This window comes from Klebsiella sp. 28, assembly GCF_018223905.1.
GTDB lineage: Bacteria > Pseudomonadota > Gammaproteobacteria > Enterobacterales > Enterobacteriaceae > Klebsiella > Klebsiella pneumoniae.
Window position 1 is genome coordinate 1 of sequence record NZ_JAGRQY010000070.1, and the last position, 111587, is coordinate 111587.

At 57.4% G+C, this 111587-nt stretch carries 115 protein-coding genes, 2 tRNA genes, 1 other RNA gene and 2 pseudogenes (1 of these 120 running past the window's edge); 58 read left to right on the forward strand and 62 right to left on the reverse strand.

Annotated elements, in window-relative coordinates; genetic code table 11:
- The 4 genes and pseudogenes from KHQ28_RS12600 to KHQ28_RS12615 all read right to left on the reverse strand — a co-directional run.
- A pseudogene (locus tag KHQ28_RS12600) lies at positions 1-294 on the reverse strand (diol dehydratase reactivase subunit alpha); the annotation flags it as partial.
- Between the two features lie 12 nt (positions 295-306).
- Positions 307-732 carry a glycerol dehydratase small subunit DhaB3 gene (locus KHQ28_RS12605; RefSeq protein WP_002917670.1) on the reverse strand — a complete coding sequence of 142 codons (426 nt, stop codon included), beginning with the start codon at positions 730-732 and terminating at the stop codon, positions 307-309.
- A 2-nt stretch (positions 733-734) separates the two neighbouring features.
- Positions 735-1319: a propanediol/glycerol family dehydratase medium subunit gene (locus KHQ28_RS12610; protein WP_002917672.1), complete on the reverse strand. Its 585-nt coding sequence runs from the start codon at positions 1317-1319 to the stop codon at positions 735-737.
- A 12-nt stretch (positions 1320-1331) separates the two neighbouring features.
- On the reverse strand, positions 1332-2999 hold the full coding sequence (locus KHQ28_RS12615; RefSeq protein ID WP_002917676.1) for a propanediol/glycerol family dehydratase large subunit: 1668 nt from the start codon (positions 2997-2999) through the stop codon (positions 1332-1334).
- Between the two features lie 413 nt (positions 3000-3412).
- Between KHQ28_RS12615 and KHQ28_RS12620 the strand changes: the two genes are divergently transcribed.
- The 4 genes from KHQ28_RS12620 to KHQ28_RS12635 are packed head-to-tail and all read left to right on the forward strand — an operon-like array spanning position 3413 to position 5931.
- Positions 3413-3841, forward strand: coding sequence for a heme-binding protein (locus tag KHQ28_RS12620; protein ID WP_014599267.1), 429 nt, complete (start codon positions 3413-3415; stop codon positions 3839-3841).
- A gap of 21 nt (positions 3842-3862) precedes the next feature.
- Positions 3863-5026 (forward strand): 1,3-propanediol dehydrogenase, encoded by a 1164-nt coding sequence (dhaT, locus tag KHQ28_RS12625; protein WP_004150927.1) that lies wholly within the window; start codon positions 3863-3865, stop codon positions 5024-5026.
- A 20-nt stretch (positions 5027-5046) separates the two neighbouring features.
- On the forward strand, positions 5047-5400 hold the full coding sequence (locus KHQ28_RS12630) for a glycerol dehydratase reactivase beta/small subunit family protein (protein ID WP_002917678.1): 354 nt from the start codon (positions 5047-5049) through the stop codon (positions 5398-5400).
- Entirely contained in the window at positions 5401-5931 is a 531-nt protein-coding gene (locus KHQ28_RS12635; protein WP_002917679.1) for a cob(I)yrinic acid a,c-diamide adenosyltransferase, read from the forward strand.
- Here KHQ28_RS12635 and dhaR read toward each other — a convergent pair.
- Positions 5909-7834 (reverse strand): dihydroxyacetone kinase operon transcriptional regulator DhaR, encoded by a 1926-nt coding sequence (dhaR, locus tag KHQ28_RS12640; RefSeq protein ID WP_002917680.1) that lies wholly within the window; start codon positions 7832-7834, stop codon positions 5909-5911. The genes KHQ28_RS12635 and dhaR overlap by 23 nt on opposite strands.
- 101 nt (positions 7835-7935) lie before the next feature.
- The gene (locus KHQ28_RS12645; protein WP_002917681.1) at positions 7936-9033 is read right to left on the reverse strand and encodes a glycerol dehydrogenase; all 1098 of its coding nucleotides are present in this window, start codon (positions 9031-9033) and stop codon (positions 7936-7938) included.
- A 269-nt stretch (positions 9034-9302) separates the two neighbouring features.
- Here KHQ28_RS12645 and KHQ28_RS12650 point away from each other — a divergent pair.
- From KHQ28_RS12650 to KHQ28_RS12670, 5 genes and pseudogenes are all read left to right on the forward strand, one after another.
- Positions 9303-9489 (forward strand): annotated as a pseudogene (locus KHQ28_RS12650) (hypothetical protein).
- 155 nt (positions 9490-9644) lie between these two features.
- Complete coding sequence (gene dhaK, locus KHQ28_RS12655; RefSeq protein ID WP_002917682.1) at positions 9645-10715, forward strand: dihydroxyacetone kinase subunit DhaK; 1071 nt, start codon at positions 9645-9647, stop codon at positions 10713-10715.
- A 10-nt stretch (positions 10716-10725) separates the two neighbouring features.
- Positions 10726-11358, forward strand: a complete 633-nt coding sequence (gene dhaL / locus KHQ28_RS12660) for a dihydroxyacetone kinase subunit DhaL (protein ID WP_004181378.1) — start codon at positions 10726-10728, stop codon at positions 11356-11358.
- Positions 11359-11368: 10 nt separating this feature from the next.
- Complete coding sequence (gene dhaM / locus KHQ28_RS12665; protein WP_004174229.1) at positions 11369-12790, forward strand: dihydroxyacetone kinase phosphoryl donor subunit DhaM; 1422 nt, start codon at positions 11369-11371, stop codon at positions 12788-12790.
- A 75-nt stretch (positions 12791-12865) separates the two neighbouring features.
- A complete protein-coding gene (locus KHQ28_RS12670) occupies positions 12866-14515 on the forward strand; it encodes a glycerone kinase (protein ID WP_004150929.1) in 1650 nt (549 codons plus the stop codon).
- A 155-nt stretch (positions 14516-14670) separates the two neighbouring features.
- Here the strand turns inward: KHQ28_RS12670 and KHQ28_RS12675 are convergent, their stop codons facing one another.
- A complete protein-coding gene (locus KHQ28_RS12675) occupies positions 14671-15447 on the reverse strand; it encodes a siderophore-interacting protein (RefSeq protein WP_004144829.1) in 777 nt (258 codons plus the stop codon).
- Between the two features lie 238 nt (positions 15448-15685).
- Here KHQ28_RS12675 and KHQ28_RS12680 point away from each other — a divergent pair, with 238 nt between their 5' ends.
- Both KHQ28_RS12680 and ygjG read left to right on the forward strand, forming a co-directional pair.
- Entirely contained in the window at positions 15686-16240 is a 555-nt protein-coding gene (locus tag KHQ28_RS12680; protein ID WP_032418345.1) for a PadR family transcriptional regulator, read from the forward strand.
- 257 nt (positions 16241-16497) lie between these two features.
- Entirely contained in the window at positions 16498-17877 is a 1380-nt protein-coding gene (gene ygjG, locus KHQ28_RS12685) for a putrescine aminotransferase (RefSeq protein WP_021465185.1), read from the forward strand.
- Positions 17878-17923: 46 nt separating this feature from the next.
- Here ygjG and lsrG read toward each other — a convergent pair whose 3' ends face one another.
- Genes lsrG through lsrA form a run of 6 tightly spaced genes read right to left on the reverse strand, consistent with a single transcriptional unit; the run spans position 17924 to position 23636 of the window.
- On the reverse strand, positions 17924-18220 hold the full coding sequence (gene lsrG / locus KHQ28_RS12690; RefSeq protein WP_002917723.1) for a (4S)-4-hydroxy-5-phosphonooxypentane-2,3-dione isomerase: 297 nt from the start codon (positions 18218-18220) through the stop codon (positions 17924-17926).
- Positions 18217-19104: a 3-hydroxy-5-phosphonooxypentane-2,4-dione thiolase gene (gene lsrF / locus KHQ28_RS12695; protein WP_002917724.1), complete on the reverse strand. Its 888-nt coding sequence runs from the start codon at positions 19102-19104 to the stop codon at positions 18217-18219. The genes lsrG and lsrF overlap by 4 nt, the downstream gene beginning before the upstream one ends.
- 11 nt (positions 19105-19115) lie before the next feature.
- Positions 19116-20117: an autoinducer 2 ABC transporter substrate-binding protein LsrB gene (lsrB, locus tag KHQ28_RS12700; protein ID WP_004185763.1), complete on the reverse strand. Its 1002-nt coding sequence runs from the start codon at positions 20115-20117 to the stop codon at positions 19116-19118.
- Position 20118: 1 nt separating this feature from the next.
- A complete protein-coding gene (gene lsrD / locus KHQ28_RS12705) occupies positions 20119-21117 on the reverse strand; it encodes an autoinducer 2 ABC transporter permease LsrD (RefSeq protein WP_002917727.1) in 999 nt (332 codons plus the stop codon).
- The gene (lsrC, locus tag KHQ28_RS12710; protein ID WP_004174225.1) at positions 21118-22152 is read right to left on the reverse strand and encodes an autoinducer 2 ABC transporter permease LsrC; all 1035 of its coding nucleotides are present in this window, start codon (positions 22150-22152) and stop codon (positions 21118-21120) included.
- On the reverse strand, positions 22149-23636 hold the full coding sequence (lsrA, locus tag KHQ28_RS12715) for an autoinducer 2 ABC transporter ATP-binding protein LsrA (RefSeq protein ID WP_004889660.1): 1488 nt from the start codon (positions 23634-23636) through the stop codon (positions 22149-22151). Before lsrA ends, lsrC begins: the two co-directional genes overlap by 4 nt.
- Positions 23637-23854: 218 nt before the next feature.
- On the opposite strand from lsrA, the gene lsrR reads away from it, so the two are divergent.
- The 3 genes from lsrR to KHQ28_RS12730 all read left to right on the forward strand — a co-directional run bounded on the left by lsrR (position 23855) and on the right by KHQ28_RS12730 (position 28669).
- A complete protein-coding gene (lsrR, locus tag KHQ28_RS12720) occupies positions 23855-24826 on the forward strand; it encodes a transcriptional regulator LsrR (protein WP_004144837.1) in 972 nt (323 codons plus the stop codon).
- A gap of 37 nt (positions 24827-24863) precedes the next feature.
- On the forward strand, positions 24864-26462 hold the full coding sequence (gene lsrK, locus KHQ28_RS12725; protein WP_004149900.1) for an autoinducer-2 kinase: 1599 nt from the start codon (positions 24864-24866) through the stop codon (positions 26460-26462).
- Positions 26463-26647: 185 nt separating this feature from the next.
- A complete protein-coding gene (locus KHQ28_RS12730) occupies positions 26648-28669 on the forward strand; it encodes an NADPH-dependent 2,4-dienoyl-CoA reductase (protein WP_032418344.1) in 2022 nt (673 codons plus the stop codon).
- Between the two features lie 108 nt (positions 28670-28777).
- On the opposite strand, the gene rlmG is transcribed toward KHQ28_RS12730, so the two are convergent.
- Complete coding sequence (rlmG, locus tag KHQ28_RS12735; protein ID WP_004181396.1) at positions 28778-29908, reverse strand: 23S rRNA (guanine(1835)-N(2))-methyltransferase RlmG; 1131 nt, start codon at positions 29906-29908, stop codon at positions 28778-28780.
- Between the two features lie 85 nt (positions 29909-29993).
- A complete protein-coding gene (locus tag KHQ28_RS12740) occupies positions 29994-30701 on the reverse strand; it encodes a B3/4 domain-containing protein (protein WP_002917889.1) in 708 nt (235 codons plus the stop codon).
- Positions 30702-30744: 43 nt separating this feature from the next.
- On the opposite strand from KHQ28_RS12740, the gene KHQ28_RS12745 reads away from it, so the two are divergent.
- The 5 genes from KHQ28_RS12745 to sstT all read left to right on the forward strand — a co-directional run bounded on the left by KHQ28_RS12745 (position 30745) and on the right by sstT (position 35687).
- Positions 30745-31347 (forward strand): XRE family transcriptional regulator, encoded by a 603-nt coding sequence (locus KHQ28_RS12745; protein ID WP_023301480.1) that lies wholly within the window; start codon positions 30745-30747, stop codon positions 31345-31347.
- Between the two features lie 19 nt (positions 31348-31366).
- A complete protein-coding gene (locus tag KHQ28_RS12750; protein WP_004144843.1) occupies positions 31367-31867 on the forward strand; it encodes a M48 family metallopeptidase in 501 nt (166 codons plus the stop codon).
- 73 nt (positions 31868-31940) lie between these two features.
- Positions 31941-32930, forward strand: coding sequence for a Gfo/Idh/MocA family protein (locus KHQ28_RS12755; protein ID WP_032418343.1), 990 nt, complete (start codon positions 31941-31943; stop codon positions 32928-32930).
- Positions 32931-33201: 271 nt separating this feature from the next.
- A complete protein-coding gene (locus KHQ28_RS12760; RefSeq protein WP_023284316.1) occupies positions 33202-34173 on the forward strand; it encodes a TerC family protein in 972 nt (323 codons plus the stop codon).
- A gap of 266 nt (positions 34174-34439) precedes the next feature.
- Positions 34440-35687 carry a serine/threonine transporter SstT gene (gene sstT / locus KHQ28_RS12765; protein WP_002917895.1) on the forward strand — a complete coding sequence of 416 codons (1248 nt, stop codon included), beginning with the start codon at positions 34440-34442 and terminating at the stop codon, positions 35685-35687.
- Positions 35688-35702: 15 nt separating this feature from the next.
- On the opposite strand, the gene KHQ28_RS12770 is transcribed toward sstT, so the two are convergent.
- From KHQ28_RS12770 to uxaC, 3 genes are all read right to left on the reverse strand, one after another.
- Positions 35703-36257 carry a YgjV family protein gene (locus tag KHQ28_RS12770; protein ID WP_002917897.1) on the reverse strand — a complete coding sequence of 185 codons (555 nt, stop codon included), beginning with the start codon at positions 36255-36257 and terminating at the stop codon, positions 35703-35705.
- A 129-nt stretch (positions 36258-36386) separates the two neighbouring features.
- Positions 36387-37874 carry a UxaA family hydrolase gene (locus tag KHQ28_RS12775; protein ID WP_002917898.1) on the reverse strand — a complete coding sequence of 496 codons (1488 nt, stop codon included), beginning with the start codon at positions 37872-37874 and terminating at the stop codon, positions 36387-36389.
- A gap of 18 nt (positions 37875-37892) precedes the next feature.
- The gene (gene uxaC, locus KHQ28_RS12780) at positions 37893-39305 is read right to left on the reverse strand and encodes a glucuronate isomerase (protein ID WP_002917899.1); all 1413 of its coding nucleotides are present in this window, start codon (positions 39303-39305) and stop codon (positions 37893-37895) included.
- Positions 39306-39785: 480 nt separating this feature from the next.
- On the opposite strand from uxaC, the gene KHQ28_RS12785 reads away from it, so the two are divergent.
- The 11 genes from KHQ28_RS12785 to KHQ28_RS12835 all read left to right on the forward strand — a co-directional run bounded on the left by KHQ28_RS12785 (position 39786) and on the right by KHQ28_RS12835 (position 47243).
- Positions 39786-41087, forward strand: coding sequence for an MFS transporter (locus KHQ28_RS12785; RefSeq protein ID WP_002917905.1), 1302 nt, complete (start codon positions 39786-39788; stop codon positions 41085-41087).
- A gap of 127 nt (positions 41088-41214) precedes the next feature.
- On the forward strand, positions 41215-41991 hold the full coding sequence (gene exuR, locus KHQ28_RS12790) for a transcriptional regulator ExuR (RefSeq protein ID WP_002917907.1): 777 nt from the start codon (positions 41215-41217) through the stop codon (positions 41989-41991).
- Positions 41992-42331: 340 nt separating this feature from the next.
- Positions 42332-42994, forward strand: a complete 663-nt coding sequence (gene yqjA / locus KHQ28_RS12795) for a DedA family general envelope maintenance protein YqjA (RefSeq protein ID WP_002917909.1) — start codon at positions 42332-42334, stop codon at positions 42992-42994.
- A gap of 8 nt (positions 42995-43002) precedes the next feature.
- Positions 43003-43380: an EnvZ/OmpR regulon moderator MzrA gene (gene mzrA, locus KHQ28_RS12800; RefSeq protein WP_004218213.1), complete on the forward strand. Its 378-nt coding sequence runs from the start codon at positions 43003-43005 to the stop codon at positions 43378-43380.
- A gap of 149 nt (positions 43381-43529) precedes the next feature.
- Positions 43530-43898 carry a DUF1090 domain-containing protein gene (locus KHQ28_RS12805; RefSeq protein WP_002917914.1) on the forward strand — a complete coding sequence of 123 codons (369 nt, stop codon included), beginning with the start codon at positions 43530-43532 and terminating at the stop codon, positions 43896-43898.
- A 45-nt stretch (positions 43899-43943) separates the two neighbouring features.
- On the forward strand, positions 43944-44249 hold the full coding sequence (locus KHQ28_RS12810; RefSeq protein WP_002917916.1) for a YqjD family protein: 306 nt from the start codon (positions 43944-43946) through the stop codon (positions 44247-44249).
- Between the two features lie 2 nt (positions 44250-44251).
- Positions 44252-44650 carry a phage holin family protein gene (locus KHQ28_RS12815; protein WP_002917917.1) on the forward strand — a complete coding sequence of 133 codons (399 nt, stop codon included), beginning with the start codon at positions 44252-44254 and terminating at the stop codon, positions 44648-44650.
- Entirely contained in the window at positions 44647-44943 is a 297-nt protein-coding gene (locus KHQ28_RS12820) for a YqjK-like family protein (RefSeq protein WP_004144862.1), read from the forward strand. Before KHQ28_RS12815 ends, KHQ28_RS12820 begins: the two co-directional genes overlap by 4 nt.
- Before the next feature lie 345 nt (positions 44944-45288).
- On the forward strand, positions 45289-45681 hold the full coding sequence (locus KHQ28_RS12825; RefSeq protein ID WP_032418342.1) for a DoxX family protein: 393 nt from the start codon (positions 45289-45291) through the stop codon (positions 45679-45681).
- A gap of 80 nt (positions 45682-45761) precedes the next feature.
- Positions 45762-46748, forward strand: coding sequence for a glutathione S-transferase family protein (locus KHQ28_RS12830; RefSeq protein ID WP_002917922.1), 987 nt, complete (start codon positions 45762-45764; stop codon positions 46746-46748).
- A gap of 126 nt (positions 46749-46874) precedes the next feature.
- Positions 46875-47243 (forward strand): DUF805 domain-containing protein, encoded by a 369-nt coding sequence (locus tag KHQ28_RS12835; RefSeq protein WP_002917923.1) that lies wholly within the window; start codon positions 46875-46877, stop codon positions 47241-47243.
- Positions 47244-47284: 41 nt separating this feature from the next.
- Here the strand turns inward: KHQ28_RS12835 and KHQ28_RS12840 are convergent, their stop codons facing one another.
- A complete protein-coding gene (locus KHQ28_RS12840) occupies positions 47285-48181 on the reverse strand; it encodes a LysR family transcriptional regulator (protein WP_211777615.1) in 897 nt (298 codons plus the stop codon).
- 104 nt (positions 48182-48285) lie between these two features.
- Between KHQ28_RS12840 and KHQ28_RS12845 the strand changes: the two genes are divergently transcribed.
- Both KHQ28_RS12845 and KHQ28_RS12850 read left to right on the forward strand, forming a co-directional pair.
- Positions 48286-48987, forward strand: coding sequence for a pirin family protein (locus tag KHQ28_RS12845; RefSeq protein WP_002917925.1), 702 nt, complete (start codon positions 48286-48288; stop codon positions 48985-48987).
- Between the two features lie 24 nt (positions 48988-49011).
- Positions 49012-49179: a hypothetical protein gene (locus KHQ28_RS12850; protein WP_002917926.1), complete on the forward strand. Its 168-nt coding sequence runs from the start codon at positions 49012-49014 to the stop codon at positions 49177-49179.
- A 73-nt stretch (positions 49180-49252) separates the two neighbouring features.
- Here KHQ28_RS12850 and KHQ28_RS12855 read toward each other — a convergent pair whose 3' ends face one another.
- On the reverse strand, positions 49253-49663 hold the full coding sequence (locus KHQ28_RS12855) for a Spy/CpxP family protein refolding chaperone (protein ID WP_004149907.1): 411 nt from the start codon (positions 49661-49663) through the stop codon (positions 49253-49255).
- Between the two features lie 307 nt (positions 49664-49970).
- On the opposite strand from KHQ28_RS12855, the gene KHQ28_RS12860 reads away from it, so the two are divergent.
- Positions 49971-50435, forward strand: coding sequence for an OB-fold putative lipoprotein (locus KHQ28_RS12860; protein ID WP_004150939.1), 465 nt, complete (start codon positions 49971-49973; stop codon positions 50433-50435).
- Between the two features lie 460 nt (positions 50436-50895).
- Here the strand turns inward: KHQ28_RS12860 and rnpB are convergent.
- The 5 genes from rnpB to KHQ28_RS12885 form a co-directional block, all read right to left on the reverse strand.
- Positions 50896-51278: RNase P RNA component class A (rnpB, locus tag KHQ28_RS12865), an RNA gene on the reverse strand.
- Between the two features lie 32 nt (positions 51279-51310).
- A complete protein-coding gene (garK, locus tag KHQ28_RS12870) occupies positions 51311-52456 on the reverse strand; it encodes a glycerate 2-kinase (protein WP_004149910.1) in 1146 nt (381 codons plus the stop codon).
- 64 nt (positions 52457-52520) lie between these two features.
- Positions 52521-53411 carry a 2-hydroxy-3-oxopropionate reductase gene (gene garR / locus KHQ28_RS12875; protein WP_002917952.1) on the reverse strand — a complete coding sequence of 297 codons (891 nt, stop codon included), beginning with the start codon at positions 53409-53411 and terminating at the stop codon, positions 52521-52523.
- Positions 53412-53437: 26 nt separating this feature from the next.
- Positions 53438-54208 carry a 2-dehydro-3-deoxyglucarate aldolase gene (gene garL / locus KHQ28_RS12880; RefSeq protein WP_002917954.1) on the reverse strand — a complete coding sequence of 257 codons (771 nt, stop codon included), beginning with the start codon at positions 54206-54208 and terminating at the stop codon, positions 53438-53440.
- Positions 54209-54234: 26 nt separating this feature from the next.
- Positions 54235-55566: an MFS transporter gene (locus tag KHQ28_RS12885; RefSeq protein ID WP_032418341.1), complete on the reverse strand. Its 1332-nt coding sequence runs from the start codon at positions 55564-55566 to the stop codon at positions 54235-54237.
- A gap of 392 nt (positions 55567-55958) precedes the next feature.
- Here KHQ28_RS12885 and garD point away from each other — a divergent pair, with 392 nt between their 5' ends.
- Positions 55959-57530, forward strand: coding sequence for a galactarate dehydratase (garD, locus tag KHQ28_RS12890; RefSeq protein WP_002917960.1), 1572 nt, complete (start codon positions 55959-55961; stop codon positions 57528-57530).
- Between the two features lie 200 nt (positions 57531-57730).
- Here garD and rsmI read toward each other — a convergent pair whose 3' ends face one another.
- A complete protein-coding gene (rsmI, locus tag KHQ28_RS12895) occupies positions 57731-58594 on the reverse strand; it encodes a 16S rRNA (cytidine(1402)-2'-O)-methyltransferase (protein WP_004144878.1) in 864 nt (287 codons plus the stop codon).
- A gap of 63 nt (positions 58595-58657) precedes the next feature.
- Between rsmI and KHQ28_RS12900 the strand changes: the two genes are divergently transcribed.
- Genes KHQ28_RS12900 through dolP form a run of 4 tightly spaced genes read left to right on the forward strand, consistent with a single transcriptional unit; the run spans position 58658 to position 62311 of the window.
- Entirely contained in the window at positions 58658-60766 is a 2109-nt protein-coding gene (locus tag KHQ28_RS12900; protein ID WP_014906877.1) for a penicillin-binding protein activator, read from the forward strand.
- Entirely contained in the window at positions 60724-61110 is a 387-nt protein-coding gene (locus KHQ28_RS12905; RefSeq protein ID WP_002918206.1) for a YraN family protein, read from the forward strand. The genes KHQ28_RS12900 and KHQ28_RS12905 overlap by 43 nt, the downstream gene beginning before the upstream one ends.
- A gap of 25 nt (positions 61111-61135) precedes the next feature.
- The gene (gene diaA, locus KHQ28_RS12910) at positions 61136-61726 is read left to right on the forward strand and encodes a DnaA initiator-associating protein DiaA (RefSeq protein ID WP_002918211.1); all 591 of its coding nucleotides are present in this window, start codon (positions 61136-61138) and stop codon (positions 61724-61726) included.
- Between the two features lie 9 nt (positions 61727-61735).
- Complete coding sequence (gene dolP / locus KHQ28_RS12915) at positions 61736-62311, forward strand: division/outer membrane stress-associated lipid-binding lipoprotein (RefSeq protein WP_002918214.1); 576 nt, start codon at positions 61736-61738, stop codon at positions 62309-62311.
- 121 nt (positions 62312-62432) lie between these two features.
- On the opposite strand, the gene KHQ28_RS12920 is transcribed toward dolP, so the two are convergent.
- Positions 62433-63473 (reverse strand): permease, encoded by a 1041-nt coding sequence (locus KHQ28_RS12920; RefSeq protein ID WP_032418339.1) that lies wholly within the window; start codon positions 63471-63473, stop codon positions 62433-62435.
- 75 nt (positions 63474-63548) lie between these two features.
- On the reverse strand, positions 63549-64196 hold the full coding sequence (locus KHQ28_RS12925) for an NAD(P)H-binding protein (protein WP_002918218.1): 648 nt from the start codon (positions 64194-64196) through the stop codon (positions 63549-63551).
- Positions 64197-64324: 128 nt separating this feature from the next.
- On the opposite strand from KHQ28_RS12925, the gene KHQ28_RS12930 reads away from it, so the two are divergent.
- A complete protein-coding gene (locus tag KHQ28_RS12930; protein WP_002918221.1) occupies positions 64325-64861 on the forward strand; it encodes a type 1 glutamine amidotransferase domain-containing protein in 537 nt (178 codons plus the stop codon).
- Here KHQ28_RS12930 and KHQ28_RS12935 read toward each other — a convergent pair.
- Positions 64823-65266 carry a YhbP family protein gene (locus tag KHQ28_RS12935; protein WP_002918223.1) on the reverse strand — a complete coding sequence of 148 codons (444 nt, stop codon included), beginning with the start codon at positions 65264-65266 and terminating at the stop codon, positions 64823-64825. The two genes, KHQ28_RS12930 and KHQ28_RS12935, sit on opposite strands and share 39 nt — an antisense overlap.
- Positions 65267-65315: 49 nt before the next feature.
- Here KHQ28_RS12935 and KHQ28_RS12940 point away from each other — a divergent pair, with 49 nt between their 5' ends.
- Positions 65316-65606, forward strand: coding sequence for a GIY-YIG nuclease family protein (locus KHQ28_RS12940; protein ID WP_002918226.1), 291 nt, complete (start codon positions 65316-65318; stop codon positions 65604-65606).
- Here KHQ28_RS12940 and KHQ28_RS12945 read toward each other — a convergent pair.
- Together KHQ28_RS12945 and KHQ28_RS12950 are read right to left on the reverse strand one after the other, a co-directional pair.
- A complete protein-coding gene (locus KHQ28_RS12945) occupies positions 65593-66096 on the reverse strand; it encodes a GNAT family N-acetyltransferase (protein WP_002918229.1) in 504 nt (167 codons plus the stop codon). The two genes, KHQ28_RS12940 and KHQ28_RS12945, sit on opposite strands and share 14 nt — an antisense overlap.
- Positions 66090-66614, reverse strand: a complete 525-nt coding sequence (locus KHQ28_RS12950; RefSeq protein ID WP_002918231.1) for an SCP2 domain-containing protein — start codon at positions 66612-66614, stop codon at positions 66090-66092. Before KHQ28_RS12950 ends, KHQ28_RS12945 begins: the two co-directional genes overlap by 7 nt.
- Positions 66615-66835: 221 nt before the next feature.
- Between KHQ28_RS12950 and KHQ28_RS12955 the strand changes: the two genes are divergently transcribed.
- From KHQ28_RS12955 to KHQ28_RS12965, 3 genes are all read left to right on the forward strand, one after another.
- Entirely contained in the window at positions 66836-67831 is a 996-nt protein-coding gene (locus KHQ28_RS12955; RefSeq protein WP_032418338.1) for a peptidase U32 family protein, read from the forward strand.
- A 5-nt stretch (positions 67832-67836) separates the two neighbouring features.
- The gene (locus tag KHQ28_RS12960; RefSeq protein ID WP_002918233.1) at positions 67837-68715 is read left to right on the forward strand and encodes a U32 family peptidase; all 879 of its coding nucleotides are present in this window, start codon (positions 67837-67839) and stop codon (positions 68713-68715) included.
- Positions 68716-68858: 143 nt separating this feature from the next.
- Complete coding sequence (locus KHQ28_RS12965) at positions 68859-69866, forward strand: LLM class flavin-dependent oxidoreductase (protein ID WP_004213218.1); 1008 nt, start codon at positions 68859-68861, stop codon at positions 69864-69866.
- Positions 69867-69910: 44 nt separating this feature from the next.
- Here the strand turns inward: KHQ28_RS12965 and mtr are convergent, their stop codons facing one another.
- The 12 genes from mtr to KHQ28_RS13025 form a co-directional block, all read right to left on the reverse strand.
- Positions 69911-71155, reverse strand: coding sequence for a tryptophan permease (gene mtr, locus KHQ28_RS12970; RefSeq protein ID WP_004185824.1), 1245 nt, complete (start codon positions 71153-71155; stop codon positions 69911-69913).
- 144 nt (positions 71156-71299) lie between these two features.
- Positions 71300-73231, reverse strand: coding sequence for an ATP-dependent RNA helicase DeaD (deaD, locus tag KHQ28_RS12975; RefSeq protein WP_023342589.1), 1932 nt, complete (start codon positions 73229-73231; stop codon positions 71300-71302).
- Positions 73224-73304: a protein YrbN gene (gene yrbN / locus KHQ28_RS12980; protein ID WP_085903200.1), complete on the reverse strand. Its 81-nt coding sequence runs from the start codon at positions 73302-73304 to the stop codon at positions 73224-73226. The genes deaD and yrbN overlap by 8 nt, the downstream gene beginning before the upstream one ends.
- A 104-nt stretch (positions 73305-73408) precedes the next feature.
- Positions 73409-74293: a lipoprotein NlpI gene (gene nlpI / locus KHQ28_RS12985; protein WP_002918241.1), complete on the reverse strand. Its 885-nt coding sequence runs from the start codon at positions 74291-74293 to the stop codon at positions 73409-73411.
- Positions 74294-74401: 108 nt separating this feature from the next.
- Complete coding sequence (gene pnp, locus KHQ28_RS12990; RefSeq protein WP_004150944.1) at positions 74402-76537, reverse strand: polyribonucleotide nucleotidyltransferase; 2136 nt, start codon at positions 76535-76537, stop codon at positions 74402-74404.
- Positions 76538-76779: 242 nt separating this feature from the next.
- Positions 76780-77049, reverse strand: a complete 270-nt coding sequence (gene rpsO / locus KHQ28_RS12995; protein WP_002918244.1) for a 30S ribosomal protein S15 — start codon at positions 77047-77049, stop codon at positions 76780-76782.
- 148 nt (positions 77050-77197) lie between these two features.
- Positions 77198-78142 carry a tRNA pseudouridine(55) synthase TruB gene (truB, locus tag KHQ28_RS13000; protein WP_004144892.1) on the reverse strand — a complete coding sequence of 315 codons (945 nt, stop codon included), beginning with the start codon at positions 78140-78142 and terminating at the stop codon, positions 77198-77200.
- On the reverse strand, positions 78142-78543 hold the full coding sequence (gene rbfA, locus KHQ28_RS13005; RefSeq protein WP_002918248.1) for a 30S ribosome-binding factor RbfA: 402 nt from the start codon (positions 78541-78543) through the stop codon (positions 78142-78144). Before rbfA ends, truB begins: the two co-directional genes overlap by 1 nt.
- A 102-nt stretch (positions 78544-78645) precedes the next feature.
- Positions 78646-81336, reverse strand: coding sequence for a translation initiation factor IF-2 (gene infB, locus KHQ28_RS13010; RefSeq protein WP_002918250.1), 2691 nt, complete (start codon positions 81334-81336; stop codon positions 78646-78648).
- A 24-nt stretch (positions 81337-81360) separates the two neighbouring features.
- A complete protein-coding gene (nusA, locus tag KHQ28_RS13015; RefSeq protein WP_032418337.1) occupies positions 81361-82848 on the reverse strand; it encodes a transcription termination factor NusA in 1488 nt (495 codons plus the stop codon).
- Positions 82849-82875: 27 nt separating this feature from the next.
- A complete protein-coding gene (gene rimP / locus KHQ28_RS13020; RefSeq protein WP_032418336.1) occupies positions 82876-83328 on the reverse strand; it encodes a ribosome maturation factor RimP in 453 nt (150 codons plus the stop codon).
- Between the two features lie 208 nt (positions 83329-83536).
- Positions 83537-83613, reverse strand: a tRNA-Met gene (locus tag KHQ28_RS13025).
- Positions 83614-83920: 307 nt separating this feature from the next.
- On the opposite strand from KHQ28_RS13025, the gene argG reads away from it, so the two are divergent.
- The 3 genes from argG to KHQ28_RS13040 all read left to right on the forward strand — a co-directional run bounded on the left by argG (position 83921) and on the right by KHQ28_RS13040 (position 86956).
- Positions 83921-85264: an argininosuccinate synthase gene (argG, locus tag KHQ28_RS13030; protein ID WP_004144895.1), complete on the forward strand. Its 1344-nt coding sequence runs from the start codon at positions 83921-83923 to the stop codon at positions 85262-85264.
- A 169-nt stretch (positions 85265-85433) separates the two neighbouring features.
- Entirely contained in the window at positions 85434-86063 is a 630-nt protein-coding gene (locus KHQ28_RS13035; RefSeq protein WP_004185827.1) for a winged helix-turn-helix transcriptional regulator, read from the forward strand.
- Positions 86064-86404: 341 nt separating this feature from the next.
- Positions 86405-86956, forward strand: coding sequence for a YfaZ family outer membrane protein (locus KHQ28_RS13040; protein WP_032418335.1), 552 nt, complete (start codon positions 86405-86407; stop codon positions 86954-86956).
- Positions 86957-86997: 41 nt separating this feature from the next.
- Here the strand turns inward: KHQ28_RS13040 and KHQ28_RS13045 are convergent, their stop codons facing one another.
- The 7 genes from KHQ28_RS13045 to rlmE all read right to left on the reverse strand — a co-directional run bounded on the left by KHQ28_RS13045 (position 86998) and on the right by rlmE (position 93134).
- Positions 86998-87246, reverse strand: coding sequence for a hypothetical protein (locus KHQ28_RS13045; RefSeq protein ID WP_014906872.1), 249 nt, complete (start codon positions 87244-87246; stop codon positions 86998-87000).
- A 297-nt stretch (positions 87247-87543) separates the two neighbouring features.
- Positions 87544-87630, reverse strand: a tRNA-Leu gene (locus KHQ28_RS13050).
- A gap of 9 nt (positions 87631-87639) precedes the next feature.
- On the reverse strand, positions 87640-87969 hold the full coding sequence (secG, locus tag KHQ28_RS13055) for a preprotein translocase subunit SecG (protein ID WP_002918369.1): 330 nt from the start codon (positions 87967-87969) through the stop codon (positions 87640-87642).
- 229 nt (positions 87970-88198) lie between these two features.
- Positions 88199-89536: a phosphoglucosamine mutase gene (gene glmM / locus KHQ28_RS13060; protein ID WP_002918370.1), complete on the reverse strand. Its 1338-nt coding sequence runs from the start codon at positions 89534-89536 to the stop codon at positions 88199-88201.
- The gene (folP, locus tag KHQ28_RS13065; RefSeq protein WP_032418334.1) at positions 89529-90377 is read right to left on the reverse strand and encodes a dihydropteroate synthase; all 849 of its coding nucleotides are present in this window, start codon (positions 90375-90377) and stop codon (positions 89529-89531) included. The genes glmM and folP overlap by 8 nt, the downstream gene beginning before the upstream one ends.
- A 93-nt stretch (positions 90378-90470) precedes the next feature.
- The gene (ftsH, locus tag KHQ28_RS13070) at positions 90471-92405 is read right to left on the reverse strand and encodes an ATP-dependent zinc metalloprotease FtsH (RefSeq protein WP_002918372.1); all 1935 of its coding nucleotides are present in this window, start codon (positions 92403-92405) and stop codon (positions 90471-90473) included.
- Positions 92406-92504: 99 nt separating this feature from the next.
- Positions 92505-93134, reverse strand: a complete 630-nt coding sequence (rlmE, locus tag KHQ28_RS13075; protein WP_002918373.1) for a 23S rRNA (uridine(2552)-2'-O)-methyltransferase RlmE — start codon at positions 93132-93134, stop codon at positions 92505-92507.
- A gap of 123 nt (positions 93135-93257) precedes the next feature.
- Between rlmE and yhbY the strand changes: the two genes are divergently transcribed.
- Positions 93258-93551, forward strand: a complete 294-nt coding sequence (gene yhbY / locus KHQ28_RS13080) for a ribosome assembly RNA-binding protein YhbY (RefSeq protein WP_002918374.1) — start codon at positions 93258-93260, stop codon at positions 93549-93551.
- Between the two features lie 152 nt (positions 93552-93703).
- Here the strand turns inward: yhbY and greA are convergent, their stop codons facing one another.
- The gene (gene greA / locus KHQ28_RS13085) at positions 93704-94180 is read right to left on the reverse strand and encodes a transcription elongation factor GreA (protein WP_002918375.1); all 477 of its coding nucleotides are present in this window, start codon (positions 94178-94180) and stop codon (positions 93704-93706) included.
- Positions 94181-94415: 235 nt separating this feature from the next.
- Here greA and dacB point away from each other — a divergent pair, with 235 nt between their 5' ends.
- Positions 94416-95849, forward strand: a complete 1434-nt coding sequence (dacB, locus tag KHQ28_RS13090) for a serine-type D-Ala-D-Ala carboxypeptidase (protein WP_004149937.1) — start codon at positions 94416-94418, stop codon at positions 95847-95849.
- Positions 95850-95900: 51 nt separating this feature from the next.
- Here dacB and cgtA read toward each other — a convergent pair whose 3' ends face one another.
- The 4 genes from cgtA to rplU all read right to left on the reverse strand — a co-directional run bounded on the left by cgtA (position 95901) and on the right by rplU (position 98743).
- Positions 95901-97079, reverse strand: a complete 1179-nt coding sequence (gene cgtA / locus KHQ28_RS13095; protein ID WP_032418333.1) for an Obg family GTPase CgtA — start codon at positions 97077-97079, stop codon at positions 95901-95903.
- A gap of 15 nt (positions 97080-97094) precedes the next feature.
- On the reverse strand, positions 97095-98060 hold the full coding sequence (locus tag KHQ28_RS13100) for a DMT family transporter (protein ID WP_004149938.1): 966 nt from the start codon (positions 98058-98060) through the stop codon (positions 97095-97097).
- A gap of 93 nt (positions 98061-98153) precedes the next feature.
- The gene (rpmA, locus tag KHQ28_RS13105; RefSeq protein WP_002434222.1) at positions 98154-98411 is read right to left on the reverse strand and encodes a 50S ribosomal protein L27; all 258 of its coding nucleotides are present in this window, start codon (positions 98409-98411) and stop codon (positions 98154-98156) included.
- A 20-nt stretch (positions 98412-98431) separates the two neighbouring features.
- Positions 98432-98743: a 50S ribosomal protein L21 gene (rplU, locus tag KHQ28_RS13110; RefSeq protein WP_002918379.1), complete on the reverse strand. Its 312-nt coding sequence runs from the start codon at positions 98741-98743 to the stop codon at positions 98432-98434.
- Positions 98744-99003: 260 nt separating this feature from the next.
- Between rplU and ispB the strand changes: the two genes are divergently transcribed.
- Positions 99004-99975, forward strand: coding sequence for an octaprenyl diphosphate synthase (ispB, locus tag KHQ28_RS13115; protein WP_004144907.1), 972 nt, complete (start codon positions 99004-99006; stop codon positions 99973-99975).
- Between the two features lie 197 nt (positions 99976-100172).
- The gene (gene sfsB / locus KHQ28_RS13120) at positions 100173-100445 is read left to right on the forward strand and encodes a DNA-binding transcriptional regulator SfsB (RefSeq protein WP_002918381.1); all 273 of its coding nucleotides are present in this window, start codon (positions 100173-100175) and stop codon (positions 100443-100445) included.
- A 55-nt stretch (positions 100446-100500) separates the two neighbouring features.
- Here sfsB and murA read toward each other — a convergent pair whose 3' ends face one another.
- The 7 genes from murA to mlaF all read right to left on the reverse strand — a co-directional run bounded on the left by murA (position 100501) and on the right by mlaF (position 105307).
- A complete protein-coding gene (murA, locus tag KHQ28_RS13125) occupies positions 100501-101760 on the reverse strand; it encodes a UDP-N-acetylglucosamine 1-carboxyvinyltransferase (RefSeq protein WP_002918382.1) in 1260 nt (419 codons plus the stop codon).
- 53 nt (positions 101761-101813) lie between these two features.
- Positions 101814-102068 (reverse strand): BolA family iron metabolism protein IbaG, encoded by a 255-nt coding sequence (gene ibaG, locus KHQ28_RS13130; RefSeq protein ID WP_004144910.1) that lies wholly within the window; start codon positions 102066-102068, stop codon positions 101814-101816.
- Between the two features lie 139 nt (positions 102069-102207).
- Complete coding sequence (mlaB, locus tag KHQ28_RS13135) at positions 102208-102495, reverse strand: lipid asymmetry maintenance protein MlaB (RefSeq protein ID WP_004185850.1); 288 nt, start codon at positions 102493-102495, stop codon at positions 102208-102210.
- The gene (gene mlaC / locus KHQ28_RS13140; protein ID WP_002918386.1) at positions 102495-103130 is read right to left on the reverse strand and encodes a phospholipid-binding protein MlaC; all 636 of its coding nucleotides are present in this window, start codon (positions 103128-103130) and stop codon (positions 102495-102497) included. The genes mlaB and mlaC overlap by 1 nt, the downstream gene beginning before the upstream one ends.
- 18 nt (positions 103131-103148) lie before the next feature.
- Positions 103149-103700, reverse strand: coding sequence for an outer membrane lipid asymmetry maintenance protein MlaD (mlaD, locus tag KHQ28_RS13145; protein ID WP_002918387.1), 552 nt, complete (start codon positions 103698-103700; stop codon positions 103149-103151).
- 4 nt (positions 103701-103704) lie between these two features.
- On the reverse strand, positions 103705-104487 hold the full coding sequence (gene mlaE, locus KHQ28_RS13150; RefSeq protein ID WP_004150949.1) for a lipid asymmetry maintenance ABC transporter permease subunit MlaE: 783 nt from the start codon (positions 104485-104487) through the stop codon (positions 103705-103707).
- 7 nt (positions 104488-104494) lie between these two features.
- The gene (gene mlaF, locus KHQ28_RS13155; RefSeq protein ID WP_004150950.1) at positions 104495-105307 is read right to left on the reverse strand and encodes a phospholipid ABC transporter ATP-binding protein MlaF; all 813 of its coding nucleotides are present in this window, start codon (positions 105305-105307) and stop codon (positions 104495-104497) included.
- Positions 105308-105516: 209 nt separating this feature from the next.
- On the opposite strand from mlaF, the gene KHQ28_RS13160 reads away from it, so the two are divergent.
- The 8 genes in view from KHQ28_RS13160 to hpf are tightly spaced (at most 47 nt apart) and all read left to right on the forward strand, a layout consistent with a single transcriptional unit that may run on beyond the window.
- Positions 105517-106494: a calcium/sodium antiporter gene (locus KHQ28_RS13160; protein WP_002918397.1), complete on the forward strand. Its 978-nt coding sequence runs from the start codon at positions 105517-105519 to the stop codon at positions 106492-106494.
- A 14-nt stretch (positions 106495-106508) separates the two neighbouring features.
- The gene (gene kdsD, locus KHQ28_RS13165; RefSeq protein WP_002918399.1) at positions 106509-107495 is read left to right on the forward strand and encodes an arabinose-5-phosphate isomerase KdsD; all 987 of its coding nucleotides are present in this window, start codon (positions 106509-106511) and stop codon (positions 107493-107495) included.
- A 14-nt stretch (positions 107496-107509) separates the two neighbouring features.
- Complete coding sequence (kdsC, locus tag KHQ28_RS13170) at positions 107510-108076, forward strand: 3-deoxy-manno-octulosonate-8-phosphatase KdsC (protein ID WP_002918405.1); 567 nt, start codon at positions 107510-107512, stop codon at positions 108074-108076.
- Entirely contained in the window at positions 108073-108648 is a 576-nt protein-coding gene (gene lptC / locus KHQ28_RS13175) for an LPS export ABC transporter periplasmic protein LptC (RefSeq protein WP_002918413.1), read from the forward strand. Before kdsC ends, lptC begins: the two co-directional genes overlap by 4 nt.
- A complete protein-coding gene (gene lptA / locus KHQ28_RS13180) occupies positions 108617-109162 on the forward strand; it encodes a lipopolysaccharide ABC transporter substrate-binding protein LptA (RefSeq protein WP_002918415.1) in 546 nt (181 codons plus the stop codon). Before lptC ends, lptA begins: the two co-directional genes overlap by 32 nt.
- Before the next feature lie 6 nt (positions 109163-109168).
- Positions 109169-109894, forward strand: a complete 726-nt coding sequence (gene lptB, locus KHQ28_RS13185) for an LPS export ABC transporter ATP-binding protein (protein WP_002918417.1) — start codon at positions 109169-109171, stop codon at positions 109892-109894.
- A gap of 47 nt (positions 109895-109941) precedes the next feature.
- A complete protein-coding gene (rpoN, locus tag KHQ28_RS13190) occupies positions 109942-111375 on the forward strand; it encodes an RNA polymerase factor sigma-54 (protein ID WP_002918420.1) in 1434 nt (477 codons plus the stop codon).
- A gap of 22 nt (positions 111376-111397) precedes the next feature.
- Positions 111398-111587, forward strand: the 5' portion of a protein-coding gene (gene hpf / locus KHQ28_RS13195; RefSeq protein WP_002918423.1) for a ribosome hibernation promoting factor. Its footprint extends 98 nt past the window's final position; the window shows 190 of its 288 coding nt (coding positions 1-190); it begins with the start codon at positions 111398-111400; its stop codon lies off the right edge, out of view.

Sequence of the window (111587 nt, forward strand, 5' to 3'; positions counted from 1 at the left end):
GATCATGGTCGATTCGGTGATAATGGTCTCGGTGATGGTCTCCATCGCCACATCGCCAATCACCGGCGCGGCTTCGTTAAGATAGATGCGAGAGACATCGCTCATCGACCACGGTGTTTTCGCCAGGGCCTGCTCCAGCGCGGCGAGGGTCCCGGCGATATTGTCCCGCGTCCCTTTCATGCCCGTCGTCGCGACGATCCCGCTGGCAACAAACGCCCTCGCCTGCGGGTCGTCGGACGCCAGCGCCACCTCGGTGGTGGCGTTGCCGATATCAATCCCGGCTATTAACGGCATGCTGACCTCCGCTTAGCTTCCTTTACGCAGCTTATGCCGCTGCTGATACACTTCCGCCGACTCCCGGACAAAGGCGGCATTCACTGTCGCATGCCAGGTGTGCTCCAGCTCGTCGGCGATCGCCAGCAGCTCCGCCTGCGAGGAGCGGAACGGGCGCAGCGCGTTATAGATAGCCAGAATGCGCTCGTCAGGAATGGCGATAAGCTCCGCCGCGCGGCGGAAATTGCGCGCCACCGCATGGCGCTGCATCTGCTCGGCAATCTGCGCCTGGTACTCAAGGGTCTGGCGGGAGATCCGCACATCCTGCGGGCCCACCTCGCCAGAGAGCACCTTCTCGAGGGTAATATCGGTCAATGGTTTGCCGGTAGGCGTCAGGATATGCTCCGGGCAGCGGGTGGCTAACGGATAATCCTGCACGCGCATGGTTTTCTCGCTCATGGTCACTCCCTTACTAAGTCGACGTGCAGGGTGACGGGCTCGGCGTCCTGCACCACATGTTTGGTCTCTTTGATATGAAATAGCGCGGCTTTGGCCATAAATTTCGGCCGCACCATCTGATCGTTCACCACCGGCACCGGCGAAGGTGACTCTTTGCGCGCATAGCGCGCGGCGTTTTTGCCAATCTGCCGGTAGGTCTCCAGCGTCAGCAGCGGCGCCTGGGAGAACAGCTCCAGGTTGCTGAGCGGCAGCAGATCGCGCTGATGGATGACCGTGGTCCCCTTCGACTGGATACCGATGCCGATCCCCGAGCCGCTCAGGTTGGCAGCATCCCAGGCCATAAAGGAGACGTCGGACGTGCGCAGAATGCGCACCACCCGGGCGTGAAGCCCCTCTTCTTCCACCCCGGCAATCAACTCTTTGAGGATCGCGCCATGGGGCATATCGATCAGAGTGTGATGCTGGTGTTTATCGAAGGCAGGGCCGACGCCGATCACCACTTCATCGGCACGTTCATCGGCAGAAGCTACCCCGCCCTCGCGGGTTTTCAGGGTAAAAGAGGGCTGAATTTGGGTTGTCTGTTGCACAGGAATACCGCCTTATTCAATGGTGTCAGGCTGAACCACGCCCGGAATATTTTTGATCTCCGCCCAGCGTTCGGCAGAGATGCGATAGCCGGTGCCCGGCCCCTGATAGTCATTGATGTCGTTGACCGCACTCACCACCTCGAACTGCCGATCGAGAATGGCCGAGGTCTGCAGGTAATCGCCGGTGACCCGCTGGCGCAGCATATTGAGAATATTGCTGGCGATATCCTCAAAGCCGCTGCGGCTCAGCGCGCCGACAATATCGAGGCCGGTGATGTTGCGCTTCATCATCTCTTCCACCGCACTCAGATCCTCCACCACGTTACGCGGCGGCATCTCGTTGCTACCGTGCGCGTAGGTGGCGGCCTCCACCTCCTCGTCGGCGATTGGCGGCAGCCCCAGCTCGCGGAAAACCGCCTGGATCGCCCGCGCCGCTTTCTGGCGAATGGCAATGGTTTCCGCCTCGGTCACCGGACGCAGGCCGCCGTCAACCATCAGGTCACGCTGCAGGATGTTGTAATCATCAAAATCTTCCGCATCGAAGTTCGAGCCGGCGAACATGTTGTCGTAGTTCGGCACCGCGCTGTAGCCGGAGAAAATAAAGTCGGTGCCCGGCAGCATCTGCATCAGGGTGCGCGCGGTGCGGCGAATATCCGAGTGGGAGAAAGTCTGGTCGTTGGCGGACGCCACTTCGAGGTCGAGCATAGAGGCGATCAGGTTTTCCGCCAGCACCGCCCGAATGCCCGACGGCACAGCGCCGGTCATGCCGATACAGCTCACCGCGCCGTTTTGCAGCCCCTGAACCCCGGCGCCTTTGGTAATGAAGATGCAGCGCGATTCGAGGTAGAGCATCGACTTGCTCTCCGAATAGCCCATCAGCGCTTCGGATCCGGTGCCGGAGGTGTAGCGCATTTTCAACCCGCGGGAGGCGTAGGCCGAGGCGAGGAACGCCTTTGACCACGGAGTATCATCGCCGTCGGTAAATACCGCTTCAGTGCCGTAGACCGACACCGTCTCGGCGTAGCTGGTTAAGCCACGCATGCCCAACTCCAGCTCGGTGGCCTCTTCCACCGAGCACTGCGTCAACACGCCGGGACGGCCGCACTGCGAACCGACCAACAGCGCCAGGGCGTTAAACGGCGCATAGCGCGCGATACCGACCGTGGTCTCCTGTTCTGAGAAGCCGCGGATCCCGGCCTCGGCGGCGTCAGCGGCAATCTGCACCGGATTATCTTTGAGATTGGTGACGTGGCACTGGTTGGAGGGGGTCCGGCGGGCACGCATCTTCTGCAGCGCCATCATCATCTCCACCACGTTCATCTGCGCCATCACCTCGACCGCTTTGGCCGGCGTGATGGCGGTAGTGATGGCAATGATCTCCTCCCGGCTGACGTGAATATCCACCAGCATGCGGGCTATTTCCACCGCCTCCAGGCGCATTGCCTGCTCTGTGCGCTCAACGTTGATCGCGTAATCGGCGATAAACCGGTCGATCATGTCAAACTGGTCCCGGCGTTTGCCGTCCAGTTCGACGATCAGACCGTTGTCCACTTTTACTGAAGAGACCGGGTCAAAGGGGCTGTCCATGGCGATCAGCCCCTCTTCAGGCCACTCGCCAATCAGCCCGTCCTGATTGACGGGGCGCTGGGCCAGTACTGCAAATCGTTTTGATCTTTTCATTGTTCATCGGCTCAAAAGGTGAAATCCGCAGACGGTAGCGAATACGCCGGGCCAGCGTCGTTGCCGCCCGGCCATTACCGGCAATAGCGGAACTTTAAATGAGCCAGTGGTGAAAAAAATAAATTTAATTTCGTTTCAATTTGGCACACGAAATCTACCGACAGTTTCACTATGAAACTTTACTCCGGCGGCAAAAATAAAAAATGTGATCGCTCGCAATGATATAAATCAATTAATAAAAAACGCCCTTAATTACGTTTTGCCGACGCTATTTTAACCCTATTGACTAAATCATGGCGGGCGACAAAATAACGCTGACAAAAATAAAGCAAGCCAACCGAATGGTAATAGTTTTTTACTATCGCCCCCTACTGACTATTCGCGCCAGCGTTATCCTGGTGCGGGAGAGAATGATGAACAAGAGCCAACAAGTTCAGACAATCACCCTGGCCGCCGCCCAGCAAATGGCGGCGGCGGTGGAAAAAAAAGCCACTGAGATCAACGTGGCGGTGGTGTTTTCCGTGGTTGACCGCGGAGGCAACACGCTGCTTATCCAGCGGATGGACGAGGCCTTCGTCTCCAGCTGCGATATTTCCCTGAATAAAGCCTGGAGCGCCTGCAGCCTGAAGCAAGGTACCCATGAAATTACGCCAGCGGTCCAGCCAGGACAATCTCTGTACGGTCTGCAGCTTACCAACCAACAGCGAATTATTATTTTTGGCGGCGGCCTGCCAGTTATTTTTAATGAGCAGGTAATTGGCGCCGTCGGCGTTAGCGGCGGTACGGTCGAGCAGGATCAATTATTAGCCCAGTGCGCCCTGGATTGTTTTTCCGCATTATAACCTGAAGCGAGAAGGTATATTATGAGCTATCGTATGTTTGATTATCTGGTGCCAAACGTTAACTTTTTTGGCCCCAACGCCATTTCCGTAGTCGGCGAACGCTGCCAGCTGCTGGGGGGGAAAAAAGCCCTGCTGGTCACCGACAAAGGCCTGCGGGCAATTAAAGATGGCGCGGTGGACAAAACCCTGCATTATCTGCGGGAGGCCGGGATCGAGGTGGCGATCTTTGACGGCGTCGAGCCGAACCCGAAAGACACCAACGTGCGCGACGGCCTCGCCGTGTTTCGCCGCGAACAGTGCGACATCATCGTCACCGTGGGCGGCGGCAGCCCGCACGATTGCGGCAAAGGCATCGGCATCGCCGCCACCCATGAGGGCGATCTGTACCAGTATGCCGGAATCGAGACCCTGACCAACCCGCTGCCGCCTATCGTCGCGGTCAATACCACCGCCGGCACCGCCAGCGAGGTCACCCGCCACTGCGTCCTGACCAACACCGAAACCAAAGTGAAGTTTGTGATCGTCAGCTGGCGCAACCTGCCGTCGGTCTCTATCAACGATCCGCTGCTGATGATCGGTAAACCGGCCGCCCTGACCGCGGCGACCGGGATGGATGCCCTGACCCACGCCGTAGAGGCCTATATCTCCAAAGACGCTAACCCGGTGACGGACGCCGCCGCCATGCAGGCGATCCGCCTCATCGCCCGCAACCTGCGCCAGGCCGTGGCCCTCGGCAGCAATCTGCAGGCGCGGGAAAACATGGCCTATGCTTCTCTGCTGGCCGGGATGGCTTTCAATAACGCCAACCTCGGCTACGTGCACGCCATGGCGCACCAGCTGGGCGGCCTGTACGACATGCCGCACGGCGTGGCCAACGCTGTCCTGCTGCCGCATGTGGCGCGCTACAACCTGATCGCCAACCCGGAGAAATTCGCCGATATCGCTGAACTGATGGGCGAAAATATCACCGGACTGTCCACTCTCGACGCGGCGGAAAAAGCCATCGCCGCTATCACGCGTCTGTCGATGGATATCGGTATTCCGCAGCATCTGCGCGATCTGGGGGTAAAAGAGGCCGACTTCCCCTACATGGCGGAGATGGCTCTGAAAGACGGCAATGCGTTCTCGAACCCGCGTAAAGGCAACGAGCAGGAGATTGCCGCGATTTTCCGCCAGGCATTCTGAGTGTTAACGAGGGGGCCGTCATGTCGCTTTCACCGCCAGGCGTACGCCTGTTTTACGATCCGCGCGGGCACCATGCCGGCGCCATCAATGAGCTGTGCTGGGGGCTGGAGGAGCAGGGGGTCCCCTGCCAGACCATAACCTATGACGGAGGCGGTGACGCCGCTGCGCTGGGCGCCCTGGCGGCCAGAAGCTCGCCCCTGCGGGTGGGTATCGGGCTCAGCGCGTCCGGCGAGATAGCCCTCACTCATGCCCAGCTGCCGGCGGACGCGCCGCTGGCTACCGGACATGTCACCGATAGCGACGATCATCTGCGTACGCTCGGCGCCAACGCCGGGCAGCTGGTTAAAGTCCTGCCGTTAAGTGAGAGAAACTGAATGTATCGTATCTATACCCGCACCGGGGATAAAGGCACCACCGCCCTGTACGGCGGCAGCCGCATCGAGAAAGACCATATTCGCGTCGAGGCCTACGGCACCGTCGATGAACTGATATCCCAGCTGGGCGTCTGCTACGCCACGACCCGCGACGCCGGGCTCCGGGAAAGCCTGCACCATATTCAGCAGACGCTGTTCGTGCTGGGGGCTGAACTGGCCAGCGATGCGCGGGGCCTGACCCGCCTGAGCCAGACGATCGGCGAAGAGGAGATCACCGCCCTGGAGCGGCTTATCGACCGCAATATGGCCGAGAGCGGCCCGTTAAAACAGTTCGTGATCCCGGGGAGGAATCTCGCCTCTGCCCAGCTGCACGTGGCGCGCACCCAGTCCCGTCGGCTCGAACGCCTGCTGACGGCCATGGACCGCGCGCATCCGCTGCGCGACGCGCTCAAACGCTACAGCAATCGCCTGTCGGATGCCCTGTTCTCCATGGCGCGAATCGAAGAGACTAGGCCTGATGCTTGCGCTTGAACTGGCTGGCGTCAATATCGTACTGCTTCATTTTGCGCCACAGGGTGGTGCGGCCGATATTGAGCAGCTGCGACATCTCCTGCACCCGCCCGCTGGTCACCCGGGCGGCGTGAATAATAGCTTCCTTTTCGATGGCGCTAAAGGTCAGGCTGGCCGGCAGCAGCGATGACGCGCTATCCCCGCCCGGCCGCTCGGAAAAGAGATATTCCGGCAGATTACTCAGGCGAATGTGGCCGTTGTCGCTGCTGATGGCGATATTCTCAATGACGCTGTTGAGCTCAAAATCATTCCCCGGCCACGAGTAGGCCACCAGCTGCGCCAGCGCGTCATCGTCCACTTTCAGTCGCGAAGAGAAACGCTTCTCCAGGCTCTTCAACCGGTTATGCACCAGCGACGGAATACTGTTGCGTCGGGCGCGCAGCGGCGGGATGACGATCTCAAAGGAGTGCAGCGCATAGTACAGCTGGCGGCTAAAGCGGTTCTGTTCCACCAGATTGGCCAGATCGACGGTGGTGGTGGCAATCACCTTCACATCCACCGGGATCAGGCGCCGGGCGTCGAGGCGGGTGAGCACGCCCTGCTTAATCACCTGCAGCAGAGCCGACTGCAGCTCCGGCGCCAGATACTCGATCTTTTCCAGAAACAGGGTGCCGCCGTTGGCCAGCTCAAGGCGGCTCAGGCGACCATTTTCATCGTCGGTAGGGGCGCTGCCCATAAAGTCCTGGCCCAGCACGCTGTCGGCATATAGCTGGCAGTTGACGGCGATGTAGGGGCCGCCCGCCCGTTCGCTTTCATTGTGAATAGCCTGGCTCAGCAGCTCTTTCCCGACCCCCTCTTCGCCGCACAGTAGCACCGGGAAGCCGCCGCGCGCCGCCTGGCGGCCAAAGTGGATCAGGCGTCGGGTTTCCGGATCGTCGGCAGACATCTGCTCAAAGGTGTGGCTGACTTTACCGAGCTGGCTGGTCATCAGCTGCCGCATCTGCTCCACCGGATGCAGCAGCAGAATAAAACTGTTGCCTTGCGCCTCGACAATCGGTTTTAAGGTGATCACCGCGTCGACAAACTGATGCTGACTTTCAAAGGTGACTTCGACGTGATTCAGGCCGCGGGCGTGTTTGATGGCGCGGCGCAGCAGCGCCGGGAGGGTCACCAGATCGGCGATATTTTTCCCCTGGCTGGCCTGAGCATCAAGATGCAGCAGTCTCGCCGCCTGAACATTGAGAAACTGCAGCACGCCCTGTTCGTTCCACGCCATCACCCCATCGTCCATGCTCTCCAGCAGGCCGTACATCTGATTGAGGTGACGGTTGGATTCCGCCAGCAGGCTGTCGGTAAGCAGGGAGTTACCCACCTCGCGGGCGATGGCCAGCGTCAGGGAGAGGTCGGCGCTGGACTGGTGCTCGACCAGACAGCAAAGCGAGATAGAGCCGAACAGCCGCCCGTGGTTATCAAACACCGGCGTCGAGCAAAAACTCCATGGCTGTAGCGCCTGCTTAAAATGCCGATCGCCGGCGGTGTTGATCGGCTGGCCCTGCATCGCGGCCAGCGACAGCGCGCAGGTGCCGATAATGCTCTCCGCACAATAGCTGCCGTCGCGAAATCCCAGGGCAGCCAGCTGGGCCAGGGTTTGCGGCTCGCCGCAACGGCTCAGGATGCAGGCGGACTCATCAAGAATAAACAGCGCGCAGGGGCGGCCGTCCATAAACTCCCAGGCGTCTTCCAGCGCCGCCTGGCCGATGGTGAGCAGCGCGGTTTTACGCCGACAGATGGAGTCGAAGGTCAGGCCCTGGGCCTGGTGCGGCGTTTGCCAGGTTTCGCGCTGCATAAACTTGCTGCAGCGGTGCCATGACTGGGCAATGACGGAAGAGACCGCCTTCCCGGTATCCTGAGTCTGAACAGTCATATCCTTTTCCGCGTTGTACCATAGAGAACCCCTCCGGCAGCGACTGCCGGAGGGGAGAAAGAAAAACCGCTGACCTGGGCCAGCGGTTTAGCCACCGCGAATTAACGCGCCAGCCACTGCTGGCCTAACAGATCGGCGGTGAGGATAGCGGCATGGACGCTCTCCGGGGTCACCGCAAACGGCATATTATGGATGGTTTCCCCTTCCGCGCAGGTAGCTTTCGCCACCGCGGCGATTTTCTCGTCGATCCCCTCTTTGACGCCCATCTGCGCGAGCGTCACCGGCAGGCCGACGCGCTGGCAGAAGCCCAGCACCGTTTCAATCTCGTCCATCGGGCTGTTCTGCAGCACCAGCTGCGCCAGGGTACCGAAGGCCACTTTCTCACCGTGATACAGGTGATGGCACTCTTCAAGAATGGTGAAACCGTTGTGGATTGCATGGGCAGCGGCCAGGCCACTGCTTTCAAAGCCAATGCCGCTGAGGTAAGTGTTCGCCTCGATGATGCGCTCCAGCGCTTCGGTCACTACCCCTGCCTGCGCCGCCAGACGGGCCTTTTCGCCCTCCGCCAGCAGCGTATCATAGCACAGGCGGGCGAGGCTCAGCGCCGCCTCGGTGGACTGTCCTCCGGCCATGCTGGTGGCGCGCGCATCGTAGCAAGCTTTGGCCTCGAACCAGGTGGAGAGCGCATCGCCCATGCCGGAGACCAGCAGGCGTACCGGCGCTTTGGCGATAATCGCCGTGTCCATCACCACCATATCCGGGTTTTTCGGATAGATCAGATACTCTTCAAACTCGCCCGCTTCGGTGTAGATCACCGACAGCGCGCTGGTTGGCGCATCGGTCGAGGCGATGGTCGGGATCACCACCACCGGCAGCTTCTGGTAGTAACCGATCGCCTTCGCGGTATCGAGGGTTTTACCACCGCCGATCCCGACCACGCCGCGGCAGCCCTGTTTTTGCAAAATCGCCATCAGACGGTTGATTTCCGCATGGCTGCATTCACCGTTAAACCGTTCCGCATGGCAGCGAATATCGTGGCTCTGCAGGCCATTCACCACTTTCTCTCCCGCCAGCTTCATTACGAAATCGTCGGCGATGACGAAGAAGCTCTCCGCCAGGTTTTTGGCATATTGACCGAACAGAACAGCAGCATCAGGACCCTGAAGATATTTGGCTGGAGATTGAATAACTTTTAGCATTCCTTTCACCCTCAAATAAGTGCGCATGTAGACATGATGAGCCCTGGCGTTATCCGCGCCGGCCAGTGAAGCGCGGCCTGAACGGAGCGTACCGGAGCAGTGCGATCACTGTAGGGCCGGCAGGGAACAAAAAAATCTTTCGCCTTTTTGTTCTGATATGAAACACAGGTTAATTTTTTACGTTCCATATTGGAACAAAAAACCCTAGTCTCTGTCAGGATTGCGATCCCGATCCGCTCCTTTGCCGCATAATGCCCTTACAATCCTCCGTGTTTGACCGCCTTTTCTCCCGCAGTCGGCAGAAAATCAGCAAAAAATTTTTTTCCCACCCGCTTCGCCGGCTATCCTGACCGCCGCTTATGGCAGAAGAAAAAAAGCGCGCCAGCTCGCATTTTCACCATATCCTCAGCAAAAACGTTCCATAAAGAAACAAAATCAGGAAGCAATGTTTCGTAATGAAACCCGATCGTCGGGGCATTCTTTTTTTCGTCCGCTCAGCCAGAATCATCATATCGCCAGGCACGCTCCACCGTCAGACGATACCCCTACGCGATGACCGCCTCCGCCAGCAGAGAGGCGGCATCGAACCTTCTCCAACGGAGCACTGAATAATGAAAAAGCTGATTAACCGTGTTGAAGATGTACTGAATGAACAATTACAGGGGCTGGCTAAAGCCCATCCGCAGCTGACCCTGCATCAGGACCCGCTGTATGTGACCCGCACCGACGCGCCGGTGGCTGGCAAGGTGGCCCTGCTCTCCGGCGGCGGCAGCGGACATGAACCGATGCACTGCGGCTATATCGGCCAGGGCATGCTCTCCGGCGCCTGTCCGGGGGAAATCTTCACCTCGCCGACGCCGGACAAAATGTTTGAATGCGCGATGCAAATTGACGGCGGCGAAGGCGTCTTGCTAATTATCAAAAACTATACCGGCGACATCCTGAATTTTGAGACCGCCACCGAACTGCTGCATGAGAGCGGCATTAAAGTCACCACCGTGGTGGTCGACGACGACGTGGCAGTGAAAGACAGCCTCTATACCGCCGGTCGTCGCGGCGTCGCCAACACCGTACTGATCGAAAAACTGGTCGGCGCCGCCGCCGAGCGCGGCGACTCGCTGGAAGCCTGCGCTGAACTGGGCCGCCGCCTGAACAATCTCGGCCACTCGATTGGTATCGCCCTTGGCGCCTGCACCGTACCGGCTGCCGGGCAGCCATCCTTTACGCTGAAAGATGACGAGATGGAGTTCGGCGTCGGCATTCACGGCGAGCCGGGCATCGACCGCCGCCGCTTCAGCTCGCTGGACCAAACCGTCGATGAGATGTTCGATACCCTGCTGGAAAACGGCGCTTACAGCCGCACGCTGCGCCAGTGGGATACCGTCAAGGGCGCGTGGCAGGAAGTGCAGCAGAGCAAAACCGCGCTGCAAAACGGCGACCGGGTTATCGCGCTGGTTAATAACCTCGGCGCCACTCCGCTTTCCGAACTGTATGGCGTGTATAACCGCCTTGCCCAGCGCTGCGAAGCGTCCGGCATCATCATCGAACGCAACCTCATCGGCAGCTACTGTACTTCGCTGGATATGGCGGGCTTCTCCATCACTCTGCTGAAAGTGGATGACGAGACGCTGACGCTATGGGACGCCCCGGTTCACACCCCGGCGCTGAACTGGGGAAACTAAGGAGCACGACATGTCACTGAACAGAACGCAAATCGTCGACTGGCTGTACCGCTGCGGCGATATTTTCACCAAAGAGAGCGATTTTCTCACCGGCCTCGATAAAGAGATTGGCGACGCCGACCACGGTCTCAATATGCACCGCGGTTTCAGTAAAGTGGTCGAAAAGCTGCCGTCGATTGCCGATAAAGATATTGGCTTTATCCTCAAAAACACCGGCATGACGCTGCTCTCCAACGTCGGCGGCGCCAGCGGCCCGCTGTTCGGCACCTTCTTCATTCGCGCCGCGCAGGTGACCCAGGCCCACCAGAGCCTGACGCTCGACGAGCTGTACCTGATGATCCGCGAAGGTGCGGACGGTGTCGTCAATCGCGGCAAAGCGGAGCCAGGGGATAAAACCATGTGCGACGTCTGGCTGCCGGTGGTGGACTCCCTGCGCCAGTCCAGCGAGCAGCACCTGTCGATCGCCGCCGCGCTGGATGCCGCCTGCGAAGTGGCCGAGCGTGCGGCCCACGCCACCATCACTATGCAGGCGCGTAAAGGCCGCGCCAGCTATCTCGGCGAGCGCAGCATCGGACATCAGGATCCCGGCGCGACCTCGGTGCTGTTTATGGTTCAGATGCTGGCCGCCGCCGCCAAAGAGTAAGGAAATTGCGATGGTAAACCTGGTTATTGTTTCTCATAGCGCCCGGCTGGGCGAAGGTGTCGGAGAACTGGCCCGGCAGATGTTAATCAACGATGGCTGCAAACTGGCGATCGCCGCCGGGATCGACGATCCCGACAGCCCGATCGGCACCGATCCGCTTAAAGTCATGGAGGCGATCGAATCCGTGGCCGATACCGATCACGTGCTGGTGATGATGGATATCGGCAGCGCGTTGCTCAGCGCCGAAACCGCCCTCGATCTGCTCGATCCGGCGATTGCCGCGAAGGTGCGACTGTGCGCCGCGCCGCTGGTGGAAGGGACGCTGGCGGCCACCGTCAGCGCTGCCTCCGGCGCCGGGATCGACAAGGTGATCGCCGACGCCATGAGCGCCCTGGAGGCCAAGCGGGTTCAGCTGGGTTTACCTTCGCCAACTTCTGACGCCGCGCCGGCGCCGATGCTTGCCGACGACGGCGACACAAAATCGGTGTCAGTCATTATTAACAATCACAACGGCCTGCACGTGCGTCCGGCGTCGAAGCTGGTCGCCGCGCTGGCGGGCTTTAACGCCGATCTGCTGCTGGAGAAAAACGGGAAGTGCGTCAAACCGGACAGCCTCAACCAAATCGCGCTATTGCAGGTCCGCCGCAACGATAAGCTGCGCCTGCTGGCCCGCGGTCCGGATGCCGACGCGGCGCTGGCGGCGTTTCAGGCGCTGGCCGCCGATAACTTCGGTGAATCGCCTGCGGCGCAACCGGCAGCGGCTCCGGCAACGCCCGAGCGCGTCGAAGGCGCTGCCCTGCGCTATCCGCTGGCCCTGATCCAGCCGCTCCGCCCGGCTGCCGCCGATGCCGCCCGCGAGCAGCAGCGCCTGCGCCAGGCCATTGACCAGACGCTGGCGGATCTTATCGCCCTGACCGAGCTGGCGGAAAATAAATTTCACGCCGATATCGCGGCGATCTTCGCCGGGCACCACACCCTGCTCGACGATGACGATCTGTTTGATGCCGCCAACGATCGCCTGCTCACCGAACAATGCACGGCGGAATGGGCATGGCATCAGGTGTTGATGGAGCTCAGCCAGCAGTATCGCCAGCTGGATGACCCCTACCTGCAGGCGCGCTATATCGATATCGAAGATATTTTGCAGCGCACCCTGCGCCATCTGCAGGGCGTTCAGGAGAGAGTGCCGACGCCCGGCGAGCCAACAATTATTATTGCCGACAACATTTATCCCTCAACCGTCTTACAGCTGGATGCCAGCTTCGTTAAAGGCCTGTGCCTGCGCGATGGCAGCGAACAGGCTCACGGCGCGATTATCGCCCGCGCGGCGGGGATCGCCTGGCTGAGCCAGCAGGGCGAGGCGCTGAACAGCGTGCAGCCCGGCGAGACTATCGTGCTCGATATGCGCCACCAGCGCCTTATCCGTGACTAAAATTCACGTTGACCGTTACCGCTCCGGGGGCCTGCCTCCGGAGGGTGAGTTTTCGCTTACTCTTCAGGAACCACTATGTCTCAATTCTTTTTTAACCAGCGCGCCAGCCTCGTCAACGATGTGATTGAGGGTACCATTATCGCCAGCCCGTGGAATAACCTCGCCCGTCTGGAGAGCGACCCGGCGATCCGGGTGGTGGTCCGTCGCGATCTGAATAAAAACAACGTGGCGGTGATCTCCGGCGGCGGCGCCGGCCATGAACCGGCGCACGTCGGCTTTATTGGTAAAGGCATGCTGACCGCCGCGGTCTGCGGCGATCTGTTCGCCTCGCCGAGCGTCGACGCGGTGCTCACCGCCATTCAGGCAGTGACCGGCGAGGCGGGCTGCCTGCTGATCGTCAAAAACTACACCGGCGATCGGCTTAACTTCGGTCTGGCGGCGGAGAAAGCGCGCCGACTCGGCTACAACGTGGAGATGCTGATCGTCGGCGACGATATTTCGCTGCCGGATAACAAACAGCCGCGCGGCATCGCCGGGACCATTCTGGTGCATAAAGTGGCGGGCTATTTCGCCGAGCGCGGCTTCAACCTCGCCACCGTCCTGCGTGAAGCGCAATACGCCGCCAGCCATACCGCCAGCATCGGGGTGGCGCTGGCCAGCTGCCACCTGCCGCAGGAAGCCGACAGCGCGCCGCGCCATCAGGCCGGTCACGCCGAGCTGGGAATGGGCATCCACGGTGAGCCGGGCGCCTCGACGATCGCCACGCAAAACAGTGCGGAAATCGTTAACCTGATGGTGGAAAAACTGACCGCCGCCCTACCGGAAACCGGCCGCCTGGCGGTGATGCTCAATAACCTCGGCGGCGTGTCGGTGGCTGAGATGGCGATTCTGACCCGCGAGCTGGCCAACACCCCGCTGCAGGCGCGCATTGACTGGTTAATAGGCCCGGCCTCGCTGGTGACGGCGCTGGATATGAAAGGCTTCTCGCTGACCACCATCGTGCTGGAGGAGAGTATTGAGAAAGCGCTGCTTTCGGATGTGGAAACCGCCAGCTGGCAGAAGCCGGTGCAGCCGCGGACTATCAACGTCGTGCCGTCCACCCTCGACAGCGCCCGGGTGGATTTTACACCCTCGGCCAACCCACAGGTGGGCGATTACGTGGCGCAGGTGACCGGCGCCCTCATCGATCTTGAAGAACATCTCAACGCGCTGGATGCCAAAGTAGGCGACGGCGATACCGGCTCCACCTTCGCCGCCGGGGCGCGCGAGATTGCCGAGCGGCTCGAGCGTCAGCAGCTGCCCCTGAACGATCTGCCAACGCTCTTCGCGCTGATCGGCGAACGCCTGACGGTGGTGATGGGCGGCTCCAGCGGGGTATTGATGTCTATCTTCTTCACCGCTGCCGGGCAGAAGCTGGGGCAAGGCGCCAGCGTGGCCGAGGCGCTGAACGCCGGTCTGGAACAGATGAAGTTTTACGGCGGCGCCGATGAGGGAGACCGGACGATGATCGACGCTCTGCAGCCGGCCCTGGCGGCGCTGCTGGCCGAACCGGAGAATCTGCAGGCCGCTTTCGCCGCGGCGCAGGCCGGGGCGGATCGCACCTGCCAGTCAAGCAAAGCCGGCGCCGGACGCGCGTCCTATCTCAACAGCGATAGCCTGCTCGGCAACATGGACCCCGGCGCCCACGCGGTGGCGATGGTGTTTAAGGCGCTGGCGGAACGCTAAGCCTTCCCCGGTGGCGCTGCGCTTACCGGGGCGATGTAACACCGCCGAATAGCAGGTCGGGTAAGGCGTAAGCCGCCACCCGACAAAAAACGGCACCGCCGGTAGCCCGGATAAGGCGCGACGCGCCGCTATCCGGGTTTTACCACGATGGCTTTTTACTTGCTGTGCCAGTACGCCTGGGAACGCACCAGCTGCTGATCGATGCTCTCGTCTTCAAAGCGCGCCAGCAGCGATTTCACCACCGCGCCTTCGCCGGTCAGCCAGATAAAATAATCCTCCGCCGGCACCTTCACCTGCGCCAGACGCTCGGCGACGAAGGCCGGATTGTGGCCCACCACCCACTCGATGTTAAAGCCGTCGAGATCCGCCAGATAATCTTTATACGACGCATCGGCGATAGTAACGATGGCCGTCACCTGCGGCCTCGCCGGCAGCTGGCGTAATCCCAGCAGACGACGGCGCAGCGCCGGCATGCCGGACTCATCGCAAACATACAGCTGCCAGGCATAATCTTCCGGCACCACCAGCGAGCCGCGCGGGCCGCCGATCACCAGCTTATCGCCCACTTTTGCTTCCAGCGCCCAACGGCTGGCGATACCGCCATCGTGGATATAGAAATCGTAAGCCAGCTCGTGACGTTCGGCATCGTACAGCGGCGTATAGTCGCGGGTGGCAGGCCGCACGCCTTCCCCCCAGTCAATCCCCTCCTCGGTCACCTGCGGCGGGGTAAATGCCGCGCCCGGCTCGGGGAAAAAAAGCTTGGTATGGTCGTCAAAGCCGTGAGAGGCGAAGCCTTCCAGCGCCTCGCCTCCCAGCACGATACGCTGGAACGCCGCGCCTGCGCGCTCCACGCGCAGCACCGTCAGCTCACGGAAACGCAGCTCATTGCGGACACGCTGCGGGTACTTGTCTGCTTTGGTTTTTGTCATCATCGATTGCCTTCGTGAACGGTAAATAGATATATCTAAACTTGATGCAAATGATAATGATTGCCAACTAAAAAGAATGCAAGTCTTTTTTTGATATAGTCAAAACAAACCGCATCAAAATCCACAGACAGAAAACAATCACATATATATCAACATCTTAAAAAATAAATAGCAACCAGCATTGCGAACATTCATTTTTTAGATATAAATTAGATATATCAAAAAACAGCAGGAGGTAACCATGCGACATCATCATGAAGAAGGGCGTGGGCCACGCGGGCGCCACGGTGATCCCAGCGAACACGGCGACCATGGCCGCCGCCGCGGCGGACGTCGCCAGCGTTTCTTTGGCCACGGCGAACTGCGGCTGATCATTCTGGATATCCTCAGCCGCAGCGCCAGCCATGGCTATGAGCTGATCAAAGAGATCGAAACGCTTACCCAGGGGAACTACAGCCCCAGCCCGGGGGTGATCTATCCGACGCTGGATCTGCTCCAGGACCAGGGCCTTATCAGCGTGGAAGACGACAACGGACGCAAGAAAATCCTTATCAGCGAGGAAGGAAAACAGCTGCACGCCGAGAACCAGGAGCACCTGGCCCATATCCAGGAGCGTCTGCAGGCGCGGATGGTCGGCTGCGAGCTGCGCCGCGATCCGCAGATGAAGCGCGCGCTGGAAAACTTCAAAGCGGTCCTCGACCTGAAAGTGAACCAGCAGGCCAGCAGTGCCGCCCAGCTCAAGCAGATCATCGGCATTATTGACCGGGCGGCGATGGAGATCTCTCAGCTCGACTAAGCCTCTTTTTCCACCACCGGCTGCCCCGCGCTGGGGCAGCCCGCACCACGGCGGATCGCCCCGTCTATTGCCGCCAGGCAGAAAATCTCGTCAGCTCAGGAATAAAACGTGCCAATAGTGGCGCAATGAGATTAAATTTTACACAATTCGTCTTTTGCTTTGCATTTATCCCGATTTTCACCGCTTCTGCCGAACTGGCGTAATCCCTGCAATACTTAATCCAGTATCGTGTGATACGTCCGCCCCAGGAGCACATTTTGAACAGGTTACCTTCCAGCGCATCGGCTCTGGCCTGCAGCGCACACGCACTGAATCTCATTGAAAAGCGCACGCTTGATCATGAGGAAATGAAAGCACTTAACCAGGAGGTCAGGGAATACTTTAAAGAGCATGTGAATCCGGGGTTTTTAGAGTATCGAAAATCGGTCACAGCCGGCGGGGATTACGGAGCCGTAGAGTGGCAAGCGGGAGGGTTAAATACGCTTGTCGACACCCAGGGACAGGAGTTTATCGACTGCCTTGGTGGGTTTGGCATCTTCAATGTAGGGCACCGTAATCCAGTTGTGGTATCCGCCGTCGAGAATCAACTCGCGAAACAACCGCTTCACAGTCAGGAGCTGCTGGACCCGCTGCGGGCGATGCTGGCGAAAACGCTGGCGGCCTTAACGCCCGGCAAGCTCAAATACAGTTTCTTCTGCAACAGCGGTACCGAATCGGTAGAGGCGGCCATCAAGCTGGCGAAAGCCTATCAGTCGCCGCGCGGTAAATTTACCTTCATCGCCACCAGCGGCGCGTTCCACGGTAAATCGTTAGGCGCGCTGTCGGCCACCGCGAAATCGACCTTCCGCAAACCCTTTATGCCGCTGCTGCCGGGCTTCCGCCACGTGCCGTTCGGCGATATCAACGCCATGCGCACCATGCTGAGCGAGTGCAAGAAAACCGGCGACGACGTCGCGGCGGTGATCCTCGAGCCGATTCAGGGCGAAGGGGGCGTGATCCTCCCGCCAGCGGGGTATTTGCCGGCGGTGCGTAAACTGTGCGACGAGTTTGGCGCATTGCTGATCCTCGACGAAGTGCAGACCGGCATGGGCCGCACCGGCAAGATGTTCGCCTGCGAGCATGAGAACGTCCAGCCGGACATTCTGTGTCTGGCGAAAGCGCTCGGCGGCGGTGTGATGCCGATCGGCGCGACGGTGGCGACGGAAGAGGTCTTCTCGGTGCTCTTCGATAACCCGTTCCTGCACACCACCACCTTCGGCGGCAACCCGTTGGCCTGTGCGGCGGCGCTGGCGACGATCAACGTGCTGCTGACGCAAAACCTGCCGGCGCAGGCGGCGCAGAAAGGCGATATGCTGCTGGACGGTTTCCGCCTGCTGGCGCAGGAGTATCCGGACCTGGTGAATGAAGTGCGCGGGAAAGGCATGCTGATGGCCATTGAGTTTGTCGATAACGAGATTGGCTACGACTTTGCCAGCGAGATGTTCAGACAGCGGGTGCTGGTCGCCGGGACGTTAAACAACGCCAAGACGATCCGCATTGAACCGCCGCTGACGCTCACCCTTGAGCAGTGCGAACAGGTGCTGAAGGCGGCGCGCAAGGCGCTGGCGGCCCTGCGCGTTTCGGTCGAAGAAGCGTAATAAAGTGTCCTTCACCCTCTCCCTCTGAGAGGGTGAAGGATAACCCTCACACCTGCGGTAACAGGCCGATAAAGCTGCGCTTCTGCCGCGGCTGCGACATCATCTCCTCCAGCTTTTCGACGCAGGCTAAATAGTGCGGCGTCTTCTTATGCGCCAGCACCGCCTCATCGTCTTTATAGGCTTCGTAGATAAAAAAGCGGGTTTTCACCTCGGGATCCTGCAGGACATCAAAGCGCAGGTTGCCTGGCTCCTGCAGCGCGCCCTCGTGGTTGGCGCGAAACACCTCGAGAAACTCATCCACCCGCTCGGGTTTAATATTGATCTCCACTAGCGTGACGTTCATTTCAGCTCTCCCTGTTTCTCTTCCTGCCAGAACTGATACGCTTCGCGCGCGTTCAGATTCTCATGCACCACCTTTTTCACCGCCTTAAGCATCGCGCGCGGGGCGCTGGACTGGAAGATGTTGCGCCCCATATCCACCCCGGACGCGCCCTGGTCGATCGCCCGCCAGCACATCTCCAGCGCCTCATGCTCCGGCAGTTTTTTACCGCCGGCGATAACGATCGGCACCGGACAGCTGGCGGTCACTTTTTCAAAGCCTTCCTCAACGAAATAGGTCTTCACAAACTGCGCCCCCATTTCGGCGGCAATCCGGCTGGCCAGCGAGAAGTAGCGCGCATCGCGGGTCATCTCTTTGCCGACGCCGGTAACCGCCAGGACCGGCATACCGTAGCGATTGCCGGCGTCCACCAGTTTGATGATGTTATTGATCGACTGATGTTCGTATTCGCTGCCGATATAGACCTGCGCCGCCACCGCGCATACGTTGAGCCGCAGCGCGTCTTCCATCGCCACCGCCACGCATTCGTTGGAGAGTTCGCTCAAAATCGAATTGCCGCCGGAGGCGCGGAGCACCACCGGCTTATTGGTGGCCGCCGGTACCTGGCTGCGCAGTACGCCGCGGGTGCACATCAGCACGTCGGTGTCGGCAAACAGCGGCGCAATCGACAGGTCGATACGCTCAAGCCCGGTCGTTGGCCCCTGGAAGTAGCCGTGATCGAAGGCCAGCATCACCGTGCGGTTGCTGTGCGGATTAAAAATGCGCGCCAGCCGCGACTGCATGCCCCAATCCAGCGAGCCGCAGCCTTTCAGGGTATACAGCGTATTCTGCTGCGGGCGGTCGATGCCGAAGTCCTTCCCCTCTTTGATATCGTCTAAATCTGCCATCTCATCCTCCGTCAGAAGTCGTAGTTGTTGATGTTCTCTTTGCTGAACACCACGCGCTCCGGCAGCAGCACGATACCGTTGCCCTTCGCCTCATACTGATAGCCCTGCACGCTGTTCGGTTCGACCTTCAGCGAGCCGATATCTTTCACCTCAACGCTGTCGCCTACGTTAAGATCGCCCTTTTTCAGTAATCGATCGGCGACGTTAACCGCAATTTTGCCCTGCTGAACCACATCCCACAGGCCGAACGCTTTCACCGTGCCGCGCTCAACGTACGGACGCATCACGTTCGGCGTACTAAAGCCGACGATCGCCACGCCCTGACGCTTGAGGTTCTCTGCCGCCTGCGCCGCCGCCGGCAGCGCATTGGCATCCGGCGCGATAATGGCGTCGAGATCCGGATAGGCTTTTAAGATCCCCTCGGCGGTTTGTAGCGATTTGGTGGCATCGTTATAGCCAAACTGGGTGGTGACGATTTGCCACTGCGGATGCTCTTTTTCGATTTTGGCTTTGGCTTCCTTCACCCACTGGTTCTGGTCGGTCACCGTCGGGCTGGAGTAGAAAAACGCTACCTTGGCAGTAGGCTTCGTCACCTGCTTTTCCGCCATCTCGACCAGCAGGCCGCCAAGCTGCTGCGGCGTGCCCTGATTGATATAGATGCTGCGGCACTCCGGCTTGGTATCGGAATCCCAGGTCAGGACTTTCACCCCGCGCTGCATCGCCCGCTTCAGCGCCGGACACAGGCCGTCCGGCGAGACGGCGGAAACGATAATCGCGTTGTAGCCCTGGTTGACGAAGTTGTTGATAAGCTGCACCTGGCCGGAGACACTGGGCTCGGTTGGGCCGTCATAGGTGACATCCACGCCCAGCGCTTTCCCCGCCTCTTTCGCGCCGTTGCCGCCGCTGGTAAAGAAGCCGACGCCGACCAGCTTAGGAATAAAGGCGATGCGGTCCGCCGCCTGCGCGGTAACCACGCTCATCGCCAGCGCCAGCACGATCAGTTTTAATTTCATTTTATGCTCCGATTGTTTTATGCGAGAAAAGACGCCGCCAGGTCGCGCGCACCCATTCACGGTGCAGGCTCAGCGAACGCCCCATCACCACCACAACCAACAGCGCCCCTGACAGCGCGCTCGACACCTGGTTGGGGATGCCGACCATCTGTAAACCCTGTTGCAGATACCCCACCAGCAATGCCGCCAGCGCGGTACCCAGTATCGATCCCGAGCCGCCGTAAATATTGGCCCCGCCGAGCACCGCCGCGGTCAGCGCCGGCATCAGCAGGTCGCGGCCTAAATCCGAACGTGCCGAGCCGAAATAGGAGACCATCACCAGCGCCGCGACCGCCGAGGCGACGCCAACCAGGCCATACAGCACGTACGGGATGCCGTTCACCGACAGCGCGGCATAGCGCGCGGCGCGCGGGTTTTGCCCGAGTAAAAAGAGGTGGCGGCCAAAGCGCCCGCGATGGGTCAGCAGCCAGAAGAAAAAGGTGATAATCGCGAACAGCACCAGCGGCAGCGGCAGTCCGGCGAGGGTTAAATTGGCGAAGGCGGTGAAGCTATCGGGAAAACCGCCAATCCCCTCGTAACCGGTCGCGCCGGCCATCCCGGAAAGCAGCAGCGCGCCGCCGCCGTACAGATACAGCGTACCAAGCGTGATCACCAGCGGGCTGATGCCGGTGTAGTGGATCAGCGCGGCGTTGAATAACCCGCACAGCAGTCCCAAGAGCAACGTCAGCGATACCGCGAGCCACAGCGGCCAGCCCGCCTGGGTCATCACCCCGAGGGCGATGGCGCACAGGCCGATGGTCGAGCCCAGCGAAATATCGATCCCGCCGCTGATGATCACCAGCGTCAGCGGCAGCGCGACGATGCCGATGCAGATAAAGTCGCTGGTGCTAAAGAGCAGCATATTGAGATCCAGCATGCGCGGATTCAGCGCGCCGAACAGCAGGATCTCCACGATCAGCAACGCCAGCAGCGCGCTTTCCCAGTTAAGCTTCAGCTTCATTTAAGCCACCTCTTTGCTTTTGCGTTCGGGAAAGCGGGCAACCTGTTTCCCCCCTTTGTTACCGGGCTGGAAACGGCTGTACTTTAGCGCCCGCTGATGGCGGGCCAGCGCCTGGCGCAGGCGGCCATCGAGCACCAGCACGCCGAGCAGCACCAGACCGGCGATAAAGTCATTCCACCAGGCGGGAAGGCGGAACAGCACCAGTACGGTGTCGATTTGGGTAAGGAAAAAGGCGCCGAGAAACGCGCCGAGCAGCGTACCGGTACCGCCAAGCAGCGAGATCCCGCCCAGTACGCAGGCGGCGATGGCTTTCATCTCCAGGCCGCTGCCGGTCTGATTAGGCACAAAACCAATCTGCGCGGCGAAGACGATCCCGGCGCAGGCCGCCAGCATACCGTTGAGAGTAAAGGCCAGCATCCGCGTGCGGTTGACCGCCACGCCCAGCTGGCGCGCGGCGGCGAGGTTATCGCCAACGGCGTAAAAATCACGACCAAAGGCGGTGCGCGACAGCAGCCAGCCGCCCGCCAGCAGCAGCGCCAGCACCAGCCAGCCCAGCGGCGACACGCCGATAAACGCAGGCTCCGAGAGCGATTTCAGGCTGTCGGGCAAGCCCTCGATCCATTTCCCGCCGGTCCACAGCAGCATTACCCCGCGATACAACCCCAGCGTGCCGAGCGTCGCGACGATCGCCGGAATGCGCAGCCCCACGACCAGCAGGCCGTTAAACGCCCCGGCCAGCGCGCCAATCGCCAGCGCGAAGGCGATAGCCGTCGCCAGCCCGTAGCCGTTGTTCAGCGCCACGCCGACGGCGATGGCGCATAGCCCAACAGTTGAACCTACCGACACGTCAATATTGCGGGTCAGCATCACCAGGGTCGCGCCCAATGCCAGCAGGCAGAGGATTTGCGAGCTGGCGAAAATCATCGCCAGGGTCTGCAGGCTGAAATAGGCCGGATTGAGCGCCACCAGCACAACAAAGAGCGCCACGATGGCAAAGAAGGCGCTCAGTTCGCGATTCTTGAGTAACGTTTTCATGCCTGCCCTCCGAAGGCCAGGGTCATCATGCGATCGACGGTCACCGCCTGCCGCGCCAGCTCGCCGCTGTAGCGGCCCTGATGCATCACCAGCACCCGGTCGGCCAGGCCGATGAACTCATCCAGATCGGAGGAGATCATCAGCACTGCCACATTTTGCGCGGCGACGCTTTTCAGCAGCTGATAGATATCGGCGCGGGCGGAGACATCCACGCCGCGCGTCGGCTCATCGACAATTAGCAGCAGCGGGTTGGCCTCCAGACAGCGCGCCAGCAGCACCTTCTGCTGGTTACCGCCAGAGAGAGTGCGCACCGGCTGATCGCCATCGGCCAGCTTGATCCCCAACGCCCGGTGATAGCGCTCAACCACCGCCGCCTCCCGTTTCCCCTGCTGCCACCACGACGGCTGATTGAACATCACCGTGTTCCAGCGCACCGGCGCATCAAGAAACAGCCCCGAGACCTGGCGGTCTTCCGGCAGATAGACCAGCCCGCTGGCCAGCCGGGCTCGGGTGCTGTCATTACTAATCTCGCGATTCTCCAGCCAGATCCGCCCGGCGCGTGGTGGACGCAGGCCGTATAAGGTTTCAGCAAATTCGGTGCGCCCGGATCCCACCAGCCCGGCGAGGCCGACGATCTCCCCGGCGCGGATCTCCAGATTGAGATCGATAAAGCCTTCTCCGGTAAGATCCTCCACCCGCAGCACGGGAAAATCCTGCGCCTGGGTGCGGCGGTTGCCCGGCAGCGCCAGCCACAGCTTTTGCGTGTCGCTCAGCGTATGGTCGCGGCTGGCCGGCGTCATAGCGCTAATCAGTTGCTCATCGCGGTAAGTTGCGGTCTCGCCGCTCAGCACTACCGCCCCGTCGCGCATCACCGAAATATGGCTGGCAAGCTGGCGGATTTCGGGCAGTTTGTGCGAGATAAACACGATCCCCACGTCCAGCGCCTGTAACGCGCGGATCTGGCTAAACAACCTCTCCGTTTCGCCCGGGGTTAAAGAGGCGGTGGGTTCATCAAGGATCAGGATCCGCGCTTCGCGCATCAGGCCGCGCAGGATCTCGACCATCTGTTGATCGGCTACCTCGAGCGTGCTGGCGCTGGCATCGAGGTTGATCTGGCAGTTCAGTTGCTGCAGTTTTTCCTGCAGTCGCGCGGCGGTATCCGCCCGCTTCGGCAAACGAAAGAGAATGTTCTCGCGCACGCTGAGGTTGGGAAACAGCATCGGCTCCTGCGGCACCAGATAGATGCCCAGCTGGTGGGCCAGCGCCGGGCTGAGGCGCGCAAACGCGCGGTCGCCGATCGTCAGTTCACCGCTATCCGGGGTTTCGACGCCGGCGATGATCTTCATCAGCGTCGATTTACCCGCGCCATTGCCTCCCATCAGGGCATGCACCTGGCCCGCGCATAGCGTAAAGTCGATGCCCTTCAGCACGGCAACGCCGGAGAACTGTTTGCGGATCTGGCGAGCTTCAAGCAGTGGCTTCATCGTCGCGCCTCGTTTGAACAAATGATTTTTAAATTTAATAATGTTCAAAAGCGTAGACGGTGAACTATATTTACAACCGTGCGAAGATCACAGTTTGGTGCTTTAGATCCTCAGGAAAAAATGGGCCAGCGATGAAAGATCCGTTTTGCCAGTCGGCTCACACTTTCCGGCCGCGCAATAGCGAACATATGATCTAAATTTTTATAAGAGTTCAATTTATGAGCGAAAAACGCATTACGGAAGAGAACCGCTACGCCGGGCTGGCGTTAGCCGAGGAAGAGCTGGTGGCGCGGGTGGCGTGGTGCTACTACCACGACGGCCTGACACAAAATGACATCGGCGAGCGTTTGGGGCTGCCGCGGCTGAAGATTTCCCGCCTGCTGGAGAAAGGCCGTCAGTCCGGGGTGATCCGCGTGCAGATCAACTCGCGCTATGAGGGCTGTCTGGCACTGGAAAGTGAACTCCAGCAGCGTTTTGGCCTCAAGATTGCCCGCGTACTGCCGGCGCTCAACACCCCGCCGATGAATACCCGGCTGGGGATCGGCGCGGCGCAGTCGCTGATGGGTATTCTGCAGCCGGGACAGCTGCTGGCGGTCGGCTTCGGCGAAGCCACCATGAGCTGCCTGCAGCATCTCAGCGGCTTTATCGGCTCGCAGCAGGTGCGGCTGGTGACCCTCTCCGGCGGCGTCGGCCCCTATATGACCGGTATTGGCCAGCTGGATGCCGCCTGCAGCGTCAGCATTATCCCGGCGCCGCTGCGGGTCTCTTCGGCGGAGGTCGCCGAGATCCTGCGCCGTGAGTCGAGCGTGCGCGACGTGATCCTCGCGGCGACGGCGGCGGACGCGGCGGTGGTTGGCATCGGCGCCATCGATCAGCGGCGCGACGCGACCATCCTGCGCTCCGGCTATATCAGCGAGGGCGAACAGCTTATGTACGCCCGCAAAGGCGCGGTCGGCGACATTTTAGGTTATTTCCTGCAGGCCGACGGCAGGCCGGTAGAAGGACTGGAGATCCATCGGGAACTGCTCGGCGTGACCCTTGATGAGCTAGCGCAGCTGCCGACCATCGTTGGCGTCGCCGGGGGAGAAGAAAAAGCGCAGGCGATTTATGCCGCTCTGATTGGCAAGCGCATTAATGGCCTGGTAACGGAAGAGACAACAGCACGCGCGGTGCTTACCCTGGCCTCCTGACGGCCAGGCGCCGCGCGACCACAGCGAGGCGCATGTCATGAGTTACCTGTTAGCGTTAGATGCCGGGACCGGCAGCATTCGGGCGGTTATTTTCGATCTTAATGGCCGCCAGCTGGCGGTAGGCCAGGCCGAATGGAAACACCTGAGCGTTGATAACGTCCCCGGCTCGATGGAGTTCGACCTTACCACCAACTGGCAGCTGGCCTGCCAGTGCATTCGCCAGGCGCTCGACGCCGCCCGGCTCTCTGCCGCCGATATTCAGTCTGTCGCCTGCTGTTCGATGCGCGAAGGCATCGTTCTCTATGACCGCAACGGCGAGGCCATCTGGGCCTGCGCCAACGTCGATGCCCGCGCCAGCCGCGAAGTGGCGGAGCTTAAGGAGATCCACGACTATCGCTTCGAATCCGAGGTATACGAGGTCTCGGGACAAACCCTGGCGCTCAGCGCCATGCCGCGCCTGCTGTGGCTGGCGCACCACCGCCCCGATATCTACCGCAAAGCGGCAACCATCACCATGATCAGCGACTGGCTGGCGGCGAAGCTTTCCGGCGAGCTGGCGGTCGACCCGTCAAACGCCGGCACCACCGGCATGCTCGATCTGTTCAGCCGCGACTGGCGTCCGGCGCTGCTGGATATGGCCGGGCTGCGCGCCGATATGCTGTCGCCGGTCAAAGAGACCGGTACCCTGCTGGGCGCCGTCACCGAAGCGGCGGCGCAGCAGAGCGGCCTGCGCGCCGGGACGCCGGTGGTGATGGGCGGCGGCGACGTCCAGCTCGGCTGCCTGGGCCTTGGGGTGGTGCGCGCCGGGCAAACTGCGGTACTCGGCGGCACTTTCTGGCAGCAGGTGGTCAACCTGCCGCAGGTGCGCACCGATCCGCAGATGAATATTCGTGTTAATCCTCATGTCATTCCCGGCATGGCGCAGGCGGAATCGATCAGCTTCTTTACCGGCCTGACCATGCGCTGGTTTCGCGACGCCTTCTGCGCTGAAGAAAAACTAATTGCCGAGCGGCTCGGCGTCGATGCCTATTCGCTGCTGGAGGAGATGGCCAGCCGCGTCCCCGCCGGTTCCCACGGCGTGATGCCTATTTTTTCCGACGCTATGCACTTTAAGCAGTGGTACCACGCCGCGCCGTCGTTTATTAACCTCTCCATCGATCCGGAAAAGTGCAATAAAGCGACCCTGTTCCGCGCGCTGGAAGAGAACGCGGCGATTGTCTCCGCCTGCAACCTCGCGCAGATCTCGCAGTTCTCCGGGGTGACATTCGACAGCCTGGTGTTTGCCGGCGGCGGCTCTAAAGGCGCGCTGTGGAGCCAGATCCTCAGCGACGTCACCGGCCTGCCGGTGCGGGTGCCGGTGGTCCGCGAAGCCACCGCGCTGGGCTGCGCCATCGCCGCCGGAACCGGCGCCGGGCTGTATGACGATATGGCCAGCACCGGAGAGCGGTTAGTGAGCTGGCACCGCGAGTTCACCCCAAATCCGCAGCATCGCGAGCTGTATCAGGAGATGATGAGCAAGTGGCAGACGGTGTACGCCGATCAGCTTGGCCTTGTCGATAGCGGGCTGACAACGTCGATGTGGCAGGCGCCGGGTCTGGAGCGCCGCCAGCGCGTTGCGTCTTCCCCCTCACCCTAACTACCGGTGCCGCTCCGCCTTTCCCCCCCCTCTCCCTTTGGGAGAGGGCCGGGGTGTGGGGCAACGCTTCGCCGTTCTTTGAATCCCATCACAATCACCGCACTCCCCTTTTCCCTTTTTCTCCACGATGGCTAAATTAGTAACTCATCCGACCACATAACAATAATTTTACATTGGAAGCCACTATGAGCCGCTATCCGTCGCTTTTCGCCCCGCTTGAGCTGGGCTTCACAACGCTCAAAAACCGCGTGTTGATGGGCTCAATGCACACCGGGCTGGAAGAGCTGCCGGACGGCGCGCAGCGGCTGGCGGCCTTTTACGCCGAGCGCGCCCGTCACGGCGTGGCGCTGATCGTCACCGGCGGCATCGCTCCGGCGCCCTCTGGCGTCACCATGGCCGGCGGCGCGGTACTCAACGATGCCAGCCATCTGGCGCACCATCGCCATATTACCGACGCGGTACATCAGGAAGGCGGCAAAATCGCTCTGCAGATCCTGCACACCGGCCGTTACAGCTACCAGCCCGCGCTGGTGGCCCCCTCGGCGCTACAGGCGCCGATCAACCGTTTTACCCCCCATGAACTGAGCCACGATGAGATCCTGACGCTGATCGATGATTTTGCCCACTGCGCCCAGCTGGCGCGCGAAGCGGGCTATGACGGCGTCGAGGTGATGGGCTCTGAGGGCTATCTGATTAACGAATTTCTCGCCGCGCGCACTAACCAGCGCGACGACCAATGGGGCGGCGATTATGCCAGGCGCATGCGTTTCGCCGTAGAGGTGGTGAAGGCGGTGCGCCAGCGCGCCGGCCACGATTTCATTATCATTTACCGTCTGTCGATGCTCGATCTGGTCAACGACGGCAGCACGCTGGCGGAAGTCACCGAACTGGCCAAAGCGATTGAAGCGGCGGGAGCGACCATCATCAACACCGGGATTGGCTGGCACGAAGCGCGCATTCCGACCATCGCCACGCCGGTACCACGCGGAGCTTTCAGCTGGGTCACCCGCAAGCTGAAGGGCGCGGTGTCGATCCCGTTGATCACCACCAACCGCATTAACGATCCGCAGGTCGCGGAGGATATTCTCGCCCGCGGCGATGCCGATATGGTATCGATGGCCCGCCCGTTCCTTGCCGACGCCGAATTTATATCAAAAGCGCAGGACGATCGCGCCGATCAGATCAACACCTGCATAGGCTGCAATCAGGCGTGTCTCGATCGGATCTTCGTCGGCAAAGTCACCTCTTGTCTGGTCAACCCGCGCGCGTGTCATGAAACCCTGATGCCGGTCCTGCCTGCCAACGCGCCTAAACAGCTGGCGGTGGTCGGCGCCGGGCCTGCCGGTCTGGCCTTCGCCGTAAACGCTGCCGCCCGCGGTCATCACGTCACATTGTTTGATGCGCTCCCGGAGATCGGCGGTCAGTTTAATATCGCCAAACAGATCCCCGGCAAAGAGGAGTTTCACGAGACGCTGCGTTACTACCGCACCATGCTCGATCTGCATGGTGTCGATCTACGCCTGAACACCCGCGTCACGACAGACGATCTGCTGGCGTTCGATGAGACGATCCTCGCCACCGGTATCGCCCCGCGCCTGCCGGCGATCGACGGGATCGATCATCCAAAAGTGCTGAGCTACCTTGATGTCTTGCGCGATAAAGCGCCGGTTGGCGCGAAGGTGGCGATTATCGGCTGCGGCGGTATCGGCTTCGACACCGCGATGTTTTTAAGCCAGTCGGGCGTGGCCACCAGCCAGGATATCGGCGAGTTCTGCCGCGAATGGGGTATCGATACCAGCCTGCAAACGGCGGGAGGGCTGAGTGCTGAAGGCCCGCAACTGAGTAAAAGCCCGCGACAGATTGTGATGCTGCAGCGCAAAGCCAGCAAACCGGGCGAAGGGCTCGGCAAAACCACCGGCTGGATCCACCGCGCGACGCTGCTGGCGCGCGGGGTGAAAATGATCCCGGCGGTCAGCTATGAAAAGATCGATGATGAAGGGTTACATGTCACTATCGGCGGCGAGCGCCAACTGCTGGCGGTCGATCAGGTGGTGATCTGCGCCGGTCAGGAGCCGCGCCGCGAGCTGGCGGATCCGCTGCGCGCGGCGGGGAAAACGGTGCATCTCATCGGCGGTTGCGACGTGGCGGCGGAGCTGGATGCGCGCCGGGCGATTGCCCAGGGCACTAAACTGGCGCTGGCGATTTAGCCCTGTCCCGGGGGCGGCGCGATGCGCCTTCCCCGGGCTACCACGATAATCCCGCACGCTAGCCCGGCTAAGGCGACAGCCGCGAGCCGGGGGAAACCGCGACAAGAATCAGCGCTGCTTACGCACCTTGGTTGCTTTCAAAATGACAAACTTATTGTTCGTCGCAATCGTCGTGCAATTACCAAACGCGCGCTTCAGCTTACGGAAGTAATCGAGGTGGCGGTTGCCGACGACGTACAGCTCGCCGCCGTATTTCAGGCTGCGGCGGGCATCGTTAAACATCTGCCAGGCGATATGGTCGGTAATAGCGTGTTGCTGATGGAACGGCGGATTACACAGAATCGCCGTAAAGCGGTCGGGCTCAATGCCGGAGAGCGAGTTGTTGACCATGAATTCACAGCGTGCGATATCGTCCGGCAGATTGCGCTCGACGTTCAACCGGCTGGAAGCCACCGCCATGTGCGACTCATCGGTGAACATCACGCTGGCGTTTGGATTTTGCGCCAGCGCCTGCAGGCCAATCACCCCATTGCCGCAGCCGAGATCGGCGATCTCGCCTTCTAAATCAGAGGGTAAGTGCTGCAGGAAGAAACGCGCGCCGATATCCAGCCCGCTGCGGGCAAAAACGTTGGCGTGGTTATGGATGGTCCACGGCGTGCCGTCCAGCTTCCAGCTGTAGGTTTGCGGCGCATCGGCAAGTTCAGGAGCGGTGAAAACGCAGTGGATCAGACGCGCTTTTTTCCACGCCAGCGAGGTGGTGGTGGTGCCGAGGATTTTTTCAAACAGCGCCAGCGTCGAGTTGTGCACATCACGGGCTTTCGCCGCGGCGATGATGCGGGTTTCCGGCGTAACTACTTCGCGCAGGGCGCGCAGCTGCTGTTCCAGCAGCGCCAGCTGTTTTGGCACCTTAATCAGCACCAGCGCCGGCGCGGCCGGTAGCGGGCTCAGGCTATCCTGAAAGCGCACGCTCTCTTCATCGATACCGTTCATCCGCAGGTTGTGGCGGGTCGCCAGCTCGGAAATAAAGGAGTCGTTGATGCTGACCGGGTTGCGATCCGCCAGCGCGCAGGCGAGCGCGCCGAAGCCGTCGTTGAAGATGAGCGTCAGGCCGTCGACGTCATTCACCTGTTGCAGCAGATATTCATCCGCCGCTTCCCATGCCTGAAGCGCTTCTTCTTCAGCGTTAGGTGGGAACCGCTCTAATGTGAATAACTCACCGTTTAACTCTGCCTGGCTCATCGCCTCTCCGCCTCCGGAATAGTAAAACCCGCGAGTTTATACGCAAATCCTGTCCAGTTGAAGAGAGATCGCTGATCATCGCCGCTCAGCGTAGATCGCCCTCGTCATCGGCTCGCAGCAGCGTTATCGACGCGCGGGCGCCGGGCATCAGCTGCTGCAGATAACCTACCAACCGCTCTCCCGCCTCATGCAGGGCCGACAACGGCATCGCCGGCAGGCTTTCGAGAATAAACCACATCGTCTGCGCGCCGCTGTCCAGCCGGGTGCGCACGCCCTGTCGCCAGTTCCAGCGTCGGCAGGTTACGCCTATATCATCCCGCCAGATGACTTCGCCCGGCTCCGGATATTCCACTACCGGCTCTGCCGATTTTAGCGTATCGAATGGCTCATCGCCGCGGGCAATGGCCAGCCGCGGTTCGCCACGGTAGGCGGCCAGATTTTCCCCACCAACCGGGACGGCATAGCGAATGCTGATCGCGTTGTAGATATCCACCACCGGATCGATGGCCGGCAGGCTCCCCTCTTTCAGCACCCGCTTGCGCAGCGCCTGCGCCGAACAGGGGGTACGTTTCGCCTTCGCGCCGAAGGCGCTGAACGCTTCATCCCATGCAGCCAGGTGCGCTTGCGCCCAGGGTACATCATCCTGCTGCACCGCCAGGCAGGCCTCGGCCAGCGCCTGCTCCGCGACGGCGGGATCGGCCACCGGCGCGCTCTCCACCACAATACTTAATGCCCGAAAGCCCGGCGCCAGGCGGCTGACCGCAGATTCGATTGACGGCGTTACGCTACGCATTCGATAATCCTGTAATGACCAATTTGTTTCATCATAGTGACCAATGAACGTAAAAGTCAATATAACGACCGATTCAGGATCTGATGTCGACCAGGTAAGTCGCGCCGTCGCCACGCGGCTGAAGGCCTACCGTAAAGCGAAAAAAATGTCGCTGGACGAGCTGTCGCGCCGGGCCAGCATCAGCAAAGGTATGCTGGTCGAGATGGAAAAAGAGGCCGCCAATCCCAGCATTGCGATTCTCTGCAAACTCGCCGCCGCGCTGGGCGTATCGGTAGCGGATATTGTCAATGTGGCAAGCGAACCCGCGTTGCATATTATTCCCGCCGAGCAGATCCCCACCCTCTGGCAAGGCCCGCTGGGGGGCAGCGCCAGGCTCCTCGCCGGCACCGCCGGGCCGAATATGATTGAGCTGTGGCGCTGGGAGATGCAGCCCGGCGAAGCCTTTGCCTCGCCCGGCCACCCGGCAACAACCTTCGAGCTGCTGCACGTGGAAGCCGGCGCGCTGACGCTGACGCTTGGCGAGATCTGCCGCACGGTGGCGGCCGGGGAATCGGCGGTGGCCCGCACCGAAATAGAGCACGGTTACCGCAATGAGGGTACCGCGCCGCTGGTCTTTACCATGACCGTGGCTGAACTGCCCTCCTGACAGACATAATGATAAGACGATGACAAAACTCATTTATTTACAGGGCTATCCTGAATCGCTGCTGGCGCAGGTGACCACGTTAATCGAGCAAGGCCGCCTCGGCGAGGTGCTGCAAAAGCGCTATCCGCAAGGGCACGACGTTAACAGCGATAAAGCGCTGTATCAGTACACCCAGGACTTGAAAAACCGCTTTCTGCGCGGCGCGGCGCCGATCAACAAAGTGATGTATGACAGTAAGATCCACGTGCTGAACAATGCGCTCGGCCTGCATACCGCCATTTCCCGCGTGCAGGGCGGTAAGCTGAAAGCTAAAGCGGAAATTCGCGTGGCGACGGTATTTCGCGACGCGCCGGAAGCCTTTCTGCGGATGATCGTGGTTCATGAACTGGCGCATCTGAAAGAGAAGGATCACAACAAGGCTTTTTATCAGCTGTGCTGCCATATGGAGCCGCAGTACCACCAGCTGGAGTTCGACACCCGCCTGTGGCTGACGCACCTTTCGTTAAATCGTTCTGCGTAGTGACGCACTGGTTTTGTCATGACGGCATGATAGAGTGGCGGCAGGTTCCCTTTAACGGAGTTCGTCAACGTTTATGATACGTTTCGCAGTTGTTGGCACAAACTGGATCACCAAGCAGTTTGTCGATGCCGCCCATGAAACCGGCAAATATAAACTTACCGCCATCTACTCCCGCAGCCTCGAACAGGCGCAAGCCTTCGCCAAAGACTATCCGGTCGAGCATCTGTTTACCTCGCTCGATGAACTGGCACAGAGCCCTGACGTTGACGCGGTCTATATTGCCAGCCCGAACTCGCTGCACTTTCCGCAGACCCGGCTGTTCCTGAGCCATAAGAAGCACGTCATTTGCGAAAAGCCGCTGGCGTCGAACCTGCAGGAAGTCGAGGCGGCGATAGCGCTGGCGAAAGAAAATAACGTGGTGCTGTTTGAAGCCTTTAAAACCGCCAGTCTGCCTAACTTTCTCCTACTGAAAGAATCGCTCGCTAAAGTGGGCAAACTACGCAAAGCCTTTATCAACTACTGTCAGTACTCCTCGCGCTATCAGCGCTACCTTGACGGCGAAAACCCCAACACCTTTAACCCGGCGTTCTCTAACGGTTCGATTATGGATATCGGCTTCTATTGCCTGGCGTCCGCTGTGGCGCTGTGGGGCGAGCCGCGGGCCGTTCTTGCCACCGCCAGCCTGCTGGACAGCGGCGTAGACGCCCAGGGCACCGTGGTGCTGAGCTATGGCGACTTCGACGTGACGCTGCATCACTCCAAAGTTAGCGATTCCGCGATCCCCAGTGAAATTCAGGGCGAAGACGGCGCGTTAGTGATCGAAAAAATCTCCGAATGTCAGAAGCTGGCGTTTGTGCCGCGCGGCGGTAAAGCCCAGGACCTGACGCAGCCCCAGCACATTAATACCATGCTGTATGAGGCGGAGACCTTTGCGCGCCTGGTGGAGACACAGGATGTGGATCACCCGGGCCTGGCGGTGAGCCGGATCACCGCCAAACTGTCCAGCGAAATTCGTCGCCAGACCGGAGTGATCTTCCCGGCCGATACGCAGCCGCTGGCGTAAAAGAGTGTAAAGGCCCGACCGGCCGCCATTGACGAAAACCGCCCTGTGACATATTTTGTTACGTGCAAAGGGGAGTAACTTCCTTGCCGGTTGATCGTCATTACGATGCGTGCAATACCGCATCCGGTCGCCGGGCAATAACCAAAGCCCATCGCGATGTACTTTGGTTGTTGTAAGTGAGACCTTGCCGGAAGGCGAGGTCTATGCATAAAAGCGCAGCGGCTGCCGTCTTCCGACGTCAGCCGTTTTGTTTTTATGTAAGGAATATCAAATGAATACTGTCGGCACGCCGTTGCTATGGGGTGGATTCGCTGTCGTTGTCGCGATCATGTTGGCAATCGACCTGCTGCTTCAGGGACGACGCGGTTCACATAGCATGACCATGAAGCAGGCCGCTGGCTGGTCAATCCTCTGGGTCACGCTTTCTCTGCTGTTCAACGCCGCCTTCTGGTGGTATCTGGTGCAAACTCAGGGCCGGGCCGTCGCCGATCCGCAGGCCTTAGCCTTCCTCACCGGTTATCTGATTGAAAAAGCGCTGGCGGTCGATAACGTCTTCGTCTGGTTGATGCTGTTCAGCTATTTCGCCGTACCGCCTGCTCTGCAGCGCCGGGTGTTGGTGTATGGCGTACTGGGCGCGATCGTTCTGCGTACCATTATGATCTTCGCCGGCAGCTGGCTGATTTCGCAGTTCGACTGGCTGCTGTACGTCTTTGGCGCCTTCCTGCTGTTTACCGGGGTGAAGATGGCGCTGGCGAAGGAGGACGAGTCCGGCATCGGCGATAAGCCGCTGGTGCGCTGGATCCGCAGCCATCTGCGGATGACCGATAAAATCGAGAGCGAGCGCTTCTTCACCCGTAAAAACGGGGTGCTGTTCGCCACCCCGCTGCTGCTGGTGCTGATTCTGGTGGAACTGAGCGACGTGATTTTCGCCGTCGACAGTATCCCGGCAATCTTCGCGGTCACCACCGATCCGTTTATCGTGCTGACCTCGAACCTGTTCGCCATCCTCGGCCTGCGCGCCATGTACTTCCTGCTGGCGGGGGTCGCTGAGCGCTTCTCGATGCTCAAATACGGTCTGTCGGTGATCCTGGTGTTTATTGGCGTGAAGATGCTGATCGTCGACTTCTACCATATCCCGGTTGCCATCTCGCTGGGCGTGGTGGGCGGCATCCTGGCCGTCACGCTGCTGATTAACGCCTGGGTCAACAGGCAGCACGACAAGCAGCGCAAACTGCCAGAGTAATCTGCTACCGCGCCGTCGGCCCTCGCTGGCGGCGCGGTAATCAGCTATAGCAGACGTTCTCGTAACGAGAATACCTGCTCATGTCACAATTATGTTACTACGCAGTTAAAAAATAAGATCCATATTAAAATCACAGTATTTTACGCTTCCCGCCAGTCTTTCTTTCCGTATACTCGACTATGCAAACATCTACTTACATCCTGACATAAACGTAAAAAATAATACGTGGCTGGGATGGCTTGCTACATCACTGGAAGGAATGAATTATGACAACACGCACTCCCTCATCAGGGTGGCTCTCCCGCCTGGCGCAAGGCAGCCTGGTGAAACAAATTTTAATCGGCCTGGTGCTTGGCGTACTGTTGGCGCTGGTCTCTAAGCCTGCGGCTATCGCCGTCGGTCTGCTGGGGACCCTGTTCGTCGGCGCGTTAAAAGCGGTAGCGCCGGTGCTGGTATTGATGCTTGTCATGGCCTCGATCGCCAACCATCAGCACGGACAAAAAACCAGTATACGCCCCATTCTGTTTCTCTATCTGCTGGGCACCTTTAGCGCGGCGCTGACCGCGGTGTTGTTCAGTTTTCTCTTTCCCTCGACCCTGCACTTAACCACCGCCGCCGACAGCATCACGCCGCCGTCGGGGATTGTTGAGGTGCTGCGCGGCCTGCTGATGAGCATGGTGTCCAACCCGATCGACGCTCTGCTGAACGCCAACTATATCGGCATTCTGGTGTGGGCGGTGGGGCTTGGCTTCGCCCTGCGTCATGGTAACGACACCACCAAAAACCTGATCAACGACGTCTCCCACGCGGTGACCTTTATCGTTAAAGTGGTGATCCGCTTTGCGCCGCTGGGGATCTTCGGCCTGGTATCTTCCACCCTGGCGACCACCGGTTTCGAGACCCTGTGGGGCTATGCCCAGCTGCTGCTGGTGCTGGTGGGCTGTATGCTGCTGGTAGCGCTGGTGATTAACCCGCTGCTGGTGTTCTGGAAGATCCGCCGCAACCCCTATCCGCTGGTGCTCACCTGCCTGCGCGAAAGCGGCGTTTACGCGTTCTTCACCCGCAGCTCCGCCGCCAACATTCCAGTGAATATGGCGCTGTGCGAGAAGCTGAATCTGGATCGCGACACCTATTCGGTCTCTATTCCACTGGGGGCGACCATCAATATGGCAGGCGCAGCAATCACCATCACCGTGCTGACGCTGGCGGCGGTGCATACGCTGAATATTCCGGTGGATCTGCCGACGGCGCTGCTGCTGAGCGTGGTCGCTTCGCTGTGCGCCTGCGGCGCCTCCGGCGTGGCGGGCGGCTCGCTGCTGCTGATCCCGCTGGCCTGTAATATGTTTGGGATCCCGAACGATGTGGCGATGCAAGTGGTTGCCGTTGGCTTTATTATCGGCGTGCTGCAGGACTCCTGCGAAACCGCCCTGAACTCCTCCACCGACGCCCTGTTTACCGCCGCGGCCTGCATGGCGGAAGACGACCAGCTGGCGAAAAACGCCCTGCGCGGATAACGCCTTTCCCCTCCGCTATCGGGCGGAGGGGCTCTCTTCCTGTACTGCGTTTTCAACCTTAAACGGATCGATACCGCGCTTTTGCATCCGGCGGAAGCGAATGATGTTCAGCCCGTTGACGATCAGGAAACTGCCTTCTATCAGCGTCCCGCCAATGGAACCCAACCACAGATTATGCGTGACCCAGCAGGCGGTGGAGCACCACATCACGCAGCGGACGGTTAGCCCTTTGCAGCGAAACAGCGCCCAGGTGCTGGCGACGGTGCCAATGATCGGCAGCAGCTCCATGGCATGCTGCAGTTTACCCAGGCCGAGAATCAACGTCAGGAGGATAAAGACTGTCATCACCCACAGGCTACGGGTGCGTAAGGAAATGACTGTGCGAAGCGCATTGAGCCCGGCGCTCATTCCAGCCGGCCCGGCGCCCATCAGGAAAAAATGAACGCCGATAATAGCGCTATAGACCGCCAGCTGTAGCCTGAAACGGCGTTCATCGCGGTTGATAAAGGTGGTAATGCCGATAAGAAAGGCGATGACGCCGACCCCCTGGGCCAGCCAATACGCGGTCATGTAAGCTCCCTGACTGAAAAAAACAAACGGCGCTTCACTGGCTGAAACGCCGCTGTTACGAGCCCGATGGCGCTACGCTATCAGGCCGATACACAAACCAAGCCTCTGGGCGCCAACGCAAATACGCCTTTACAAGGTAACACCGCTTTTAAAGATGGCCAGCTCGCGGAAGTCATTCTGCTCATTACAGGTCGGTTTACCGTTGGCGAAGGCTACAATGGCATCCACAAACTCTTCCAGCAGCTGCGGCATCGTTTTGCCGTGGAGCAGCTGCCCGGCATCAAAGTCGATCCAGTGCTTTTTCTTCGCCGCCAGCTCGCTGTTGGTGGCGATCTTCACCGTTGGCACAAAGCCGCCGTACGGCGTGCCGCGACCGGTGCTGAACAGCACCATATGGCAGCCGGCGCCGGCCAGCGCGCTGGTGGCGACCGCGTCGTTGCCCGGCGCGCTCAGTAAATTCAGACCATGAACCTTCAGGCGCTCGCCGTAGCGCAGAACATCCACCACCTGGCTGGAGCCCGCTTTCTGAGTACAGCCCAGCGACTTATCTTCGAGAGTAGTGATCCCTCCGGCCTTATTACCCGGCGAGGGGTTTTCGTAAATAGGCTGGTCGTGAGCAATAAAGTACTGCTTAAAGTCATTGACCATGGTCACCAGCTTGTCGAAGGTCGCTTCGTCGCGGCAGTGGCTCATCAGCAACTGTTCAGCGCCGAACATCTCCGGCACTTCGGTCAGCACGGTAGTGCCGCCGTTGGCGATCACATAGTCTGAGAAGCGGCCCAGCATCGGATTAGCGGTAATGCCCGACAGGCCGTCCGATCCCCCGCACTCGAGGCCAAACTTCAGCTCGCTGAGCTTGCCCGGCTGGCGTTTATCCTGACGCATCACTTCATACAGCTGATGCAGATGCTCAACCCCCGCCTCCACTTCATCGTCCTGATGCTGGCAAACCATAAAGTGCACGCGCTGCGGGTCAAACTCGCCCAGCGTCTCGCGAAAGGCCTCCACCTGGTTGTTTTCACAGCCAAGGCCAACCACCAGCACCGCCCCGGCGTTCGGGTGACGAACCATATTTTGCAGCATGGTGCGAGTGTTGATGTGATCGTCCCCAAGCTGCGAGCAGCCATAGGTGTGGCTGAAGAGATGTACCCCATCGATATCCTCAGCGCCATACGTCTCTTTCAGGAAACGGTTCTGCATTTGTCTGGCCATCGCGTTGACGCAGCCGACGGTCGGCAGGATCCACAGCTCATTGCGCACGCCGACGTCACCGTTGGCGCGACGATAAATCTGTACTTCGCGATCCGCAGGCTGTGGCGGTTGGGCAACCAGGTCCGGTTGATAGCGATACGCGTCAAGGTCGCTGAGATTGGTGCGCGTATTGTGCGCATGAACATGCTCTCCCGGCGCGATATCCGCCAGCGCATGGCCAATCGGCAACCCGTACTTAACGACGTTTTCCCCTTTCGCGATAGCGCGCAGTGCAAACTTGTGGCCGCGAACGATATCCTGGCCGAGGGTGACCGAGTCATTATCAATCGTCACCACGCTACCGGCAGCGATATCCGTCAGCGCGACCGCGACGTTATCCTGCGAATGGATTTTTATGTATTGCATATCAACCGACCTCTGGCCTTAGTTCAGTTCAATGGCGAAATAGTCACGCGCATTGTTAAAGCAAATGTTTTTCACCATCTCGCCCAGCAGCGCGATATCCGCAGGCGCTTCGCCGGCAGCCACCCAACGGCCGATCATCTGGCAGAGAATGCGGCGGAAGTATTCGTGGCGCGTGTAGGAGAGGAAGCTGCGACTGTCGGTCAACATCCCGACGAAGCGGCTCAGCAGCCCGAGCTGCGCCAGCTGGGTCATCTGCCGCTCCATACCGTCTTTCTGATCGTTGAACCACCAGCCGGAGCCGAACTGCATCTTGCCTGGCATGCCTTCACCCTGGAAGTTACCGATCATGGTGCCCAGCACTTCGTTATCACGCGGGTTCAGGCAGTAGAGAATCGTTTTCGGCAGCAGGTTTTCTTCGTTCTGCTTGCTCAGCAGCTTAGACAGCTCTTCCGCCATCGGACGATCGTTGATCGAGTCGAAGCCGACGTCTGGCCCTAACAGTTTGAACTGACGGAGGTTGTTGTTACGCAGCGCGCCAATGTGGTACTGCTGGACCCAGCCGCGACGGGCATACTCTGCGCCGAGGAATACCAGCACCGCGGTTTTGAACTGCGCCACTTCGTGTTCGCTAAGGGTCTCGCCAGCCAGGCGGCGCGCCAGAATGTCATCCAGCTCGGCGTCGGTCGCTTCGGCAAACAGCACCACGTCCAGCGCATGATCGGAGACTTTGCAGCCGTGTGCGGCAAAATGATCCAGACGTTTGGTCAGGGCGCTTTGCAGGTCAGCGAAGCGGCGAATATCGGTATCGGATACCTCGCCCAGCTTAGCCATATAATCATTGAAGGTCGCCAACTCGATGTTGAAGGCTTTATCCGGGCGCCAGCTCGGCAGCACTTTGATGTCAAAGGAGTTGTCTTTGGCGACAGCCGCGTGGTGCTCAAGAGAATCAATCGGATCGTCGGTGGTACCGACCATCTTCACATTCATCTGCTTCATGATTCCGCGGGCGGAGAAGGCATCCTGAGCCAGCAAATCATTACACTGGTCCCAGATCTCATCGGCGGTGGATGGCGACAACAGCTTACCTGTAATACCAAAAGGTCGACGCAGCTCTAAATGGGTCCAGTGGTATAACGGGTTGCCAATAGTGTGCGGAACCGTGGCCGCCCAGGCGTCAAATTTCTCGCGATCGGACGCATCACCGGTACACAGACGCTCCGGCACGCCGTTAGTGCGCATTGCGCGCCATTTATAGTGATCGCCTTTCAGCCAGATGTCATACAGGTTTTTAAAGCGATAGTTTTCGGCAACCTGCTGCGGCGGAAGGTGGCAGTGGTAGTCGAAAATCGGCTGATCTTTGGCGTAATCATGGTACAGACGGCGGGCAAACTCGGTATCAAGTAGAAAATCTTCAGTCATAAACGATGTCATTCGCGTGTCCTCTTCGCTCCAGTGCGGGAGCCTTTCAGATGATTGACTACAATGCTGACAAAGTTATCACACCAATTTCTACAGACCGAACTGTTTTTCGTGAGTTAGATCAATAAACGTCGATAAAAAAATGACCGCCCTGGAGCAAAACACCTCGCCAGAGCGCGCCATCTCTGGCTTTCCAGTCAAGGGATAAAGACCACACTAACTTTCCCACTTTTGTGACAGCTCTCAACTTTTAAAGTTGTATGACAAGTTATCTTTCTGCCGTCGCAACATATAAACCGACGGAATGCATTACCGGTGCTTATGGCATCGGCTTATACGGAATGGATACCGACTTTCAACATAACAACTGATGGTAAGGTTCAGGCCAGAGGGGACTACCCTCCTGAATCCTCCGTTTCGCTTTCCCGGCCGCTTATTGCGCTCGGTAAAGGCCGCTCCTGATGCGGAAAGATAACAGACGATGAGGTTTACATGCGTAAAATTAAAGGGTTACGTTGGTACATGATCGCGCTGGTGACGCTGGGCACCGTGCTGGGCTACCTGACCCGTAACACCGTAGCGGCGGCCGCGCCGACGCTGATGGAAGAGTTACACATTTCGACCCAACAGTACTCCTATATCATTGCAGCCTATTCCGCTGCCTATACCGTTATGCAGCCCGTCGCGGGGTATGTCCTTGATATTCTGGGGACCAAAATTGGCTATGCCTTCTTCGCCATCGCCTGGGCGGTATTCTGCGGCTCAACGGCGCTGGCCGGCAGCTGGGGTGGACTGGCGCTGGCCCGTGGCGCAGTCGGCGCAGCGGAGGCCGCAATGATCCCCGCCGGCCTGAAGGCCAGCTCAGAGTGGTTCCCGGCAAAAGAGCGCTCTATCGCGGTGGGCTACTTCAACGTGGGTTCCTCTATTGGCGCCATGATCGCGCCGCCGTTGGTGGTATGGGCGATTGTCATGCACAGCTGGCAGATGGCGTTCATCATCTCCGGGGTATTGAGCTTCGCCTGGGCTATCGCCTGGCTTATCTTCTACAAACACCCGCGCGACCAGAAAAAATTATCTGACGAAGAACGTGACTACATCATTGGCGGTCAGGAGTCTCAGCATCAGACCAATAACGCGAAGAAAATGTCGCCGTGGCAAATCCTGCGCAACCGTCAGTTCTGGGGTATCGCCCTGCCGCGCTTCCTCGCCGAGCCGGCCTGGGGGACCTTTAACGCCTGGATCCCGCTGTTCATGTTCAAAGTTTACGGTTTTAACCTGAAAGAGATCGCCATGTTCGCCTGGATGCCGATGCTGTTCGCCGACCTCGGCTGCATCGTCGGCGGATATCTGCCGCCGCTGTTCCAGCGCTGGTTTGGCGTCAACCTGATCGTGTCGCGTAAAATGGTGGTCACCATGGGCGCCCTGCTGATGATTGGCCCGGGGATGATCGGCCTGTTCACCAGCCCGTACGTGGCGATTGCCCTGCTGTGCATCGGCGGGTTCGCTCACCAGGCACTGTCCGGGGCGCTGATTACCCTCTCTTCCGACGTCTTTGGCCGTAACGAAGTCGCTACCGCCAACGGTCTGACCGGGATGGCCGCCTGGCTGGCGAGCACCATGTTCGCCCTGGTTGTCGGCGCGCTGGCAGACACCATCGGCTTTAGCCCGCTGTTTGCGGTACTGGCCGTCTTTGACCTGCTGGGCGCGCTGGTTATCTGGACGGTGCTGAAAAACAAACCGGCTGACGATGACTCGACGCCGCTTAGCAGCCGCAAACCGGTCACGCAGAGTTAGATCGAATGGCAAGGTAATCGCCGATCAAGCCGCCTTCTCAGGCGGCTTTTTCATGCCTGCCAGTGGTGGAAAGCGCGTAAAAGTGGTATAACAAATCGAATATTGTCGCCATCTTCCGGGAGCGAATATGGAAATCATTGAACCACGCCGTCTATATCAGCAGCTTGCCGCTGAGCTGAAGACGCGCATCGAACAAGGTGTCTACCTTGTAGGGGATAAGCTGCCCGCCGAGCGCTTCATCGCCGATGAAAAAAACGTCAGCCGCACCGTGGTTCGTGAAGCCATTATCATGCTGGAAGTGGAAGGGTATGTCGAAGTCCGCAAAGGGTCGGGTATCCACGTTATCTCCAACCATCCGAAATACCAGCAGGTGGCCGATGAAAGCCTTGAGTTCGCCAACTATGGCCCCTTTGAACTGCTGCAGGCGCGGCAGCTAATTGAAAGCAATATTGCCGAATTCGCGGCGACTCAGGTGACCAAACAGGACATCATGAAGCTGATGGAGATTCAGGAGAAAGCGCGTAACGAGAAATGTTTCCGCGACTCCGAGTGGGACCTGCAGTTTCACGTCCAGGTGGCGCTGGCGACGCAGAACAGCGCGCTGGCGGCGATCGTGGAAAAGATGTGGACCCAGCGCGTGCATAACCCCTACTGGAAAAAGCTGCATGAGCATATCGACCTGCGTACGGTCGATAACTGGTGCGACGACCATGATCAGATCCTGAAAGCTCTGCTGCGAAAAGATCCCAACGCCGCCAAGCTGGCGATGTGGCAGCATCTGGAAAATACCAAGCAAATGTTGTTCAACGAAACCAGCGATGACTTTGAATTTAATGCCGATCGCTACTTATTTGCCGAAAACCCGGTGGTTCATCTCGATACTGCAGTCAACGGCGCGAAATAAGGCCTTATCCCTCCGGCGCGCCCCCCTGCGCGCCTGTCTGACAGTGAGGCTGGAGTAAGCAAGTCATATATAGTGTCAGCCTGTGTAAATCCTCTCGCCTCCCATCTCCGCAATCAGCAAAATCAACGAGCAACACGTTGCAATTTCTCTGACGGAAAGTCAGGTGATTTGTTACAATTAGATGCATTTTGTCGTTCTGGGGGTAGGTATTTACTTACTTCAGTCTTATACAGGGAAGCGTTCAGAGCGCCTAAGCAGCGACCATAATCTCATAAAAATCTTGTCGCCCTATATGCCACGCGCTCAGACGTGCCGTTAACCGATGTACCAGGAATCGTGAATGGAACTATTTACCCAGTTATTGAATGCCTTGTGGGCTCAGGATTACGAAACGCTCGCGAATCCCTCCATGATAGGCATGCTGTATTTTGTCTTGTTTATGATTTTGTTCCTTGAGAACGGGTTATTGCCTGCCGCGTTTTTACCGGGGGATAGTCTGCTCGTGCTCGTGGGCGTGCTGATCGCCAAAGGGGCGATGGGTTTTCCGGAAACTTTGCTGCTGCTCACCGCCGCCGCCAGCCTCGGCTGCTGGCTAAGCTATATTCAGGGGCGTTGGCTGGGTAATACGCGGATCGTGCAAAACTGGCTGTCACACCTGCCTTCGCACTATCACCAGCGTGCGCATCACTTGTTTCATAAGCATGGGCTCTCCGCGCTGCTGATCGGCCGCTTTATCGCCTTCGTACGCACGCTGCTGCCCACCATCGCCGGGCTTTCCGGCCTTAATAACGCCCGTTTTCAGTTTTTCAACTGGATGAGCGGCCTGCTGTGGGTGCTCATCCTGACCTCGCTTGGCTATCTGCTGGGTAAAACCCCGGTATTCCTCAAGTATGAAGATCAGCTGATGTCCTGCCTGATGCTCCTGCCGGTTGCCCTGTTGGTCTTCGGACTGATCGGCTCGCTGGTGGTGCTGTGGAAGAAAAAATACAGAAGCCGGGGCTAATGATGGTCATGAAACGCCCTTCCCTGCGCCAGTTCAGCTGGCTGCTGGGTGGTTCTCTTCTGCTCGGCGCCCTGTTCTGGCTTTGGCTGGCGGTGCAGCAGCAGGAGGCCACGCTGGCGATCCGCCCGGTTGGCCAGGGTATCGGAATGCCGGACGGTTTCTCCGTCTGGCATCATCTCGATGCCAACGGCATCCGCTTTAAAAGCATCACGCCGCAGAAGGATGGTCTGCTGATTAAGTTCGATTCCACCGCCCAGGGCGCGGCGGCGAAAGAAGTTCTCGGCCGCGCTCTGCCACATGGTTATATTATTGCCCTGCTGGAGGACGATAACTCGCCCACCGCCTGGCTATCCCGCCTGCGCGACGCGCCGCATCGCCTCGGGTAAGCTGCCGCCAGACTGCGTTTTTAACCCAGTCTGGTGGTTTCCCGCATTTGTTACTATGCTTAAACCTGCGGGAATCAACGCATTCACGTTCACCAACGGGAACGGGTATATCCTCCGGGTATCCCCTCAGACAATGGAAGGTACTATCCATGAAACACCGCATCGCTCTGCTTCTGGTCCTGACTTCACTTAGCGCCAGCGCCCTAGCCGCCTCTCCCTGCCAGGAAAAAGAGCAGGATATTCAACGAGAGATCAGCTACGCCGAAAAGCATCATAATCAAAGTCGCATTGATGGGCTAAATACTGCGCTACGTCAGGTTCGGGAAAACTGTAGCGACAGTAAACTCAAAGCCGATCATAAGCAAAAAATTGCCAAACAGCGGGAAGAGATCGCTGAACGTCAGCGCGATCTGCAGGAAGCCCGGAAGAAAGGCGATGCGGACAAAATTAACAAACGCCAGCATAAACTCAATGAAGCGCAACAGGAGTTAAAAACGCTGGAGTCTCGGGATTACTAATCACCATTAACTTTCGCAACACGGACCACGCTACAGGAGAACGACATGGCTAAAGAGAATGTGACTGACGACCTTCGTGCAGAACTGAAAACGCTGGCGGATACCCTGGAGGAAGTACTAAATTCCTCGGCGGACAAGTCGAAAGAAGAGATGGGTAAACTGCGCAGTAAAGCCGAGAGCGCGCTGAAAGAGAGCCGCGCTCGTTTGGGTGAAACCAGCGAAGCGATTCTTCGTCAAACTCGTGAGACCGCCGCGCGAGCGGATGATTATGTTCGCGAAAATCCGTGGACTGGGGTAGGAATTGGCGCCGCCGTCGGGCTGGTGCTGGGTGTCCTGCTGTCGCGTCGCTGATTATGGCGAATACTCAACACACGCAGGGACCGGGTCAGCGCGTTTTCTCCATTGGTCAGCGCATCGTCACGCTGCTGGTCGAAATGGTGGAAACGCGGCTGCGTCTGGTCGTCGTGGAGCTGGAGGAGGAGAAAGCCAACCTCTTCCAGCTGCTGATCATGACCGGACTGACGCTGCTGTTTGCCGCGTTTGGCCTCATGAGTCTGCTGGTGCTGGTTATCTGGGCCGTTGACGCTCAGTACCGCCTGCACGTGATGATCGCCACCACCGTTGTGCTGCTCCTCGCCGCCGCGATCGTGGGTATCCTAACCCTACGTAAGGCGCGCCGCTCCACGCTGCTGCGTCTAACGCGTAAAGAGCTGGAGAACGACCGTGCCCTTCTGGAGGAGGATAAATCGTGAATGGCCGACAGGAGCGTGAACGGCAAAAGGCGCAGCTGCTGCGCCAGATCCAGCAGCAACGGCTGGAGCTCAGCGCCTGCCGCCGTCACTGGCACGAGGCGACTGCGCCCCTCGACCGCGGCTGGCATACGCTGCTGAGTTTACGTTCGTGGCTGATGGTTGGCAGCGGTCTGATGGCCGTATGGTCCGTACGACATCCGCATTTTTTAATGCGCTGGACCAAACGCGGACTCGGACTGTGGAGCACCTGGCGCCTGGTGCGCGGGATCCTGCGCCAGTCGGCAGTTCGCTAGCGGCCCTGAGCGTGGGCGCTTTCCCTGGCGCCCTCGCTCTGCCATTTCCCTGTCCGTTACCGCACCCTGTTCGCAGCAACATGCGCCTTTTCCGTAGCGCGCCCTTCTCTACGACGCCCTTTACCTCACGCCATACCAGGACCGGTGGTGGCCCATCGCGTTCGGTACACTTTCGCCTCCGCGTACTGATTGCTCAGAAACTTTGAAATAGATCTACAGTTTTCCTTGCTAACAATTCCCTCTCCGCCTCGCTACTATCCTCTCCATCGACAGCAACACCGCGTAACTACGCGGGATTGCACTAAAAAACAAAACCGCCGCCCTTTGGGTTTTCTGGAGTAACAAATGAAAAAATTAGAAGATGTTGGTGTATTGGTAGCGCGTATTCTGATGCCGATTCTGTTTATCACTGCAGGATGGGGCAAAATCACCGGTTATGCGGGAACCCAGCAGTATATGGAAGCCATGGGCGTCCCGGGCGCGCTGCTGCCGCTGACTATCCTCCTTGAGTTCGGCGGCGGTCTGGCGATTCTGTTCGGTTTCCTGACCCGGACCACCGCGCTGTTCACTGCGGGCTTTACGCTGCTGACCGCGTTCCTGTTCCATAGCAACTTTGCGGAAGGCGTGAACTCCCTGATGTTCATGAAGAACCTGACCATTGCGGGCGGTTACCTGCTGCTGGCCATTACCGGACCGGGCACCTTCAGTATTGACCGTGTACTGAATAAGAAATGGTAAGCGCACTATACTGAATGAATGAAAAAAGCGAGGAGACCACTCCTCGCTTTTGCTATCTGTAGTCTGAAGGAGGAGCAAAGATGGGACAATTAGTCGACGGCGTCTGGCAGGATACCTGGTATGACACAAAATCCACCGGTGGGCGTTTTAAACGTTCCGTTTCCGCCTTCCGTAACTGGCTGACCGCCGACGGCGCGGCTGGCCCCAGCGGTGAAGGCGGTTTTGCAGCGGAAAAGGATCGCTATCATTTGTATGTTTCTCTCGCCTGCCCGTGGGCGCATCGCACGTTAATTATGCGTAAATTAAAAGGTCTGGAGCCTTTTCTCCCCGTATCCGTGGTCAATCCGCTGATGCTGGAAAACGGCTGGACCTTTGACGATAGCTTCCCGGAAGCCACCGGCGATACCCTCTACCAGCATGACTTTCTCTATCAGCTGTATCTGCACGCCGACCCGCACTACACCGGACGCGTGACCGTGCCGGTGCTGTGGGATAAAAAACAGCAGACCATCGTCAGCAATGAGTCGGCAGAAATCATCCGCATGTTCAATACCGCCTTCGATGGCCTTGGCGCCCGGGCCGGGGATTACTACCCGCCAGCGCTGCGGGAACAAATCGATGAGCTGAACGGCTGGATCTATGACAACGTCAACAACGGCGTGTATAAAGCCGGCTTTGCCACCAGCCAGCAAGCTTACGACGAAGCGGTGGATGCGGTCTTTACCTCGCTGGAGCGGCTGGAGCAGATCCTCGGCCAGCATCGCTATCTGACGGGCAATCAGCTAACGGAAGCCGACATTCGCCTATGGACAACGCTGGTACGCTTCGACCCGGTATATGTGACCCATTTTAAATGCGATAAACGGCGCATCAGCGATTACCTCAATCTGTACGGTTTCCTGCGCGACATCTACCAGATGCCGGGTATCGCCGAGACGGTGAGTTTTCCGCATATCCGTCACCACTATTACCGCAGCCATAAAACCATTAACCCTACCGGTATTATTTCCATTGGGCCGCAGCAGGATCTCAACGAACCGCACGGTCGCGATCAGCGCTTCCGTTGATCTGTCGGGCGCCAGTGATGGCGCCCAATAATTCAGAAAACAGATATTTACCCACCATTCATTCACGTCTATTCTTATTGCGATCGCTTAAAAAACAAGTGATTGACGGTTAATTGAGGCGTAGAAATGGACTGGTATCTCAAGGTATTAAAAAACTATATAGGATTTGGCGGCCGTGCGCGGCGCAAAGAGTACTGGATGTTTATTCTGGTCAACCTCATCCTGACCGGCGTATTGAGCATCATCGATAAAATGCTGGGCTGGCAGCGGGCTGGCGGCGAAGGCATTCTGACCACTATCTATGGCGTACTGGTCTTTTTACCGTGGTGGGCGGTGCAATTTCGCCGTCTGCATGACACCGATCGTTCGGCCTGGTGGCTATTGCTGCTGTTGATCCCGGTCATCGGCTGGCTGGTGATCCTGATCTTTAACTGCCAGCGCGGCACCGAAGGCAATAATCGCTTCGGGCCCGATCCGAAACCCTTTTCCTACTAATCTTCCTGCTCCTCCCGCTAGCGGGAGGAGCGTCTTCATCACTATCTGCCGGCAAACAGCTTGGGGATCTCACGCAGACACCAGGACTTCGCTTCGCCCATACTGTCCCGTCGCCAGGCCATGATAATGTCAATTTCATTGGTGTATTCCGGGCTGACGACCCGCAGGCGACCTTCGGCAATATCCTTCTCCACCAGCGGATAGGGCATAGTCGCCACGCCCAGTCCGGCCAGTAGCGCCTGACGTTTATCTTCTATCGTACTCACCGTTAAACGCGGCTGTTTATCCAGCAGTTGAACGGTGAGGACGGGCCGCTCGCGCGCGGTATCCGCCACCGCGACGCCGCGGTATTTCACGCGGGTAACCTCAGAGAGCGGCTCCGGCTCCTGATGGATCGGGTGATCCGGCGCCGCGACGTACACACTGAGCACCGAATAGAGTTTGCGCGAGTTAATCTCCGAAGAGGAACGAAAATGCATATCCGGTGCGACAACGATATCCGCCCGCCCCTGCTCCAGCCGCTCCCAGGCGCCGGCCAGCACCTCAGTGATAATCGACAGCTGGGTGTTTGATTTAGTCGCCAGTTTCTCAATCAGCGGAAACAGATCCGGAGTGGGCACCAGCGCTTCGGTAACGATCGTCAGGTGGGTTTCCCAACCACGCGACAGGGCTTCAGCATCGGTGGTGAGTTTATCCGCCGTTTCAAGCAGCACGCGCCCGCGCTCCAGCAGCATTCTTCCAACGTTAGTGAACTTCGTGCGATGACCTGAGCGGTCAAACAGCACCACGTCTAGTTCCTCCTCCAGTTTTTGCATGGTGTAGCTCAGGGCGGAAGGCACGCGTCCCAGCTCATCAGCTGCGGCAGCGAAGCTTCCGCGCCGGTCGATCGCATCCATCACGCGTAACGCTTCCAGCGTTAATGCTCTCTCTTTGGCCATCGCTTTCTCATTCAGGAAATTTGAACATACCGGGCAGAATATCTGGCTAACAATACAGCGTCCATACCTTTACCATTGATTTAGTGTAAAGAGAGGTCAAGAACATGATTACTACCCGAACAGCCAAACAATGCGGACAAGCAGACTTCGGCTGGCTGCAGGCCCGCTACACCTTCTCCTTTGGCCACTACTTCGACCCGAAATTACTGGGCTTCGCATCCTTGCGCGTCCTCAACCAGGAAGTGCTGGCGCCCGGCGCTTCCTTCCAGGCCAGAACGTACCCAAAAGTCGATATCCTGAACCTGATTCTGGAAGGCGAAGCGGAGTATCGCGACAGCGACGGCAACCACGTGCAGGCCAAAGCCGGTGAAGCGCTGCTGATCGCCACCCAGCCTGGCGTGAGCTATAGCGAGCATAATCTGAGTAAAGAGCAGTCGTTAACGCGAATGCAACTTTGGCTTGATGCCTGCCCGCAGCGGGAAAACCCGCTGCAGCAGAAAATCAATGTCGCAGACGCGACGCTGCAGCTGCTGGCCTCTCCGGAGGGCGGGGATAACAGCCTCCAGCTTCGCCAACAGGCCTGGGTCTACCATATCGCGCTGGAGAAAGGTGAGCAGATCAACGTGCAATTACATGGTCCACGCGCCTATCTGCAGTCGATTCACGGCTCCGTCCATGCCGTCGCACAGGAACAGCAAAAGCAGGCTCTCACCTGCGGTGACGGCGCATTTATTCGTGACGAAGCTAACATTACCCTCGTCGCCGATACGCCGCTGCGCGCTTTGCTGATAGATTTACCGGTGTAACAACGGAAGTGATGGAGTCTGTCAGTGAGTAAGAAGAAAAACAGAAAAAAGGCGTCACCAACGCCGTTAGCCCCGGTGCAACCGCAAGTCGCCGGGGCCGCCAGCTTTGGTTATGATGAGATGCTTAGCGAACTGGAAGCCATTGTTGCCGAAGCGGAGATCCGCCTGCGGGATGAAGAAAGTCTCGCCTGAAACGGCAAAATGGCTGGGTTGATTTTCATTAATGGCCTGAAGAAGATATCGGCCCCGCGAGGGGCCGATGGCATTATTCACTCAGCGCGTCGGCAAGATCTTTTTTCACCTGCGTGCGCTGCTCCGGCGTCAGTACCTTATTCACCTCAAAATAGTACTTCACGCGGTAATAACGCACCTGCTGATCAATCTTGCTGAAGGCCGCCAGCTGATCGTTGACCGCTTTTTCATCCCATTTACCGGAATCAATCACGTTTATCAGAGCCCCGTCTTTAATTTCCTGTTGGGAAATCTGCTGGACATTACTCTCCAACTGCTGATGCAGGCTTTTAATTTTCGCAACCTGATCGTTGGTAAGTTTTAAGTGCTGAACAATAGGATCCTGCGCCGGTGCTGGCGCCGCCTTAACGTCTGCGGCCTGAGCCGTGATAGAGAAACCGGTGGTCAACAGCGTGGCAAAGGCAATACGGGTTATCAATTTCATTTTTTTTCCTGAAGTAAAGGTGGCAGAAATAGCGGATTATTATTTTACAGGGCGCAGTGAATAAATGTAAAAAATGATAGCCAAACATTATATATATCCACAGCACTAATATACTTCACTAAAACATATAAAATATGAATACCGTGTTAACTTATATAGTTGACGCCCTAACATCACCAGGTTTTATTTTAATTTCAACAGCAAGCAAAATATTTGACAGCGGTGACTTTTCCTTTAATTTAATTAGCGCATATTACGTTATCCAGCGCATCAAGGATATCATTTAAAAATAGATAAGGAGATTGAGATGTTATTACGTTTTCGCGTATTACCGCTGGTTTTTGTCATCTCGCTGTTAAGCGGCTGCGGCCTGGCTTCTAAAGCCTTTTATTCCGCGGGAGACAAATTATTTCAACCCGGAGATGACGCCGTCGCTTCGATGCAGACGTATTCAGTGGCTCAGTTCCTGCAGCCGTTTACTCTCAACCCGGCGAAGGCCAGCAGCGATTATCTGGGTAAATGGGTCAAGGTACGCGGGGTGATTGTCGACATTCGTCGGAAGAGCGGTATCGCCGGCAGCTACTATTTTATCGTGACCATGCGAGATGAACAGAATAAAACGGATAAACGTCTTACCTTTAATTTTGGCTCGCATAACAGCGCAGACGTAGAGGCTTTAAGCAACGGCAGCGTCGCTACGATCGTCGGCCAGGTTCATCAGGTGCAAGATTCCACGATCCCGACGCTACAGAATCCTAAGGTGGTTAAATAACGGTAGCTGACCGAGAAGCCGCCTTCTTTTGGTATAGCGTCGTGGACAGTTATTCATCCGCGTCACGGGTTCAGATAGCAAAAACCCCGCCGAAGCGGGGTTTTGACATAAAAAGGTGAAACTGACCGATAAGCCGCGTTCTTTTGGTATAGCGTCGTGGACAGTCATTCATCCTTTCTCCGCTATTCGAATAGCAAAAACCCCGCCGAAGCGGGGTTTTGACATAAAAAGGTGAAACTGACCGATAAGCCGCCTTCTTTTGGTATAGCGTCGTGGACAGTTATTCATCCGCGTCACGGGTTCAGATAGCAAAAACCCCGCCGAAGCGGGGTTTTGACATAAAAAAGGTGAAACTGACCGATAAGCCGCGTTCTTTTGGTATAGCGTCGTGGACAGTCATTCATCCTTTCTCCGCTATTCGAATAGCAAAAACCCCGCCGGAGCGGGGTTTTTGCGTAAAAGGTGAAACTGACCGATAAGCCGGGTTCTGTCGTGGACAGTCATTCATCTAGGCCAGCAATCGCTCACTGGCTCAAGCAGCCTACCCGGGTTCAGTACGGGCCGTACCTTATGAACCCCTATTTGGCCTTGCTCCGGGTGGAGTTTACCGTGCCGCGGACTGTTACCAGCCGCGCGGTGCGCTCTTACCGCACCCTTTCACCCTTACCTGATCCCGCTTGCGCGGGCCATCGGCGGTTTGCTCTCTGTTGCACTGGTCGTGGGCTGTGACACCCCCCAGGCGTTACCTGGCACCTTGCCCTATGGAGCCCGGACTTTCCTCCCCTCCGCCCGTCTCCCCCCGAAGGAGGACGACGACGAAGCGGCGACTGTCTGGTCAGCTTCGGCGCGCAGTATAGAGGGTTTACCGCCCGTTGTCATCCCTCAGTGGTCATCCCAACCTGCAGGGTGGCAGCAATATTACGCGACGCGCGGTAAATATTATCAAACGCCCCGCGAAATGCCTCTTCCAGCGTCGAAACGGAAGTTAACACGCTGAATACGGCATCGATACCGTGCTGGTGAACCACGCCGACATCGTGAGTCAGGCTGCCAGCAATACCGATCACCGGCTTACGGTATTTCTTCGCCACCCGGGCCACCCCCACCGGCACCTTACCGTGAACAGACTGGCTATCGAGCCGCCCTTCCCCGGTGACCACCAGTGAGCAGTCATGGATTTGTTCTTCCAGCTTCAGCGCCTCGGTAACGATCTCAATCCCGCTGCGCAGCTCCGCATTGAGAAAGGCCATCAGCGCCGCACCCATGCCGCCGGCCGCTCCCGCGCCGGGGATCGACTTCACGTCCACCTGCAGCGACGTCTTAATGACGTCGGCATAATGCGCCAGATTACGATCCAGCTCGACGATCATCGCCTCGGTCGCCCCTTTCTGTGGGCCAAAGATCCGCGACGCCCCACGCTCGCCTACCAGCGGATTGGTAACATCGCAGGCCACGTGGATCATCCTGTCACGTAAGCGCGGATCGATGGCGGAAAGATCGATCCGGCTCAGACGGCTCAAACTGCCCCCGCCATGGCCGATCTCTTGTCCCTCGGCGTCACAGAGGCGGGCGCCTAGCGCCTGCATCATACCCGCCCCACCGTCGTTGGTCGCACTACCGCCGATGCCGATAATGATCCGTTCCGCACCATGCTCCAGCGCCTGTAATATTAGCTCCCCGGTACCCCGTGAAGTGGTGATGAGCGGGTTACGTTTGTCGGGCGGAACGAGCCCCAGACCGCTGGCTGCCGCCATCTCAATAAACGCGGTGACGCCGTCGCCGGACATGCCCCAGCAGGCCTTCACTCTCTCACCCAGCGGACCCGTTACCCATGCGAAATGTTCCTTTCCCTGGGTGGCGGCAATCATGGCTTCCACCGTCCCCTCGCCGCCGTCGGCGACGGGCAGGGAAACATACTGTGCATCAGGGAAAATTTCCCGAAATCCTTTTTCTATCGCCTGAGCTACCTCGCTGGCAGAAAGGCTTTCTTTGTAAGAGTCTGGGGCAATGACGATTTTCATAATTTTGTAGCCTGACAGTGCCGCGCAAGGCAAGCATAACAGGGCGCGCAGGGCGCCCTTCTTGTTAGCGAGTGACTTCCACTTTCGCCAGTTTTTCGTAATAGCACGCCAGCGCGCTATGGTCTGCAGTGCCGAGACCGTCCGCGCGCAGCGCCTGCATCATCTCCATCACCGCCGCCGTCAGCGGCAGTTGGGCGCCCACGCCGTGTGAGGTATCCAACGCATTGGCCAGATCTTTAATATGCAGGTCGATACGGAAACCCGGTTTGAAGTTACGGTCCATCACCATCGGGGCTTTCGCATCCAGCACGGTACTGCCCGCCAGACCGCCGCGAATAGCCTGATAAACCAGATCCGGATTGACGCCGGCTTTAGTCGCCAGGGTCAGCGCTTCAGACATCGCCGCGATGTTCAGCGCGACAATCACCTGGTTAGCCAGTTTGGTGACGTTGCCCGCGCCAATATCGCCGGTATGCACTACGGAGCCGGCCATCGCTTTCATCAGATCGTAGTATTTATCGAAGATCGCTTTATCGCCGCCGACCATGACCGACAGCGTGCCGTCGATGGCTTTCGGTTCGCCGCCGCTCACCGGCGCATCCAGCATATCAATACCTTTGGCTTTCAGCGCTTCGCTGATTTCCCGACTCGCCAGCGGCGCAATGGAGCTCATATCGATCACTACGGTGCCCGGTTTCGCCCCTTCAATAATGCCGTTTTCACCCAGCGCCACCTCTTTAACATGCGGAGAGTTCGGCAGCATGGTGATGATCACCTCGCACTGTTCGGCAATCGCTTTCGGCGTCGTCGCGGTCTCAGCGCCAGCGGCGATCACGTCGGCAATCGCTTCCGGGTTACGGTCAGACACCACCAGCGAGTAACCAGCTTTCAGCAAATTTTTGCTCATCGGTTTGCCCATAATGCCAAGACCGATAAAACCTACTTTGATTGTCATAATGTTCTCTCTCTTCATCCTGGTGATTATTTTTTAAACGCGTCGGCAAGTTTCTGGGTTGCAGAACGGAAGACGCCCAGATCGCTGCCAACGGCGACGAAGGTCGCGCCCCATTCCAGATAGCGGCGCGCATCGGCTTCCACTGGCGCCAGAATGCCGCTTGGCTTACCGTGCTTCTTCGCGCTGGCGAAGATATGTTGGATAGCGCGCTGCACCTCAGGATGGGCGGCATTGCCCAAATGGCCTAAGGCGGCGGCCAGGTCGCTCGGGCCGACAAACACACCGTCCACGCCCTCGGTCGCGGCAATCGCCTCGACGTTGTCCACTCCGGTCTGGCTCTCAATCTGCACCAGAATGGAAATGTTCTTGTTGGACTGGGCGAAATAGTCCGGCACGGTGCCAAACATATTGCCGCGGTGGGAAACGGAGACCCCGCGGATCCCTTCCGGCGGATAACGGGTCGAAGCCACCGCCTGCGCCGCCTGTTCAGCCGTCTCGACAAACGGCACCAGGAAGTTATAGAAGCCGATGTCCAGCATGCGCTTGATGATGATGGGTTCATTGGTCGGCACACGGACTACCTGCGCGCTGGAGCTACCTTTCAGGGCCATCAGCTGCGGAATGAGCGTGGTGACGTCGTTTGGCGCGTGTTCCGCGTCCAGCACCAGCCAGTCGAACCCCGCCAGACCCAGCACCTCGGTGCTAATCGGGTTAGCCAAAGCGCACCAGCAGCCAATCTGCACCTGATGCGCCGCCAGCGCGGCCTTAAATTTGTTCGGAAAAATTGCGTTATCCATGATTTTTACCTTGCGTTAATCGTTGCTTACTTCTGCAATTCCATACGTTTGATATCGCCAACCACAAACAGGTAGCAGACCATCATCATCAGCGCGGAGCCGCCAACAAAAATCAGTGCGCCATTAAATGAGTGCAGTTCGCTCACGATGTAGCCAATAACCAGCGGCGTGGCGATCGAGGCCACATTGCCAAAGACGTTGAATACCCCGCCGCACAGGCCAACAATCTCCTTCGGCGCGACATCCGAGATGACCGGCCAGCCCAGCGCGCCAAAGCCTTTGCCAAAGAACGCCAGCGCCATCAGCGTAATGACCAGCGGCGTGCTGGCCGTGTAGTTACACAGGATGATGGACGACGCCAGCAGCATTCCCAGCACAATGGGCAGCTTACGCGCAAAAGTCAGCGTGCAGCCGCGGCCAATCAGATAATCCGAAAACAGCCCGCCCAGTACGCCGCCAGCAAAGCCAAACAGCGCCGGAATCGAAGCCACAAACCCCACTTTCAGAATCGACATTCCCTTGTCCTGCACGAGGTAGATCGGAAACCACGTCAGGAAGAACCATGTAATGGTATTCAGGAAATACTGACCGAAAAATACGCCTAACATCATTCGGTTAGTCAGCAACTGGCGGATATAGTCCATCTTCGGCCCGGCCGCCGGGGTGGCCTCTTTTTTATGGTCCATATCGACCACTGCGCCGCCTTCTGAGATATATTTCAGCTCCGCGGCCGACATTCGCGGATGATCGGTGGGGTTATGCACAAACTTCACCCAGATGATGGTGAGCACAAACCCTATTATCCCCATCACGGTAAAGACATGTTCCCAGCCCAGCGCGAAGGTCAGCCAGCCGAGCAGCGGCGAGAACAGAGCCAGCGAGAAGTACTGAGCGGCATTAAAGATAGCTGAAGCCGTACCCCGCTCTTTGGCCGGAAACCAGGCCGCCACAATGCGGGCGTTGGCGGGAAACGAGGGCGCTTCGGAAAAGCCCAGCATAAAACGCATAAAGAACATGGAGACCCCGGCCCAGGCGAGCGGGAACACATCAATAAAGCCTTGCAGGAAGGTAAACAGTGACCAGAAAAACAGACTGTATGAGTAAACCTTTTTCGAGCCAAATTTATCCAGCAGCCAGCCGCCAGGGATCTGCATCAGCAGATAAGCCCAGCCGAAGGCGGAAAAAATGTATCCCATCGACACCGCGCTGAGCCCCAGCTCTTTCGCGACTTCAGTACCGGCGATAGACAAGGTCGCGCGGTCGCCATAGTTCACTGCCGTCACCACAAATATCATCAACAGCATTAAATAGCGGGTCGGTATTCCTTTTTTTTCATCTAATGTAGAATCCAAAATCATTTAGACATTCCTCGGGCACAGAACACCTTTTATAATTGTTTTAAGTGGTTTCTGATTTATTTAAAAGACGATATTGAAATTGTCTATTCGCATATCGATCACCTCAAAAACATGACTCAGTATAATCAGCACGCCCCCGCCAGACACTATGCATACCCACAATATAAAGTTATTATTTAAATCCATAATTGTGCTTATGCCATAAGTCATGGGCGCTAATCCACACTTCTTACGATTGCCTGCCCTGCAGAGGTTAGCGTCATAAAAAGGAGTGATGCCGATCACATTTTAAAATCAACTCAGCTGACATCCTTTATTCCATCATACTGATACGTAGCAAATGAATTAGCGTTTTATTTTATTATTAGCACCTGTTTGGAGATGACTGGACAATGGCTGACATTGCAATTCGACAACAATCGCCGACCGCGTTTTATATTAAAGTTGACCCGACAGATAATGTGGCGATTATTGTCAACGATCGCGGCTTAACCGCCGGAACGCGTTTCCCGGACGGCCTGACGCTCGTCGAGCATATCCCGCAGGGTCACAAAGTTGCCCTGGTGGATATCCCCGCCCATGGTGAAATCATCCGCTACGGCGAAGTCATTGGCTATGCCGTACGCGATATCCCGCAGGGAAGCTGGATTGACGAGTCGCTGGTGGAGCTGCCCACCGCCCCGCCGCTGAATACCCTGCCGCTGGCCACTAAAGTGCCTGAACCGCTACCGCCGCTGGAAGGTTACACCTTCGAAGGCTACCGCAATGCTGACGGCAGCGTGGGTACCAAGAATCTGCTGGGTATTACCACCAGCGTGCACTGCGTCGCTGGCGTGGTCGATTACGTGGTGAAAATCATTGAACGCGACCTGCTGCCAAACTATCCCAACGTCGATGGCGTGGTGGGCCTGAATCATCTCTACGGCTGCGGCGTGGCGATTAATGCGCCGGCGGCGGTAGTGCCGATTCGCACCATTCATAATATCGCCCTCAACCCAAACTTCGGCGGCGAGGTGATGGTCATTGGCCTCGGCTGTGAGAAGCTGCAGCCGGAACGCCTGCTGCAGGGCACGGAAGACGTCAAAAGTATCCCGGTGGACAGCGCCAGCATCGTCAGCCTGCAGGATGAAAAGCATGTTGGTTTTAAATCGATGGTCGATGACATTCTGCAGGTCGCCGAGCGCCACCTGGCGAAACTGAACCAGCGCCAGCGGGAAACCTGCCCGGCCTCTGAGCTGGTGGTCGGGATGCAGTGCGGCGGCAGCGACGCCTTTTCAGGCGTGACCGCCAACCCGGCGGTAGGTTACGCGTCCGACCTGCTGGTGCGCTGCGGGGCGACGGTGATGTTCTCGGAAGTGACCGAAGTACGCGACGCCATTCATCTGTTGACCCCGCGGGCGATTAACGAAGAGGTCGGTAAACGTCTGCTGGAAGAGATGGCCTGGTACGATAACTATCTTGATATGGGCAAAACCGACCGCAGCGCTAACCCCTCCCCCGGCAACAAGAAAGGCGGTCTGGCCAACGTGGTGGAAAAAGCGCTGGGGTCGATTGCCAAATCAGGGAAAAGCGCCATCGTTGAGGTGCTCTCTCCGGGGCAGCGTCCGACCAAACGCGGCCTCATTTACGCCGCAACCCCCGCCAGCGATTTTGTCTGCGGCACCCAGCAGGTAGCCTCTGGCATCACGGTGCAGGTATTCACCACCGGTCGCGGTACGCCGTACGGGCTGATGGCGGTACCGGTGATAAAAATGGCGACCCGTACCGAGCTGGCCAACCGCTGGTATGACTTAATGGACATTAACGCCGGGACCATCGCCACTGGCGAAGAGACGATTGAGGATGTCGGGCGGAAGCTGTTCGAATTTATTCTCGACGTCGCCAGCGGACGCAAAAAAACCTTCTCCGATCAATGGGGCCTGCACAACCAGCTGGCGGTATTTAACCCGGCGCCGGTAACCTGATCGAGAGCGTAAGGATTTAACCACTTTTAGCCCGGATCTATCCGGGCTTGTTGGTTAGGGATGCTGGGCGGCAAGAAAAGCGATTCTGCCCTTTTCTTCCGACATTTTTTCCGACATTTCTTCCGACATGTGGGAGGACGCTCAAGCAGCTCTTCACTATCTGAAGGGCTGCTTGCCAGGCTTCAATTGGGTTTACAGGATCACTCCCCCTGCTGCTCCAGGGCGTACTTATACAACGCATTTTTCTTCACGCCGTGGATTTCCGCGGCCAGCGCGGCGGCTTTCTTCAGCGGCAGCTCCGCCTGCAGCAGCGCCAGAGTACGCAGCGCGGCCGCCGGCAGCGCCTCTTCCTGAGCCTTGAAACCTTCGACGATCAGCACCATCTCGCCTTTGCGACGGTTTTCATCTTCCTTCACCCACGCCACCAGCTCACCAATCGGCGCGCCATGGATCGACTCCCAGGTTTTGGTCAGCTCACGAGCCAGCACCACATAGCGGGATTCTCCCAGTACCGCGCAGATATCCTCCAGACTCTCCACCAGACGGTGGGTCGACTCATAGAAAATAAGGGTGCGCGGCTCTTCTTCCAGCGCTTTCAGGGTATCGCGGCGGCCTTTCGATTTCGCCGGCAGGAAGCCTTCATAACAGAAACGGTCGGAAGGCAGGCCGGCGGCGCTCAGGGCGGCGATAGCCGCACAGGGGCCCGGCAGCGGCACCACGCGAATATTCGCTTCGCGGCAGGTGCGCACCAGATGGTAACCAGGATCGTTAATCAGCGGCGTGCCGGCATCGGAAACCAGCGCGATGTTTTGCCCTTCTTTCAGTTTGGCAAGCAGGGTTTCCGCCTTTTGCTGCTCATTATGGTCGTGAAGCGCAAACAAACGGGCGTTTATCGCAAAATGTTGCAGCAGCAAACCGGTATGACGGGTATCTTCCGCTGCAATTAAATCAACGGCTTGCAGCACTTCCAGTGCACGCTGCGTGATATCAGACAGATTTCCTATCGGAGTGGGCACAATATAGAGCTGCCCCTGAGAATTATCCGCTGATTCGTGTTGTTTCATTGTCTCGTCCGTATTGCCGATTTAATATTGAGCATTGAGCCAAAAAAATATCACTGGACACTTATGGTACCGTCAACATTTCTTCGTTCTAAGCCCGCGCGCTGCCTGCCCGTATTGCTGGCGACTCTTATTTTTGCTGGCTGCGGCACCCACACGCAGGATCAAAGCGCGGCGTTTATGCAGGGTACGTCGCAGGCCAACTCCAGTTTCTACTTACAGCAGATGCAGCAAAGCACGAATGATAGCAAGACCAACTGGCAATTACTCGCCATTCGTGCACTACTGCAGGAAGGGAAGAAGCAGCAGGCTATCGACCTGTTTAACCAGCTGCCGGCGAACCTGAACAGCACTCAGGCCCGTGAACAGTCACTGCTGGCGGTGGAAGTGAAGCTGGCGCAGAACGATTATCAGGCCGCCCGTAATCTGCTGGCTAAGATCGATCCGACAAACCTTGAGCAGCCTCAGCAGGCGCGCTACTGGCAGGCGCAAATCGATGCCAGCCAGGGCAAACCATCGCTGACCCTGCTGCGCGCCTTAATCGCCCAGCAGCCGCTGCTGAGTGACGCCAAACAGCGTCAGAAAAATATTGATGCGACCTGGCAAGCGCTCACCTCGATGCCCCAGGACCAGGCCAATGCGCTGGTGATCAACGCCGATGAAAATATCCTCCAGGGCTGGCTGGATCTGCAGCGGATGTGGTTTGACAACCGCAACGATCCGACGCTACTGAAAGCGGGCGTTAAAGACTGGCAGACGCGCTATCCGCAAAACCCGGGCGCTAAAATGCTGCCGACGGCGCTTGTGAATATGCAAAACTATAAGCCTGCGTCCATCAACAAGATTGCGCTTTTTCTGCCGCTGAACGGTCAGGCGTCGATCTTCGGCCGCACTATCCAGCAGGGCTTTGAAGCCGCTAAAAACGGCGCGCCGTCGGTGACGGGCAGCGCGGTTCCCGCCCAGGTCGCCCAGGCGGCGAATGTCTCCGGTAATGATGATGTGGTGAGTCCGTCGCAGGCAGAAATCAGCGATCTTACCGCCACCGGAAGCCGCGCTGATCCGGTTCAGGCCCCGACGCAGGACCAGGCAGCGCCTGCTGCGGAACCGGCAGCCCAGGCGCCGGCAACATCCGCCACGCCGCAGACTACCGCTTCCCCGGCCACCCAGCCGGTTACCGCGCCGGCCGCACAGCCGCAGCCCGTGGTCGCAACCGCCGCTAACCCTTCTGCGGAACTGAAAATTTACGACACCACCAGCCAGCCGATAAGCCAGCTGCTCGCCCAGGCGCAGCAGGATGGCGCCACCCTGGTGGTTGGGCCGTTGCTGAAAGAAAACGTTGAAGAGGTTATCAAGAGCAACACGCCGCTCAATGTGCTGGCCCTCAACCAGCCGGAAAAAGTCGAAAGCCGCGCTAACCTCTGCTATTTCGCGCTTTCTCCGGAAGACGAAGCGCGTGACGCCGCCCGACATATCCACCAACAGGGGAAACAGACCCCGCTGCTGCTGGTTCCGCGCGGCGCGCTGGGCGATCGTGTGGTTAGCGCTTTTGCCGACGAGTGGCTGAAGCTGGGCGGCGCCAGCGTCCTGCAGCAGCGTTTTGGATCCACGGCCGAGCTGCGCGCCGGCGTGAACGGCGGCGGGGGCATTGCGCTGAGCGGCACCCCGGTCTCCACCCTGCCATCAGCGCAGAACAGCATCCTCGGCAGTGCGGATGAGATGCCGGTAAGCAGCGGCGGCAGCGTCGATGCGGCCTATATCCTCGCCACCCCGGAACAGATTGCCTATATCAAACCGATGATCGCCATGCGCAACGGCAGCCAGAGCAATGTCACCCTGTACGCCAGCTCGCGCAGCGCCCAGGGCACCGCGGGGCCGGATTTCCGTCTGGAGATGGAAGGCTTGCAGTATAGTGAGATCCCAATGCTGGCCGGCAGCAATCCGTCGCTAATGCAGCAGGCGCTGTCCGCGGTGCGTAATGACTACTCGCTGGCGCGTCTGTATGCCATGGGCGCTGACGCCTGGTCACTGGCAAATCACTTCACGCAAATGCGCCAGACGCCTGGCTTCGAGCTGAACGGCAATACCGGCGATCTGACGGCCAACCAGGATTGCGTGATTAACAGGAAACTGTCATGGCTCAAGTACCAGCAGGGAAAAATCGTTCCGGCCAGCTAAGCAAACAGACCGGCGATGCCTGGGAAAACCAGGCTCGCCGCTGGCTGGAAGGCCAGGGCCTGCGTTTTATCGCCGCCAATGCCCGCGAGCGTGGCGGCGAAATTGACCTTATCATGCGCGACGGCACGGTCACCGTTTTTATCGAAGTGCGCTACCGCCGTAGCGCCCGGTACGGTGATGCGGCAGCCAGCGTCACTCCGCAAAAACAACAACGACTGCTTAAAGCCGCCCGTTTGTGGCTCTGCCGACAGAATGGGAGCTTTGAGACTGTGGATTGCCGTTTCGATGTGGTAGCCTTCACCGGAAACGACATCCAATGGCTAAAAAACGCCTTTGGCGAATAGCGTAATACCAGAAGTAAGGGATCCCGTGCTCGACAGAATCAAAGCCTGCTTTACCGAAAGCATTCAAACCCAAATTGCCGCAGCGGAAGCACTCCCGGACGCCATCTCCCGGGCGGCGATGACGCTCGTCCAGTCCCTGCTTAACGGCAACAAAATCCTCTGTTGTGGTAATGGCACCTCCGCCGCCAACGCACAGCATTTTGCTGCCAGCATGATTAATCGCTTTGAAACGGAACGCCCTGGTTTACCTGCCATTGCACTAAATACCGATAATGTGGTCTTAACCGCCATCGCTAACGATCGCTTGCATGACGAGATCTACGCCAAGCAGGTGCGCGCCCTGGGACACGCCGGCGATGTGCTGCTGGCGATCTCTACGCGCGGAAACAGTCGGGACATCGTCAAGGCGGTGGAAGCCGCCGTGACCCGCGACATGACCATCGTCGCGTTAACCGGCTATGACGGCGGTGAGCTGGCGGGCCTGTTAGGTCAACAGGATGTCGAAATCCGCATCCCCTCCCATCGCAGCGCGCGTATCCAGGAGATGCACATGCTGACCGTCAACTGTCTGTGCGATTTGATAGATAACACTCTTTTTCCACACCAGGACGATTAAGGAGAACACATGAAGGCTCTCTCGCCCCTCGCCATCCTGCTTTCTGCACTACTGCTGCAGGGCTGCGTTGCCGCCGCGGTAGTCGGAACGGCAGCAGTCGGCACCAAAGCCGCAACGGACCCGCGTACGGTGGGAACCCAGGTCGATGACAGTACCCTGGAACTGCGCGTCAATAGCGCCTTGTCGAAAGATGAACAGATTAAGAAACAGGCCCGTATCAACGTCACCGCTTATCAGGGCAAAGTCCTGCTGACCGGCCAGTCGCCGACGCCGGACCTCTCCGCGCGCGCCAAGCAAATCGCCATGGGCGTGGAAGGGACCACGGAAGTGTTTAATGAAGTGCGCCAGGGCCAGCCGATTGGTTTAGGCACCGCCTCGTCTGATACCTGGATTACCACCAAGGTGCGTTCGCAGCTCCTGAGCACCGATCAGGTCAAATCCTCGAACGTGAAAGTAACCACGGAAAACAGCGAAGTCTTCCTGATGGGACTGGTGACCGACCGCGAAGGCCGGGCGGCGGCGGATATTGCCAGCCGGGTAAGCGGCGTATCCCGGGTGACCACCGCCTTTACCTACATTAAATAAAGCTGCAGTTTCCCGGCTGGCGCTGCGCTTAGCCGGGCTACCGCCCCCTGTCCGTTGTGTACCGGGTAAGGCGTAGCCGCCACCCGGCATCCAATCCGGCTATGCGTACGTTTACGGCAAACTACATCAGCGCCAGCGCACCGACAATCGCCCCGCACAGCGCCACCAGTCCGCCCGTCAGCCACAGCGCTTTGGCCGGGAAGGCTTTACGCAGCATAATCAGCGACGGCACGCTCACTGCCGGCAGTGTGATGAGCAGCGCCAGCGCGGGCGCCGTCCCCATACCCGCCAGCATCATTGTCTGCACAATCGGAATTTCCGCCGCGGTAGGGATCACAAACAGGCAGCCGGCGATCGCCATCGCGATAACCCAGAACAACGTATTATCCACCACGCCATCGGCGTGCGGGAACAGCCAGACGCGCGCCGCTCCCAGCACCAGCACCGCGAGGATATAAACCGGGATCGTGTTCCAGAACAGCGTCCACAGCGCCTGCAGCCAGCGGCTAAAGAAGCCGCCCTGAGTCGCTTCCGACGGTGCAGCAGGCACCGCTACCGGCTGCGTCGCCGCCTCTTTCACCCATTTCTGCACCAGCGTCGCCACAGTTAATACTGTCGCCAGACCCGCCACCAGGCGAACCAGCGCAAACTGCCAGCCCAGAACAAAGCCCATAAACACCAGCGTCGCCGGATTGAGCAGCGGGTTCCCCATCCAGAACGCCAGCGCCCCGCCCATCGACACCTGCTGTTTGCGCATCCCGGCCGCGACCGGCGCGGCGCAGCAGGTGCACATCATGCCGGGCAGCGAGAAAATCGCTCCCAGCAGCGTGCCCTGAAACCGCGATTGTCCCAGGGTGCGTAGCAGCCAGTCGCGCGGAATGAGTACCTGAATCAATGACCCGAGCAGCACGCCGAGCACCGCCGCTTTCCAGACGGCAAGGAAGTAAACCATCGCATAGTCCCACGCCGCCATCAGCGGGTTAGCGTCGGCCTGGGCAAGAATGGATTTACCGATACTGTGGGTTTCCGCAGCGGTGAAGGCTTTCCCGTAGTACGGCTGCCATTTGACGTACCACAGACCAACAATCACGACGAGAAAGAAAAGCGCGGGTTTCCACCATTGAAATGGTGACGCCGCCTGAGATGAAGACTGACCAGCCATAGCATTCCCCAGCAAGAAATGTGGATATGAATTAAAGCCGTGAATACTACGCCGGAAGCCTGCGTTTGCAAACCGCTATTCAGCCTGCCGCGCGGCGCGCTCCCGTAGTTCCGATGATGTCAGAATTCGCACCCCTTCGTGGGTGGGCGACAGCGCCTCCGCCAGCAGGGCGATCGCCACATCGCGGGCCGCAATGGATTTCCAGTTCCCCGGCAAGAGCCGGAACAATGGTGCGAGGAAGGTCTCATTGGCCCGCTTTTTTTCCCGCTCGCCTGACAGCATCGACGGCCTGGCGATGGTCAGCCGCGGCCAGTCTTGCTCAATCAGCGCCGCCTCCATTTCTCCCTTCACCCGATTGTAGAAAAACGGCGAGTGGGCGTTGGCGCCCATCGCGCTAACCACCAGCATATGTTGCGCACCCAGTCGTTTGCCGGTCAGCGCGGTATCAACCACCAGCGTGTAGTCAGCATGGACGAAGGCCTCTTTGCTCCCGGCCTCCCGGCGCGTCGTTCCCAGGCAACAGAAGACGATATCCACCGGGTCAACCACCTGCGCCAGGGCATCGGTCAGCTGGGGATCGTGAGGATTAAAGACACCTTCCGCTGGCGCCAGCGGGCGACGCGTCGGCGCGGCGATGGTGCTTATACGGGGCTCATTCTGCAGCAGCCGGAGTAAGTGACCGCCAACTAACCCGGTCGCGCCGGTTAATAATACCTGACTCATTGGTTCTCCTTTACAGAATTCTCCGCCTTGCACTTTCGGGCTCATGTTCCAGGCTTAATACCTTACAAGGTAAGTATCCACCATCATCATGGAATTACCTCATTGACCATCCAGACAGTGGAGGAAGCATGAGTAAAAAGATAGCCGTCCTCATTACCGACGACTTTGAAGATTCTGAATTTACCTCTCCCGCCGAAGCCTTTAAGCTCGCCGGGCATCAGGTCATCACGATCGAAAAGCAGGCTGGCAAAACGGTGAAGGGTAAGCAGGGAGAAGCCGAGGTCGCCATCGACAGAGCCATCGATGACGTCACACCGGGTGAATTTGATGCCTTATTGCTGCCCGGGGGCTACTCTCCCGACCAGCTGCGTGGTGATGAACGCTTCGTCACCTTTACCCGCGATTTTGTCAACGGCGGTAAGCCGGTGTTTGCCATCTGCCACGGCCCGCAGCTGCTGATCAGCGCCGATGTGATCCGCGGACGTAAGCTCACGGCGGTGAAACCGATTGTGGTGGATGTGAAAAACGCCGGGGGCGAGTTTTACGACCAGGAGGTGGTGGTCGATAACGAACAGCTGGTCACCAGCAGAACGCCGGACGATCTGCCGGCCTTCAATCGCGAAGCGCTACGCCTGCTCGGCGCCGGCATCACGCCGCCAGTGTAATTTTTTCCCGAAACCCAGCGTGTTGTCGGTAAATTTGATTTCGTCCGGACGAATCTCCCATACCGGCGCCGACAGCATGCGGGCCACCGGGAAGCGCTTGACGTAGCGCTGGCGCATTCGCGCCTCTTCGTCACCGCTCAGACGACGGATCTCGCCTTTGAACTGCACCCCGCGGATCAGGGCCACCGTTTTTGGCTGGCCGTTGACCGTGCCGGCCACCTTCGCCCTCTGTCCGGTCATCTGGCCATGGCGGGTGTGCTCCTCGCTGAGCAGATAAAAGGCCACGGTATCCGGGTCATAGACGTAAAAGGCATTCGCGCACCACAGCTCGTCTTCACGGGAGACGCACCAGGTGACGACGTGCTGTTTACTCAGCCAGCGACCAATGGCGGCAAGCGTATCCATCTTTCTTCTCCATTATGCTATGGTGCACACACCTTACCATAGTGACTTTGTGACCGTGTGCTGGTTTCTGTATCTCATTCGAACCGCGGATAATCGCCTTTATACCGGCATCACCACCGACGTGCCACGCCGCTTTCGCCAGCATCAGGCGGGAAAAGGCGCAAAGGCGTTGCGCGGCAAAGGCGACCTGCAGCTGGCCTTTAGCCACGAAGTTGGTGAACACTCACTTGCATTGCGACTGGAATATCGCGTCAAGCAGCTAACGAAGCGCGAAAAAGAGCGCCTCGTTGCCGGAGAGGATGCCTTCGAAACCCTGCTGGCGAGGCTTAAAGACGATTAAAGTGCTCGCTGTATTCTACCTGGCCATGGACGCCGTCGAGGGCGTCATCCGCCAGACGGTGAACCTGGAACGCCTCGGCGCTGTCCGGCCAGCGGCAGCGGAGATCGAAGCGCGCGGCCGGTTCAAAGCCGAAGCGACGGTATAAATCCGGGTCGCCCAGCGTCACCACCGCGGCGTAGCCAAACTCATTCAGCGAGTCCAGCCCTTCATAAACCAGCTGCCGGCCAATGCCCTGTCCGCGGTAGCGTTCATCTACCGCCAGCGGCGCCAGGCCGACCCACTGCAGCTCTTCACCTTCCACCGCCACCGGGCTGAAGGCAACGTAGCCGATCACCTGGCCTTCATCATCCGTCGCCACTACCCCCAGCGTGATCAGTCCATCTTCACGCAGATCGTGCACCAGCTGCGCTTCGGCATCGCGGCCGAAGGTACGACGCAGCAGCGCGTCGATTCCCGGTGCATCAATCCCAATCTCCACTCGAATCAGCATGCCTCACCTACCGATGTCTGTTCAGGTTTCTGCGGGCTCTTCAGTCCAGCTTCGACAAAATCCGCCAGTTGCAGCAACATCACGCGCAGCGCTTTTGGCATCTGCTCGAGCTCAATGGCGTCCATCAAATTTTTTACATACAGCCCCAGCTCCGTATCGCCTTCAATGACCAGACGACGCTGGAAGAATAGCGTATCCGGATCCTGCTTGCGCGCGGCGATCATTAACAGATCGCTGGCGTCGGCGCTGAAGCTGACGTCGGCGTCGGCCTGCTGGCTGACCACCAGTCGACCATCGACTACCGAGGTATACCACAGCAGACCGATGTCACGCACATGAATACTTAACCAACGCCCCTCAAGAAACTCCAGCTCCCCCTCCGCCAGCGCCTGGCGAAACTGCCAGCTCAGCACTTGCTCCAGCACCTGGCGCTTGAGGGCAAAAGGCGCCAGCTTAACCGGCACGCTCATTAAAGACGGGCCAAAGTGGACCAGCCGGGAACGCAGTTTATCCAACACAAGCTTTACTCCATGAATGCAATAGTTCCGCTATTGTGCCATATCACATAAACAACATAGCGGCGTAAATCAACAAAAACGCGATGACGGCCGCCAGTTATTGGCGCCGCCAATACACTTTTAACTGCCTCAAATCAAAAATTGTCACCAGAAGGTTAACTAAAATCCCTGCTCGTTAACCATTCAGCGTCCCTGACGGGCCGCATTTTTCAGGAAAAATTATGGAGCTGCTCTGCCCAGCCGGTAACCTTCCGGCGCTTAAGGCGGCCATCGAAAACGGCGCCGATGCCGTCTATATCGGGCTGAAAGATGACACCAACGCCCGCCACTTTGCCGGCCTTAATTTCACCGAAAAGAAACTGCAGGAAGCCGTCAGCTTTGTGCATCAGCACCGTCGTAAGCTGCATATCGCCATCAATACCTTCGCTCATCCCGACGGCTACGCCCGCTGGCAGCGAGCAGTGGATATGGCCGCTCAGCTGGGCGCTGATGCGCTCATTCTGGCCGATATCGCCATGCTGGAGTACGCTGCGGAGCGTTACCCACACATTGAGCGTCACGTTTCGGTGCAGGCTTCCGCCACCAATGAAGAGGCCATTCGCTTCTATCATCGCAACTTCGACGTCGCGCGCGTCGTACTGCCGCGCGTGTTGTCTATTCATCAGGTGAAACAGTTGGCCCGCGCTACGCCGGTGCCGCTGGAAGTCTTCGCCTTCGGCAGCCTGTGCATCATGGCGGAAGGCCGCTGCTATCTCTCTTCCTACCTGACCGGCGAATCGCCCAACACCGTCGGCGCCTGTTCGCCTGCCCGCTTCGTACGCTGGCAGCAAACGCCGCAGGGGCTGGAATCGCGTCTCAACGAAGTGCTGATTGACCGTTATCAGGATGGCGAAAATGCCGGTTATCCGACGCTGTGCAAAGGCCGCTACCTGGTTGATGGCGAGCGCTATCACGCGCTGGAGGAGCCCACCAGCCTCAACACCCTGGAACTGTTGCCGGAATTGGTGGCCGCCAATATCGCCTCGGTGAAAATCGAAGGCCGTCAGCGCAGCCCGGCTTACGTGACCCAGGTGGCGAAAGTCTGGCGCCAGGCGATCGATCGCTGCAAAGCCGATCCGCAGAATTTCGTACCGCAGTCCGCCTGGATGGAGACCCTGGGCGCCATGTCCGAGGGGACACAAACTACCCTTGGCGCTTATCACCGTAAATGGCAGTGAGAAACATGAAATATTCATTAGGGCCGGTGCTGTACTACTGGCCAAAAGAGACGCTGGAAGATTTTTACCAGCAGGCGGCAAACTGCAGCGCCGACACCATTTATCTCGGCGAAGCGGTATGCAGCAAACGCCGCGCCACCAAAGTTGGCGACTGGATCGAAATGGCGAAAACGCTGGCCGCTAGCGGCAAGCAGGTGGTGCTCTCCACCCTCGCGCTGGTGCAGGCCTCTTCTGAACTGGGCGAGCTGAAGCGCTATGTCGATAACGGCGAATTTCTGATTGAGGCCAGCGATTTGGGCGTGGTAAATCTCTGCGCCGAACGCAAGCTACCGTTCGTCGCCGGGCATGCGCTGAACTGCTACAACGCCGTTACCCTGCGCCTGCTGCGGAAACAGGGCATGGTGCGCTGGTGCATGCCGGTGGAACTCTCCCGCGACTGGCTGGCTAATTTACTGACCCAGTGCGAAGAGCTGGGTATCCGCAACCAGTTTGAAGTCGAAGTGCTGAGCTACGGCCATCTGCCGCTGGCTTATTCCGCGCGCTGCTTTACCGCCCGCTCGGAAGACCGGCCAAAGGACGAGTGCGAAACCTGCTGCATCAAGTACCCAACCGGGCGCAGCATGCTGTCGCAGGAGAACCAGCAGGTGTTCGTGCTCAATGGTATTCAGACCATGAGCGGCTACGTCTATAACCTGGGCAATGAGCTGACGTCCATGCACGGCCTGGTGGATATGGTGCGCCTGTCGCCGATGGGCAACGAGACCTTCGCCATGCTCGAGGCCTTCCGCGCCAACGAAAACGGCGCTGCGCCGCTGGATCTCACCAGCAATAGCGATTGCAACGGCTACTGGAAACGATTGCCAGGACTGGTGCTTCAGGCCTGATAAACCGCTCACTTTGTTAACAACAGTGTTCAGATTTTAATGCATTATTAAAGATGCAGCTTTTCTGGCTGGCGCGTCCAGGATGCGCCAGGCTGGAAGAAGACCTTCAATCTGATGACGATGCTGTAGCAAAGTGAGCCTTTATGACTGACAAATCTGTTCCATTCTCGGTGCTCGATCTGGCGCCGATCCCGCAAGGATCTTCTGCCAAAGAAGCCTTTACCCACTCTCTGGATCTCGCCCGGCTGGCCGAATCGCGCGGCTATCATCGCTACTGGCTGGCGGAGCATCATAATATGGTCGGCATTGCCAGCGCAGCGACCTCGGTGCTGATTGGCCATCTCGCCGCCAACACCACCACCCTGCATCTCGGGTCCGGCGGCGTGATGCTGCCTAACCACTCTCCACTGGTGATAGCTGAGCAGTTCGGCACCCTGAACACCCTTTACCCCGGGCGGATCGACCTCGGCCTTGGCCGCGCGCCGGGCAGCGATCAGCCGACCATGCGCGCCCTGCGTCGCCATATGAGCGGCGATGTCGATAATTTCCCGCGCGATGTAGCGGAACTGGTGGACTGGTTTGACGCCCGCGATCCGAACCCGCACGTGCGCCCGGTTCCCGGCTACGGGGAGCGCATTCCAGTATGGCTGCTGGGCTCAAGCCTCTATAGCGCGCAACTGGCGGCGCAGCTCGGCCTGCCGTTTGCCTTCGCCTCGCACTTCGCGCCGGATATGTTGTTCCAGGCCCTGCATCTGTATCGCAGCAATTTCAAACCTTCGGCGCGGCTGGAAAAACCGTACGCGATGGTGTGTATCAATATCATCGCCGCCGACAGCAACCGCGATGCGGAGTTTCTCTTCACCTCCATGCAGCAGGCGTTTGTGAAGCTGCGTCGCGGCGAGACCGGGCAGTTGCCGCCGCCGGTGGAAAATATGCATCAGCTGTGGTCAGCGTCCGAGCAGTATGGTGTGCAGCAGGCACTGAGCATGTCGCTGGTCGGCGATAAAACTAAAGTCCGCCATGGGCTAGAGTCGATTCTGCGTGAAACCGAGGCGGACGAAATCATGGTCAATGGCCAGATCTTCGACCACCAGGCGCGTCTGCATTCTTTCGATTTAGCGATGCAGGTGAAAGAGGAGCTGTTGGGGTAACACACACGTCAGCCCGGTGGACGTCGCGCCACCGGGCAATAGCTTTACTGATAAACCGGCAGCAGATTGACGCTCGACAGGATATGTACAACCGCATTGCCGAGGCCAAAGAGCAGGATCAGCACAATCATTGGCGTTCCGCCCCAAACGCGGAACTGTGGGCTGCCGAAGCGTTTGCGTGAGGCGCGAGCCAGCAGCGCCGGTACAATCGCCGCCCAGATCGTCGCCGCCAGGCCAGCATAGCCGATGGCGTAGAGGAAACCATCGGGTTTGACCAGTCCGCCAATCATCGGCGGGATAAAAGTCAGCAGCGCGGTTTTAAAGCGTCCCATCGCGCTATCGTCAAAGCCAAACAGATCCGCCAGGTAGTCGAACAGCCCCAGCGTCACGCCGAGGAACGAACTGGCGACAGCAAAGTTCGAGAACACCACCAGCAGCAGATCCAGACTCCGACTATTCAGCACGCCGCTCAACGCCTGCACCAGCACATCAATGTTGCCGCCCTTCTGCGCAATGTCGATAAACTGCGGACGAGGGATGTTACCCATCGTCACCAGCAGCCAAACGACATACAGACCCAGCGCCAGCAGCGTACCGTAGGTTAAGCAGCGGATGATGGTGCGCGGATCTTTTCCGTAGTATTTCATCAGGCTCGGCACGTTGCCGTGATAGCCAAACGAGGCCAGGCAGAACGGGAGCGTCATCAGCAGGTATGGCGCATAGGAGGCATTCTTCTCCGCAACGTTAAATAGCGTCGTCGGCTCGACGTGCCCGAGCAGGCTACCGAAGGTCAGGAAGAAGGTGATCACCTTAGCGCCCAGTACGATAGCCGTCATGCGGCTCACCGCTTTGGTGCTCATCCAGACGATAAACGCCACCAGCAGCGCAAAGCCGAAGCCCGCCGCGCGCGCCGGCACCTTCAGCGACAGTTCACTGAAGGTGTGGTGGAGGATCGAACCGCTCGCCGAAATATAGGCGTAGGTCAGGATATAGAGCACAAAGGCGATTGATACACCGTTCACCAGGTTCCAGCCCTTGCCGAGCAGGTCTTTGGTAATGGTGTCGAAGCTGGAGCCGATGCGGTAGTTAAGATTGGCCTCGAGGATCATCAAACCGGAGTGCAGCATGCAGAACCAGGTGAAGACCAGCGCCGCCAGCGACCAGAAAAACCACGCGCCGGACATCACCACCGGCAGCGAGAACATGCCCGCGCCGATAATCGTGCCGCCGATAATCACCACGCCGCCAAACAGAGACGGACGGGTTGCCGTAGTGGTTAGTGTCGCCATTTACCGAATTCTCCAGTCGAAAATACTTCGCTCACGTTGAGCATGACGCACTGTACCAGTACACGAGTACAAATGGAATAAAAAAAGCCCCAATCATGACGATCGGGGCTGTATTATTTAGTTTACGCTAGCGGGCGGCGTTGATTACGCATCGCCACCGAAGCGACGGCGACCGGCTGAGTCATCGCGGCGCGGCGCGGATGCATCGTCACGACGCGGCGCACGGCCTTCACGACGTTCGCCGCTGAAACGACGTCCTTCACCACGACCGCCTTCACGACGTTCGCCACCGAAGCCACGGCTACCTTCACGACGCTCGCCGCCGAAGCCACGGCCGCCTTCGCGACGCTCACCGCCGCCACGACGTTCGGTGCGCGGCTGCGCATCGCCCAGCAGCTGCATGTTCATCGGCTTGTTCAGGATACGGGTACGAGTAAAGTGCTGCAGCACTTCGCCCGGCATCCCTTTCGGCAGCTCAATGGTGGAGTGAGAAGCGAACAGCTTGATGTTACCGATGTAACGGCTGCTGATATCGCCTTCATTGGCGATCGCGCCAACGATATGACGCACTTCAACGCCGTCATCGCGACCCACTTCAATGCGATACAGCTCCATGTCACCCACGTCACGACGCTCACGCTTCGGACGATCTTCGCGATCGCCGCGCGGGCCGCGATCATTACGGTCGCCACGACGGTCGAAACGATCGTCACGATCGCGGAATTCACGACGTGGACGCATCGGCGCGTCCGGCGGAACGATCAGCGAACGTTCGCCCTGAGCCATCTTCAGCAGCGCAGCAGCCAGCGTTTCCACGTCCAGCTCTTCACCTTCCGCCGTCGGCTGGATTTTCGCCAGCAGTGCACGGTACTGATCCAGATCGCTGCTTTCCAGCTGCTGCTGAACTTTCGCGGCGAATTTTTCCAGACGACGCTTGCTCAGCAGCTCCGCGTTAGGCAGTTCCACTTCAGGAATGGTCAGCTTCATGGTGCGTTCGATGTTGCGCAGCAGACGACGCTCGCGGTTCTCAACGAACAGCAGCGCGCGGCCAGCACGACCGGCACGACCAGTACGGCCGATACGGTGAACGTAGGATTCAGAATCCATTGGGATGTCGTAGTTCACCACCAGGCTGATACGCTCAACGTCCAGGCCACGGGCCGCAACGTCAGTCGCAATCAGGATATCCAGACGACCATCTTTCAGGCGTTCCAGAGTCTGCTCACGCAGCGCCTGGTTCATGTCGCCGTTCAGCGCCGCGCTGTTGTAGCCATTACGCTCCAGCGCTTCAGCTACTTCCAGGGTCGCGTTTTTGGTACGGACGAAGATAATCGCCGCATCAAAGTCTTCCGCTTCCAGGAAACGCACCAGCGCTTCGTTTTTACGCATGCCGTAGGCAGTCCAGTAGCTCTGGCTGATATCCGGGCGAGTCGTCACGCTGGACTGAATGCGCACTTCCTGCGGCTCTTTCATAAAGCGACGGGTAATGCGACGGATAGCTTCCGGCATGGTGGCGGAGAACAGCGCGGTCTGATGCCCTTCCGGGATCTGCGCCATAATGGTTTCTACGTCTTCGATAAAGCCCATGCGCAGCATTTCATCTGCTTCATCCAGTACCAGGCCGCTCAGTTTGGAGAGGTCCAGGGTGCCGCGCTTCAGGTGGTCCAGCAGACGACCCGGGGTACCGACGACGATCTGCGGACCCTGACGCAGGGCGCGCAGCTGCACGTCATAACGCTGGCCGCCGTACAGGGCAACCACGTTCACGCCGCGCATATGTTTAGAGAATTCCGTCATTGCTTCAGCAACCTGTACCGCCAGCTCGCGGGTCGGCGCCAGCACCAGAATCTGCGGTGCTCTCAGCTCAGGATCGATGTTGTTCAGCAGCGGTAAAGAGAATGCTGCGGTTTTACCGCTACCGGTCTGGGCCATACCCAGAACGTCGCGGCCGTCCAGCAGATGCGGAATGCACTCAGCCTGGATCGGAGATGGTTTTTCGTAACCCAGATCGGTGAGCGCTTCAAGGATAGGAGCCTTCAGGCCCAGATCTGCAAAAGTGGTTTCGAATTCAGCCATGTAGTACGTGTGCCTCAAAATTAATGGCGGCCAGTCTACATAACTCATCGTGAAAATTTACGGTAATTTTCATTGAAAAGTGTGAACCGGCTCAAAGTAGGTGTATTAACGAACAACAACGCCCTCACCCGCGAAGGTGATGGCAAGCAAAAAACTATGGGCTGATGTGTTCGTCAGCTATTGCTGGTCCGATTCTGCCAGGTCATCTTGCTCCTGGCCCAAGAGCGATAATTCCAACAATGCGTATCGGTGCTCAACGTAGTTATGTACGTTGTTGGCGACCGCCAGTTTGAACAGTGCCGTAGCGCTGTCCTTGTCCCCCAGACTTAGGTAGTACTTACCTAAATAGAAGTTGGTTTCACTGAGATGCTCAGCGAGCGAGGTGTTATCCGTTGCGTCTGCCTTCAGACGAGTCATCAGCTCTTTTTCGCTAATGTCGCCAAGGTAGAACTCGACAATGTTCCATCCCCATTGCTCTTTATCCGACTTGTTTAAGCGCTCTCTGAGTGCTTCAAGCGCCCGCTTCTCGTCGAGTTTACGCTCGGCGATATAAAGCCACAGGCTACGGAAAGGATCATTGGGATCGTCTTGATAAAACGCCAGCAGATCATCTTGCGCTAACTTAGCCCGGCCGCCGTAATACAGGGCGATACCGCGGTTCAAGTGCGCGTAGTTGTAAGTTGGATCAAGCTCAAGTACAGAATCAAACGCTTCATAGGCAGCATCAAAATTGCCTGCCTGCGTTAAGTAAATGCCTAAGTAATTGAATACTTCCGGCATATCGGGTCGGATTGCCAGCGCTTGTGAAAAATCATTTCGCGCAAGTGCCCTCAGACCGAGACTATCATACAACACTCCGCGCTCATATAAAAGCTGTGCGCGTTCGTCATCGGATAAAGCCCGACTGGCAAGAATTTGTTCCATGCGTGCCAGAATCACTTCTTGCTGTAAAGTCGGTTGCAATGGTACTGCGAGGACGGCGTCCTTACGCCAGGCGGTGCTACTGCATCCTGCCAGCGTGAGAGCTGTCGCCACGAAACACCAGCGCAAAAAAGGCTTCATTTCCCACTCCCGAAGACAACGATTGGATGAACGTCCTGTTCCCCGGCTGCAAACGAGGCGTCCTGCCCGTAAAACGCCCTCCGCAAAAGCGGAGGGCTAACGGCAACCTTACTCGCCCTGCTCGGCAGCCGGAGCTTCCGGCGCTGCGGCAGACGGAGTCTGTTCAGTTGCTTCTTTAATGCTCAGACGGACACGGCCCTGGCGGTCAACTTCCAGAACCTTAACCGGTACTTCCTGACCCATCTGCAGGTAGTCAGTCACTTTCTCAACGCGCTTGTCAGCGATCTGCGAGATGTGAACCAGACCTTCTTTACCGCCGCCGATGGCAACGAATGCGCCAAAGTCAACGATACGGGTCACTTTACCATTGTAGATGCGGCCAACTTCGATCTCAGCGGTGATCTCTTCGATACGACGGATAGCATGCTGCGCTTTGTCGCCGTCGGTCGCTGCGATCTTCACGGTACCGTCATCTTCGATCTCGATGGTAGTACCGGTCTCTTCGGTCAGGGCACGGATAACAGAACCGCCTTTACCGATAACGTCTTTGATCTTGTCCGGGTTGATCTTGATGGTGTGGATACGCGGTGCGAATTCAGAGATATCGCCGCGCGGCGCGTTAATCGCCTGCTCCATCACGCCCAGGATGTGCAGACGCGCACCTTTAGCCTGGTTCAATGCAACCTGCATGATTTCTTTGGTGATACCTTCAATTTTGATATCCATCTGCAGCGCAGAGATACCGTCGCGGGAACCCGCAACTTTGAAGTCCATATCGCCGAGGTGGTCTTCGTCACCGAGGATGTCAGACAGCACGACGAAGTTGTCGCCTTCTTTCACCAGACCCATTGCGATACCCGCCACAGCGGCTTTTACCGGCACGCCCGCGTCCATCAGCGCCAGAGAGGCGCCGCAGACGGAAGCCATGGAAGAGGAACCGTTAGATTCGGTGATTTCCGATACCACGCGCACGGTGTACGGGAATTCTTCAATAGTCGGCATCACGGCCAGTACGCCGCGCTTCGCCAGACGACCGTGACCGATTTCACGACGCTTCGGAGACCCCACCATGCCAGTTTCGCCTACGGAGTACGGAGGGAAGTTGTAGTGGAACAGGAAGGAGTCGGTGCGCTCGCCCATCAGTTCGTCGATGTTCTGCGCATCGCGTGCGGTACCCAGAGTCGCGGTAACCAGCGCCTGCGTTTCGCCACGGGTGAACAGCGCGGAACCGTGAGTACGCGGCAGAACGCCGGTACGAACGTCCAGACCACGGATCATATCTTTTTCACGGCCATCGATACGCGGCTCGCCGGCCAGTACGCGGCTACGAACCACGTTTTTCTCGATGGCGTGCAGGATTTCACCCAGCTCGTTAGCGTCCAGGGTTTCATCTTCAGCAACCAGCGTGGCGATGGTTTCAGATTTGATCACGTCAACCTGAGCGTAACGCTCTTGTTTGTCGGTGATACGGTAAGCATCGCTCAGACGGGATTCAGCCAGCGCAGCCACGCGCGCGTTCAGCGCTTCGTTGACCGCTTCCGGCTGCCAGTCCCAACGCGGTTTACCGGCTTCTTTCACCAGGTCGTTGATGTTCTGAATAACAATCTGCTGCTGCTCGTGGCCGAAGACCACCGCGCCCAGCATCTGGTCTTCGCTCAGCAGTTCCGCTTCGGATTCCACCATCAGCACGGCCGCTTCGGTACCGGCAACCACCAGGTCCAGTTTGCTGGACTTCAGTTCTTCCTGGGTTGGGTTCAGTACGTACTGGTCGTTGATGTAACCCACGCGCGCAGCGCCGATTGGGCCATTGAACGGAATACCAGACAGCGACAGCGCAGCGGAAGCGCCGATCATCGCGACGATGTCTGGGTTAACCTGCGGGTTAACGGAAACGACGGTGGCGATAACCTGAACTTCGTTAACGAAGCCTTCCGGGAACAGCGGGCGAACCGGGCGGTCAATCAGACGTGCGATCAGGGTTTCGCCTTCGCTTGGACGGCCTTCACGACGGAAGAAACCACCCGGGATTTTACCGGCAGCGTAGGTACGCTCCTGGTAGTTAACGGTCAGCGGGAAAAAGTCCTGGCCTGGCTTCGCTTTTTTCTGACCCACAACGGTAACGAATACCGCAGTGTCATCCATGCTAACCATCACAGCGGCCGTTGCCTGGCGCGCCATCATGCCGGTTTCCAGGGTCACGGTATGCTGGCCGTACTGGAATTTACGAACGATCGGATTAAGCAAAATTCTATCCTTTTTATCTATAAATCACGCCATATCCACGACATAGCGTCTATTGACCCGATCTTCTGCATCCTCGCGACTAATGACAACCTTTACCCGCCCCTGCGGATGAAGCCTCTCATTAGCCGCGCGAACCTCTGCATGAAGATCATTACTAGCAACAATACATGAGTTTTGAATGAATTGCTGCCGCCCGGTCGAAAAAAGGGGCCGTCAGGCCCCTTTTTCTGAAACTCGCAGAATTAGCGACGCAGACCCAGACGCTCAATCAGCGCAGAGTAACGGGCAACATCTTTACGTTTCAGGTAGTCGAGCAGTTTACGACGCTGAGAAACCATGCGCAGCAGACCACGACGGCTGTGGTGATCTTTTTTGTGCTCTGCAAAGTGGCCCTGCAGGTGGTTGATCTGTGCGGTCAGCAGTGCAACCTGAACTTCGGTAGAACCGCTGTCGTTTTCGCCACGACCAAACTCAGAAACGATTTTTGCTTTAGCTTCAACGCTTAGAGACATTTTATAACTCCAAAAATTAAAAGAAAGAAAGGGTGCCGATCTCTAATTCAGCGACCCCTGATGCAACGCCCGAAAATGTTAAAACACGTTAGCGGACGTTAAGCGGCGATATTCTACTCGTAGCAGGCTTTTATCGCAAGAAAAGCGCTTACGCCGGGTATTCCACCACCAGACGACGCGGGGCCACGCGGCCTTCATCGTCAATTTCGCCCATGCCGAGAAACTTGCCGGACTCGCTCTCCATCACCCGCACCAGCCCGTTAAGCGGCGCGCCTGACTGACGTACCGGGTTGCCGTTCTTAAAGTAGACTGCGGAGGTTTCTGGAATATTAACCAGCGGGTAATCCGAGGCCGGGCTGTCCATCGGCATCAGCAGCGGATCAAGCAACTGAGCGGCAGGAATATCCTGCGCCGCCGCCTCATCGACCAGCGCCTGCAGCTGCTCGAGGGTCACCATCCGCTCGACCGGGTATTTGCTTACCGCCAGGCGACGCAGGAAAATCACGTGCGCGCCGCAGCCGAGCTTCTCACCTAAATCATCGATAATCGTCCGGATGTAGGTGCCTTTCGAGCAGTGGATCTCCAGCTCCAGCTCATCGCCTTCACGGCGAATAAACAGCAGCTCATAGACGGTTATCGGCCGGGCTTCCCGCGGAACTTCAATACCCTGGCGAGCATATTCGTATAGCTTCTTGCCCTGATATTTCAGCGCCGAATACATCGACGGCACCTGCTGCGTCTCGCCGCGGAAGCTGTCCAGCGCCGCCGCCAGCTGTTCGTCGCTAAAGGTCAGCGGGCGCTCTTCCACCACCTGACCGTCGGCATCGGAGGTATCCGTGCGCTGGCCAAGTTTGGCGATCACGCGGTAACGCTTATCGGAGTCCAGCAGATACTGGGAAAACTTGGTCGCTTCGCCAAGGCAGATCGGCAGCATACCGGTCGCCAGCGGATCCAGCGCGCCGGTATGTCCGGCGCGGTTGGCGTTATAAATACGTTTTACTTTCTGCAGCACATCGTTACTGGAGGCGCCCTGAGGCTTGTCCAGCAACAATACGCCATGCACGTCGCGGCCGCGACGACGAGGACGACTCATCAGTCCTCCTTGCTGTCGTCCGGATTCACACGACGCTCATCGTCGTGTTTCACCACGCTGGTGACCAGGTTGGACATACGCATCCCTTCCACCAGTGAGTTGTCGTAGAAGAAAGTCAGTTCCGGTACGATGCGCAGACGCATCGCTTTCCCCAGCAGAGAGCGGATAAAGCCAGAAGCTTCCTGCAGCGCTTTGATGCCCGCTTTCACCGCGGCTTCATCTTTGTCGTTAAGGAAGGTGACATACACCTTGGCATAGGCCAGGTCACGGGACATTTCCACACCGGAAACGGTGGTCATCATGCCCAGACGCGGATCTTTAATTTCACGCTGCAGGATGATGGCAATCTCTTTTTGCATCTCCTGGGCCACACGCTGCGGGCGACCAAATTCTTTCGCCATAATAAGTTCTCCAGAATAAAGACAAAAAAGGGGCCAAAAGCCCCTTTTTAAAATGATTGCCGGGTGGCGCTTCGCTTCCCCGGCTGCTTAGCCATCAAATGATTAATCGATGCTACGCTGGATTTCGATGATTTCGAACACTTCGATCATATCGCCAACGCGAACGTCGTTGTAGTTCTTCACGCCGATACCACATTCCATGCCGTTACGGACTTCGTTAACGTCATCTTTGAAGCGGCGCAGGGATTCCAGCTCGCCTTCATAGATAACCACGTTGTCACGCAGGACGCGGATTGGGTTGTGACGTTTGATCGTCCCTTCGGTAACCATACAGCCCGCGATGGCGCCGAATTTCGGCGATTTGAAGACATCACGCACTTCAGCCAGACCGATGATCTGCTGTTTCAGTTCCGGAGACAGCATGCCGCTCATCGCCGCTTTCACTTCGTCGATCAGGTTATAGATGACGGAGTAGTAACGCAGATCCAGGCTTTCCGCTTCGATAACTTTACGCGCAGAGGCATCGGCACGAACGTTGAAGCCAACCAGAATCGCGTTGGATGCTGCTGCCAGGGTAGCGTCGGTTTCGGTGATACCACCTACGCCGGAACCGATGATCTTCACTTTCACTTCGTCGGTAGACAGTTTCAGTAAGGAATCGGAAATCGCTTCGACAGAACCCTGTACGTCCGCCTTCAGTACGATGTTCACTTCGTGAACTTCGCCTTCGGTCATGTTAGCGAACATGTTTTCCAGTTTAGATTTCTGCTGACGCGCCAGCTTAACTTCACGGAATTTGCCCTGACGATACAGCGCCACTTCACGCGCTTTTTTCTCGTCACGCACTACGGTCACTTCATCACCGGCAGCCGGCACACCGGACAGGCCGAGGATTTCCACCGGAATGGACGGACCCGCTTCCAGCACTTCGCGACCCAGTTCGTCACGCATCGCGCGCACACGGCCATATTCGAAGCCGCACAGAACAATGTCGCCCTTGTGCAGAGTACCTTCGCGAACCAGAACGGTAGCTACCGGACCACGACCTTTATCAAGGAAGGATTCGATGACCGCGCCGCTCGCCATACCGTTGCGGACCGCTTTCAGCTCAAGAACTTCAGCCTGCAGCAGGATCGCGTCCAGCAGGTCGTCGATGCCGGTACCGGCTTTCGCGGAAACGTGGACGAACTGGCTCTCGCCGCCCCACTCTTCCGGCAGGATGCCGTACTGGGACAGTTCGTTCTTCACGCGATCCGGATCGGCTTCTGGCTTATCGATCTTGTTCACCGCCACTACCACCGGTACCTGCGCCGCTTTAGCGTGCTGGATAGCTTCGATAGTCTGCGGCATCACGCCGTCGTCTGCCGCCACCACCAGAACCACGATATCCGTCGCCTGCGCGCCACGAGCACGCATGGAGGTAAACGCGGCGTGGCCCGGGGTATCCAGGAAGGTGATCATGCCGTTGTCGGTTTCGACGTGGTAAGCACCGATGTGCTGGGTAATACCACCCGCTTCGCCGGAGGCAACCTTGGTAGAACGAATGTAGTCCAGCAGCGAGGTTTTACCGTGGTCAACGTGACCCATAATGGTCACGACCGGTGCGCGCGGTTCAGCCGCCGCGCCGGTGTCACGGTCGCTCATTACGGCTTCTTCCAGTTCGTTTTCACGACGCAGGATAACTTTGTGGCCCATCTCTTCGGCAACCAGCTGTGCGGTTTCCTGGTCGATGACCTGGTTGATGGTCGCCATGGCGCCCAGCTTCATCATCGCTTTGATGACCTGAGAACCTTTCACCGCCATCTTGTTAGCCAGTTCGCCAACGGTGATGGTTTCGCCGATTACGACGTCACGGTTAACGGCCTGCGCTGGCTTCTGGAAGCCCTGCTGCAGAGCTGAACCTTTACGGTGCTTACCGCCTTTACCGCCGCGAACGGCCGCGCGGGCTTCTTCACGATCAGCTTTCGATTCAGCGTGTTTGTTGCCTTTCTTCGCCGGACGAGCCGCTTTGCTGCTACGGCTACGGCCGCGACCGCCTTCGACTTCACGATCGTTATCATCTTCAGCCTGACGAGCATGCTGTGATGTGGTGACGTGATAGTCGCTGCTATCTTCCGGGCTGTCTGAGGTTTCAGACCAATTTTTTTCGTTTTCTTCAGCCATACGGCGTGCTTCTTCCGCTACACGGCGCGCTTCTTCTTCAAGTTTGCGGCGTGCTTCTTCTTCCGATTTGCGCTTCAATTCCGCGGCTTCGTTCTCGCGACGGATCTTTTCAGCCTGGGCGGTTTTGGTCATTTCGTCGGTATGTTGATTGCTCACTTTGTCTTTTTCCGCAGCTTCACGTTTCGCTTTATCAGCGACTTCACGTTTAGCTTGTTCTGCGGCCTCACGTTCAGCTTTTAATTGCGCCTCGCGTTTCGCTGCTTCTTCAGCTTCACGACGGGCCTGCTCTTCCGCTTCACGCTGCGCCTGCTCTTCCGCGGCCAGGCGTTCAGCCTCTTGCGGATCGCGTTTCACAAAGGTGCGTTTCTTGCGGACTTCGATTTGTACCGATTTACTCTTTCCACCGGTACCTGGAATATTCAACGTACTGCGCGTCTTACGCTGTAACGTCAGCTTGTCTGGCGCCGAGCCGTGTTCACGGTTCAGGTGCGTCAACAAAGTTTGTTTCTCTTGCGAGGTCACAGAATCATCAGCCGATTTGCGGATGCCTGCGTCAGCAAATTGCTGTATCAGGCGATCCACAGAGGTCTGAATCTCTGAGGCCAGCGCTTTAATAGTCACATCTGTCATGCTGTTCCTTCCTGCTACAGTTTATTACGCTTCGTCGCCGAACCAACAAATGTTGCGAGCGGCCATGATGAGCTCGCCAGCTTTCTCGTCGGTCATCCCTTCGATATCAGCCAGGTCATCAACGCCCTGCTCGGCGAGATCTTCCAGCGTACAAACACCACGGGCAGCCAGTTTGAATGCCAGGGCACGATCCAGACCTTCGAGATTCAACAGATCATCGGCAGGTTTGTTATCTCCCAGGCTTTCTTCCTGAGCCAGCGCCAGCGTAGTCAGTGCGTTTTTCGCACGCTCACGAAGTGCTTCAACGGTGGCTTCATCCAGACCGTCGATTTCCAGCAGTTCTTTCATCGGCACATAGGCCAGCTCTTCCAGCGAGGAGAAGCCTTCTTCAACCAGCACTGTCGCGAAATCTTCATCAATATCAAGATATTTGGTGAAGGTATCGATAGCGGCATGCGCTTCCGCCTGGTGCTTAGCCTGCAGATCGTCAACGGTCATGACGTTGAGTTCCCAGCCGCTGAGCTGTGAAGCCAGGCGGACGTTCTGACCGTTACGGCCGATCGCCTGCGCCAGGTTGCCCGCTTCTACCGCGATATCCATGGTGTGTTTATCTTCATCCACCACGATGGACGCGACGTCTGCCGGCGCCATAGCGTTAATCACGAACTGCGCCGGGTTATCATCCCACAGGACGATATCGATGCGTTCACCACCCAGCTCAGTCGACACGGCCTGCACACGCGCACCGCGCATACCGACGCAAGCGCCAACCGGGTCGATGCGCTTGTCGTTGGTTTTCACCGCGATTTTGGCACGAGAGCCCGGATCGCGAGCCGCCGCTTTGATCTCCAGCACTTCTTCACCGATTTCCGGCACTTCGATGCGGAACAGTTCGATCAGCATCTCAGGTTTGGAACGGGTGACGAACAGCTGGGCGCCACGCGCTTCCGGACGGACAGCGTACAGTACGCCGCGAATGCGGTCGCCCGGACGGAAGTTTTCACGCGGCAGCATATCTTCACGCAGGATCACGGCTTCAGCGTTGTTACCCAGATCCAGTGTGATATTGTCGCGGTTCACTTTTTTCACCACGCCGGTGATGATCTCACCTTCGTGCTCGCGGAACTGATCGACCACCATCGCGCGCTCGGCTTCGCGGACTTTCTGCACGATAACCTGCTTAGCGGTCTGGGTGGTGATACGGTCGAAGGTGACAGATTCGATCTGATCTTCGACATATTCGCCGACGTTCATGCTTTCATCTTCGAAACGCGCTGCTTCCAGCGTGATCTCGCGCGTCGGCTGGGTGACTTCTTCTACAACCAGCCAACGACGGAAGGTATCGAAATCGCCGCTCTTGCGGTCGATTTCAACGCGAACGTCGATCTCTTGTTCGTATTTTTTCTTGGTGGCCGTTGCCAGCGCGCTTTCCAGCGCTTCGAAAATTTTCTCACGCGGCAGCGCTTTTTCGTTGGAAACGGCTTCAACAACAGCCAAAATTTCTTTGTTCATCGGGGCCTTTCACCTCAATCCAGACTGTTAAAAGTGGGGAACCAGGTTCGCCTTCTGGATGTTACTCAGCGCGAACACTTCATCTTTGCCTTCGACGGTTACCGTGATCATCTCACCGTCTACCGCTTTGATAATGCCCTGCCATTTGCGGCGGTTCTGAACCGCCATGCGCAGCACCAGCGCAACTTCTTCGCCGGTGAAACGTTGATAGTGTTCGGCGGTGAACATCGGACGGTCAAGACCAGGCGAAGAGACTTCCAGGTTGTAAGCGACAGTGATCGGGTCTTCGACATCCATGACGGCGCTTACCTGGTGGCTCACATCAGCACAATCATCAACGTTGATGCCATCTTCACTATCAATATAGATGCGCAGTGTGGATGTGCGACCGCGAATAAATTCGATGCCGACCAGCTCAAAGCCAAGCGCTTCAACCGGCGCAGCGAGCATCTCTGTCAATTTTTGCTCTAATGTGGACAAACCCACCCCCAAGACATAAAAAAAGGGCGTATAGCCCAGTTATTCTGAAGTCAGATAACAAAAAACCCCGATAAATCGGGGCTTTAGATAACTGAACCCTGAGATCGCCATGGCGATCTGGAACACCTTCCGCAAGAATTCTTTCAAATTCGGCTACGAAGGACACCTAGTCCTCACAGTATATTTGAAAAAGTACTTAATGGGAAAGTGGTTGCGGGGGCCGGATTTGAACCGACGACCTTCGGGTTATGAGCCCGACGAGCTACCAGGCTGCTCCACCCCGCGCCTGAAACGTGGCATATTTTACTCTTTTTGAGCAAAAGACGCAAATACTGCTGGGATTTGGTACCGAAGACGGGACATAAAATCGAGATGAATTGTAACGGCGATTAGTATATTTTGTCAACATGCTTTTTAGCGCCCCCGATTGCCGTTTGTGCTGGTATTTCAGGCTTTTTTAGCAAAAAGATGATGAAGTACTTCCTGTCGCCAGTAAAAGATGGTTAAATGAATACTCACAATTAATGCATAAAAATGCAGTCAAGGTTGTTGGGTCGAACTCACCACAGTCTATCGAGCAGGGTTTTATTTTATGACGACGATTCTCAAGCATCTCCCGGTTGGTCAACGTATTGGTATCGCTTTCTCTGGTGGACTGGATACCAGCGCCGCGCTGTTATGGATGCGCAAAAAAGGCGCCGTGCCTTATGCATATACCGCTAACCTGGGTCAACCGGACGAAGACGACTACGATGCTATCCCGCGCCGCGCGAAAGAGTACGGCGCTGAAGGCGCCCGTCTGATCGACTGCCGCAAACAGCTGGTCGCAGAAGGGATCGCCGCGATTCAGTGTGGCGCTTTCCATAACACCACTGGTGGGTTGACCTACTTCAACACCACGCCGCTAGGCCGCGCGGTCACCGGCACCATGCTGGTGGCGGCGATGAAAGAAGACGGCGTTAACATTTGGGGCGATGGCAGCACCTATAAAGGCAACGATATCGAACGTTTCTATCGTTACGGCCTGCTGACCAACGCTGAACTGCAGATTTACAAACCGTGGCTGGACAGCGACTTTATCAATGAGCTCGGCGGTCGTCACGAAATGTCCGAATTTATGATCGCCTGCGGCTTTGATTACAAGATGTCGGTCGAGAAAGCCTACTCCACCGACTCCAATATGCTCGGCGCGACCCATGAAGCGAAAGATCTCGAATTCCTGAACTCCAGCGTCAAGATCGTCAACCCGATTATGGGCGTGAAGTTCTGGGACGAAAACGTGAAGATCCCTGCGGAAGAGGTCACCGTACGCTTTGAGCAGGGCCATCCGGTGGCGCTGAATGGTAAAACCTTTGCCGATGACGTCGAGATGATGCTGGAAGCCAACCGCATCGGCGGTCGTCACGGCCTGGGCATGAGCGACCAGATTGAAAACCGGATTATCGAAGCGAAAAGCCGCGGCATTTATGAAGCTCCGGGGATGGCGCTGCTGCATATTGCCTACGAGCGTTTGCTGACCGGTATCCATAACGAAGATACGATTGAGCAATATCACGCCCACGGTCGCCAGTTGGGCCGCCTGCTGTATCAGGGCCGCTGGTTTGATTCCCAGGCGCTGATGCTGCGTGATTCGCTGCAGCGCTGGGTCGCCAGCCAGATCACCGGCGAAGTCACCCTCGAACTGCGTCGCGGTAACGACTACTCGATCCTCAATACGGTATCAGACAACCTGACCTATAAAGCGGAGCGTCTGACCATGGAAAAAGGCGATTCCATGTTTACTGCCGAAGACCGTATCGGCCAGCTGACCATGCGTAATCTGGACATCACCGATACCCGCGAGAAGCTGTTCGGCTATGCACAGTCTGGCCTGCTGAGCGCCTCCTCGGCAACCGGTTTACCGCAGGTTGAAAATCTGGAAAACAAAGGCAAATAATCGCCTGACAATGTTGCTTTCCGCCGGCGGCTCACCGCCGGCTTTTTATTTTGAATGACCCACCAACGTAAAAAAAATGCCATGACGCATTTTTTCCTTATCGCCAGACCAGCAAAACTGTTGACTATAATAGCCTCAATTGATTAATTCATATCTGGTGATACACATCATGAATATTAAACCGCCGATCAGGCCGCAAAAGACCATTGACCGACTGATCGATGTACTTGAGCCACACGCGACCCCCGTTAACGCGATCGCCAGAAAAAGACTGACATGGGAATATAAAGGCAAAACCCAGCTCTTTATTTTTAAAAAAGGCGAGCTGTCGATTATTCGTAATTCCGACAGGCTACTGATGGTGACCGTCTATGAGCCGCATCTTTTCGGCGTGGCGGAAATGCTGCAGCCCAGCCGCAGCCACAGCCTGCGAGCCGAGGTATCATGCGAACTGCTACGGATCGACTATGACCTGGCTTCGGCGCTTTTTCGTCAGCATAACCTGTGGGAAGAGGTGACCAGCCTGTTGGCTTATCATACCTCGTATATGGTGTATCGTGACGATCTGGTCCTGCAGCAGCGTACCTATTCGGTCATCCGTAACCATTTGCTGGAGATGATGCTATTAAGCGAAGAGACCCGACAGCGAGTATCTATTCTTGAGTATATTCAGGACAGGACCCTTCTGTCGCGTAGCAGTATTCTCAATGTATTGTCAGCATTAAAGAAAGGCGGTTATATTACCTTTGCCCGCGGCGGTTATTTACAAAATATCGTCTCACTTCCTGAAAAATTCTGACCCGCACTCCTCCTATCATTTATTGTTATTTGCTGCAGCGGGGAAGATGTTTAAATTTAAACCAATAACCGTTACCGCTAAAAGAACAAAAATTTTATGCTAAGCGCCTGGGTTTCCCGGAAGACAATCTATTACTGAGTTCGCCAGCAGACGACCACAAACGGCGTTAACCGCCGGGTCTGCACCGGCTCAGGATATGCCAGCGGAAATCGGCCAGACGTGTGCGGCGGTAGCGAGAGTTGCCCCCTCGCCTGCCGCGACCATAACAATGAGATGCACGAACCCGTTAATTATGCCCGAACGCCCATATCGGGCTTTTTTTTATCTGAAGGAATTTAATAATGAAGTCTATTGCTGCAAAAATGGTTGCCGTAACGATCGCTTTGGGAGCCAGCAGCGCTGCCTGCGCAGCCGTTAACCTGCATGGAGAAGCTGGCGCCGAGTTTACCAATCTGTCCGCCAGCTTTGGCGCCGGGGAACCGGGTATGACGTTCAGTTCTCAGTGGGCCCATAGCGACAACGACGGAGATAGTGTAGGACTGGGAATGGGTTATAACTTTAACCTTGGCCCTTTTCTGATGACCCTGGGCGGTAAGGCGGTCTATCTGAATCCAAAAGATGGTGATGAAGGTTACGCCATCGCCGCCGGTGGTGGCGCTGAACTCCCCCTTGGTCAGTATTTCACGCTTTTCGGCGAGGGCTATTACTCACCGGACTCAATGTCCAGCGGCGTTGAGGATTATGTGGAGGCCAATGCCGGGGTACGCCTTAACGTGCTCCCGTCTCTGAATATCGAAGCTGGCTATCGCTATATTGATATGGCAGGGAAAGATGGCAATCGCGATAACACGCTGGCCGACGGCGCTTACGCCGGGGTTAACTTCCACTTTTAACTCTTCACAGGGATTGCCGGTCGGCAGTCCCTGTTTCATTCTCAGCTGGTCAGCGGCACGCTTTTCAGTACGCGGTTGATCTCTTGTAGGCCCGCAACATTATTCTCTTTGCGGTAAACCTCATTCATGGACGCCATCTGCTCCAGGCGGGTCAGGGCGCCATACACCTTATACGCCTCGCTGTGTCTGTCGAACACATCGCGGCGCTCCACGTCCTGCAGATAATGACTTTTCAACGAATGGTTAAGGCGACTAATCAGTGCCGTATTGTCCTGGAAATAGCGCCTCACCGCCTGGGCATGATTCGCTGTAGTCCCAGACTCACTGGGCGATACCGGTACGGTTAGCGCATTAATCGTCTCCACCGTTTGGGAGGGCGATGTTGAACTGCACCCAGCTAAACCGAGCACGCCGGCGACGATAAGCAACCCGATCTTGTTCATTGTGTCACTTCACCTCTGTTAATTTGACGAGGCGACTTTAACGACAGTAAAAGGAGGCAACCAGCGAAGAGATGTTTATAAATAAATGGCCAGCGGGGACAAAAACAAAAAAAGACGCTTTTCAGCGTCTTTTTTCTGGAATATTGGTACCGAGGATGGGACTCGAACCCACAAGCCCGTTAGGGCACTACCACCTCAAGGTAGCGTGTCTACCAATTCCACCACCTCGGTACAGAATACTTAGTGCGGGATATCGCTGGTCGGCTGAGCCGGCGCAGTTGGCTGAGTTTGCTCCGTTTTCGGCGCGCTCAGATTATCCCACTCACTTCCTTTACTGGTCTTGTTGCTGTTGATATTACCCAGCGCCAGACTGATGATGAAGAACAGCGCAGCCAGGATGCCGGTCATACGGGTCATAAAGTTGCCAGAACCGCTGGACCCAAACAGTGTGCCGGAAGCGCCTGCACCGAAGGAGGCTCCCATATCAGCGCCTTTACCTTGCTGCAGCATAACCAGACCTACAAGGCCAATCGCTACAATAAGGAAAACAACCAAAAGAGCTTCGTACATAATCAACCTGTTCCTTGCGGATTCGCCGCATACCAAGTGCTTCGACCAATAAAGCGGGACGTTTTAACGTTTCCCACTGAAGCGGGTGTGAATACTAACCAAAGCGAATGACCTTCGCAAGGGCAATTTCGACACATTGTATCAACTGCAGAAAAAAACAGCAAAAAGCCAATTTTCGATCATAAAAAAGGCGGCAAGCGCCGCCTTTTTAACCACTTAGCCGGCAAAGCTAAACGCTTTTTACCGCCTCAGCGATGCGGTGCGCAAACTCGTGCACCTGATCTTCATGCTCGCCTTCCACCATCACGCGGATCAGCGGCTCCGTACCCGATTTACGCAGCAGGACACGGCCGCGTTTTCCTAACGCCGCCTCCACTTCCGCGGTCACCGCTTTGACGTGCTCATTCTCCAGCGGGTTACCGCTGCCCTCGGTAAAGCGGACATTCACCAGCAGCTGAGGGAACATTTTCATCCCGCTGCACAGGTCATGCAGGCTCATGTGGTTGCGGACCATCGCCGCGACCACCTGCAGGCTGGCAACAATGCCATCGCCGGTGGTGGTTTTATCCAGCAGGATCACATGGCCGGAGTTTTCCGCACCGATGCGCCAGCCTTTTTCCTGGAGCATCTCCAGTACATAGCGGTCACCGACCTTCGCGCGGGCAAACGGGATGCCTAACTGCTTGAGCGCCAGCTCCAGCCCCATATTACTCATCAGCGTGCCGACGGCGCCACCGCGCAGCTGCCCCTGACGCAATCCTTCCCGGGCTATGATATAGAGGATCTGGTCGCCATCGACTTTATTGCCTTCGTGGTCAACCATAATCACCCGATCGCCATCGCCGTCGTAGGCAATACCCAGATCGGCTTTTTCCGCCAGCACGCGCGCCTGCAGCGCCCGCACGTCAGTGGCGCCGACCTCTTCGTTGATGTTGAGACCGTCTGGCTCGCAGCCCATCGCGATAACCTGGGCTCCCAGCTCGCGGAAGACATTAGGGGCGATGTGATAGGTCGCGCCGTGCGCGCAATCCACCACCACTTTCAGCGTTCCCAGGCTCAGTTCGTTGGGAAAGGTACCCTTACAAAATTCAATGTAGCGCCCCGCCGCATCGACGATACGGCTGGCTTTGCCCAGCTCAGCCGAATCCACGCAGGTGAGCTCTTTCTCCATTTCGGCTTCAATCGCCTCTTCGACATCATCCGGCAGCTTGGTGCCCTCAATGGAGAAGAATTTAATGCCGTTGTCGTAGAAAGGGTTATGTGAAGCAGAGATAACAATCCCCGCCTCGGCGCGGAAGGCGCGCGTCAGGTAGGCGATGGCCGGTGTCGGCATAGGCCCGGTGAACGACGCAGAGAGCCCCGCTGCCGCCAGTCCAGCTTCCAGCGCCGATTCCAGCATATAGCCCGAAATACGGGTATCCTTGCCGATGATAATTTTACGCGAACCGTGACGCGCTAACACTTTGCCCGCCGCCCAGCCCAGCTTGAGCACAAACTCCGGAGTGATCGGCGCATCGCCGACGCGGCCACGAATACCATCGGTGCCAAAATACTTGCGGTTACTCATAACGTTTTTTTCCCTTAGCGGCGAGGGTGGCTTCCACCACGCGCAGCGCTTCTACCGTTTCTTTGACATCATGGACGCGGATAATCTGCGCGCCCTGCATTGCTGCAATGACGGCACACGCCAGGCTGCCGTTCAGCCGCTCCGACGGCCCGACGTTCAGCAACTGACCTACCATCGACTTACGTGACATACCGACCAGCAGCGGCAGACCAAAGTGATGAAACTCCCCAAGCCTGGCCAACAGTTGGTAATTGTGGGAGAGATTTTTACCGAAACCGAATCCCGGGTCGAGCAGCAATTTTTCTTTTGCGATCCCTGCCTGTTCGCAGCGCACAATGTGCTCATTAAAAAAACGCTCAACATCGGCGAAGACGTCCTCATACTTCGGCGCCTCCTGCATGGTTTTTGGTTGTCCCTGCATATGCATCAGACACACCGGCAGTCCGGTTTCCGCGGCGGCCTGCAGCGCGCCGGGCTCGGTCAGCGAACGAATATCGTTGATGATATGCGCCCCGGCCCTGGCCGATTGGCGAATAACCTCCGCCTTGGAGGTATCCACTGAGATCCATACCTCAAAGCGCTGGGCAATGGCTTCAACCACCGGTATCACCCGCGCAAGCTCCTCTTCCACACTAACCTCAGCCGCCCCTGGCCGCGTCGATTCACCGCCGATATCAATGATGGTCGCGCCGGCGTTGATCATCAGATTGGCATGCTTCACCGCCTCAATCAGCGAATTATGGACGCCGCCATCGGAGAAGGAGTCAGGCGTCACATTTAGAATACCCATCACGTGGGGGTGAGAGAGATCGAGGGTTGAGCCCTGGGCTACAAGTTTCATCACAAAATCCCTGAGACTGAAGAGGTTAAAAAAGAAAAACCCCGGAGCGGACGCCCGGGGTTTTAAGGTTAAACAAGCATCAACAGCGGTAGCTTACTTGTCGCCCAGCTGCTCTGACATGGTGTTGCCCGGGTTCGGCGTACGCGGTTCATCAACCGGACGCGGCGCACGAGGCGTGCCATTGTTGTCAGAGTTGTTAGAAGAACCAGGTTCTTCCCAACCCGCTGGCGGACGAACTTCGCGACGAGCCATCAGGTCGTCAATCTGCGGCGCATCGATGGTCTCATACTTCATGAGCGCATCTTTCATCGCGTGCAGAATGTCCATGTTGTCGTTCAGCAGCTGGCGAGCACGACCGTAGTTACGCTCAATCAGCGATTTCACTTCCTGGTCGATGATACGCGCGGTTTCATCGGACATATGCTTCGCTTTCGCGACGCTACGGCCGAGGAAGACTTCACCCTCTTCTTCCGCATACAGCAGCGGACCGAGTTTGTCGGAGAAGCCCCACTGGGTCACCATGTTACGCGCCAGGTTCGTCGCCACTTTAATATCGTTGGACGCACCGGTAGAAACATGTTCCGGACCGTAGATAATCTCTTCCGCCAGACGACCGCCGTACAGGGTGGAGATCTGGCTTTCCAGTTTCTGACGGCTGGCGCTGATTGCATCGCCTTCCGGCAGGAAGAAGGTCACACCCAGCGCACGACCGCGCGGGATAATCGTCACTTTATGCACCGGATCGTGCTCCGGCACCAGGCGACCAATAATCGCGTGGCCCGCTTCATGATAAGCAGTAGACTCTTTCTGCGCTTCCGTCATCACCATGGAGCGACGTTCCGCACCCATCATGATTTTGTCTTTCGCTTTCTCGAACTCAACCATCGACACAACGCGTTTGTTGCCGCGGGCAGCAAACAGCGCCGCTTCGTTGACCAGGTTGGCCAGATCCGCACCGGAGAAGCCCGGGGTACCGCGCGCAATGATTGCCGCATCGATATCCGGCGCCAGCGGAACGCGACGCATATGCACTTTCAGGATCTGCTCACGACCGCGAACATCCGGCAGGCCAACCACCACCTGGCGGTCAAAACGGCCCGGACGCAACAGCGCGGGGTCAAGAACGTCCGGACGGTTAGTCGCCGCGATAACGATGATACCTTCGTTACCTTCGAAGCCGTCCATCTCAACCAGCATCTGGTTCAGGGTCTGCTCACGTTCATCGTGACCACCGCCCAGGCCTGCGCCACGCTGGCGGCCGACGGCGTCGATTTCATCGATGAAGATGATGCAAGGCGCTGCTTTCTTAGCCTGTTCGAACATGTCACGCACACGAGAAGCGCCCACACCGACGAACATTTCGACGAAGTCAGAACCGGAAATGGTAAAGAACGGTACCTTCGCTTCACCAGCGATCGCTTTCGCCAGCAGCGTTTTACCGGTACCCGGAGGGCCGACCATCAGGACGCCTTTCGGGATTTTACCGCCCAGTTTCTGGAAGCGGCTCGGCTCACGCAGGTATTCTACCAGCTCGCCGACTTCCTCTTTCGCTTCGTCACACCCGGCAACGTCTGCAAAAGTGGTTTTGATCTGGTCTTCCGTCAACATACGGGCTTTGCTTTTGCCGAAGGACATCGCGCCCTTCCCGCCGCCGCCCTGCATTTGCCGCATAAAGAAGATCCAGACGCCGATCAGCAGCAGCATTGGGAACCAGGAGATGAAGATGGAAGCCAGCAGGCTCGGCTCTTCTGGTGGTTCGCCAACAACTTTGACGTTTTTAGTCAACAGGTTATCGAGCAGCTTCGGATCGTTAACCGGAATGTAAGTCGTGTAACGGTTACTATCTTTCTTGGTAACGTTGATCTCACGTCCGTTGATACGCGCTTCGCGAACCTGGTCCTGATTGACCTCTTGCAGGAAGGTAGAATAATCCACCTTGCGGCCATTCGACTCGCTGGGCCCAAAGCTCTGGAATACTGACATCAGCACAACGGCAATGACCAGCCAGAGTATTAGGTTTTTCGCCATGTCACTCAAGGGATTAACCTCTTATTACAACTGTGTTAAAAACAGCGTCAGGATACTCTATATCCAGTTTCTTTCAAACTTTCGTTTGAAATCTGCCGGTTATGGTTTACGCCCGGTCGCTACAATATACACTTCACGCGAACGAGCGCGGGAAGAGTCCGGCTTACGAACTTTGACCTTCGTAAACAGGGAGCGAATTTCTCGAAGATACTCATCGAAGCCTTCGCCCTGGAACACCTTCACTACAAAACTACCACCTGGCGCTAATACATCACGAGACATTTCAAGCGCCAGTTCTACCAGATACATAGCCCGGGGAATATCCACCGCCGGTGTTCCGCACATATTCGGCGCCATATCGGACATGACAACTTGGACTTTACTGTCGCCCACTCGCTCAAGTAACGCTTTCAGGACTAATTCATCACGAAAATCGCCCTGAAGGAAGTCCACACCAACGATTGGATCCATTGGTAAAAGATCGCAAGCGATGATGCGGCCGCTGTTGCCGATCTGCGTGACCGCATACTGCGACCAGCCACCGGGAGCAGCACCGAGGTCGACTACCGTCATCCCCGGCTTAAAAATTTTGTCACTTTGCTGTATTTCATCAAGTTTAAACCAGGCACGGGAACGTAACCCCTTTTTCTGTGCCTGTTGAACATATTTATCGCTAAAGTGTTCCTGAAGCCAGCGGCTTGAGCTGGCAGAACGCTTTTTACCTGTCATTTAACATTCCCGTTCGGGTTCATCGTACTTTACTGCGTAAAAATCGACGCGGTAGTTTGGCGATATATGGGAGATGGCGGTAGAATGACCCGTTTTCAATCCCAACGTAAGCAAAAAAATACGATGAATCTGAGTACTAAACAAAAACAGCACCTGAAAGGTCTGGCACATCCGCTCAAGCCGGTAGTTATGCTTGGCAACAATGGTTTGACCGAAGGGGTACTGGCCGAGATCGAACAAGCGTTAGGGCACCATGAACTCATCAAGGTGAAGATCGCCTCAGAAGATCGCGAAACAAAAGCCTTGATCGTGGAAGCCATCGTACGCGAAACCGGCGCCTGTAACGTACAGGTCATCGGTAAAACGCTGGTTCTGTACCGCCCAACGCCAGAGCGTAAAATCTCGCTGCCACGCTAAGAATATCCTGAATCTCGACACAACTTTGTGTAAAACGAGGGATTTCTGCGGCCAGGCGAGCAAAATGCCATGCTCCTGACGTTGATAAAAGGCCGCTATGCGGCCTTTTTCCTTTCTTTACAATCTATAAACATCGTAGCGGGAAATACGCCTTACAGGTATTCAACCTTGGTAATTTCGTATTCCACTTCCCCCCCCGGGGTACGGATAGTCACGACGTCATCCTGCTCTTTGCCGATCAGACCGCGGGCGATCGGCGAGTTCACGGAGATCAGATTCTGCTTAAAATCAGCTTCGTCATCGCCCACGATGCGGTAGGTCTGTTCCTCGTCGGTATCGAGGTTCAGCACGCTGACGGTAGAACCAAAAATCACCCGGCCGTTGTTCGGCATTTTGGTGATATCGATAACCTGCGCGTTAGACAGCTTCGCTTCGATATCCTTGATACGCCCCTCGCAGAAACCCTGCTGCTCACGCGCGGCGTGATACTCGGCATTCTCTTTCAGATCGCCGTGTTCACGGGCCTCAGCAATAGCGGCAATGATTTCAGGACGACGCACAGACTTCAGATAATCCAGTTCTTCGCGCAGTTTTTCAGCGCCACGTAAGGTCATCGGAATCGCTTGCATTAGTTATACCTCTTTATCATTCCTTCAGGGAACGGATAGCTCCGCTCCGCCACCTGTCCTGCCCACGGGCAGGACACGAGCAAAAAGAAACCGACCCGGGAAACACTCCCCAGGTCAGCAGCAATTTTTCATTTGATGGGTATTTTACCCCGAAGTTCATTATGGGTCATCGTTTACTTTACTGGGCGTTGCACCGTAGTATGACGGCCTGGCTTCAGGTTGTTAGCGCGAGATTATGCGATTTCCCAGATTTATCATCGGATTGACCGCCGGTATAGCGCTTAGCGCTCAGGCGGCGAATATTGACGAGTACATCAACCAGCTTCCCGCCGGTGCGAACCTTGCCTTTATGGCGCAAAAGGTCGGCGCATCGACGCCGGAAATCGACTATCACAGCCAGCAAATGGCGCTCCCGGCCAGTACGCAAAAGGTCATCACCGCGTTGGCGGCACTGCTGCAACTGGGGCCCGATTTTCGCTTTACCACCACGCTGGAAACCAAAGGTTCCCTTGACGGCGGCGTGCTGAAAGGCGACCTGATTGCACGCTTCGGCGGCGATCCGACGCTTAAACGGCAGGATATTCGCAATATGGTGGCGACGCTGAAAAAAGCCGGCGTGCAGCGTATCGAAGGCAATGTGCTCATCGATACCTCGGTCTTCGCCAGCCATGACAAAGCGCCCGGCTGGCCGTGGAACGACCTGACGCAGTGCTTCAGCGCCCCGCCGGCGGCGGCGATTGTCGACCGTAACTGCTTCTCTGTCTCGCTGTATAGCGCGCAGAAACCGGGCGATGTCGCCTTCATTCGCGTTGCATCCTATTATCCGGTCACCATGTTCAGCCAGGTACGAACGCTGGCGCGTGGCTCATCGGAAGCCCAGTATTGCGAGCTCGACGTGGTGCCGGGCGATCTCAATCGCTATACTCTCACCGGCTGCCTGCCGCAGCGTAGCGAGCCGCTGCCTCTGGCCTTCGCCATTCAGGATGGCGCCAGCTATGCCGGAGCGATCCTCAAAGCCGAGCTGGCCCAGGCGGGGATCACCTACAGCGGCACGCTGCTGCGCCAGACGCTGGCCAATGAGCCCGGCACCGTGCTGGCAACCAGCCAGTCGGCTCCGCTGCACGATCTGCTGCGGATCATGCTGAAGAAGTCAGACAACATGATTGCCGACACCGTCTTTCGCACCATCGGCCACGCCCGGTTCGGCGTACCTGGCACCTGGCGGGCGGGCTCCGATGCCGTACGGCAGATCCTGCGTCAACAGGCTGGGGTCGATCTCGGCAACACTATCATCGCCGACGGCTCTGGCCTGTCGCGCCACAACCTGATCGCCCCGGCGACCATGATGCAGGTGCTGCAGTATATCGCCCAGCACGATACCGAGCTCAACTTCATCTCCATGCTGCCGCTGGCGGGCCATGACGGATCGCTGCAGTATCGCGCCGGTCTTCATCAGGCGGGCGTCGATGGTAAAGTTTCGGCGAAAACCGGGTCGCTCCAGGGGGTTTATAACCTCGCAGGCTTCATCACTACCGCCAGCGGACAAAAGGTGGCCTTCGTGCAATATCTCTCCGGATACGCCGTGGAGCCAGCTGATCAGCGCAATCGCCGCATCCCACTGGTCCGCTTTGAAAGCCGCTTGTATAAAGATTTGTACCAGAACAATTAAAACAAAAGGGCCGCATCAGATGCGGCCCTTTTTGATCCAGAGAAGTCAGGATTAGCGTTTGTAGATGAATTCGACGCCTTCTTCGTCGTCCTCATCCCAGTCGTCATCCCAGTCTTCGTCATCTTCTGCTTCGGCTTCGACCTCTTCAAGCTGCTGACGGTGATAATCGTCCCACATAAACTCGACTTTCTCCGGCTTCTGCTCTTCTTCCGCCTGCACGATCGGGTTTTCGATGATGAAGGTCATCACGTCCCAGCACAGCTCTTTCACGCCCTGCTGGCTGGCCGCGGAGATCAGGTAGAATTTCTCTTCCCAACCCAGCGCTTCGGCAATCGCTTTGGCTTTGGCTTCGGCTTCGGCCTTGTCCATCAGGTCAATCTTGTTGAAAACTAACCAGCGTGGTTTGGAGGCTAGCTTCTCGCTGTATTTCTCCAGCTCGCCGATGATAATGCGCGCATTCTCAACCGGATCGGAGCCGTCGATCGGATCGATATCGATGAGGTGCAGCAGTACGCGGCAGCGCTCGAGGTGCTTGAGGAAGCGGATACCGAGGCCAGCCCCTTCCGCTGCGCCTTCAATCAGCCCCGGGATATCGGCAACTACGAAGCTCTTTTCATTGTCCATACGCACCACGCCCAGGCTTGGCACCAGGGTGGTAAACGGATAGTCAGCCACTTTCGGCTTGGCGGCGGAGACCGCACGGATGAAGGTGGATTTGCCGGCGTTCGGCATGCCCAGCATCCCGACATCGGCCAACAGCATCAGCTCCAGCTGCAGGTCGCGTTTATCACCCGGGGTACCCATGGTTTTCTGACGCGGCGTACGGTTAACGGACGATTTGAAACGGGTGTTGCCCAAACCGTGCCAGCCGCCTTTCGCCACCATCAGACGCTGACCGTGTTTGGTCATATCGCCCATGGTCTCGCCGGTGCCCTGATCGATAACCCGGGTGCCGACCGGCACTTTTACCGTCACGTCTTTACCGCGCTTACCGGTACAGTCGCGGCTTTGACCATTCTGCCCACGTTCGGCGCGGAACGATTTTTCAAAACGGTAGTCGATCAGGGTGTTCAGGTTCTCGTCCGCTTCCAGCCAGACATCGCCGCCATCGCCGCCATCGCCGCCGTCCGGACCGCCTTTCGGAATATACTTTTCGCGGCGGAAGCTTACGCAACCATTGCCGCCGTCACCTGCTACGACCAGGATCGTTGCTTCATCTACAAACTTCATTTTACTCTCCGTAAATCATTCGCCTGAGCGGGGCAGCGGTACTACCGCCTCTCGCTTACGCCAACGTCCCCAAAGACGATGACCGATGGCGGAATACATCGCGCCCGCAACCACGACAAACGCACCGAGATAACCAATCAGGTTTAACATCGGTCTGGCGAAAACATCGGGCCAGGCCATTGATAATAAATCAGAAAACAGTAGCGTAAACAGTGGCGTCAAGGTGATTAACGCGCTGACCTGCGCCGCCTGCCAGCGCGCCATGGCTTCCGCCAGAGCCCCGTAGCCGACCAGGGTATTCAGCCCGCAAAAAATCAGGCATGCCAGTTGCCAGCTGCTTAACCGGGAAATCACTCCGGGCTCAGCAAGCGGCAGTAATGCAATCGTACACAAAGTGTACAGCAAAAATAGTATCTGCTGTGATGCCAGACGGCGCAATAACACCTTTTGCGCGACGCCGTAGCTTACCCACACCGTAGCGGCAGCAACGCCGAAAATTACCCCCCACGTGTAGTCCGTCAGGCGGGTAAAGATTTCAATCAGACTGGTATTGAAGAACATCACCAGCCCGCTGAGCAGCATCAACGCGCCCACCACCTGGGTGCCGCGCATGCGCTCTTTCAGAATTACGACGCTAGCCACCATCATCCCCACCGGCGATAGCTGGCCGATGACCTGAGAAGCCGTGGGGCTGAGGTATTGCAGGGAAGAACTAAACAGGATGAAGTTACCGAACAGACCGCCGGTGGCAATCGCTAATAACACCAGCCAGCGCGGCTTGCGAAAAATTCGCATCGGCGGCAGTTTGCCTTTGATCGCGAGGATCGCGCCAAGCCCAATGCTGGCCATCAGGAAGCGATAAAAGACCACCGTAGGCGGCGCCATCACCTCGAGAACCTGTTTCATTGCAATCGGCAACGCTCCCCAACACATTGCGGTGGTAAGCGCCAGAATAATGCCAATCCCAGCCTGCTGCTTCATGCCTGTTTCCCTGCAAAAATTTTCCGGTAGACGAATGTAAAAAGCCCCGCAACGTGTTGCGGGGCTTTCATCCGTTACCGGGACGCGAAAAACTTATTCAGCAACGATGCTGATGAATTTACGGTTTTTCGGGCCTTTAACTTCGAACTTGACTTTACCGTCAGTCAAAGCGAACAGAGTGTGGTCACGGCCGCAACCAACGTTGGTACCAGCGTGGAATTTAGTACCACGTTGACGAACGATGATGCTACCTGCCAGAACTGCTTCACCGCCGAAACGTTTTACGCCCAGACGTTTAGCTTCTGAATCGCGACCGTTACGAGTCGAGCCGCCAGCCTTTTTATGTGCCATTTAAATCTACTCCTCAGGTCTTAGGCGCTGATGCCAGTGATTTTCACATCAGTGAACCACTGACGATGGCCCTGCTGCTTACGATAGTGTTTACGACGACGAAACTTAACGATTTTAACTTTCTCGCCACGACCGTGAGCAACAACTTCAGCTTTGATTACGCCGCCCTCAACGAAAGGAACGCCGATCTTGATTTCTTCACCGTTTGCGATCATCAGCACTTCAGCGAATTCAACAGCTTCGCCAGTTGCGATGTCCAGCTTTTCCAGGCGAACGGTCTGACCTTCGCTTACTCGGTGTTGTTTACCACCACTTTGGAAAACCGCGTACATATAAAACTCCGCTTCCGCGCACCTCTTTATGTGATTCAGAGTGCGCTATAAATATTCACAATAGGGCGCGAATATTACGCAAAACGCGAGCCTTTGACAAGAGCGATTAGCGATCAATGCAGAAAAAAAACACAACTTTCACGACAACGTTTATCTACGGCAATTTTTCAGTACAATCATATCTTCTTTTAATTCTGTCTTAATCCTTCTGTGATCCCACCTGGATTCATGGTAACAGGACATTTGGCCCGGCTTTTGCGATGAATTTAGAAAAAATCAATGAGTTAACCGCGCAAGATATGGCGGGTGTCAATGCGACGATTCTTGAGCAACTCAACTCCGATGTTCAGCTTATCAATCAGTTAGGCTATTACATCGTCAGCGGCGGCGGCAAACGCATTCGCCCGATGATTGCTGTGCTCGCCGCACGCGCGGTGGGCTATCAGGGGAGCGCGCATGTCACCATTGCCGCGCTGATTGAATTTATTCATACCGCCACCCTGCTGCATGACGACGTCGTCGATGAGTCTGATATGCGTCGCGGCAAAGCCACGGCCAATGCGGCGTTTGGCAATGCCGCCAGCGTGCTGGTCGGCGATTTTATCTATACCCGCGCCTTTCAGATGATGACCCAGCTGGGCTCGCTGAAGATCCTTGAGGTCATGTCGGAAGCAGTGAACGTCATTGCCGAAGGCGAAGTGCTGCAGCTGATGAACGTCAATGACCCGGATATCACCGAAGAGAACTACATGCGCGTTATCTACAGCAAGACGGCGCGCCTGTTTGAAGCTGCCTCGCAGTGTGCGGGACTGCTGGCCGACTGCACTGCGGAAGAAGAGCGCGCGTTGCAGGATTATGGCCGCTATCTCGGCACCGCTTTCCAGCTAATCGACGATTTACTCGATTATAGCTCTGACGGCGAGCGGCTCGGTAAAAACGTCGGTGACGACCTGAACGAAGGTAAACCCACGCTACCGCTGCTGCACGCCATGCACCATGGCACACCCGATCAATCAGCGATGATCCGCGGTGCGATCGAGCAAGGCAACGGCCGCCATCTACTGGATGCTGTGCTGGAAACGATGGCGACCTGCGGTTCGCTGGAATGGACGCAGAAGCGTGCCGAAGAAGAAGCTGACAAAGCCATTGCCGCGCTGCAGATCCTCCCGGACACGCCCTGGCGCGAAGCCTTGATTGGGCTGGCGCATATTGCAGTCCAGCGCGATCATTAATCCCCCCTCCTTTCCCGCGCGACGCGCGGGAAAGTTCCAGTAAAATGCCATTTCTCTCCCTAAACTTCCGAATATCTTGATAGATTCTGAATATTCCGGCGCTTTAACAGAACTTGTTAGAACCCTACATAGTACGCGGGTATAGTGTCTCTATCGCCCATGTGGGACGATCTGGACCTTTAACACCAGGAGAATTTATGGATAAGTTCATCGACTGGCATCCCGCAGATATTGTTGCGGGATTACGTAAACGGGGAACATCGCTGGCGGCAGAGTCGCGACGGCACGGACTAAGTTCTTCAACGCTGGCGAACGCCCTGACCCGCCCCTGGCCGAAAGGCGAATTGATTATCGCCACAGCGCTGGAAACGCAGCCGTGGGTCATCTGGCCGTCACGCTACCACGACCCGGTGACTCATGAGTTTATCGACAGAACGCAGATGATGCGTCAGAAGAAGATCGACAAGTGATGTGATTGCTCGACAGCGCCCCGGAACAACGTCCCGGGGCGCTGTCAGGACGCGGTTACTCGCCCTTCACGCGTTGAATATTGGCGCCCAGCGCCTGCAGTTTATCTTCGATACGCTCATAGCCGCGATCGATATGATAGATGCGATCGACGATGGTGGTCCCTTCAGCGATACAGCCGGCCAGCACCAGGCTCGCCGACGCGCGCAAATCGGTCGCCATCACCTGCGCGCCAGAAAGCTGCTTCACGCCGTGACAGATAGCGGTATTGCTCTCGATCTCCGCGTGCGCGCCCATACGGATCAGCTCCGGAATGTGCATGAAGCGGTTTTCAAAGATCGTTTCGGTGATCACGCCGGTCCCTTCCGCTACCAGGTTAAGCAGCGTGAACTGGGCCTGCATATCGGTCGGGAAGCCCGGGTGCGGCGCGGTACGCACGTTGACCGCTTTCGGACGGTTGCCGTGCATATCGAGGCTGATCCAGTCTTCCCCCGTTTCGATGTCAGCCCCGGCGTCGCGCAGCTTCGCCAGTACGGCATCCAGGGTATCCGGCTGCGCGTTACGGCAGAGGATCTTGCCGCCGGAAATCGCCGCGGCCACCAGGAAAGTCCCGGTTTCAATACGGTCAGGCAGCACACGGTAGACGCCGCCGCCCAGGCGCTGCACGCCTTCGATGGTAATGCGATCGCTACCCTGGCCTGTGATTTTTGCGCCCAGTGCGTTCAGGAAGTTGGCGGTATCGACAATCTCCGGCTCGCGAGCGGCGTTTTCAATAATCGTCGTTCCCTCCGCAAGCGTCGCTGCGCTCATGATGGTTACGGTGGCGCCGACGCTCACCTTATCCATCACAATATGCGCGCCTTTCAGGCGACCGCTGACCGAGGCTTTGACATAACCTTCTTCCAGTTTGATCTCGGCGCCCAGCTGCTCCAGACCGCTAATATGCAGATCGACCGGACGCGCGCCGATAGCGCAGCCGCCAGGCAGAGAAACTTGCCCCTGACCGAAACGCGCCACCAACGGGCCCAGCGCCCAGATAGAGGCGCGCATGGTTTTCACCAGATCGTACGGAGCACAGAATACATCGACCGGGCCGGCGTCAATCCATACCGAACCATTGCGCTCGACCTTCGCGCCCAGCTGGCTCAGCAGCTTCATGGTGGTATCGATGTCTTTCAGCTTAGGTACGTTTTGGATCTCTACCGGCTCTTCGGCAAGCAGCGCGGAAAAGAGGATTGGCAGGGCGGCGTTTTTTGCCCCGGAGATGGTGACTTCACCCTGAAGGCGAGTCGGCCCCTGAACACGGAATTTATCCATTGATTCTGTTCTCTATTAAAAATTCACATACGCTGCAGGGGATCCCCCACAGCTTAGAAGCCATTGAGTTTGCGGTCTCGCGCCCACTCCTGCGGAGTAAAGGCCTTGATCGACAGCGCATGGATGCGGTTGTCGGCAATATATTCCATCAGCGGCGCGTAGACGCTCTGCTGCTTTTTCACCCGACTCATGCCATCGAACATCTCACCCACAGCAATAACCTGAAAGTGGCTGCCATCGCCAGAGACGTGGACTTCCTGGAGGGGGAGTGCGTTCATCAGCACGGTCTGAATTTCATGATTTTCCATGGGCTCAAATTTATCTGATAGTGAAAACAGCCCAACATCTTAGAGGAAAGTGGCGCGGTCTTAAACAAGCAAAAAGCCCCGGCGAAAAGATTGCCAGGGCTTTCGGAATAGCTTCAGTGCTAAGGCACTGAAAAGATTATCAGATCAGATCGGCAGGCAGGTTGTAAAGACCGATCAGCGTTTGCAGGTTTTCGCTCTTGCCGACCAGCTGCGCTTCCCGGCCCTGACGGCGAATCAGCGCCATAAAATGCACTAACAGCGCCAGGCCCGCGGTGTCCACGCGCGTGGTCTGACTGAGATCGATGATCGCCGTTCCCGCCGTCGCCTGGGCGCGCGCCTCCCAGAGCGGGACCAGCAGATCCTGATCCAGCTCCCCGTGCAGCGCCAGCGTCTCGCCCTCGCGAGTCCAGCTCAGCTGCCCGCTCATTATTTTTTCTGTTCCAGGGTGATCGGCTGCGCAGAGATCGCTTTCAGCTGCGCGGTCAGGCCATCAACGCCCTTGGTGCGCAGCAGATCGCTCCACTCATTCTGTTTGGTGGTGATCATGCTCACCCCTTCCGCGATCATATCGTAGGCCTGCCAGTTGCCGGTCTGGGTATTTTTACGCCACTGGAAGTCAAGACGTACCGGCGGACGACCGTTCGGGTCGATGATAGTGACGCGGATCGGAACGATGGTTGCGCTGCCCAGCGGCTGCTCCGGAGCAATCTGGTAAGTCTGCCCATGGTACATCGCCAGCGCCTGACCGTAGGCCTGCTTCAGGTATTCACGGAAGGCGGCAAAATAGGCCTCACGCTGCGCAGGGGTCGCTTCTTTGTAATAGCGGCCCAGCACCAGCGCGCCGGCATATTTCACCTGTACATACGGCAATAACTCCTGGTCGACGATGTCGCGCAGATAGTTAGGATTAGCTTTAATCTTCGGCTGTTCATTCTTCAGGCGATCGAAGGTTTTCTGCGCCGCTTCATTCATCAGCTTATACGGATTGGACTGATCTGCGGCCTGGACGGCGGTCAGCGGGGCAATCACCAGCATGGCGACCATGAGTAAGCGTTTAAACATATCGTATTTCTCCTGAAATTAATGCGTCGTGCCGGCTGCCGGCGTCGCGTCAGTATGACCTTCTGCCTCGGCCTTATCATTGCCAGAATTCTGATTGTCGCCGCCCTTACTGTTATAAAGGAACTGACCAATCAGATCTTCCAGCACCATGGCGGACTTAGTGTCCTGGATAGTGCCGCCGTCTTTAAGGATAGTCGTCCCGAGGTCCGGGTCTTCAAAACCGACGTTCAGCGCCAGGTACTGCTCGCCCAGCAGGCCAGAGGTGCGGATCGCCAACGAACTGGTATCCGGGATATGGTTGTAGCGCTCATCGATATCGAGCTCCACGCGTGGCAGATAGGTTTTCGGATCGAGCGTAATGTCCGCTACCCGCCCCACTACCACGCCGCCGATGCGCACCGGCGAGCGCGCCTTCAGGCCGCCGATGTTATCGAAAGTCGCATAAAGGCGATAAGTCGGCTCGGTGCGTAGCGAGGTGACGTTCGCCGCCTTCAGGCAGACAAACAGCGCCGCCAGCAGCGCCACCAGTAAGAACACCCCTACCCAGATTTCAGTTTTTTTCGTTTGCATGAACTCAATTCCCAAACATCAGCGCAGTCAGCACAAAATCCAGCCCCAGAACCGCCAGCGACGCATGCACCACGGTACGCGTTGTCGCCCGGCTAATCCCGGCGGAAGTGGGGATAGCGTCATAACCATTAAATAACGCAATCCAGGTTACCGTAATAGCGAACACCAGACTCTTAATCAGGCAGTTCACCAGATCCATTCGCCAGTCGACGGCATTTTGCATCGCGGTCCAGAAAAAACCACCGTCAATGCCTTTCCAGCTCACACCCACCAGCGCACCGCCCCAGATCCCTACCGCGACGAAGATAATCGTCAGCAGCGGCAGCGAAATGACACCGGCCCAGAAGCGTGGGGAAATGACGCGACGCAGCGGATCCACCGCCATCATCTCCATACTGGAGAGCTGTTCCGTGGCCCGCATCAGGCCAATCTCGGCGGTCAGCGCCGACCCGGCGCGGCCGGCAAACAGCAGCGCGGCGACCACCGGCCCCAGCTCACGCAGCAGCGACAGCGCCACCAGCATGCCAAGACTGGTCTCTGCGCTGTAGGTGGTTAACACCAGATACCCCTGCAGCCCGAGCACCATACCGATAAACAAGCCCGATACAATGATAATCAGCATCGACAGGACGCCGACGTTATAGAGTTGACGAACCAGCAGCGGCGCGTGCTTGCGAAACTCTGGTTTGCCGACAACGGCGTTGAAAAGCATTAATCCGGCGCGTCCAAACGTCGCGGTGGTTTTAATACCGCGATGACCTAGCGCGGCCAGCGCATTAAACAGCATGAGTCGCTCAACTCCCTATGCCTAATAAATCATGGTGATAGTCGCCAGCAGGATAACGGAACGGCACCGGACCGTCGGCAATACCATCAATGAACTGACGAACCCGAGGATCGGTATTCTCCCGTAGCGACTGGGCGCTACCGTGGGCGACAATCTTTTTATCCGCCACGATATACGCGTAGTCCGCGATGCTAAGCACCTCGGGCACATCGTGCGAAACCACGATGCAAGTGACACCCAGCGTGCTGTTGAGTTCAGAAATCAGCTTCACCAGCACGCCCATAGTGATGGGATCCTGCCCGACGAACGGTTCGTCGAACATAATCAGATCCGGCTCCAGGGCAATGGCTCTCGCCAGGGCGGCGCGGCGCGCCATCCCACCGGAAAGCTCAGAAGGCATTAACTTCGCCGCACCGCGTAGCCCCACCGCTTCCAGCTTCATCATCACCGTCGTATGCAGCAGCGCAGGCGGCAAATGCGTATGTTCGCGCAGCGGATAGGCAACGTTGTCAAAGACATTAAGATCGGTGAACAGCGCGCCGGACTGGAACAGCATGCTCATCCGCTTACGCACCGTATAAAGACGCGAACGCGTCATCTGCGGCACGTTCTCGCCATCAAACAGGATCTCTCCCCTGTCCGGCGGGATCTGGCCGCCGATCAGGCGTAACAGGGTAGTCTTGCCGATCCCCGAAGGTCCCATGATCGCAGTAATTTTACCGCGCGGCACCGACAGCGAGATGTCGTCGAAGATCACACGATCGCCGCGTGAAAAGCGGATACCGCGCACTTCAACTAAATTCGCCTGAGTTTGGCTCATAAAATCATCCTTACTAAACACCTGACGGGCAAGCATGGCCCTTTCTTGCGCCACAATCACAACATTTTTACAGAATCTTACCTGCACAGGTTAGCGAAAGCTGGCATTTGTTTTACTTTTGGCACACATAAAGTCAAAATTAAGAATTCGTTACGCTGCGTAGGGATAACCCAGCGAGGCGACGATTATACCTGAAGAAAGGACTTTAGATGCTCTTAGCGACGGCTCTGTTAATTATTGGTTTATTGCTGGTTGTCTACAGCGCCGATCGTCTGGTCTATGCCGCCTCCATCCTGTGTCGTATGTTGGGGATCCCGCCGCTGATCATCGGCATGACAGTGGTCAGTATCGGCACCAGCCTGCCTGAGATCATGGTCGCCACCGCGGCCTCGCTGCACGGGCAGACCGATCTGGCGGTCGGCACCGCGCTCGGATCTAATATCACCAATATCTTATTGATCCTCGGTCTCGCCGCCTTACTCAGGCCATTTACCGTGCATTCTGATATTCTGCGCCGCGAATTACCGCTAATGTTGCTGGTCAGCGTGCTGGCGGGACTGGTGCTCTACGATGGACAACTGACCCGTCTCGACGGGCTATTTTTACTGGCGTTAGCGCTTCTGTGGCTGCTGTTCACCATCAAAATCGCTCGCCTGGCGGAGCGCCAGGGAAGCGATAGCCTGACCCGCGAACAGCTGGCGGAGCTGCCACGCGAAGGGTCGCTGCCGGTCGCCCTGCTCTGGTTAGGGGTAGCGATGATCGTCATGCCGATGGCGACCCGCATGGTGGTGGATAACAGTACAGTGCTGGCAAACTATTTCGCCATCAGCGAACTGACCGTCGGCCTGACGGTGGTGGCGATAGGCACCAGCCTGCCGGAGCTGGCCACCGCCATCGCCGGGGCGCGGAAAGGGGAAGATGATATTGCCATCGGCAATATCATCGGCGCCAATATCCTTAATATCGCACTGGTGCTGGGTTTACCGGCGCTGATCGCGCCGGGGAGCTTTGCGACCGAAGCCTTCACTCGCGATTATGGCGTGATGCTGCTGGTCAGCCTGATCTTCGCAGTGCTGTGCTGGCGCCGTCAGCAACAGCCGGGACGACTGGTTGGCGCGCTGCTGGTCGGCGGCTTTGTGGTTTGGTTGGCGATGCTGTTTTGGACAGCACCGCTCTTCGTTGAATGATTCGGGATAACATCATGTCGCAAATAGATTTGCCCACGGATTTTGACTTTCAACAGGCAGGCCGTCAGGTGCTGGAAATTGAACGTGAAGGTCTGGCCCAGCTCGATCAATACATAAATGAAGACTTTACCCATGCCTGCGAAACGATTTTCCGCTGCGGCGGGAAAGTCGTGGTGATGGGGATGGGCAAATCCGGCCACATCGGCCGCAAAATGGCGGCAACCTTCGCCAGTACCGGCACCTCGGCATTTTTTGTCCACCCCGGCGAAGCGGCGCACGGTGATTTAGGTATGGTCACCCCGCAGGATGTGGTAATTGCGCTGTCGAACTCCGGCGAATCGAATGAAATCCTCGCGCTGATCCCGGTCCTCAAGCGCCAGCAGGTGAAGCTTATCTGTATCACCAGCCGGCCGGAGAGCAGCATGGCGCGCGCGGCGGATATCCATCTGTGCGTGAAAGTGCCGAAGGAGGCCTGCCCGTTAGGACTGGCGCCCACGTCGAGCACCACCGCCGCGCTGGTGATGGGTGATGCCCTCGCCGTCGCCCTGCTGGAAGCCCGCGGCTTTACCGCTGAGGATTTCGCCCTGTCGCATCCGGGCGGCGCACTCGGCCGTAAGCTGTTGCTGCGGGTCAATGATATTATGCATACCGGTGATGAAATCCCGCACGTCGGCCTGCAGGCGACCCTGCGCGATGCGCTGCTGGAAATCACGCGTAAAAATTTAGGCATGACCGCTATCTGCGATGACGATATGAACATCATCGGTATCTTTACCGACGGTGACCTGCGCCGGGTCTTCGATACCGGCGTTGATATGCGCGATGCCAGCATTGCCGACGTCATGACCCGGGGAGGTATCCGCATCCGCCCCGGCACTCTGGCGGTGGATGCGTTAAACCTGATGCAATCCCGTCATATCACCTGCGTGCTGGTTGCCGATGGCGACCATCTGCTGGGTGTGGTACATATGCACGATCTGCTGCGCGCGGGCGTAGTGTAAGTAAGGAAAAAATAATGAATAATGCTGATGCTCAGTTAGCGACCTGCTACGGGCCGGTAAGCCAGGCGTTTGTCGATCGCGCGGCGAAGATCCGTCTACTGATCCTTGATGTCGACGGTGTATTATCCGACGGGCTTATCTATATGGGTAATCACGGCGAGGAGCTGAAAGCGTTTAACGTCCGCGATGGCTATGGTATCCGCTGCGCGCTGACCTCGGGTATTGAAGTGGCGATTATTACCGGGCGAAAAGCTAAACTGGTAGAAGATCGCTGTCAGACGCTGGGCATCACGCATTTGTACCAGGGGCAGTCGGACAAGCTGCTGGCGTTCCGCGATCTGACGGACAAACTGCACGTGCGGCCGGAAGAAGTCGCCTACATCGGCGACGATCTGATTGACTGGCCGGTGATGGCCGAAGTGGGCCTTAGCGTCGCCGTCGCCGATGCGCATCCGCTGCTGCTACCGCGGGCGAATTATGTCACGCGAATTAACGGCGGACGCGGCGCGGTACGCGAAGTCTGCGATTTGTTACTATTGGCGCAGGGCAAGTTGGATGAGGCCAAAGGGCAATCAATATGAGTAAAACCAGACGTTGGGTTATCATTTTACTGTCGCTGCTCGCGCTGATCCTTATCGGCCTGAATCTGGCGAATACGGACGACACGGCCCAGCCGGAGGTCAATCCTAACGACCCTACGTATAAAAGCGAACATACCGACACCGTGGTATACAGTCCGGAAGGCGCCCTGAGCTATCGGCTGATTGCCGAGCACGTGGAATATTTTTCCGATCAGGAGGTCTCCTGGTTTACCAAACCGGTGATGACCACCTTTGATACTAACAAGGTGCCTACCTGGTCGGTCAGAGCAGACAAAGCGAAGCTGACGAATGACCGGATGCTCTATCTTTACGGGCACGTTGAGGTGAATGCGCTCGCGCCAGATTCTCAACTGCGCAAAATTACGACGGATAACGCCCAGATAAATCTGGTAACGCAGGACGTTACCTCCGATGACATGGTGACGTTATACGGCACCACATTTAATTCCAGCGGCCTGAAAATGCGTGGAAACCTTCGCAGCAAAAATGCCGAGCTGATTGAAAAGGTGAGAACCTCTTATGAAATTCAGAACAAACAAACTCAGCCTTAAGATTGCGCTCGCCGGCGCGTTACTGGCCGCCAGCCTGCCGGCCCTCGCCAAGACGGGCGATACCGATCAGCCGATCCATATCGAATCCGATCAGCAGTCGCTGGACATGCAGGGCAATGTCGTCACCTTCACCGGTAACGTGGTCGTGACCCAGGGGACGATCAAGATTAACGCTGATAAAGTGGTGGTCACCCGTCCGGGCAACGAGAAAGGCAAAGAGGTGATCGAAGGTTTCGGTAACCCGGCTACTTTCTATCAGATGCAGGATAACGGCAAGCCGGTAAAAGGCCGGGCGTCGAAAATGCGCTACGAGCTGCAGAACGATTACGTCGTGCTGACGGGCAACGCTTATCTGGAACAGCTCGACAGCAACATCAAGGGCGACAAGATCACCTATCTGGTGAAAGAGCAAAAAATGCAGGCCTTCAGCGACAAAGGTCGACGCGTCACCACCGTTCTGGTGCCGTCCGAGCTGCAGGACAAAAGCGGCAACCAGCAAAAGAAGAGTAACTAATCCGTTATGGCAACCTTAACTGCGAAGAATCTCGCTAAAGCGTATAAAGGCCGCCGCGTGGTGGAAGATGTCAGTCTCACCGTTAACTCGGGCGAGATTGTCGGCTTGCTCGGCCCGAACGGCGCCGGTAAAACGACCACCTTCTACATGGTGGTCGGGATTGTGCCCCGCGACGCAGGCAATATCATCATCGATGACGAAGACATCAGCCTGCTGCCGCTGCACGCGCGCGCGCGACGGGGCATCGGCTACCTGCCGCAGGAAGCGTCGATTTTCCGTCGCCTCAGCGTCTATGACAACCTGATGGCGGTCCTGCAGATCCGTGACGATCTAACCAGCGAACAACGGGAAGATCGCGCTAAAGAGCTGATGGAAGAGTTTCATATTGAGCACCTGCGCGACAGCCTCGGTCAGGCGCTCTCCGGTGGTGAACGCCGCCGCGTCGAAATCGCCCGCGCGCTGGCGGCGAATCCGAAATTTATTCTTCTGGATGAACCCTTTGCCGGCGTGGATCCGATCTCCGTTATCGATATTAAACGCATCATTGAGCACCTGCGCGACAGCGGTCTCGGCGTTCTGATTACCGACCATAACGTCCGTGAGACCCTCGCGGTCTGCGAACGCGCGTATATTGTCAGTCAGGGACACCTTATCGCTCATGGTACACCGCAGCAGATCCTCGAAGATGAGCAGGTTAAGCGCGTGTATCTTGGGGAAGACTTCAGACTCTGATAGGGTAGAGGTTACAGACGTTTTAGCCGGAGATATTTACCCTGAACATGAAGCAAGGTTTGCAATTAAGGCTTAGCCAACAGCTTGCCATGACGCCGCAGCTGCAGCAGGCGATTCGTTTGCTGCAGTTGTCCACGTTAGAACTCCAGCAAGAGCTCCAGCAAGCGCTGGAAAGTAACCCGTTGCTTGAGCAAACCGATCTTCACGACGAGGTAGAGGCAAAAGAGGTGGAGGACCGCGAGTCCCTCGATACCGTCGATGCGCTTGAGCAAAAAGAGATGCCCGACGAACTGCCTCTCGATGCCAGCTGGGATGAAATCTATACCGCTGGCACGCCGTCGGGTAACGGCGTCGACTATCAGGACGACGAGCTTCCCGTCTATCAAGGCGAGACCACCCAGACGCTGCAGGACTATCTGATGTGGCAGGTTGAGCTGACGCCTTTCACCGACACCGACCGCGCTATTGCCACCTCTATCGTCGACGCCGTCGACGATACGGGCTACCTCACGATTCAGATTGAAGATATTGTCGACAGCATCGGCGATGACGAGATCGGCCTGGAGGAGGTGGAAGCGGTCCTCAAGCGAATCCAGCGTTTTGATCCGGTTGGCGTCGCAGCGAAAGATCTGCGCGACTGCCTGCTGATCCAGCTGTCGCAATTTGCTAAAGAGACGCCGTGGCTGGAAGAGGCGCGGCTGATTATCAGCGACCATCTTGATCTGCTGGCCAACCATGATTTCCGCACTCTAATGCGAGTCACCCGCCTGAAAGAAGAGGTGCTTAAAGAGGCGGTCAACCTGATCCAGTCCCTGGATCCTCGCCCTGGCCAGTCCATTCAGACCAGCGAACCGGAATATGTCATCCCGGATGTGCTGGTGCGCAAGGTGAGCGGCCGCTGGACCGTCGAGCTCAACGCCGACAGCATTCCACGGTTGAAAATAAATCAGCAGTATGCGGCAATGGGCAACAGCGCCCGCAATGACGCCGACGGCCAGTTCATTCGCAGCAATCTGCAGGAAGCTCGCTGGCTGATTAAAAGTCTGGAAAGCCGCAACGATACCCTGCTGCGCGTCAGCCGCTGCATCGTAGAGCAGCAGCAGGCTTTTTTCGAACAGGGTGAAGAGTATATGAAGCCGATGGTGCTGGCCGATATCGCCCAGGCCGTCGAGATGCATGAATCGACGATTTCCCGTGTCACCACGCAAAAATATCTGCACAGTCCGCGCGGTATTTTTGAACTGAAGTATTTCTTCTCCAGCCATGTGAATACCGAAGGCGGAGGCGAAGCCTCGTCGACGGCGATTCGCGCGCTGGTGAAGAAGCTCATCGCCGCGGAAAACCCCGCGAAGCCGTTGAGCGACAGTAAGCTCACCTCCATGCTGTCCGAGCAGGGTATTATGGTGGCGCGCCGCACTGTCGCGAAGTACAGAGAGTCTTTATCCATCCCGCCGTCAAACCAGCGTAAACAACTGGTCTGACATAACCGATAAGGAAGACACTATGCAGCTCAACATTACAGGACACAACGTCGAAATTACGCCTGCGATGCGCGAATTCGTTACGGCGAAGTTCAGCAAGCTGGAGCAATTTTTCGACCGGATCAATCAGGTCTATATTGTGTTAAAAGTAGAGAAAGTGACGCAAATTGCGGACGCGAATCTGCATGTCAACGGTGGCGAAATCCATGCCA

Excerpts from the sequence above, each read along its gene's own strand:
- lsrD (WP_002917727.1), bottom strand. The coding sequence starts at position 21,117 with ATGAAGCTGAAGCTTAACTGGGAAAGCGCGCTGCTGGCGTTGCTGATC.
- dhaT (WP_004150927.1), top strand. The coding sequence starts at position 3,863 with ATGAGCTATCGTATGTTTGATTATCTGGTGCCAAACGTTAACTTTTTT.
- KHQ28_RS13160 (WP_002918397.1), top strand. The coding sequence starts at position 105,517 with ATGCTCTTAGCGACGGCTCTGTTAATTATTGGTTTATTGCTGGTTGTC.
- KHQ28_RS12905 (WP_002918206.1), top strand. The coding sequence starts at position 60,724 with ATGGCTCAAGTACCAGCAGGGAAAAATCGTTCCGGCCAGCTAAGCAAA.
- sfsB (WP_002918381.1), top strand. The coding sequence starts at position 100,173 with ATGGATAAGTTCATCGACTGGCATCCCGCAGATATTGTTGCGGGATTA.
- truB (WP_004144892.1), bottom strand. The coding sequence starts at position 78,142 with ATGAGTCGTCCTCGTCGTCGCGGCCGCGACGTGCATGGCGTATTGTTG.
- mlaF (WP_004150950.1), bottom strand. The coding sequence starts at position 105,307 with ATGAGCCAAACTCAGGCGAATTTAGTTGAAGTGCGCGGTATCCGCTTT.
- KHQ28_RS12740 (WP_002917889.1), bottom strand. The coding sequence starts at position 30,701 with ATGCGTAGCGTAACGCCGTCAATCGAATCTGCGGTCAGCCGCCTGGCG.
- rbfA (WP_002918248.1), bottom strand. The coding sequence starts at position 78,543 with ATGGCGAAAGAATTTGGTCGCCCGCAGCGTGTGGCCCAGGAGATGCAA.
- exuR (WP_002917907.1), top strand. The coding sequence starts at position 41,215 with ATGGAAATCATTGAACCACGCCGTCTATATCAGCAGCTTGCCGCTGAG.
- lptC (WP_002918413.1), top strand. The coding sequence starts at position 108,073 with ATGAGTAAAACCAGACGTTGGGTTATCATTTTACTGTCGCTGCTCGCG.
- argG (WP_004144895.1), top strand. The coding sequence starts at position 83,921 with ATGACGACGATTCTCAAGCATCTCCCGGTTGGTCAACGTATTGGTATC.
- KHQ28_RS12730 (WP_032418344.1), top strand. The coding sequence starts at position 26,648 with ATGAGCCGCTATCCGTCGCTTTTCGCCCCGCTTGAGCTGGGCTTCACA.
- mzrA (WP_004218213.1), top strand. The coding sequence starts at position 43,003 with ATGAAACGCCCTTCCCTGCGCCAGTTCAGCTGGCTGCTGGGTGGTTCT.
- lptA (WP_002918415.1), top strand. The coding sequence starts at position 108,617 with ATGAAATTCAGAACAAACAAACTCAGCCTTAAGATTGCGCTCGCCGGC.
- greA (WP_002918375.1), bottom strand. The coding sequence starts at position 94,180 with ATGCAAGCGATTCCGATGACCTTACGTGGCGCTGAAAAACTGCGCGAA.
- KHQ28_RS12680 (WP_032418345.1), top strand. The coding sequence starts at position 15,686 with ATGCGACATCATCATGAAGAAGGGCGTGGGCCACGCGGGCGCCACGGT.
- rsmI (WP_004144878.1), bottom strand. The coding sequence starts at position 58,594 with ATGAAACAACACGAATCAGCGGATAATTCTCAGGGGCAGCTCTATATT.
- KHQ28_RS12810 (WP_002917916.1), top strand. The coding sequence starts at position 43,944 with ATGGCTAAAGAGAATGTGACTGACGACCTTCGTGCAGAACTGAAAACG.
- KHQ28_RS12775 (WP_002917898.1), bottom strand. The coding sequence starts at position 37,874 with ATGCAATACATAAAAATCCATTCGCAGGATAACGTCGCGGTCGCGCTG.
- lsrA (WP_004889660.1), bottom strand. The coding sequence starts at position 23,636 with ATGAAGCCACTGCTTGAAGCTCGCCAGATCCGCAAACAGTTCTCCGGC.
- KHQ28_RS12840 (WP_211777615.1), bottom strand. The coding sequence starts at position 48,181 with ATGGCCAAAGAGAGAGCATTAACGCTGGAAGCGTTACGCGTGATGGAT.
- infB (WP_002918250.1), bottom strand. The coding sequence starts at position 81,336 with ATGACAGATGTGACTATTAAAGCGCTGGCCTCAGAGATTCAGACCTCT.
- KHQ28_RS12785 (WP_002917905.1), top strand. The coding sequence starts at position 39,786 with ATGCGTAAAATTAAAGGGTTACGTTGGTACATGATCGCGCTGGTGACG.
- dhaL (WP_004181378.1), top strand. The coding sequence starts at position 10,726 with ATGTCACTGAACAGAACGCAAATCGTCGACTGGCTGTACCGCTGCGGC.
- ispB (WP_004144907.1), top strand. The coding sequence starts at position 99,004 with ATGAATTTAGAAAAAATCAATGAGTTAACCGCGCAAGATATGGCGGGT.
- KHQ28_RS12955 (WP_032418338.1), top strand. The coding sequence starts at position 66,836 with ATGGAGCTGCTCTGCCCAGCCGGTAACCTTCCGGCGCTTAAGGCGGCC.
- lsrK (WP_004149900.1), top strand. The coding sequence starts at position 24,864 with ATGAGTTACCTGTTAGCGTTAGATGCCGGGACCGGCAGCATTCGGGCG.
- mlaC (WP_002918386.1), bottom strand. The coding sequence starts at position 103,130 with ATGTTTAAACGCTTACTCATGGTCGCCATGCTGGTGATTGCCCCGCTG.
- rlmE (WP_002918373.1), bottom strand. The coding sequence starts at position 93,134 with ATGACAGGTAAAAAGCGTTCTGCCAGCTCAAGCCGCTGGCTTCAGGAA.
- nusA (WP_032418337.1), bottom strand. The coding sequence starts at position 82,848 with ATGAACAAAGAAATTTTGGCTGTTGTTGAAGCCGTTTCCAACGAAAAA.
- dhaR (WP_002917680.1), bottom strand. The coding sequence starts at position 7,834 with ATGACTGTTCAGACTCAGGATACCGGGAAGGCGGTCTCTTCCGTCATT.
- dacB (WP_004149937.1), top strand. The coding sequence starts at position 94,416 with ATGCGATTTCCCAGATTTATCATCGGATTGACCGCCGGTATAGCGCTT.
- KHQ28_RS12635 (WP_002917679.1), top strand. The coding sequence starts at position 5,401 with ATGTATCGTATCTATACCCGCACCGGGGATAAAGGCACCACCGCCCTG.
- lsrC (WP_004174225.1), bottom strand. The coding sequence starts at position 22,152 with ATGAAAACGTTACTCAAGAATCGCGAACTGAGCGCCTTCTTTGCCATC.
- KHQ28_RS12615 (WP_002917676.1), bottom strand. The coding sequence starts at position 2,999 with ATGAAAAGATCAAAACGATTTGCAGTACTGGCCCAGCGCCCCGTCAAT.
- KHQ28_RS12750 (WP_004144843.1), top strand. The coding sequence starts at position 31,367 with ATGACAAAACTCATTTATTTACAGGGCTATCCTGAATCGCTGCTGGCG.
- lsrR (WP_004144837.1), top strand. The coding sequence starts at position 23,855 with ATGAGCGAAAAACGCATTACGGAAGAGAACCGCTACGCCGGGCTGGCG.
- KHQ28_RS12645 (WP_002917681.1), bottom strand. The coding sequence starts at position 9,033 with ATGCTAAAAGTTATTCAATCTCCAGCCAAATATCTTCAGGGTCCTGAT.
- KHQ28_RS12920 (WP_032418339.1), bottom strand. The coding sequence starts at position 63,473 with ATGGCTGGTCAGTCTTCATCTCAGGCGGCGTCACCATTTCAATGGTGG.
- ftsH (WP_002918372.1), bottom strand. The coding sequence starts at position 92,405 with ATGGCGAAAAACCTAATACTCTGGCTGGTCATTGCCGTTGTGCTGATG.
- KHQ28_RS12855 (WP_004149907.1), bottom strand. The coding sequence starts at position 49,663 with ATGAAATTGATAACCCGTATTGCCTTTGCCACGCTGTTGACCACCGGT.
- folP (WP_032418334.1), bottom strand. The coding sequence starts at position 90,377 with ATGAAACTTGTAGCCCAGGGCTCAACCCTCGATCTCTCTCACCCCCAC.
- yhbY (WP_002918374.1), top strand. The coding sequence starts at position 93,258 with ATGAATCTGAGTACTAAACAAAAACAGCACCTGAAAGGTCTGGCACAT.
- rpoN (WP_002918420.1), top strand. The coding sequence starts at position 109,942 with ATGAAGCAAGGTTTGCAATTAAGGCTTAGCCAACAGCTTGCCATGACG.
- cgtA (WP_032418333.1), bottom strand. The coding sequence starts at position 97,079 with ATGAAGTTTGTAGATGAAGCAACGATCCTGGTCGTAGCAGGTGACGGC.
- yrbN (WP_085903200.1), bottom strand. The coding sequence starts at position 73,304 with ATGAAAATTACCGTAAATTTTCACGATGAGTTATGTAGACTGGCCGCC.
- rpsO (WP_002918244.1), bottom strand. The coding sequence starts at position 77,049 with ATGTCTCTAAGCGTTGAAGCTAAAGCAAAAATCGTTTCTGAGTTTGGT.
- KHQ28_RS12860 (WP_004150939.1), top strand. The coding sequence starts at position 49,971 with ATGTTATTACGTTTTCGCGTATTACCGCTGGTTTTTGTCATCTCGCTG.
- mlaB (WP_004185850.1), bottom strand. The coding sequence starts at position 102,495 with ATGAGCGGGCAGCTGAGCTGGACTCGCGAGGGCGAGACGCTGGCGCTG.
- KHQ28_RS12745 (WP_023301480.1), top strand. The coding sequence starts at position 30,745 with ATGAACGTAAAAGTCAATATAACGACCGATTCAGGATCTGATGTCGAC.
- KHQ28_RS12605 (WP_002917670.1), bottom strand. The coding sequence starts at position 732 with ATGAGCGAGAAAACCATGCGCGTGCAGGATTATCCGTTAGCCACCCGC.
- KHQ28_RS12945 (WP_002918229.1), bottom strand. The coding sequence starts at position 66,096 with ATGCTGATTCGAGTGGAGATTGGGATTGATGCACCGGGAATCGACGCG.
- nlpI (WP_002918241.1), bottom strand. The coding sequence starts at position 74,293 with ATGAAGCCTTTTTTGCGCTGGTGTTTCGTGGCGACAGCTCTCACGCTG.
- KHQ28_RS12755 (WP_032418343.1), top strand. The coding sequence starts at position 31,941 with ATGATACGTTTCGCAGTTGTTGGCACAAACTGGATCACCAAGCAGTTT.
- KHQ28_RS12930 (WP_002918221.1), top strand. The coding sequence starts at position 64,325 with ATGAGTAAAAAGATAGCCGTCCTCATTACCGACGACTTTGAAGATTCT.
- KHQ28_RS12805 (WP_002917914.1), top strand. The coding sequence starts at position 43,530 with ATGAAACACCGCATCGCTCTGCTTCTGGTCCTGACTTCACTTAGCGCC.
- KHQ28_RS12630 (WP_002917678.1), top strand. The coding sequence starts at position 5,047 with ATGTCGCTTTCACCGCCAGGCGTACGCCTGTTTTACGATCCGCGCGGG.
- mlaE (WP_004150949.1), bottom strand. The coding sequence starts at position 104,487 with ATGCTGTTTAATGCGCTGGCCGCGCTAGGTCATCGCGGTATTAAAACC.
- KHQ28_RS12925 (WP_002918218.1), bottom strand. The coding sequence starts at position 64,196 with ATGAGTCAGGTATTATTAACCGGCGCGACCGGGTTAGTTGGCGGTCAC.
- KHQ28_RS12935 (WP_002918223.1), bottom strand. The coding sequence starts at position 65,266 with ATGGATACGCTTGCCGCCATTGGTCGCTGGCTGAGTAAACAGCACGTC.
- KHQ28_RS12835 (WP_002917923.1), top strand. The coding sequence starts at position 46,875 with ATGGACTGGTATCTCAAGGTATTAAAAAACTATATAGGATTTGGCGGC.
- KHQ28_RS12815 (WP_002917917.1), top strand. The coding sequence starts at position 44,252 with ATGGCGAATACTCAACACACGCAGGGACCGGGTCAGCGCGTTTTCTCC.
- KHQ28_RS12770 (WP_002917897.1), bottom strand. The coding sequence starts at position 36,257 with ATGACCGCGTATTGGCTGGCCCAGGGGGTCGGCGTCATCGCCTTTCTT.
- KHQ28_RS12885 (WP_032418341.1), bottom strand. The coding sequence starts at position 55,566 with ATGATTTTGGATTCTACATTAGATGAAAAAAAAGGAATACCGACCCGC.
- KHQ28_RS12760 (WP_023284316.1), top strand. The coding sequence starts at position 33,202 with ATGAATACTGTCGGCACGCCGTTGCTATGGGGTGGATTCGCTGTCGTT.
- secG (WP_002918369.1), bottom strand. The coding sequence starts at position 87,969 with ATGTACGAAGCTCTTTTGGTTGTTTTCCTTATTGTAGCGATTGGCCTT.
- mtr (WP_004185824.1), bottom strand. The coding sequence starts at position 71,155 with ATGGCGACACTAACCACTACGGCAACCCGTCCGTCTCTGTTTGGCGGC.
- KHQ28_RS12845 (WP_002917925.1), top strand. The coding sequence starts at position 48,286 with ATGATTACTACCCGAACAGCCAAACAATGCGGACAAGCAGACTTCGGC.
- KHQ28_RS12675 (WP_004144829.1), bottom strand. The coding sequence starts at position 15,447 with ATGATGACAAAAACCAAAGCAGACAAGTACCCGCAGCGTGTCCGCAAT.
- rplU (WP_002918379.1), bottom strand. The coding sequence starts at position 98,743 with ATGTACGCGGTTTTCCAAAGTGGTGGTAAACAACACCGAGTAAGCGAA.
- KHQ28_RS12960 (WP_002918233.1), top strand. The coding sequence starts at position 67,837 with ATGAAATATTCATTAGGGCCGGTGCTGTACTACTGGCCAAAAGAGACG.
- lptB (WP_002918417.1), top strand. The coding sequence starts at position 109,169 with ATGGCAACCTTAACTGCGAAGAATCTCGCTAAAGCGTATAAAGGCCGC.
- dolP (WP_002918214.1), top strand. The coding sequence starts at position 61,736 with ATGAAGGCTCTCTCGCCCCTCGCCATCCTGCTTTCTGCACTACTGCTG.
- uxaC (WP_002917899.1), bottom strand. The coding sequence starts at position 39,305 with ATGACATCGTTTATGACTGAAGATTTTCTACTTGATACCGAGTTTGCC.
- mlaD (WP_002918387.1), bottom strand. The coding sequence starts at position 103,700 with ATGCAAACGAAAAAAACTGAAATCTGGGTAGGGGTGTTCTTACTGGTG.
- KHQ28_RS13040 (WP_032418335.1), top strand. The coding sequence starts at position 86,405 with ATGAAGTCTATTGCTGCAAAAATGGTTGCCGTAACGATCGCTTTGGGA.
- rpmA (WP_002434222.1), bottom strand. The coding sequence starts at position 98,411 with ATGGCACATAAAAAGGCTGGCGGCTCGACTCGTAACGGTCGCGATTCA.
- dhaM (WP_004174229.1), top strand. The coding sequence starts at position 11,369 with ATGGTAAACCTGGTTATTGTTTCTCATAGCGCCCGGCTGGGCGAAGGT.
- KHQ28_RS12965 (WP_004213218.1), top strand. The coding sequence starts at position 68,859 with ATGACTGACAAATCTGTTCCATTCTCGGTGCTCGATCTGGCGCCGATC.
- garK (WP_004149910.1), bottom strand. The coding sequence starts at position 52,456 with ATGAAAATCGTCATTGCCCCAGACTCTTACAAAGAAAGCCTTTCTGCC.
- kdsC (WP_002918405.1), top strand. The coding sequence starts at position 107,510 with ATGAATAATGCTGATGCTCAGTTAGCGACCTGCTACGGGCCGGTAAGC.
- KHQ28_RS13035 (WP_004185827.1), top strand. The coding sequence starts at position 85,434 with ATGAATATTAAACCGCCGATCAGGCCGCAAAAGACCATTGACCGACTG.
- dhaK (WP_002917682.1), top strand. The coding sequence starts at position 9,645 with ATGAAAAAGCTGATTAACCGTGTTGAAGATGTACTGAATGAACAATTA.
- KHQ28_RS12900 (WP_014906877.1), top strand. The coding sequence starts at position 58,658 with ATGGTACCGTCAACATTTCTTCGTTCTAAGCCCGCGCGCTGCCTGCCC.
- KHQ28_RS12620 (WP_014599267.1), top strand. The coding sequence starts at position 3,413 with ATGAACAAGAGCCAACAAGTTCAGACAATCACCCTGGCCGCCGCCCAG.
- ibaG (WP_004144910.1), bottom strand. The coding sequence starts at position 102,068 with ATGGAAAATCATGAAATTCAGACCGTGCTGATGAACGCACTCCCCCTC.
- KHQ28_RS12830 (WP_002917922.1), top strand. The coding sequence starts at position 45,762 with ATGGGACAATTAGTCGACGGCGTCTGGCAGGATACCTGGTATGACACA.
- KHQ28_RS12670 (WP_004150929.1), top strand. The coding sequence starts at position 12,866 with ATGTCTCAATTCTTTTTTAACCAGCGCGCCAGCCTCGTCAACGATGTG.
- kdsD (WP_002918399.1), top strand. The coding sequence starts at position 106,509 with ATGTCGCAAATAGATTTGCCCACGGATTTTGACTTTCAACAGGCAGGC.
- deaD (WP_023342589.1), bottom strand. The coding sequence starts at position 73,231 with ATGGCTGAATTCGAAACCACTTTTGCAGATCTGGGCCTGAAGGCTCCT.
- glmM (WP_002918370.1), bottom strand. The coding sequence starts at position 89,536 with ATGAGTAACCGCAAGTATTTTGGCACCGATGGTATTCGTGGCCGCGTC.
- garR (WP_002917952.1), bottom strand. The coding sequence starts at position 53,411 with ATGACAATCAAAGTAGGTTTTATCGGTCTTGGCATTATGGGCAAACCG.
- yqjA (WP_002917909.1), top strand. The coding sequence starts at position 42,332 with ATGGAACTATTTACCCAGTTATTGAATGCCTTGTGGGCTCAGGATTAC.
- garD (WP_002917960.1), top strand. The coding sequence starts at position 55,959 with ATGGCTGACATTGCAATTCGACAACAATCGCCGACCGCGTTTTATATT.
- rlmG (WP_004181396.1), bottom strand. The coding sequence starts at position 29,908 with ATGAGCCAGGCAGAGTTAAACGGTGAGTTATTCACATTAGAGCGGTTC.
- lsrG (WP_002917723.1), bottom strand. The coding sequence starts at position 18,220 with ATGAACGTCACGCTAGTGGAGATCAATATTAAACCCGAGCGGGTGGAT.
- KHQ28_RS12825 (WP_032418342.1), top strand. The coding sequence starts at position 45,289 with ATGAAAAAATTAGAAGATGTTGGTGTATTGGTAGCGCGTATTCTGATG.
- murA (WP_002918382.1), bottom strand. The coding sequence starts at position 101,760 with ATGGATAAATTCCGTGTTCAGGGGCCGACTCGCCTTCAGGGTGAAGTC.
- garL (WP_002917954.1), bottom strand. The coding sequence starts at position 54,208 with ATGGATAACGCAATTTTTCCGAACAAATTTAAGGCCGCGCTGGCGGCG.
- sstT (WP_002917895.1), top strand. The coding sequence starts at position 34,440 with ATGACAACACGCACTCCCTCATCAGGGTGGCTCTCCCGCCTGGCGCAA.
- KHQ28_RS13100 (WP_004149938.1), bottom strand. The coding sequence starts at position 98,060 with ATGAAGCAGCAGGCTGGGATTGGCATTATTCTGGCGCTTACCACCGCA.
- lsrF (WP_002917724.1), bottom strand. The coding sequence starts at position 19,104 with ATGGCAGATTTAGACGATATCAAAGAGGGGAAGGACTTCGGCATCGAC.
- lsrB (WP_004185763.1), bottom strand. The coding sequence starts at position 20,117 with ATGAAATTAAAACTGATCGTGCTGGCGCTGGCGATGAGCGTGGTTACC.